Consider the following 115,343-nt stretch of genomic DNA (forward strand, 5'->3'; position numbering starts at 1 on the left):
GCTTCTAATGCTTCTTGCTGTTTAGCTTCAGCCGCTTTCTGTTTGGCCTCAGCATCAGCTTTGAGCGCTTGCTGTTTAGCCTCAGCTGCTTTTTCTTTAACTTGTTCAGCAGCGAGAAGTTGGTTCAAATTAGGCTGTGGCAACGGTGGCGTATTGGGTTTTGATTCAGGTAGTGGTGTAGGTTGAGCCTGTGGAGAGGGTTGGCTCTCTTTATTATTACTAGTGTCTGCAATCTGATCAGCGCTGACTAAATATGTTGTTAATTCTTTTTTAGGTTTAGGTGGTGGTGTTGTACCAAAATAGAGCAGAGCAATAAGAGCAACCGCATGTACACCAAGTGTAAATCCGATTGCTTTAGCTTTTTGCTGATCAAATGGCTGTTTATCAAATTTTTTCATATTACTTTAGATTACTTAGCAGGGTCGGTAAGTAGGCCAACTTGAGTCAAGCCTGCATCTTGTAAATTTGCCATAAGAACAACAACTTCACCATAAGGTCGAGACTGTGTACCATTAATGAGTACACTAAGTTCTTGCTGGTTATCTTGAGCATGCTGTTGTGCTTCAGACAATGTTTGCTTTAGTTCATCTAAAGACATCTTTTCATCTTTATGTTCATGATAACGGAGTAAGTAGTTACCGCTTGCATCTAAGGTAACAATTGCAGGCGTATCTTTAGACTGAAATGGTGAGCTTTTTGCTTTAGGAAGATCAACCTTTAAACTGCTAGAGATCATTGGCGCAGTTACCATAAAAATCACGAGTAAAACGAGCATTACATCAATATATGGCACTACATTCATATCGCTTTTTAACGGCTTTTTGATGCGTCCAAAACGCCCACTACGCTGTATTGCCATTTTATTCAGACTCCTGAGAAGAGCCCATAGATTGACGTTGTAGTAATGCAACCATTTCTTCAGCAAATAATGCACGGTCTGAGTAAACAGCTTCACTTTTTGCAGTAAAGTGGTTGAAAGCGAGTACAGCAGGAATCGCAGCAAATAAACCAATTGCTGTTGCAATCAGTGCCTCAGCAATACCCGGTGCAACGGTTGCTAATGTAACTTGCTCAACACCTGCAAGCCCAATAAAAGCATTCATGATGCCCCAAACTGTACCAAATAGACCAACATATGGCGCAACAGAACCAATACTTGCTAGACCATTTAAACCCGACTCAAGCGTACCTTGGTCACGACTTAAACCGACACGTAGAATTCTTTCTGTACCATCTATTTTTTGTTGGATTGATGCCTGACGTTTTTTAAGTTTTAAATACTCTGAGTAGCCTTCATAAAAAATATCTTCTAATCCACGGCGTTCTGAGTTGAGCTGTGCATTATTATAAAGCGTATTTGTTTCTGCGCCTGACCAAAACATTTTTTGGAAGTGGTCATCCTGACGCGTCGCTTTTTTAAAGCCCATAGATAGTTTAGCAATAACATACCAACTATATATTGAGGCAAGAAAAAGTAAAAGCATGACCAGTTGTACAACAGGACTTGCTTGTGAAATTAAATTGGTTATATGCAGTGTTGTTTCTACGTTTTGAGTGGTCATATCTAAAAAGCCATTGGTGCCTAATTTTGTTCCATTTCTTTTTTAAGCAATGAACTAATTTCTTCAGGGAGTCGACGTGGCAGCATATTTGCATTTAAGCATGCCAACTCAACTTCACCCGTTGCAAGCAAGATTTCACCACGATAAATATTCTGTTGCAATATAAAAGATGCGGCTTTACAAGAAATAACACGAGCAGTTACAGTAATGAGGTCGTCCATTAAAATTGGGCGTAAATATTTTAGACTAATTCCACGTACAACAAAATTATAGTCTTTCTGGTGCCAATAATGATCTATGCCAGATGCACGTAACCATTCTGTGCGTGTTCTTTCCATATATCGAATATGATTTGCATGATAAACAATACCGCCTGCATCTGTATCTTCAATATAAACACGAATTTTAAATTCAAAATGGCTAGCCATGAAAAGTTCCCTATACAGCAGATTTAGATTAAGTATTTGAAAAATAATTCAAATAAATATAGTTGGTTAGCGAAATGTCCCTGCTTGTATTGCCAGTATTTTAATCTTGTCGGCTGAAGCAGAAAGCATGTGGGGTTATATATGTAGTCTGGCGAATAAAAGATACATATGTATATACTTTATTGGTGGGGAATTTTAACAGAATCCATTGAGTGGAACATGGCACAAGATATCAATATCTATTGATGATGAGATGATGTCTAGTCACTTTCCTTGGTTGTAATAATGATGTTTGGGGTTTCTGTTCAAAAATATGAGATATATAAATTTTACAAAAATATTTATAAATATGATTAATAAATGGCAGTTACTTTCTTAGATTATGCAATAACAAAAAAGTTAGATGCTTTTAGGTTGTGTATACGTAGTCATTTAAAATTTCAATTGACTCAAAGTCATATTTATTTATCTGAGAAATGGGAATGAAAATCCGATCTTTAAATAAACCTCTCTAGGAAGTTTTTTGAAAGTTTAATACCGCCATGAACAATAGTCATAACGGTATGATTTTAAATTTAGGATGATTTTGGGTCTTCAGGAGGTGTAAGACCAAATTGCAAATAAGATTGTGTTGTAGCAATTCGCCCACGAGCGGTACGCATTACATAACCTTGCTGTATAAGATAGGGTTCAATAACATCTTCTAATGTACCGCTGTCTTCTGCCATAGCAGCTGCAAGTGCTTCTACACCTGCAGGGCCACCATCAAAACGTTCTAAAAGCATGGTTAGATAACGGCGGTCTAAAGTATCTAACCCCGATTTATCTACATTTAACATATCTAATGCACGTTGAGCCATTTCTTGAGTGATTTCGCCTGTTCCCTTAACTTGGGCATAATCGCGTACTCGGCGTAGTAAACGGTTTGCAATACGAGGTGTACCACGAGCACGGCGTGCAATTTCTTGCGCACCGCTGCTTGTAATACCAACATCCATTAGGCGAGAGGAGCGCTCAACAATATATGTGAGGTCTTCAACTGAATAAAACTCTAGGCGTTGAACAATACCAAAACGATCACGTAGTGGCGAGGTGAGTAACCCTGCACGTGTTGTTGCAGCAACGAGAGTAAATGGAGGTAAATCAAGTTTAATAGAGCGCGCAGCAGGCCCTTCACCAATCATAATATCTAATTGGTAGTCTTCCATTGCAGGGTAGAGTATCTCTTCAATCACAGGTGAGAGGCGGTGAATCTCATCAATAAATAAAACATCACCTTCCTCTAAATTTGTGAGTAAAGCAGCAAGATCGCCAGCACGCTCTAAGACAGGCCCAGAGGTAGATTTTAGACTTCCACTCATTTCACGGGCAATAATATTGGCAAGAGTTGTTTTTCCCAAACCGGGAGGGCCAAAAATGAGAGTATGGTCTAGTGCTTCACCACGACCGCGTGCAGCACCAATAAAAATTTCCATTTGCTCACGTACAATGGGCTGACCAATATAGTCGCTTAACGTGGCAGGTCGAATGGCACGGTCAATTTGATCTTCAGGTTTTTCATTCCCGTTAATGAGTCTGTCTTGCATAACTTATGATTTCATCATTGATTTAAGTGCAGCACGAATAATGTCTGCAACTTCTGTATGTTGATCTTTTACACTTGCCACGACTTTTTTAGCTTCTTGAGGTTTGTAACCTAAAGATAGTAGAGCAGCTTCGGCTTCAGCAACGGCTGAGTTGACCGACTGTTGTAAGGGCATCGTTGTATTATTTGAGTGATGGGGCGCATCTTGCTGTAAAGCTTTTATACGATCTCTTAACTCAATGAGTAAACGCTCAGCTGTTTTTTTGCCCACACCTGGTACTTTAACGAGCGTGTTAATATCATCATTTTCAATGGTTTGAATAAGTAAATCTGCACTAAGAGTAGAAAGTATACCAAGTGCCATTTTAGGGCCAACACCATTGACTTTAAGTAATGTTCTAAAGAAAGTTTTTTCCCGTAAATCTAAAAAACCATACAGAAGCTGAGCATCTTCTCTCACGGTAAGGTGTGTCCATAAGGTAACTTTTTGACCCTTTTGTAATTGGCAGAAGGTAGAAAGCGGTGTATCTATTTCATAACCGATTCCATTCACATTTAAGATCACGGTAGGTGCCTCTAATGCGAGGACCTCACCAATAAGGCAACCAATCATTTAGTTTTCCTATGAAGTAAATGCAGGGCGATGACCCTGTAGTATTTGTGCAAGATGATATGCCTGATGATCGGAGAATTTACCAACAATGTCGAGAACTTGCATAATATTTTGGTAATGATTGTCCCCAAAATGAACACCAGATTGTTCTAGCATAAGCATAAGCTTGCGGTCTTTATAGTTTGTCGATTTATTTGGCATAGTCAGTGGCATAAATGCATCTAAAATATGCTGTAAACTCATGTGAGCAATCACTTCTAAATCAATTTTTTGGCGATGACCGAAAATCTTTTGTCTTGCAAGGTTCTTTGCTTCTTCAATACCGGCTGAAATATCTGTTGGGCAGTATTGTAGTAATGTCCCTTGCAATTGCCCCATAAGAATTGTTGTTTGGTGACGTGAAAAAGCATTTGTTACTTCTTCTACAAGTCTTTTCATTGCGCGGCCACGTAACGCAGCAATCTTTTGTTGCCATGTTGTCCAAGGTAAAGACAATTCATTTGGAATGCCGTAGTCGGCAATCAGTTTTATAAAAATAGGTTCAACTTCTTCATACGTTAAAATATTTAAGCTAATTGCATCCTCAAGATCAATCAGTGCATAGCAAATATCGTCCGCTGCTTCTAAAAGATAAGTGAGTGGATGGCGACAATAATGATATTCACCAAGCTCAATGAGTCCTAATCGGTTTGCAATTTCAGCAAGAATATTTTTCTCACTTTGATAACAACCAAATTTGGCACGATTTTGTGCAGATTCATTTTCTTGAATCGGTTTGGAAAGCCAAGGATATTTTAGATAAGCACCAAGTGTCGCAGCAGTTAGACGCATGCCACCATCTTCGGGATGATGGTCTACCCGAGTGAGTAGGCGTAAACCTTGTGCATTGCCTTCAAACTGTCGTACATCAGCAGACTCTTCAGGAGAAAGTGCATCAAGAAAATTGTTTTGAGCTGCCGTATCAAACCACTCTCGAATCGCATATTCACCTGCATGTCCAAAGGGAGGGTTTCCAATGTCATGTGCTAAACAAGCTGCTTGAATAATTGCACCAAGATCAGCAGGTGAAATCCAAGAGGGTAGATTATCTTTAATTTTTTCGGCAGCTAGCATTCCTAAAGAGCGACCAACGCATGAAACTTCTAAAGAATGTGTTAGTCGAGTATGTACACCGTCATGTTGTGTGAGTGGGTGAACTTGCGTTTTACGGTTCAGTTGTCTAAAGCTTTGCGAAAATATGATTCGGTCATAGTCTTTATGGAATGGGCTTCGACCAAGTTCGTTTTGATTTTTTTTACTTCCTAAACGGGTCGCTGAAAGTAGTTCTAACCAGCGCATTTCTTTCATTCGTCATAGAATCAATTGTTGGATTTCATCCATCATGCCAAAAAAAGTATCGATTCTCTAGTCACATACGTCAAAGGTTGTCGTTTCATTTGTGATTGAATGGTAATTTTTACATGATATGTTTGCATTTCGATCATTCAAAAAGCACGCTACAATAAAGTAGATAATTTATTATTATAAGTAGGGCAAGAAAGATGTCTCGTCATTCTCATCATGAAGAAAACCACTATACAGAGCGTTCGGGATGGTTGCGTGCTGCGGTACTTGGCGCAAATGATGGCATTATTTCCGTAACGAGTTTAGTTGTGGGCATTTCTGCAAGTGGGGCAGCAGTAAATACACTTTTGATTACGTGTATTGCAGGTGTTATTTCAGGGGCGGTCTCTATGGCAGCAGGTGAATTTATTTCTGTGAAATCTCAACAAGATATTGAAGATGCGGATCTAAGAATGGAAGCCAAGAGTTTAGATTTATCGCCTGATTTAGAGTTGTTGGAATTAACTAAAATTTATATTCATCGTGGTTTGGATAAAGAATTGGCTTTTGAAGTTGCTAAACAGCTTACAGAGCACAATGCACTTGCTGCCCATGCAAGAGATGAAATAGGTATTAATGAAGAAACAGCAGCACAGCCATTTCTTGCAGCTTTTTCATCTGCAATTTCTTTTGCTTTAGGTGGTTTATGTCCATTATTGGCTATCTTATTGTTGCCAAGAGATCACCTTGAATATGGAATTATTCTTGTTGGTGTAGTTTCGCTGGGTGTACTTGGCATTGTTTCAAGTTATGCAGGGGGGAGTAACATGATTAAAGGGGCTATCCGCATCATGTTGTGGGGTATTGTTGCGATGGCATTTACATTTTGGATTGGTTCTTTATTTAATGTTTCTGTTTAGTCTAAGTTTTTGAAAAATATTTAATTATTTGGATGATACTGTAGTTTTATTTAAAATTGATCAAAAAATGTGTTAATATTTTGTATATACATTTTTAAGCCATTCGCTTGTGTTTTATTCACTTTAACGAATTTGAGTTGTATTTTTAGCAGAATACAGAATATTTTTTATGAAAACTGCAACAGAACATCCTACTGAAGTAGGACTTGATGATATTAATATTGTTGAGACGAAAAAGACCAAAAAAGCAATTACTGCTGCTGCCTTAGGTAATACCATTGAGTGGTTTGACTTTGGTGTGTATGGCTATGTCGCATATGTATTAGGAAAAGTCTTTTTTCCTAATACATCTCCAAGTCTTCAGCTCATAGCAACATTAGCAACATTTTCTGTACCATTTATTTTTAGGCCGCTTGGTGGCATTATTTTTGGTGTGTTGGGCGATAAATATGGTCGTAAGCATATTCTCGCAATTACGATTATTATGATGACTTTAAGTACGGCGGCCATTGGTTTGATACCGACGTATGCAACGATTGGTATTTGGGCACCAATTTTATTGTTAATTTTAAAAGTTCTACAAGGGGTTTCAACAGGTGGGGAGTACTCAGGTGCTGCAACATTTGTATCTGAATATTCGCCAGACCGCAAACGTGGCTTCTTGGTAAGTTGGCTAGATTTTGGTTCAATCGCAGGCTTCCTTTTGGGTGCAGGTTCAGTTTCTCTTATTAGTTATATTATTGGCGAGCAGAATTTTGCAGATTGGGGTTGGCGTATTCCATTTTTAATTGCATTGCCATTAGGCGCAATTGGTCTTTATTTACGTCATGCAGTAGAAGAAACGCCTGCGTATAAAAAAGCGGCTGAAAGTGAAGAAAAACGTATTTCGTTTAAAGAAATTATAACGCATCATCGTAGAAGTTTATTGGTTTGTGTTGGTATAACCATTACAACTGGTGTTGTATACTATATGCTCTTAACTTATCTACCGAGTTATCTTACACATAATTTGCATTATCCAAGTGGAAAAAGTGAACTGCTGTCGATTGGCTTAATGGTTTTAATGCTATTTTTTCAGTTATTGGTTGGTTGGCTAAGTGACAAAATTGGGCGTCGTCCATTTATTTTTGCAAGTAGCTTCATACAAATTGTACTCGCATATCCTGTTTTTATGCTGCTAACGTCTGGCGTTGAATCACTTATTATTTTGGGTATGGTGATTTTGGCATTGGCGGTGAATATGCTGCTTGGAATTATGGCTGCAACACTTCCTGCATTATTTCCAACTGAAATTCGTTATTCTGCCTTGGCAACATCGTATAATCTTTCAATTGTTTTTGTGGGGTTAACCCCGACTGTTTTAGCAATGTTGGTTGAATATACAGGGAACTTGATGATTCCTGCATATTATTTAATGGCTTTCGGTGTTATAGGTGTTGTTACTGCCATTTATTTTAAAGAAACAGCAAATAAACCACTTTATGGTACAGCACCAATTGCTGAAGATCGTGCCGAAGCAATAGAGCTACTTGATGTGTTGCATGAGAATATTGAAGAGAAGGTTCAAAGAATTGATATTCAGATGGATGAGCTTAGTCATAAACGTGCAAAACTTGTGAAACAGCACCCCCATTTAAATTAAGTAATTTACATGTCATTATTTGGGCATAAAACTTTAGTTTTATGCCCATTTTTCTATTAATTTAATACCTAAAAGCATGTATTTTAATATTTGGTAAAATATTATTTTTAATATAATTATTTGATTTTAAATGAAATAAGTTTGTTTCTTTAGAGTGGTTTAGGGTTTGTTGTATTTTTGTGTTAGAGTCTGCGCCCACATATTAGCTTAATGCTTATCACAAAGTGATTTGAGCGACGTAAGAGTTATCTTTCTAATTCAATACAGGGTGTTTAATGCAAACAGCAACTGATAAAAGTAATGAAGTGGGGCTCGATGATATCAATATTGTCGAAAGTGCCAAAACAAAAAAAGCAATTACAGCAGCCGCTTTAGGTAATACCATTGAATGGTTTGACTTTGGTGTGTATGGCTATGTCGCATATGTATTAGGAAAAGTCTTTTTTCCTAATACATCTCCAAGCCTTCAGCTTATTGCAACGCTTGCAGCGTTTTCTATTCCTTTCGTATTCCGTCCTATAGGCGGTATTATCTTTGGTTTCTTGGGTGATAAATATGGTCGTAAGCATATTCTTGCAATTACGATCATGATTATGACGTTAAGTACCTGCGGTATTGGTCTGATCCCAAGCTATGAAAGTATTGGTATTTGGGCACCTATTTTATTGCTGATTGTAAAAATTGCACAGGGTATATCTGTTGGTGGTGAATATGCAGGTGCAGCAATTTTTGTTGCAGAATATTCTCCAGACCGCAAACGTGGATTTATGGCGAGCTGGTTAGACTTTGGCTCAATTGCAGGCTTCTTAATTGGTGCGGGCACAGTATCATTTATTAGTTCAATGGTAGGTGAGCATAGCTTTGCTGAATGGGGATGGCGCATTCCATTTCTACTTTCTTTACCATTGGGTTTAGTGGGAATGTATTTGCGTAATGCATTAGAGGAAACACCTGCATATAAAAAAGCAACTGAAAATGCAGAAAAGAAAATTCCTTTTAGGGAAGTACTTACCACACACAAACGCAGTCTTTGGGTATGTGTGGGTATTGTTGTAAGTACAGATGTTGTTTATTACATGCTACTGACGTATTTGCCAAGTTACTTTACGCATAACTTGCATTACCCAAGTAATCGTGGAGAAATGGTGACCATTGGTGTCATGTTTGGCATGCTGTTTTTACAACTCTTTATTGGTTGGTTGAGCGATAAGGTTGGTCGCCGTCCATTTATTTTTGCAGGTAGTCTTTCACTTATATTCTTGTCGTATCCTGCATTTATGCTCATGACATCTGGCGTTGAGTCTTTAATGTTTGCAGGACTCTTCATTTTGGCGCTTTCTGTAAATATGTTATTGGGTATTATGGCTGCGACTATTCCTGCATTATTCCCAACCGATATCCGTTATTCTGCACTTGCTGCTGCATTTAATATCTCAATTGTATTTGCAGGTTTAACGCCGACTGTGACAGCTGCACTTGTAGAAAATACAGGCAATCTCATGATTCCTGCTTATTATCTTATTGTTTTTGGTTTTGTTGGTTTAATCACTGCATTTTATTTTAAAGAAACTGCAAATAAGCCATTATATGGTACTGCGCCAATTGCAGAAGACCATCAAGAAGCGAAAGAGCTTTTAGAAGTTTTTCATGAAAACATTGAAGAAAAAGTTCAAAAAATTGATGAAAAAATGGATGAGCTGAGCCAAAAGCGTGAGAAGTTAGTCAGTCAGCATCCTGAATTAAAATAGTTTATTTTTTAAATAAATATTTTGACCGATCTCATTTAAAAATAGGTGAGGTCGGTTTTTATTTGGTTGTAAATTAAGATTATCTTTATTAATTTTAACAATTTTTTCATATATCTTTTCGATTATGCTTGTTTGAACTAGCTCAATAGACGAATAAGCAGTATTATAGACGCTCTTCTCAAAGTCACATTGCGGTAAGGTGTTAAGACTTACCCGTGGAGCCAAAATCAACATGTTTATCGTGGCCGGTGCGGTAGCACATTCTACTTTCAAAAAAACTCAACTATTATCACGTTTATCGTCTCTTAGTTCTGTTCAATCAATCGAAAGCCAGTGGGTTTATCTGTTTGATCAAGCGCTCAACGAACAAGAATTACAAGCAGCTCAACAGTTATTGAATGATGGTTCAAGTTTTGAACTTCACCAAGCTGCAAGTGATGAAGTACAAATTTTAGTAACACCACGTGTGGGTACAATTTCACCTTGGTCGTCTAAAGCTGTCGATATTTTTAAAAACTGTAATACGCCTGTTCATCGTGTTGAACGCGGTATTTTGTATACGCTAAAAGGTGTAAATACTGTAAGCGATGCGGTAAAAGCAATTTTACATGATCGTATGACTGAAAATGTATTTAGTCAGGTAAATGATGCACATGTATTATTTAGCGAAACTTCGCCAAAACCACTAAATACGATTGATGTCCTTGGTCAAGGAAAGTCTGCACTTGTTCAAGCAAACCAAGAGTTTGGTTTTGCACTTTCTGAAGAAGAAATTGACTATTTAGTGGAAGCGTTCACTCAGTTACAACGCAATCCAAATGACATCGAGTTAATGATGTTTGCTCAAGCAAACTCAGAGCACTGCCGTCATAAAATATTTAATGCAGAATGGACAATCGATGGTGAAAAACAACCATTGTCATTGTTCAAAATGATTAAAAATACATATAAAGAATCTCCAAATGATGTGTTGTCTGCATATAAAGATAATGCATCGGTAATTGTAGGCTATGACACCATGCGTTTTTATCCGAAACCGGATGAAAATGGTCATCATGTCTATAAATATAAGAGTCAAGCCGCTCATATTTTAATGAAGGTGGAAACACATAATCACCCAACTGCAATTTCTCCATTTGCAGGTGCTGCAACAGGTTCAGGCGGTGAAATCCGTGATGAAGGTGCAACAGGTCGTGGTGGTAAACCAAAAGCAGGTTTAACAGGCTTTACTGTATCTAACTTAAATATTCCCGGTTTTGAACAGCCATGGGAAGAGCAGTATGGCAAACCATCTCGTATGGCATCACCACTGCAAATTATGATTGATGGCCCACTGGGTGGTGCTGCATTCAATAATGAATTTGGTCGTCCCAACCTAAATGGTTATTTCCGTACCTTTGAACAAAATGTAAATGGCGACGTGAAAGGTTTCCATAAGCCAATTATGATTGCAGGTGGTTACGGTAATATCCGTCCAGATCATGTGGAAAAAGATCCAATCCAACCGGGTGATTTACTCATTGTGTTGGGTGGCCCTGCGATGTTGATTGGTCTAGGTGGCGGTGCTGCATCATCTGTAGATAGCGGTACAATGGGTGAAAGCTTAGACTTTGCTTCTGTACAGCGTGAAAACCCAGAAATGGAACGCCGTTGCCAAGAAGTTATTGATACTTGCTGGCGTTTAGAAAATGAAAACCCAATTGTTTCTGTACATGATGTGGGTGCAGGTGGTGTTTCGAATGCAATGCCTGAGCTTGTGAATGATCATGAGTTAGGTGCTGTATTAAACTTACGTAAAATTCCATCTTTAGAGCCGGGTATGTCTCCAATGGAGATATGGTCAAATGAAGCACAAGAACGTTATGTTTTGGCGATTCGTCCAAGCTCTTTAGCTGAATTTGAAGCAATTTGTGAGCGTGAACGCTGTCCATTTGCTGTGTTGGGTGAAGCCACTGAAGCACGTCATTTAACTGTAGAAGATCCATTATTTGAAAATAATGCGGTAGATATGCCAATGCAAGTGATGCTTGGTGGTACACCGCGTATGCAACGTAGTTACGAAACGACTGAACGTGTTGGTAATGCTTTTGATACTGCAAAAATTGATCTTAAAGATGCAATTTTCCGTGTATTAAAAAATCCAACTGTTGCTTCAAAATCGTTCCTAATTACGATTGGTGACCGTTCTATTACAGGTATGGTTGCAAGAGATCAGCTTGTTGGTCGTTGGCAGGTGCCTGTAGCAGATGCTGCGGTAACAACAACCAGTTTAGAAGGTTATACAGGTGAAGCGATGGCAATGGGTGAGCGTCCACCTGTCGCATTGTTAAATCCTGCTGCATCGGCACGTTTGGCAGTTGCAGAAGCAATTACCAATATTGCATCGGCAGATATTGAGCAGTTAGCAGATATTAAACTTTCTGCAAACTGGATGGCTGCTGCAGGTCAAGAAGGTGAAGATCAAGCCTTATTTGAAGCAGTAAAAACCATTGGTATGGAAATTTGCCCTGCGTTAGGTATTGCGATTCCTGTAGGTAAAGACTCATTGTCTATGCGTACGACATGGCAGGATGAGGGTGAAGACAAGTCTGTAACATCGCCAATGTCATTGGTGATTACTGCATTTGCACCTGTAAATGATGTACGTAAAACGCTAACACCTGAGCTTAAAGCGATTGAGGATACTGTACTTGTACGTATTGATCTTTCTAAAGGTCAGCACCGTATGGGTGGTTCGATTCTTGCGCAAGTTTATAAAGCAATGGGTACAACTGCGCCAGATGTAGACAGTTTTGATGATCTAAAAGCATTCTTTGCTTTAATCCAAGACTGGAATACACGTGGATTGATTCAGGCTTACCATGACATTGGTGATGGTGGTTTACTTGCAACTGTAAGCGAAATGATGTTTACAGCACGTCTAGGTGTAAACTTAGAAGCACTATCTGTAGATAGCTTGTTCTCTGAAGAAATTGGTGCAGTAGTTCAATTAAAAGCGTCTGATTGGAAAGCTTTAGCGACTGAAATTGCCGAATCTCCATTAAAAGATGCGATTGAAGTTGTGGGTCAAGTCAACACATCTGATGCATTGACTGTAAATGGTCTTATATTGAGCCGTACAGAGTTACAGCAAGCATGGTCTGAAGTATCTCATCAGATCCAACGCTTACGTGATAATGCAGAAACAGCTGATCAGGAATATGCATTAATTGCAGATCAAGCACATAAAGGCTTAATTGCAGAACCAACGTTCGATTTAAATGAAGAAGTTGAAGCGCCATTCTTGAACTTACGTCGTCCAAATATGGCGATTTTACGTGAACAAGGCGTGAATGGTCATATTGAGATGGCAGCAGCTTTTGATAAAGTTGGCTTTAATACAGTTGACGTGCACATGAGTGATCTGCTTGCAGGCAGAATTAGCTTAGAAGACTTTGAAGGTCTAGTTGCATGTGGCGGTTTCTCATATGGTGACGTACTTGGTGCAGGCGGTGGCTGGGCGAAGTCTGTTTTATTTAATGAAAAACTGCGTGACCAATTTGAACGTTTCTTTAACCGTAATGAAACCTTTAGCTTAGGTATTTGTAATGGTTGTCAGATGTTATCGCAACTTGCACCGCTTATTCCGGGTGCAGAAGCATGGCCTCGTTTCCATCGCAATACCAGTGAAGTATTTGAAGCACGTAGCATTAACGTGAAAATAGAAAAATCTAAGTCTGTATTATTACAAGATATGGAAGGTTCTATTTTACCAATTGCTGTTGCACATGGTGAAGGTCGAGTAGTTGCGCCTGAGCAAACAATTGCGAATTTAAATGCGAATGATCAAGTGATCTTACGTTATGTAGATAGCCATGGTCAGCCAACGCAGCAGTATCCAATGAATCCAAATGGTTCGCCTGAAGCAATTGGTGGTGTAACATCTACAGATGGTCGTGCAACGATTATGATGCCTCACCCAGAGCGTAACTTCCGTGCACTACAGCATTCTTGGTCGCCTGAGTCTTGGGATAAAGATGGTGCTTGGTTACGTATGTTCCGTAATGCACGTAAATTTATTGGTTAATTTCTAAGAATACCTTGCTAAAAGCATACCTTCGGGTATGCTTTTTTTATATCGACAATAAAGTATAAACAGTATGATAAAACTATATACCACTGCGCTTTCAGGACACGGACATCGTGTAGAGCAGCTCTTGAAATTATTGGAGCTTGATTACGAAAAAATAGATGCACCACATGAAGTACGAATAACGACAGAATTTTTGAAGATTAACCCACTTGGGCAAATTCCTATACTCATTGATAATGAAGTCGTTTTAAGTGATAGCAATACAATCTTGTTATATCTCGTACAAAAGTATGATCGTGTCTGTACGTGGTACGCAAAGGATATAATAGGACAAGCAGAAATTCATATGTGGTTATTTATTGCATCGGGTGAAATTGCATTTGGCCCAGCATTAGCAAGAAGAACTAAGTTGTTGAATGGTGATGCAAGCTTAGAAGAAGCACAGGCACGTGCACATAAAATTTTAACCTTTATAAATAATCATTTGAAAAAGTATACTTGGCTTGCACTTGATAAAATCACAATTGCCGATTTGGCTTGTTATCCTTATATTGCTGTCGCAGATGAGGGTGGTATTTCCTTAGATGGGTATGAATATGTAAAGCGTTGGATTAAACAGGTTGAAGAAATACAAGGTATTTCACCTATGCCAAGAATAAAATAGTAGGCTACTTATTATTGGCTCAAAGTGTAGTAGTTGCGTACATTCAAAGAGAGAAATATTGATTTTCTTTATAAAGCCCTCATATTATGGAATATATTCATAAAATTATTCGGGGAATGTATGTTATTCCAACTGCCTAAATTACCAGCAGAAATTCATATAACGCATTTAAATGCACGTTTAAATGAGCAAAAGAAAAAACTTACTTCACAAGGAAGTAGTACAAAATTTTCGATAGGCAGTTTAGTTAAAGCAACCAAAGCACGTAAAAAGTCTAAAGATAAAGTCTATATTATTGACTTTAAAGGTGATGTTCAGGCTTCCGCTGTCGCAAATTTACGTGAAGAAGTGACACTGATTATTGCAGCAGCGGATGCTAGCAAAGATAAAGTGGTGATTCGTTTAGAAAGTCCAGGTGGTATGGTACATGGGTATGGTCTCGCAGCAGCACAAATTGTTCGTTTAAGAGATGCAGGCTTTTATGTAACGATCTGTGTTGATAAAGTTGCTGCAAGTGGTGGCTATATGATGGCGTGTATTGCCAATCAAGTGATTGCTGCACCATTTGCAATTTTAGGTTCTATTGGTGTTGTTGCACAAGTACCAAACTTTAACCGTCTTCTAAAAGAGCATAATGTTGACTTTGAACTGTATACAGCTGGTCAGTACAAGCGTACGGTCACGATGTTTGGTGAAAATACAGATGAAGGTAAAGCAAAGTTTGAAGAAGAATTGCAGCAGACACATCAGTTATTTAAACACTTTGTTGAAAAATACAGACCTCAACTGAATGTAGAGCAAGTTGCGACAGGTGAGCATTGGTATGGTGAGGATGCTGTAGAGCTAAACTTAGCAGATCAATTACATACTTCAGATCAAGTCATTTTAGACTTAATTCATGAAAATGATGTGTATTTGATTAGCACACGCCGTAAACCAACAGTGGGTGAGAAGTTAGGTCTACAAGCAGCCCAAATCGCAGATCATGTCGTACCAACAGTACTAGATAAGTTGACGCAATATGCAACAAAGGCAAGTCAGTCATTGGTGCAGTTTAAAGACCCGAAAGCATAATAAAAAAGCCAGCAGTTGCTGGCTTTTTATTTAAAACAATATTATTTTTTGAGTGGTTCATCCCACGCTTTTAAAGTATCTTTACTCCAAGCACCATAACTAGAGTTTGGTAAAACAATCCAGTCATGTCCAAAATGGTGTTGGTTCTTGAGAACACCTTGTTCGCGCTCAGCTTTACTTTGTTTGCTTGTAAAGTCACTTGAGAAGTCAGGTAAACTATCGCCAAGAAGCATAATAATATTATAATCTTTAGCAATTTTCTCGCGACGCTGTTGTTTTGGTGAGTCATAAAGTAAGACATTATCCATGCTTACTTGCGGTAGTTTTAATTCTTTTAATGTCGCAACTGTCGATGCTTTATGTTCTTGTGTACGATCAGAAACATAGAAAATTTTAATGCCGCGCTCATTTAAGAAGTTGAAGAAAGCAAGGCTACCTGGCATAAGTGTTGGATGACCATTTACTTCCCAGTCATTCCAAGTGTCCCAAGTTCTCCAGTCATGACATTGTTCTGTATCACGTACAAGTAAAGCACTATTGTCGAGTACAGTTTCATCTAAATCTGTAACAACAGCAATATTTTTTGCATTTGGATGTTGTTGTAAATATTGTTGAATGCGTAGCGTTGCAAGCTCATAGCTTTGAAGTTGTAGCGCATGAATCTCAGCAGATTGCTGTTGGTATTTTAGCCCCATGACGTATTGTTGCATTTCTGCACATTTATTATTGCTTGCAGCAGGTGTTTCTGCGGCATGTACTGCTGTGCCTAAAAATGCAGTAAGTAATAAAGGTAATATTTTTTTGGTTGCTTTAAGTCGAATAGACACTTAAATCTCCAGAGTTCAGGTTTTTATATAAAAAATAAGCCCAGAAACTTCTGAGCTTATTAAAGAATAATCTATAATTATTCCAAGAATTTGACAATTGTACCTGATTTTACTTTTCTGCCAAGATCGTTCGCATCCCAGTTAGTGAGACGAATACAACCATGTGAGGCTGTTTTAGATACTAAAGATGGATAAGGTGTACCATGTATACCAAATGATTTTTTACTTAATCCAATCCAAATATTACCTACAGGTGCATTTGGACCAGGCGGTAAAGAAAGAGGTTTTAGGTTGTTGCCTTGAACAAAGTTACTTGGCGAGTAGCTATACCAAGGGTTTGGAGTTACACCAACTACTTTATAACTACCTGTTGGAGATGGTGTGTCAGAGCTACCGATAGTGGCAGGGAATGAACCAACCATTTGGTTTTGTGCATTAAATAGATACAGTTGTTTAGCGCCTTTATGAGCAACAATTAAGTGAATGTTTTCAGGTAAATTGTTGCGAACACTTGTGACAATAATTTTTTGTCCAAGCTGGTTAAAATTCGCTTTTGGATTGAGTTGCTTTAAGAAACCTTCATCCATATGGAATTTTTCACCAAGCATTTCAGGTACGCTTGTATAGTATAAACCTTTCATTTTTGCTTGTAGTGCATAGTCATGCGGAATTTCTTTCGCATAAGGCCCTTTCAAGTCATCTTCTGAAATAGTGTATTCTATATATGCAGGCTTATCTCCTTGAGAGGAAAGCAATGCATTCCATGTATCTTCATCTAATACACCAGTTGGCTGAATGCCATGCATTTGCTGAAAAGAAGCAATCGCTTTTAGGGTGTTTTTACCACTAGAACCATCAATTGCACCTGGTGAAGCATGTGCATTATTGAGCATCACTTGTGCGCGTGCGTAGATTGGAAATTGACCTTTGCCAATATGACTATACCATTCAACATTATTGAGGTTTTCTAAAGTCCATGCCGTTTTGGAGAACTTAGTTGCCGATTTTGTTGTTGACTTGTCAGGTGTATTATCAATATTTTTAACAGTCTTCGCGACGTCATTTAAGTTGTTTTGTTCTTGTGTAGTAATTTGAGCTTCAGAAGCACTTACAACATCAGAAGCAGAAGTATCAGCAGCGCCAGCCATAATCTCAGATGCACTTTTATTATCTAAAGACAGTGGATCGATTGGATCTGTTGCTGCAGGCGTTGAAGCAACTTGTTCAGATGTGCCCGTTGCCGATTGCGCTACATCAGAAGCGGCAAAAGCAGTATTGATCATCAAGTAGCTTAAACTCACAGCGAGTAATGAGCGAACAAACATTGTGGTAAACCTTAGAATTATATTGTTGTAAAACGTGCTCAGTATTACAGAATTTAATATTTTGTGCATTAATTATTTCGTACATGTATAGTTTCAATAGTCATCATCGGCAGGCTCGGTTATCTTATGTAGATACTTTTTTGCTATAATACATTGAAATAATTAAATGATTGGGAAAGGCATGACGACTTTAAAAAATGATCGTTTTCTGCGTGCATTATTACGTGAATCTGTTGATACAACACCTATTTGGATGATGCGTCAGGCTGGTCGTTATTTACCTGAATATCGTGAGACACGAGCAAAAGCGGGTGACTTTTTATCTTTATGTCGAAATACTGAGTTTGCTTGTGAGGTGACTTTACAGCCATTACGTCGTTATGATTTAGATGCAGCAATTTTATTTTCAGATATTTTAACAGTTCCTGATGCATTGGGTTTAGGATTGTATTTTGAAACAGGTGAGGGACCAAAATTTAAAAAAACGATTCGTACAGAACAAGATATTCAAAACTTACCAAAAATTAATGTCAATACAGATTTAGACTATGTCATGAATGCAGTTACGGCAATCCGTTCCGCATTGGGTGGAAGTGTGCCTTTAATTGGTTTTTCGGGTAGCCCTTGGACACTTGCAACTTATATGATTGAAGGTGGTTCAAGTAAGGATTATCGTTTTACTAAAGAAATGCTTTATAAAACACCAGAGCTTTTGCATGCATTGCTAGATCATTTGGCAGATGCTGTCATTGATTATTTAAATGCACAAATCGAAGCAGGTGCACAAGCGGTTCAAATTTTTGATAGTTGGGGTGGTGCATTAGCACATCGTGAATATATCGACTTTTCACTCAATTACATGAAGAAAATCGTGAATGGTTTGACCCGTGAAAAAGATGGTCGCCGTATTCCTGTGATTCTATTTACGAAAGGCGGTGGTCAGTGGCTAGATGTCATGTTAGATAAGGGGGCAGATGCTTTTGGTTTAGATTGGACAACACGTTTAGATGAAGCTCGTAAACTTGTGAATGGTCGTGCAGCATTACAAGGTAATTTAGATCCTGCAACCCTATATGGGTCAAATCAGACTATTGAGAAAGCAGTTAAAGCAATGCTTGACGATGCTTATGCCAATGGTGAAAAAACGGGATATGTGGCAAATTTAGGGCATGGTATTACCCAATGGGTTAATCCCGATATGCCAAAAATATTTGTAGATACAGTACATGAATATAGTGCGAAGTATCTTTGATAAAATAGAAGTTATTAAAAAAGGATAAGTGAAAACTTATCCTTTTTTGTTTCTAAGGCATATTTTAATAGCTTTCAGGAACAGCACTTAAAAACTCACGACGAGTTTCTGTATTTGTTTTGAACTCACCGACAAATGAAACCGTTCTGGTTGTTGAGCTTTGTTTACCAACACCACGCATCATCATACACATATGTGCAGAGTCGATGACCACAGCAACACCACGTGCACCTGTAATGTTCTCAATCGCTTCAGCGATTTGTTGTGTGAGGTTTTCTTGAATTTGTAAGCGACGCGCAAACATTTCAGTAATACGTGCAAACTTTGAGAGACCTAATACATGACCTTCAGGTAAGTATGCAATATGCACACGACCATAAAAAGGCAGTAAATGGTGTTCACATAAAGAATAAAATTCAATATTTTTGACTAAAACCATTTCACGGTTATCTGATGGGAAAACCGCGTCATTGGTAACTTCTTCGAGTGTTTTATTGTAGCCTGACGTCAAATACGAAAATGCTTTTGCGGCACGAAGAGGGGTATCTTTGAGACCTGGACGTTCAAGGTCTTCACCAACGGCTTCAAGAATATTTTCGTAGGATTGCTGCATAGACATAACAGGTGTTCACTTACACAAATTGAGCAAGGGCAGTATTGTAGCAGAAAATTATCTTTCTAAAAGATTTAATCTTCATGTCAATTACTGCTGTTGGTATTTTGGGTTTTTCTCTGCACGTTTTAGCAGAACTAATACAGCACCTGTACCACCTTGGTTTTCAGGGGCACTTACAAAAGCGAGTACATCTCGATGCTGTCGAAGCCAACCATTGACATAGGTTTTTAAGATTGCTTCAGGCCCTTTACCATGCACAATTTTTACCACATTCTGATTTTCATCTTTTGCCATTTGAACGATTTGCAAGACCGCTTGGCGTGCTTCCTCTACAGTACAGCCATGTAAATCGACTGCTTCAAACCAGCGTATTTTGCCCATTTTTAGGTCTTCAAATATACGGTGTTGTAATGTTGCAATACGATAACTGAGAGTTTGTTGACTCCCTACAGGATTGAGGGCAGCTTGTGTATCTGAGAGCTCTGCATGATCTTGGGTTGCATCCCCTTCGGCAGCAACTCGTTTTGCTAAAATCTGTGCATTTATTTTCTTTGTTTTGGGCTTAGCAATAGAAGCAATATTGGCAGGATCTAATTTTTTTACACCCTGCACAGCCTGTTTAAATAAAGCAGTTGCATCTTCCTCTTGTGTTTTGTTTTCTTCTTGAGAAGAGGTAGTAATAGACGTCTCTTTTTTTATAGAAGTGTCTTGAGCTGAGTTGGTATGAGGGTGTTGAATTTGCTTGCGAAATTGTTTTAAAAGACTCTGCTGTTCTTTTGAAAGAAAACTATCTGAATTACTCATAGTTAATCATGCTCAATAACAAATGAAAAAAGAAGACTGAAATAAAAAGGCAGTCTATAGACTGCCTTATTTTATACAGTAATGATTATATAAGAGAAGGTATGCCAAACAAATCATAAAATGCTTGTTGAGGGTTTTCCTGCTTCATAAAGCTTTCACCAACGAGAAAGTGGTGAATATGATGCTTTTGCATTTTAGCCACATCTTTTGGTGTTGCGATGCCACTTTCTGTAATCAGCATGCGTTCAGCAGGCAACAGCTCTTTGAGGCGAATAGAGTTTTTTAGATCAACTTTAAACGTTTTAAGATCACGATTATTGACCCCAAGTAAACATTTTTCATTCAGTTTTAATGCACGTTCAAGCTCATATTCATTATGAACTTCAACGAGTACATCTAAACCATATTCGAAAGCTGTTTTTGACATTTCTTCAAGTTGTTGATCTGACAAACATGCAACAATGAGTAAAATACAATCGGCATGCAAAGCACGCGCCTCAACCACATTATATGGGTCGATCAGAAAGTCTTTTCTCAGAGCGGGTAGGTTACAGTTTTGTCTCGCAAGGTGAATATTTTCATCTGCACCCTGAAAAAAGTCTTGGTCAGTCAGTACAGATAAACATGCTGCACCTGCTTGCTCATATTGCTGGGCAATTTCAGCAGGGTCAAAATCTTCACGTATAATGCCTTTTGATGGTGAAGCTTTTTTAATTTCAGCAATAACCCCAGGTGTTTTACGATGTAATGCTTCTGAGAATGAACGAATTGGGCTAGCATTTTTGGTAAGTTGTTCTAAGTCGTATAAGGTGTGCTGCTTACGACGTATAGCAAGTTCTTCAACTTTACGGTCGATGATCTTACCTAAAATAGTATTGGCGATATCCATAAGCTTACTCAGTTGTTGGATCAACAAGTTTTAAAGTTTTTGTATATTCGGCAAATACACTCAGTTTCTCAAGAGCTTGTCCACCGTCGATAATGTCTTGCGCAAAAGCCACACCTTGAGCATAGTCTTTTGCAAGTCCTGCAACATAAATACCAGCGCCTGCATTGAGTGCAATGATATCTGCTGCTTTGTGACCTATCTCAGATTTTTTACGTCCAAGTGCATCTTTAATGAGTTTAAGACTATCCTGTGAGCTCTCTACACTTAAACCATTCAACGCCTGTGCTTGAATGCCTACATGCTCGGGGTGGATTTGCCAAGTTGTTACTTCACCATTTTTAAGTTCAGCAACAGTTGTTTTTGTTGCAAGGCTAATTTCATCTAAACCATCTTGTGAGTGTACAACCATGACATGTATTGCACCAAGATTTTTTAGCACTTCAGCAATAGGTACACATAACTCTTCAGAGAAAACACCTACAACCAAGCGTTGTACACCAGCAGGGTTGGTAAGTGGCCCTAAAAGATTAAATATAGTGCGAATGCCTAACTCTTTACGAGGGGCAATCGCATATTTCATTGCTTTGTGATGGTTAGGTGCAAATAAAAAGCCGATTCCCATTTCATTTAAACAGCGCTCGGTTTGAGAAATGGATAAGTCTAAGTGAATCCCTGCTTTTTCAAGTAAATCTGAAGAGCCTGAGTTGCTTGAAACACCTCTGTTTCCATGTTTAGCAACGGTTGCACTCGCCGATGATATGACAAAGCTCGCTGCTGTAGAGACATTAAAAAGATTTTGTCCATCACCACCTGTGCCGACAATATCGACAAGGTGCTCTGTGTGCTCAGGTTTAACATGAATTGCAAGTTCACGCATGACCTGAGCTGCTGCAGTAATTTCTTCGATGGTTTCACCTTTTAAGCGTAAACCCATCAGAAACGCCCCAATTTGTGCATTGGTCGTTTCACCTTGCATAATGCTATACATCACATCTTTCATTTGAGGTTCAGTCAAATGGATGTTTTTTGTCATGTTTTTTATAGCTTGTTGAATATTCATAATTTCATTTGTATGTATCTAAAAAGTTCTTGAAAATTTTATGTCCATGTTGGCTTAGAATAGATTCTGGATGAAATTGAACACCTTCTATAGGAAGTGTTTTGTGTTTTACACCCATTATTTCTTCTATTGAGCCATCAGGTTGGTTTGTCCAACAAGTAACTTCTAGACATTCAGGAAGAGTATCTTGATCTATGACAAGTGAATGGTAGCGTGTTGCGGTAAAAGGTGAAGGTAAATGAGAAAAGATACCAACATCTTTATGGTACATTTCTGACAATCTACCGTGCATCACTGTTTTCGCTCTAACAGTATTGCCACCAAATGCTTGCCCAATACTTTGATGTCCTAAACAAACACCAAGTATTGGAATTTTTCCAGCAAAGTGCTGAATGGCTGCAATTGAAATACCTGCCTCGGTTGGAGAGCATGGCCCAGGACCAATGACAAGGTATTGAGGTTGCCATCGTTCGATATCCTCTAATGATACTTGGTCATTGCGAACAACTTTAACCTCTTGGTTTAACTCGCCAAAGTATTGGACGATGTTATAGGTAAAGCTATCGTAGTTATCAATCATTAGAAGCATCTTGGATTCAACCTTTTGAAAATTAGCTGATTTTTTTATTTAAGTGATTTTGTTACTCACAATGTTACTCACAAAAATAAAAGTCTAGCTTTTTGTATGCAAATAAAAAGCCACTTTAAGTGGCTACTTTATCAGAATTTAGTTGACTTGTAACAACATCATTAACATATGAGCTTAGATAATAGTTGTGTCTACCATCTTTTTCGGGTTTCTTGATATATCCTTTTTTAATACGATCATATAGAGTAACCTCTGACCAATTCATACGTCTTGCAAACTCTTTCATCGAAATGCGACTCTCATTTCTTTGGCTTATCTGTCTTTTTAATTCCTGCATTTCAAGATAAATCATTTCGAGCATATCTTTATCTCTTGATGTTCTAATTGTGCCCATCATTCACCTCACGCATACCGATAACTAACGTCATTACATTTCTTCACCCAAGGCTTGAAGCGTTGCTTGTAACAGTCTTTGCAATTCGCCTCCAAGCTACAGGTACCATCTTTTTTAATACGACCAGTGCCATAGAAAAACTCTTTCGTAGCAGGGAAGTACTCACCACAGTGAATACATTGTTTTTCTGTACCGATTTCTGTTTGGATGTATTTAGCCATGATCTTTCTCCACTGCTTCGACAAATGACTCATATAGGCTGTAAGGAAGATAGGGTTCGCCTTCATGGTATTTGTGTGCATGCAAGACCATGTTTTCACTTAATTTACGCGGCATTAAAACAAACTCACCACTTTCAAGTTTTTCGAGCTTTTGTTTTAGCTTGGTGATTTCGGCTTGGGCTAGTGCTGCACGATTTCTCCAAGAAAACCATTCGGATGCCGTTCTATCGCTAACATATTCAAGACCTCTTTTAGCAATATTACCCCCCCATAGAGGATTCCCACGATTCAAACGCTTCACGTTCTTTATTTAAATCAATCATTTCCAAATCTCCTAGAACGGCAAATCGTCTAAACTATCAAGATGTGGCGATACGCCATATCCTTGTGGCTGTTGTCCAATTGCTTGATTAGAACTTTGATTACCTTGCTGTTGCTGTTGTCCATTTCGGCTGTAACCGTTATAGCTAGGTGCTTGAGCCTGTTGTCCATTTGCTTGATAGTTGTTCTGCTGACCATCTTGACGCTGACTATCAAGCATCTGCATTTGATCGCCCCGAACCTCAGTCGTGTATTGCGTCTGACCATTTTGATCAGTCCATTGACGAGTACGAAGAGAACCTTCAATGTAGACCTTTGAACCTTTACGCAAATACTGCTGTGCGATTTCACCAGGGCGATTGTTTAGAACAACTCTATGCCATTCAGTATTCTCTTTACGCTCACCAGTGTTTTTATCCGTCCAAGATTCACTGGTTGCGATAGAGAACTGAGTGATAGAGCCACCATTTGGAAATGTTTTGGTTTCAGGGTCTTTGCCTAACGTCCCGACAAGAATTACTTTATTTACGCCACGCATTTTTATTCTTCCTCGTCTTCATAGTTGCGTTGAAAACACTTAATTTTCACATCGTCAGGTGCTTCTATTACTAAACGTGGTTGAAAACCATTACGATATTCTTGAGGCTCAATTTTCATAACCCATTTAGGAAAATCCAAGTCAATATATTCAGGGTCATAATTAGCAACGCCAATCATCCAAGTTCCGCTATTATTTGGACAGTGATGACCAGTTACGACAATGGCCTCACTACCACTTTGCACAAGCCATTCGATAGGTCTTCCACTTGCACAGTTGTCATAATCATCATGAAAATGATTTGTTTCACCGAACGTGTCATCTGAGTGGCCTTCAAAAATTAATTTAATCAATTTATTATTCTCCCGCACTGCTTGGTAAATCAGCTTTATATGCTGTTTTTATAATTTCGCTGTCATCACAGTATTTGCAATCTCTAGCCCAGAGAGAGTATTTTTCATGCTCATAAGCATAATCATAGTCGTAACGCTTCCAGTCACCGTATTCATGTGAGTTCTCAGCACAATCCATGCGTCTAGCATCGTAAGTCACTGACACTTCTGCATTTACAATAATCTGTTTTTTACAAGCGCCACACTCAAGCTCATTGTCTTCACCTTCAATCTCCCAGAGATCTGAAACACAATCATCGTCTTTCGCACCGCAGTATGGGCATTCAATATCAGTCATTCTGTTCACCATTTATAACGTAATGCACACCGATTTGATTTTGAGTTGACTCTTCAACTAACTTTTTGAAGTAACCCATCGCTGTTCCAAGTGTTTCTTCAGTACAAGCACCTGGGCGTTTTACTAGAATGTCGATTGCATCGAGCAGTTGCCTTTTTTCATGTACTTCCATCATCTTCTTATTCCAAAAACAATATATGTATAGCAAGCGACACATCGACCTTTCGTATCTGCTTGCATGAGTTGCTTACAGTGGAAGCAGTATTCACGCTGCATGTTTTTTCTTGCTCAATTCCTGACTAAGCTCTGCATAGTATTTTTGGCAAAGCGGTATTTTCTGTTTGATCTTTTCAATCATGCTTTCATCACGTTTGATGGTGACAGTCGTTAATCGTTCATCTAATGGAATTGCTTCAACCATGTGAACGAGTTGATCAATGTCATCCCAATCATTTAAAAGCTCAGCAGGGCAAGGGAATAACCAAAAATCAACATGAGCTACTTCACAGTCGTAAAGCCACATATAGCCTTGCATTTGCCAGTCATAACCAGCTTTTTTAACTTTCTCTAAAGCTTCATCTTCAAAGAATGGGTGAGAGCCAATATCCCAAGTGCACTTTGTATCAATGATCAATTTTCGCTTTTGATCTAGCACATCACACTCACCAGTAATGAGTTCGTTTTGAACACGGCCAACATGCTTTTGATATTTACGAAAGCGCATATTTCCTGAAAGTTGAATTGCTTGATCTTCTAAGCTATTACCTTTGATGGTGTACTTATTTCCAGTAAATGAACGAAAGCCGAATTGATCTTCTTTCACTATGCTACGGATAGATGATTTAGCCTTATCACTAAGCACTGCATCTTTTTTCTTAGGCTCACCGATTAGATCGGCAAGCCCTGAGCATCTGAATAGTTTCATAGCGCTTCCACCTGAGCTTTTTGTTCATCGGTAAGCGTGTATTCACTAAGTAAGTCATCTTTGGTTATTTCCTTAGATCTAATCGCATCCAATGCATTGTTAAATCGTGCAGGTTTGATCTTAGGTCGGATTGTTTTAGCATTAGCTGTAAATCCATCATTGTCATCACCAGTTGCAATATTTAGGAGAGAGCAAATGGAGTAACGTTTTCCATAAGTAATGGTTGAGCCTACTTGTTGAACAGAGCTTTTTGCACCTGAGTTATCAAGCGGTAAAATTAGTTCGTTATGTGCTGAGTGACCATCACGATGACGTAAAATACAAAATATTTTAATCTGACTTGCATTTTCCTGTTTATGCTGGAAACTGACAGAAAATCCATATGTAGCTAATATTGGGCGAACAATTTCAATGATTGAGCCGAGCGAAGCATACTTAACAGAAAACTCACTGCCTGATTTTGTCTGAATTTTAGACTCAGAAGATTTTGCAATCACAGGGATTTCATTCGACATCATTGCAAAGTCACGGTTAAATGCCATTTCTGCTTGTTTCGCTAAAACACGCTCTTGCATATCAAGCATTTTTTCAATGACAGCCATATCAGGATTAGCACTTGATAAAACTTTCTCAACGAGCCCAAAAAGTTGATTCTCTTGAGAAGCTATAGGTTTTTGAATTTCTACTGGTGCATTCATCATATTCTCCCGAAGGCAGCAATTAAGCTGCCCACTCCATAAGTTCTTCTACTTTTCGTTCTTCAAAATAGCTTTCAAGAAAATCATTAATTACTTTCTCTTGCTTATCTGTCAGACCAATCGACATACCTTCTACTGCATAACAATCAACAACTTGTTCAACACGAGCAGGGGTGTGTGTATCAACAACAAGAGAGTCGAAATCCACATCAGTCTCATTTTGAGGATCGTTTGTTTTGTTCCAAGCCACAAAGCTAGAGCTGTCTTTAGCTTCGATAACTAAAGCGATGAAATCATCAGGAGTGTTTGGCTTAACAAGAGAGAAATAAACTTTGTTGCCGTCTACTTGGATTTCTTCAGCATCAACTTCCATTTCTTGAAATACAGGAAGGTAAAGATGTTCAAAGTTCGAGTTCATAACATTCATTAGAAATTCACTCCTAAAAACACAGCGATAGAAACCAAAATAGAGAAGGCGGTTAGAGTTTTAGCATCCTCAATCAGACGCTTTTTAAATAACTTCTTGTTTTGACTGCGGATTAGCTTTTTAACTAATCCTTGTTGATTTGCTAGATTGTTCTGTTGCATAATTACCTCGTTCCGATGGAAAGCCCGTGTTTGATTTCGACTTCTGCGCGGGCTTTTTGTTGTCTTGGTGATTATTAGTTTACCAAAGGAAACTTTTAAGTCAAGTAAAAGTTTATTTAGGGAAACAGTTATTTTCACTTAGGGAAACTTTTTAATGGTGTACTAATAAAAAAGCCCTGCATATTGCAGGGCTTGGCTGAGGATTTATAGTATTTAAGGGATTATTTTTTGCGTCTGTAAGTCGTATCTTATTATATTGTCGCCAGTAACATCAGCACCAAAATCATTTTTGGAGGTATATTTTAAATATACTTCAAGTATTGATCTGTCAAAAGTAACTAAAGATTCTCTCGGCACAAATGAATACTCATTTTTCAGATCAAGTTTTGTCATGATACTAGTGAGGTGGATGTACTGGCTAACTGTTTCTTTCGTGGCATGTATATTTATTGTTGATTCTAAAATTTTTACTAACGTATTAACCTTAACAGGATTGTCATTTCCATCTTTAGCCTCAATAACAAGTAGTTGATTATTTTCTAGCGGAGCCGTATTCGATTGATTGCTTTCTTTGATTTTTTTCCATGTACCATTTGAATTTAGTTGAATCATTTCTCCATGTGAATTTTTTACAATTTCTGCATGTAGTGAAAATGAAAGAATCAAGAATGGTAATAAAGTTATATATTTATTCATAGTATTACAAAATCTTATAATTTAAATTAAAATATTACCAAGTATCAACTGATGTAACTTGCCAAATCCAGCCAACAATTTCAAACTGCTGATCTAATATCTCTTGAGCTGTAAGCCTTATTTCAGGGAACTCTACGGCATTATCAGAAACAACTCGAATGCCGCCCATAGGCAAGTTATATAAGCGCTTAATCATAAGCAACCCGCCATGACAGATTGCAAAAACTTTACCATCTTTAATGACCTTTTTACCCATATCAACATGGACGGTATCTCCATCCTTGATAGTTGGAGACATAGACTCCCCAGATGCTCTTGCTGCGAATGTTTCACTATGTTGTATGCCCAAATTACGCAAAGTTAATTTTGCTAATCTCAGCTTGCTTGTCTGATTAGCCATAGCTTCGCCAACTGATCCATGTCCGCATGCAAAACTAAAATTATCGAAATAAGGAATTTCAACTTCATCATCATCTAAAGGGGTATTTTCATCCCATACCTCTATGGATTGGTTCTCAATAAATTTAATTGAGTCTCCACCTGAGATTATCCAATCTGAAGTTGTCTGAAGTGCCTTTGCTAAGGCAGGTAAAACATCAGCACTTGGGGTATTTACCCCTGAAACCCATTTGGAAACGGTACCTTTTGAAAGACCTGTTGCTTTAACTAGATCAGTTTGCTTAAGGCTGAGATCTTTCATCCGACGAATAATTCTGTCGCTAATTTCACTCATGACGAAATCCTTTTAATGTATGTTTCCAATGGTAAACATATTGATTGATATTTGAAGAAACTTATGGTTTACTATAGGAAACTATTAGTTTATCGAGGGAAACATGACCGTAGATGATTTGAAGCATCATTACGGTGTCAAAAATGATTATGAAGTTGCTCAAATCATAAAAAAGACACGTGGTGCGATTAGTAAGTGGCGAGCAAAGGGTATTCCAACAAGCACCCAAGCAATTCTACAAATCCAAACCAATGGCGCATTAAAAGCCGATTTAGACCAAAGCGCAGCCTAGGAACACCCATGAAAAGTCGCAGCAAAATCACAAAAGAGATCGTTCGGACGAAGAAGAAGACTGTTTGTATGCCAACACACCTGCCTGAAGATGTTGCGTTGCATATTGCGCAAGAAGCATATGAGCGTGGTTGGTCAAACAGTGGATATTTACGTTGGTTAGCCATGGAGGATATGGATCGTTGTGAAGATGGCAAGAATCTTATGGCAGAAGTATCGGGAATACCTAGAGAACGATTCGATTTGTTCGAACAAACAAAACAATCCGTACGAAACGAACGCAATAAAAAAGCCTGATCGTCGAGTATCAGGCTTTTAGGTTCAAAAACTAGTAGGAAGATGAACGATGAATATGTTAACAGAATTTCAAAAAAATGCAAAAACAATGAGTACGCGCTTAATTTCTGAATTAACGGAAAAGCGCCATCCTGATGTTAAGCGTGATGTTGAGAATATGCTCTCGCAACTGGATTTAGATGTGAGCAGTTTTGCTCATATCTATATTGATACTCAAAACCGCAAACAAACTGAATATTTGTTAGATGAAGATTTAACAATGACTCTAGTTACTGGTTATAACGTGGTTTTACGCAATCGAGTTATTAAACGCTGGAAAGAACTAGAAAATCAACAACAACTCCCACAGTCATTTGCTGAAGCACTTCAACTCGCAGCAGATCAAGCGAAGCAACTTGAATTGCAAGCACCCAAAGTTAATTTCTACGACAAATTAGCAGACCGAACTACCTTAATGAACGCAACTCAAGTCGCTCAAAAAATCAGTATGTCTGCTCAGAAGCTCAATAAGATTTTAGACACACTCAATGTCTACAGCCATGCCGTGAAGCGTGGTCGTGTGTTTAAGCAATGGTTCATAGATCAAGGCTATGGAGAGCTGAAAGAGACAGATTTGGGCTACTCACAAGCGATGTTCACGACAAAGGGTGAGCAATGGGTATTTGAGCAACTAACGAGTGAGGGCATTATTTAATGAGTTCAATGAACATTCAACTAATGACACTTGTTGATACACTCAATGAGCGTCCTATCGCATTCAATAAGCACTATGTAGACCTCGGCTGTGGCATCACAGGTGCACTAATGTTGTCTCAACTGGTGTATTGGACAAAGAAGACAAATAACGCCAATGGGTGGATTTACAAGACAGGTGTGGAGTGGACTGAAGAAACAGGTTTAACGCGTCGTGAGCAGGAAACAGCACGTAATAAACTTAAAGAATTAGGCTTTATCACAGAGCATAAACACGGTGTTCCATGTAAGGTTTTCTTCAAGGTTGAATACGAAGTTTTATACCAAGCATTGATCAATCTTGCACAAGAAAAACCATGTGCAAAACGTACAAACAAGAATGCACAAAACAGCCAATCTAGTTTGCACGAAACCGACAAGCAAGTTTGCACGAAAGCGCCAAACTGTGATGGCGGAATCCGCCAAACTAATACAGAGATTACTACAGAGAATACAACAGAGATTACTACAGATATTAAGAGCGTAAGACACACACGCAAAAAACAACCTGCAAAATTCTCATTTGAAAACGAGCTTATGAAACTTGGAGCAAATGAGCGTTACACATCTGAGTTCATGGAAGTACGAAAAGCGAAACGTGCAGTCGATTCAGAAACCGCATTTAAGCGTTTTATCTCTGAACAACAAAAATCAGGTAAGTCGCTTGATGAAGTCCTAGAACTCTGCATTGTGAACTCTTGGAAAAGTTTTAATGCGTCATGGAATCAACCACCAGCTGCTAAACAACAACCCGAAGCACCTAAAAGACGTTTTGGGAATCACTTCATTGATCAACAGCCAAAGCCAATGAGAGACGTTGGAGGCTACCATGAGTAACATTTCAAACCTGACTCAAGATGTTGGCCAAAACTTCCCAACTAAGCTTGCAGATCAAATCTTAGGTGAAATTGAAAGCCTACACGGTGATGACTTCAATAAAAAATATGCCCAGATGAAACAGAGCGAGCTTCTGAGCCTAACTTGTCGTGTTCTTGATGGTCTTACACCAAACGACATAAAACGTGGCTTAAAACGCCTCTATGAAGAAAAGTGGTGTCCTAAACTTCCTGAGTTTAAATCTTGGTGCTTACAAGCATCGGATTGGTGGACTGCTGAACATGCTTGGGCAAAGGCAATGCAGTTTGAAGCTGATAAGTCTGTGAAGATTACAACACTAACCAAAGTCGTTCTTGATGAGGTGCGTCACATCATGGACAACGAGGGGCAAAAATCAGCACATTTTGCATTTCGAGATATTTATCAGGATTACCTTGCAAAAGCTAAGCAGAAAGGGAAGTTGCAAGAGTTTTATGTCCCTCAAAAAATGGCTCAGTTAGGGCATTCAGAAAGCAACCGCAAAGGTGTTCCGTGCCCAGCGCATTTAATGAATCAGATCCGCAGTGTGGGTAAACGAGGTGTTGTATGAAAGCAGTAGATTTTATCCAGTCACATGGAATTGCAAGAGCAACTAGAATTGTTAAAGCAGCACCGCAGTGGGCAGTTTATTACGATGCAGAGAAGCGTTGTTATGACGATATACGTTGTGAAAGTAGCGTTTCACTAACTGAGCTTGAGGAAGTGTTAGTGGGGTGTGGGGAATGAAAATTCTAATAGCATGTGAAATGTCTGGAACTGTTAGGGATGCATTTATTGCTTTGGGTCACGATGCTATTTCTTGCGATATACAAGATACCCAATCTCCTGGTCCGCACTACAAGGGAGATATTCGAGATCTACTTGATTATCCATTCGACATGATGATTGCACATCCACCTTGTACACACATTGCCGTAAGTGGTGCTGCTTGGTTTAAAGAAAAAGCATTTGATGGTCGTCAACATGCTGCAGCAAGCTTTTTCATGATGCTTGCCAAGTCAAACATCCCAAGAGTTTGTATCGAAAATCCTGTTTGCATCATGTCGAGCTTATGGAGAAAGCCTGATCAAATCATTCAACCATGGCAATTTGGTGATGAAGCTCAAAAAACAACATGCCTATGGTTAAAAGGTTTGCCAAAACTAACGCCAACAAAGATTGTGGATAAGGGTGAAATGGTGACTTTTGCAAGTGGTAAAAGGATGGCGAAATGGTATGCGGATGCAAGAGGAAGTTCTGAGCGCTCAAATATAAGAAGTAAGACCTTTCAGGGGATAGCTGATGCAATGGCAATGCAGTGGGGTGGAGATAGTCAGCAGGATTTATTTGGAGCTAGTGCATGAAAGCGAATGAGTTTATAAAAAAAGCTGGGTTGAATGAAGTAAAGCGTCTTTTAAGCACAGCAACAGTTGCTAACGATAATCAGGTCGGGGTTATCCCTTATAACCCTTTTATTGGCATACCAATTGATATTGGCGAACTAAAACGCCTGATTGAGTCGTATGAGTTGGTTGGTTCTTTTGGTGGTTTAGAGCATGCCAAATGCTTCTTAGCTGAAAATATTCCTTGTGCAGATTCAGGTGTTTTGAATAAAGCCATAGCTGATGTGGAGAGCTGTCAATGAGTTTAGATAATTTGTTAACTACATTGGCTGATCTTGTGCCAAAAAATGTTCCTGAAATTGAAGTGCTGCCAATTACCAATTTCAAAGTGGGTGACGAAGTCTTAATTATATGGGTTGCAGAAAAAGAAGTTTGGACAGTTTTAGCTTTGTGCAGTGATGGTTATGTTGATATTCGATGCAAGACTTCAAAGGCTGCAATGAGCATTCCACTTGAACAGCTTAGATTAGCTAGTCTGCTTCTAAATAAGTTTAAAAAAGGTGACTTGATTGTAGTAATGGATGGTTTGTATCAGGAAATTTTTACAATTACAAAAGAATCTAACGATGGATTTGTAATTGAGCATGAATCAGATGCGTTTGGGGTACAGGCTTATTCTATTGAATACCCATACTCTGATATTCGCCATGCAACCCCCGAAGAAATCAAAGCAGGGAAGCGGTTGCCATGAATAAACATGACCAAATAGCAAACAAGGAGGCAATTTAATGCCTACTTTCTTTGCAGTAATGCTTTTCTTATTCATGACGAGCTGTAAACCACAAACGAATATAGAAATTATGTTTTATGTCTTGGTTGTAGCAATTTTAGTTGGAGGTATCGTTGCACTAAAAATATGGGGGCACGATGCGTAGAGCTGCCAAAGTCGATGCCAATCAAACAGAGATTGTTCAGGCATTACGTCAGATCGGGTGCACAGTAGAACACTTGCACTCGGTGGGTCGAGGTTGTCCCGATTTGTTGTGTGGATTTCGGAACAATAACTACCTACTCGAAGTGAAGGATGGAAGTAAGCCAAAATCAAGTAGAAAGCTAACACCTGATCAGGTGATATGGCATGAAACATGGCGAGGTCGGGTTTACGTGGTTGAGAGTGTAGATCAAGCAATAACAGTAATACAAAAAGGATAAGGGTTAGAGATGAACGCAGTTGCTGAACGACATATTATGCAGGTAATGGATTGGTCTAAGTACAGTCTAGAAGAGTGGTTATATCAGTTTGGAGCATGGCAATATTCAAGTTCAGGCACTTGTGGGAAAAGTATCAATCCAATTGCTGTAGCTATGGATCAGGCTGTAGTTAAACGTAAGAAGTTTAAACTGGGCGTTAAAAAGCAAAGACAAGTTATTGCAGACTATATGGTCAGTGATCTGGATACTCCTAAGCCTAGAAGAAGTAAGTTTGAATGTAATATTACTGATGATGAAGCAAGAGCAGTACAGCATTTAATTTTAGATATGCAGGGTAAGTCTGAAATATTAGATGAATGGTTAGATGCTGTGATTGATCGTTATTTTTATGGGAATTCATGGTCAGAAATTGCAGTCGATAAAACTGTAAATGATGCTAGACAAGATGTTAAGTGTGGTTTGGCCGCTTTACATGTTCGTCATCCATTTATCCCATTCAGTAGTTGACCTTGCGCAAGGCAACTGCTATATTTGTGCTATAGTGAACGAAGTTATAGTAATTCACTAAGGCTTTAGATAGTCATTCCCAAAATACTCGTCTTTTACTCATTTTAGGCGAGCGAGTTTATAGGCTAGATCGATCATGTGGCTAGCCTTTTTTTATGCGCGTGTTTTATCAGTTTAGCCGTAAAACCCCGTCCTTTAGGTCGGGGAGGATGTCAAGAATGAGTACGTTGAAGTTATTCCAATAATTTAAATATCGTATTATAATTTCCACTAAGATGGTCGTATTATTAATTATACTTAGTGGTTTAATTGGGTTGCGATCATCTACTCCGTTTTGGCTTGGATATCCAAGCGCCTGAAAAGGTTGCACCGTGATTTAGCAGTGGGCGGAGAACAAATAGGCTCACTTTATGTGGGCTTTTTTATTGCCTGTAGATTTACCACCTACAGAACATGCCATCGAGTAAAACCCCGAACTAGGGTTATTGGTATGCCCACCTTAATGAATCGAAAGCAAGTAAAGTTAGCCATGCATGTAGGGCGGATGTGATTGTGAGTAGCGGTGTATTAGCAGTGGCCGAGCTAATATGTCGAAATATAAGGCCACCAAGTTATTTGAATAAAGGTACAGTTTACTATTCCATCTTAGACAGTTATCCCAGCCTTGAATTATTGCTGTGTTTTACGTTATAAATTATTGATAAGAACAAATAGAAGAGTGTTTAAATGACAGCGAACGATATCATGTTTTTAGCGTTAGTCGATGGTGGGATAGCTTCAGTATTTTTAGCTCCATTCTTCTTATTACTTGCTGTTATAGCGTATTTCAAACGAAAGAAAAGTAATAAGTGGAATAAAGCATTTAGAATCTTTTTATTTTGTGTGGTTGTTTTTGGGATATATGCAGTCCTCTTTGCCTCATTTATTCATGAATTACAAAAATAACTAATAAGTTATCTAGTCGATAGCGTAGACATTCAACTAAGAAGTATTTCTTCTGTGTTTAACTATTCATAAATACCAAACAGTTCGTTTTACCATACCCTGCAAGCCTCTTAACAATGCTCAAATCGCGGGGTTTTTTATGATATGACCTACTATAGCAATCGCTATCATGCAAAGTATGATCAAAACGAGTAGAGAAATGGATCTACGCCATATATAGGTCCATATAAAATCGATTAGATCAATAATAAGGTCGATAAGAATACTGAGCATTTTGATTACAAATTATTTGTTTTCAAAACTATACCGCATACAGAAATGTTGTGCGGTTTTTTATTGCCGACAATTTCTCCTACATAGAGTTAAAACAATGCGTAAAAGTTTATTTATGAGTCGATTATCTTTGGCTTGCTCAATGATCGTGGAAAGTTTTGGCCGATTAGGAAGATCGATGGCTGCTGGGTATTCAATGCCATCACCAAGTCCAGTCTTTTTAAACTCTCGATTTTTCCATAAACCAAATAAGCCAAGCTTCAACCGTATTGGTCAAAAGAAACGTCGTCTATATGCACGTCGACTAGGAAAACATTAATAAATAAAGGAGTGCTTATGAACATCATAGAAGCACGTAAGCACTTAAAAAAATACCAAGCAGAACTCAACAAGTACCAAAGCTTATCTCGTGAATTAATGGGCTATGACGATTTAATTCATACAGACAAGAAGATTACCTATTTCAAGAAGTGCATAGCGAACATTAGAGAACAGATCAATGCTCACTAAGATACTCAGCATATTCGCATTCTTCATGCAGTTTTTTAAACCCCAACAAAAGGAAGTCATCATGACTAATTTAGAGCAACAACCACAAACAGCACAACCAACAACTGAGCAATCTACAGAAAGCACAATTACAACTATTGCAACAGAAGCAGAAGGTGTAATCAAAAAAGGTGTTGAAGATTTAGAAAAAGCTTACAGCTTCATCCAACATGGTGTTGATCTGCTAGGTCCCGATGCTAAGTCTGAACTCTTAACACTTGCGATTAAGTTTCTTTAATCCAACAGCTCAAGGACGAGCAACTATGCGAAGTAATCAACGTTTAAACGCGGTTAGATCATTGCCTTGTGTGAAGTGTGGTAGTCCTTACTCTCAAGCAGCACATAGTAATTTTACTGAGCATGGGAAAGGTCGAGGCATTAAGGCCAGTGATGAATACACGATACCGCTTTGCCATAAGTGCCATTATGAGTTCGACACGTACTCAAGTATGAAACGTGATGAGTCGAAGTTGTGGTTTGAGCAGATGCTGGCTAAGACGAATCGGATGTTATCGATGAACGAGACAGAAATATTCTAGTCCGAAATTTGTAGTTTTATGGGTAACTAAACGTGGGGAAATGACGATGGATCTAAAACAAACATTCGTCATTAAGTCTCATACTGATCAGTTACGAGTTCAAGACTGCTTAAGCAGAAATAGAGAAGAAGCTTTAGAAAATAAGACACCTCTCATTGTTAAGATATCAACTAAACAAGAAGATCGAAGTGCAGCGCAAAATAGACTGTACTGGAAATGGCTCAATGAGTGGTCTAAACATATTGGATCGGATAAAGACTCAGAGCATTTCTATTTTAAGAAGAAATTTCTCATAGGGATATATAACCGAGATGATGCTGAATTTGCTGAGATGTGCCAAGCGATAAAGCAGCTTAAAAATAATGAGCAGGAAGAGTACGAAGCAATAGCTCAGCATGTTATTCGTATGACCAGTACAACGAAAGCGACAGTGGCTCAAATGAGCGAGTACTTAAATAACATTCATGATTTTTGTGTATTGCAGGGGAAGTATTTAGAAGCACCTGATGATTTGCGTTGGGCGGTTGATTATTAAATCCAAATAAGTTATTTATGATTTATCAGTACTATTGAGACTACCAATGCCAACTACTCAACAAAAAGAAGCTTTAGAGAATACAGTTAGAAAATTATATAAAGTTGAACCTAAAGAATATTATGTAAATTATGGTATACAAAAGGGTACCGAAACAGCAGAAGTCATATGGTACGGAGGTGGAGTACCGTCAGAGTTTGAATGGGAGAAAAATAACTATGATCCGGACCCATCATATGTATGGGCTCTAGTGAGAGATTATAGAGACTAAAGACACAGCCACCTTCGGGTGGTTTTTTAATACCTACAGGATATAAACATGACGGAGTTAAAATTAACTCCGAAGCAAGAACAATTTTGCCAACTCTATATTGAATTGGGGAACGCTTCGGAGGCGTATCGACAAGCCTACGATGCGGATTCAATGAGTGAGGGCACAGTAAATACCAAAGCAAGTGAATTGCTCAAGAACGGTAAGATTACGGTAAGGTTGAAGCAAATAAGAACACATCACCAAGTAAGACATAACATCACAGTTGATATGCTACTTGATGAATTAGAACAAGCTCGACTTGCCGCTAAAGGTGATGAAACACGCAGACCCCAAGCTAATGTGATGATTGCAGCAACAATGGGAAAAGCTAAAATACTTGGCTTAGATCGAATTTCAAGATTAGTTGCTAAAAAGCATGAATTAGAGATTGCTAAAATCGAAGCAGAAAACAATGAAGATGGCGACAATACAGTTCAGATAAACATTGTTAGGGTGGGGAAAGATGCAAATTGACTTCACGCTTACCGCTCCACAAGATGACTTTGTATTTAGTACAGCACAATATCCCTTATTTGTTGGTGGTTTTGGTGCAGGGAAATCAGAAAGTCTATTCAAGCGCCTGATTATACAAAAGTTGACTTATCCCAAACTCAACCAAGGCTATTTTGCACCGACACATGACCTTATTCGATTGATTGCATTTCCACGTATCTCTGAATTGCTTAGAGAATGCGGACTTAGTTTTAAGTTGAACAAGGCTGAAAAGGTTTTTTATATTGCTGGGTATGGCGAAATTGTTTGTCGCAGTATGGAAAATGCCGACTCGATTGTAGGTTTTGAAATTGCAGATGCTGTCATTGATGAGCTAGATACTTTAAAAACTGAACATGCTCAGAATGCATGGAACAAGATTATTGCTCGATGCCGTCAACGTAAGCCGAATAAGATTGCAAATACCTGTGCAGTGGGAACAACACCTGAAGGTTTTAGATTCTGTTATGAACGCTGGGAAAAGAAAGCCAGTAGCAAATATGTACTTTATAGAGCACCAACGCGATCTAATCCATATTTACCCGAAAGTTATATTGAGGGTTTAAGAGAATCCTATCCACCACAGTTGCTAGATGCTTATTTAGAAGGGCGTTTTGTCAATTTAACGAGTGGTGCTGTTTATCCTGAGTTTAATCGTACATTGAATCACAGTGATGTCAGTATTGTTGATAAAGAGCCATTGCATATCGGCATGGACTTCAACGTTTTAAAAATGGCAGCAGTAGTTTTTGTGGTTCGTGATGGTTTGCCTTACGTGGTAGATGAATTGGTTAATGTCCGGGATACGCCTGCAATGGCTGAGTTAATCAAAACAAGATATCCCAATCATCATATTACGATTTATCCAGATGCGGCAGGGCAAGCGAAATCATCTAAGAACAGTAGTGAATCTGACCACAGCATTTTAAGACAAGCAGGCTTCTCATTGGTTGTTGATGGTACAAACCCTGCAATTAAGGACAGATTGAATGCATGTAATGCCATGATCCTTAATGCTCAAGGCGAACGACGATTATTTGTAAATACGGATAAGTGTCCAAATCTTACAGAGGCATTAGAACAACAGGCGTATGACAAGCATGGTATGCCTGATAAAGAAGGCGGTTTTGATCATGCCTTAGATGCGTTTGGTTATTACGTTGTTAAACGATTCCCGATTGTTAAGAAAACGGTTCAAGTGCCTGTCAGATTCTCATTTTAGGTTTTTATTATGGCTAATTATGAATTTCAAAGACCTGAGTATGTTGAGGCTCAGGCAGCATGGACTTTGGTTAGAGACTGTGTGAAAGGGTCTAAAGCGATTAAGGCACAAGGTATAATTTATCTGCCTATGCCCAATCCTGATGATAAAAGCGATCGAAACGAAGCTAGATACTATGCACTGCTTAAACGAGCAATGTTCTTAAACGTCACAGCACGTACGAAAGTTGGTTTGATTGGTGCGGTTTTTCGTAAGACAGCAGAAGTTAGTTTGCCCGATGAAATATCGTATCTGCAAGACAATGCAAGTGGTAATGGGCAACAGCTAGAACAACTTGCAAAGCGTAGCGTGGGTGAGGTTTTAGAGTCAGGTCGAGCAGGGATATTTACAGACTATGCAACGATTGATACATCGAACATTATTAATACTGTAAAAGCTGCAACAGATGGGCAAAAAGCATATATGCATCTGTATATCGCGGATAACATTATTAACTGGCGTGAAGATGTAATTAACGGTGTGAGCTGTCTTGTTCTTGTTGTGCTTCAGGAGAATTATACGGATGTCGCAGACGATGGGTTTACATTTACAACTCAGCTTCAGTATCGGGCTTTAACGCTAGAAAATGGTGTGTATCGACATAGATTGTTTCGTAATGGTGAAACCATTGTGGATTCTATACCTGCCGATTATAACGGTAAGCCATTTGATCACATTCCATTTCATTTTATTGGCTCTGAAGATAATGACTCTACGATTGATAAAGCACCTTTAGAGGACTTGGCAGAAGTAAATATTCTGCATTATGGGAACAGTGCCACAGTTGAAGAATCAGGTTTTATTTCATCACAGCCGACATTGTTTTTTACCACTGATATTGCACAAGATGAATTTGAGAAATGGAATCCAAATGGTATCCAGGTCGGATCTACATCAGGCTATTCACTAGGTAAACAAGGGCAAGCTAATCTTGTTCAAGCAGAAGAATCACAGCTTGCTTTAAAGCTCATGGAGCAAAAAGAAAGCCAAATGTTAATGATTGGTGCTCGTATTGTTCAAGGTGCAGGGCAAGCAGAAACAGCCGAAGCCGTTCGCATTCGTTATTCAAGTGATAATTCAATATTAGGTACAGTTGCAGGGAATGTATCTGATGCAATCAAAAATGCGATTATTGATGCGCTGCTTTACATGAAAGGCGATAGTAATGCAGATGATGTGACGTACTGGCTGAATCAAGAGTTCTTTCCTGAAACAATGGCTGCACAAGATATCTTGGCACAAATTCAGTTGTGGCAAAAAGGCATTATTGCAAAGTCAGACATTAGAACAAGTTTGCGACAAGCAGATTTACTTGATGCTGATCGAAGTGATGATGAAATTGATACTGAGCTTCAAGATGAACCACCGATTCAGGGTGATGCACTAGGAAGCTTAAACGCAAATCAAGGTGTATCAAATGGCACAGGTGAATGATGCAGTTACTCGCCATCAGGTCCATATTCTGAGATATGGGAATGGTTTGTTTAAAGACCTCGTTCCATATCTAGAAAAAGCCATTAAAGCGGCTAAATTAGCTCTTTTTGACTTTGGTGATGGTTATTCACAAGAGTTAAGATTAAAACAGCTACAAGACGATTTGAATGCAATCTACAAAGAGATGCATGATCGTGGGATTGATTTGTTTTCAGATTTTGCGAATTACGAAGCATCTTTTAATGAAAAGCTACTTAACCAGGAAACAAAACCTGATGTTGGTGTTCAATCAGCGAATGTAGATGATATTGCGACAAGACCACTCAAGCTTGAGGTTGGTCAAGGTACACAAAGCATCAATATCACAGGCGCATTGCAATCTTTAGGGATTAAGCAGTCAGCCGATATTATTTCTGAAATACATTTAGGCAGTGCAAATGATGAGAATATCAATGATATTGCCAAACGTATTAATGATGGTGTTACGAAATACAAGCAACAGCTACAGTCAGTCGCATTAACACTTACCAATCATGTAGCGACTGAAGCACGATTAGACACGTTCAAAGCCAATAGCGATATTTTAGATGGTTGGCGTTGGGTATCGACACTCGACAGTCGAACCTCAGCAATATGCCAAGCAAGAGATCAAGAAATATTGCCCTTAGATTCACCCATCAAACCACCAGCACATTATCGTTGTAGATCGACATTGGTTCCTGTGATTAAAAAACAGTATGCAGTTGATGTTGATTTTAAACGCCCTGCGGTTGGAGTAGATGGAACACAGCAAGTCAGTGCAAAGACTTCATATCAAGATTGGCTGGCAAAACAGCCGTCATCATTTCAGAAAGATGTATTAGGGCCTACACGTGCAAAGTTATTCAAAGATGGGAATCTGACACTGGATAAGTTTATTGATAGTGACGGTAATACGCTGACACTTGATGAGCTTAAACAAAAAGAGCCTCAAGCATTTAAACGTGCAGGGCTTGCCAACTAATTTAAACAAAGAAATACGCCACCTTTCGAGGTGGTTTTTTTATGCCTGATGGTCGGGTACAAAATTACTTGGAGTAAATCATGAAATACAAAATCAATGCTGAAGAATTTGCTGCACTTTCTGAGGAGCTTAAAAAACTCTACGAACAAAGCGGTGAAGAATATGTTCTGAAGGTAGATGGTCTACCGCAGCAAGAAGATGTTGCAGAGCTTAAAGCAAGTCATCAAAAGTTACTTGATGAAAAGAAAGCTGAAGCAGAAAAGCGTCGTCTTGCAGAAGAACAGGCTCGAAAAGAAGCGGAAGAACGCGCAAAAAAACAGGGTGATTTTGAGCAGCTTTCCAAATCTTATGAGCAAAAGCTTCAAGAGCAAGAATCTAAATACCAAGCATTGATTCAAAAAAATGAACAGCGAGAGATTCAAGCGACAGCCAATCGTATTGCAGGAAAAATTGCTGATGGCCCTAACGCTGAAATCATTTCTGAATTTATCTCAAAACGCCTCAAAGTTTCCGAGGGCGTGGTGCGTGTTACAGACGATGCAGGGACATTAACCATTAGTTCAGAAGATCAGCTTGCCGATGAGTTTAAAAGCAATCCTCGTTATGCCTCATTGGTGCGCGGAAGTCTTGCTACAGGCGGTGGTGCGACAGGTTCAAATGGCACGACAAATAAACCATTCAAAGAAATGAATGACGAAGAACGTACTCAACTTTACAAACAAAACCCTGAAAAATTCAATCAATTAGTAAAAGGTGCTTAATCCATGGCAATTAATACAATCGACTCGATCATCACAGGTAAACTTCCTGTTCTTGCATCGTATTTAACAGAAGATCCAGTTGAGAAAACAGCGTTTTTCCAATCAGGTATCCTAACAGCAACACCTTATGCACAAGAAATTGCATCAGGCCCATCATCAATTGCAGAAATCCCATACTGGAAACCAATTGATGCAAGCCAAGAGCCAAACTACTCAAATGATGTAGCAACTGACATTGCACAAACAAAAGCTGTGCAAACAGATGAAATGTTTTGCCGTGTTGCTTATCTTAACGATGGTTTTGGACAAGCAGATTTAACAGTCGAGCTTACTTCGAAAAACCCTCTACAGTCTATCGCTTCACGTTTAGATGATTATTGGCAGCGTCAGATTTCAAAGCGTCTCATTGCAACAACGCTCGGTATTAAAGCTGAAAATGTGTTAAATGGTGCTAGCGATATGATTATCACTGCGCCAAAAGGTTTTGAAGCTGGTGCATTTATTGATGCGACACAAACACTAGGTGATGCATTGGGTACAGGTACGCTTGCTGGTATCGGTGTACATTCTTATGTGTATGGTCAAATGCGTAAAGAAGGTCTAATCGACTTTATTCGTGATAATGACAACAACACGCTTTTTGCAACTTACCAAGGTTCACGAATCATTGTTGATGATGGAATGACTGTAACAGGTCAGGGTGCAGATCGTGTATTTACAAGTGTACTCTTTGGTAGTGGATCAATTGGTTATGGTGATGGTTCTCCAGAGAATCCATTGGAATACCAACGTGACGCATCCGCAGGTAATGGTGGTGGTATTGAGAAGCTTTGGACACGTAAAACGGTCTTAATCCATCCACTTGGTTATTCATTCACTTCAAATACGATCAGCGGTAATGGCTCATCTGATAATGGCAAAAAATCTGCATCATTATCTGACTTAGCACTTGCTGCGAACTGGCAACGTAAATATGAGCGCAAGCTTGTTCCATTGGCGTTCTTAGAAACGAAAGTTGCTTAAATTTTTATGCCTCACATGATGTGGGGCTTTTTTATGGGAGTAAATATCATGGCTAAGGGGCTACCTCATTCTACGGCTGATTTACAGGCACAGATCGATATACTCAAAGCGCAAGTTGCTGCACTTCAAGCAGCACAAACGAAGCCTTCAGCATGAGAAATAATGTAATTAAAGAACAGGTTCGCATTGAGCCTGTTTTATCCAATAAAGCACAGGCAGGGTTAGAGAATAATGACGACCTTCATCACAAGCGACCAAGTGGACGAAGTTCTCGGGAGCAGTTGGGCAAGCGACCAAGCAACAAAAAATAAGGCAGTCCTGAAAGCTAATGCATACATGACAAGTTTGCGTCTTGCGAACTTTGATCCAAAAAATATTCCTCAAGATATGATCAATGCAGGTGCTTACATTGCATCGGTAGCAAGTAGTGGACAGCTATTTGCACAAAAAGAAAATTCAGGTGTTGTGCTATCAAGCATGGTGAAAGCGGATGGTGTTGAAACAACGGAAACATACGCCGGCATTAATACAGAAAACGAAAGCCTATTGCCTGATGATTTGCAGTTCGCCCTTGCGTTACTTTCTAGTTATAGATCAAATCCACTCGCATTTAATGTATTTCGGTGATTGATATGGGCATTCGAGATAAGGTTCAAAGTCGGTTAGGTAAGGCATTTAATACCAAGCTGTCAGATGCAGTGGATACCTTTACCTGTTCAAAAGTGACTTACTCAGGCAAATACAATCCTGTCACTGAGCAATATGAAGGTGAGCAAACCGTGACGTATCAAGGCCGTGGGGTGTTATTTGGCTCGTATCAAAAAGACCTAGTAAAGCCGAGTGATTATCAGGCTGATGATGCAAAGGCTACAGTTCTGCAGAATGAAGTTACGGCAGAACCTCAAATAAACGATGTTTGGGTAACTAGTAAGGGTAATTTTAAGATTATTAATATTGGTGCCGACCCAACGGATAGTATTTGGAAAGTTCAGTTAAGGAGAGCGTAGATGTTATATATTGATGATATGGATTTAATCCAAGAGGCAACCAATAAAGATGGTGTAGAGCATGTACGTGTTATGTCTAAAGCTCAAATTAAACAAATATTTCTTGATGGCCATGAAGTCACACACGTTTATTATGCCGATAGTCTCAAAGGTGTATTAATTAAACATAAGCTAACAGTAGATGGAAGAATGTTGGCTGTAGATGGCAAGCCAATTAATGAAATTCTCTTTGGCAAAGTAAAAATTGTTTATGGGTAATTTTTTAGCTACTTTGGGAGATATTCATGGGCTGGACATTAAATCCTAGTGAATTTTCAAAGATGATCGAATCTGATCTCACTGAAAGACAACGAGCTATTGCCTTAACTGCTTTGACAGGAATTGTTTCCCAATCACCTGTAGATAAGGGTGTATTTCGTGGCTCTCATAATCTGAGTATTGGACAACCTGATTATAACTATAATCCGAATAATGCCGATAAGACTGGACAAGCGACTATCTCGAAAGGGATTTCTAAGCTTAATGGTCTTGTGCCATTTACCACGGTATATATTCAAACCAATGCACCACAGGCAATGAAAATTGAATACGGTACATTCACTGAAAAGCCTGAAACGGTTAAAACGATTAATGGTTACTCAAAGCAAGCACCCAAAGGCTTATATAGTCTTACATTCCAACTCGTACAAGAGAAATATAAATGATGACACTCACACAGGCTCATACCGCTTTACTTGAGCGTGTGAGTCAATTCACTGGTATAGATCAAAGTCGTATCTTATACCCACAAAGCAAACAGCCATTTACAGTTCCAGCAAGCGGTCTGTGGTGTTCGGTTGATATTCTTGCAAGTCAATCGCTGATTAGTGGTATTGCTGATAGCCCTCAGACACGCAGAACATCAATCATTCAAATTACATGCTATGCACGACCCAATACAGGGTTAAATGCGCTAAATAGTTTAGTGGATGCTTGGCTAAGTCATTTGGAATATTACCAAATAGAGCAACTCGAATGCCTAAATGGTGAAGTCGTACAAGATGAGAATACTGATTTCGTCATGCGATATATTCGGGTGCCTTATCGTATTAACTAAACTTTTAGTTGTATAAGTGAGTTTTACAACTAGAACTGCTCGAATAAAACTTGACAGAAATACATAATCTTTTTTGCGAAGCCAACCTAACAAGTTGGCTTTTTTAGTGCCTGTAAAAAGGCATTCACCACTGGCTAGGCTGATCCCCGAACAGAAGATGGTCCTTTGACTGCTCATTTTATCTTCTTGCCAGTGTTCTTTTTTAATGAGCAGTTGGAGCATAAAAAATGAATGCAAAATCAAATTACACACCAATGATAGTACCATTCCATAGTGCTGAATTATTGATTATTGAATACAATGGACAGCCATATACACCGATGAAACCAATCGTTGAAGGTATGGGTTTAGCGTGGCAATCTCAGCATGAAAAGCTGAAAAATAGGTTCAACTCAACTATCACGGAAATCATGATGGTTGCTCAAGATGGTAAGCAACGACTAATGACATGCTTACCATTGAAAAAATTATTCGGTTGGATGATGACTATAAGCCCAAATAAGGTTAAGCCAGAATTAAAAGATACCATTATCAAGTATCAGAACGAATGTGATGATGTTTTGTGGGACTATTGGACAGGTAAATTAAATGCACAAAGAAAGGCATTTGATGAATTTAATAAAATTGAATTTGATGACAAATTATCCAAAGCTAAAGCTACTGTCTCTAGCTTAGGTATGCACGCCCGAAAACGCGAAAAGAAAATTAATGAAAAAAGACGAGATAATTGGCTAAGAATAAATGTTGGTCTTTTAGATTTAGGGGATTGATACCATGTCAGATATTGATAAAGATGACGAATATATAGATATACGTCAAGAGCTTGAAATTATGACTCACGCTGAGCTTGTTGCAGAGGTAATTTCTCGGATCAAAGATCAACGAAAAATGCTTGTCGATAATTGGCACGAAAACAAAAAATTAAAACAAGAAGTGCAGGATAGTCGCAAATTCATAACTGATACAGCAGACCAAATTCAAAAATGGGAAGATGATGTCGCCCTAGTGATTGCGAAAGGTCTTTACTGGAAAAGATCATTCTACTTCCTCTTATTTCTAGTCAGTATCATGTTTATTCTTACACTCAATCAACGTTAAACCCTCACACCGTCGGTGTTTAATTTTATCTACCACCACTCAGGTGGTTTTTTTACATCTAAAAAAGGAGTAAGCCATGTCTAGTGGTGCTCGTATTAAACTTTATTACTGTGCTGAAGATACACCAGGCACAACCCCAAGCACACCAGTTTGGAAAACCGTACGTCGTGTTAATGATGGTCTGACTGAGAACGTCACCACTGCAAAATCTGATAGTGTTGTCGATACACGCTTTCGTCAAGGTGGTATGGCCACTGAATCAGAAATTACAGGTACGTTAGAAGTCGAATTGTCTGTACTTCTATTTGATGATTTCTTATCAGCCGTTGCAATGAACGATTGGAACAATGATGTGCTGAATTTTGGTGGTAATACACGTAAGACATTCACATTCGTCAAAGTCTTTGATGATATTGGTCAGGTCTTTATTTACCGTGGTGTGCGCTTCAATCAAGCAACACTCAGTATTCAAACCACAGGTAAGATTTCAACAAAGTTCAACTTGATGGGTACTGACTTTGAACGTGCCTCAGCAAATCCTGTAACCAACCCTCAACCTGTCGCTGATTCTGTCATCGTATCTGCTCTAAATGTAGGTGCATTGACTGTAAATGGTCAGAGTGTTGTTGGTACAGCTTGTCTGCAATCTGCCGAATTGACCGTTAATAACAACCTTGAAGCAATCCGTTGTATTGGTAATCAGAAACTATCTGCTCAAACGTATTTAGAAAAGATGGTCGATATTACATTGAATACATCGTATTCATTCTCTGCTCAGTCAGCGACTTATATCGACTACATCAAAACCCGTGCAACGATGCCAGTACACTTTGAAATTGCAGATCCAAAAGGGAACAAGTACGCCTTTGACTTCCCACAGCTTGAGGTTGCAGAAGCCAATCACCCTGATGGTGGTGCAGAAGATATGATTAACGTCAGCATCAACTATAACCATATCAAAGTGTCACCAACCATCACACGTACGTTAGCTAAAACAGGAGGTTAATACATGCTGATTAAGATTGAACAACCGCCTAAAGCTGAGTTCTCACAAGTTTGGTGTGATTATAAAGATGGGGTTCGACTGCTCATTGCTAGTTCAAATAAGCCATCATTTAACCGTGCACTTGAGCTGAATAACATGCAAGCCGAACAAGAGCTGCAAGGTGCAAAAGCAATTACAGATGATACAGCAGAAGGCTCTAAGTTAGCCTTTAATCGTGCAATCTCTCATTTGTTGCTTGGTTGGACTGGTATTGATGCAGAGCCGAACAAGCCGTTTGAATACAGTGCTAAAAATGCTGAGATTCTCTGCACACAAACGCAAGAGTCATTAGAGATAGCGACCTTTGTTATCAATAAAGCATTTGAACTTGAAAAGGATCGTACAACCAAGCTGGCTGAAGAAGTGGGAAAGTCCTCAGACTCTACGAGCAACGAAAGTACGGAATAACGACTGAGCATCAGAGAAAACAACGTGAGGCTTTGGGGCTTAAAGCTCCTGAGCCAATCAAGCCAAGTTTTACCGCATCTTATATTTTAGGTGCGTTTAACATTATTTCTCGTTCACGTCGTTATATCGAAGCAATACCTCTTGATCTATCACTACAAGATATTCAGGCGTACTTTCAGGTATATGGCTGTGATATTGAAACAGTGGTATTTGTAGAGAGTATCTTTGCCTTAGATGATAAGTTTTTGAAAGATGCGAGGACTGCTAAATAGTGGTCTTCAGTCTTAAAATGCCTTATATTTGCTTTAATAATTAGGAGTGAATATGAAAAAAATAATTTTAGGGTGTTTAATTTCTCTTACGGTTAGTAGTGCTTTCGCTGAAAGATTCCATGCAGAAGATTACTCAAAAGTCTTAGAAAATCTTAGTGGGGATAAAGCACAAATATTTGAAAAATCTAAACAGTGGGTAGCTCAAAACTTTAATTCATCAAAAGATGTATTGCAGTATGAGAACAAAGATCAAGGGAGATTGATTGTAAAAGGGACAACCTCTCCTAAATGTGATAGTCAGGTAGGAAAACTGGAGTGCTATGGTTATTCTCAAGCTCACATCGGATTCACTCTAACTATAGACATACAAGACCACAGAGCAAGATTACTTTTTCAGAATATGAATTATGCACTACACAATAATGTGCCTCTTGATGACCCTATTACAGATAGATTAGTCAAAAATCGTTTTAATGACGTTATAGATAGTTTTCAGGCACAGGAGTCTGGAGTATCTGATAAATGGTAATTTAAACTTAAATTTAACCCGCTTTTACAGCGGGTTTTTTTATTGCCTGAAATTTGGAGAAAACTATGGCAGAAGCTCAAAGTCGCTTAGTTATTGAGATTAGCTCAGACAATGCCAAAAAGAATGCAGAAGCATTAGACTCAGCATTAAAAGGTGTAGATAAAAGTGGCAACGATGCAAGTAACTCGATTAAGAGCTTCGGTGAGAATGCCAATAAATCAAGCCAAGGTATTACTGCTCTTACTGCATCTGCAAAAAAGCTCGCAGTGGTTATGGGTGGTTATCTCTCTATATCTGAAGCTATTCAAAAATCAGATGTGTATACAGGATTACAAAACAGACTAAAGCTTGTAACGAAAAGTCAGTCTGAGCTAAATCAGGCAATGACTGATACATTTAAAATTGCTCAGAATACACATCAATCTTGGGAAAGTGCAGCTCAGGTATATCAAGGCTTTGCAAATAATGCAAAAGTGCTTGGTCTAACGATGCAACATACAGCACAAATTACCGAGACCGTATCTAAAGCGATTGCGATTAGTGGATCTAGTGCAATGGCATCTGAAGCAGCATTGGTTCAGTTTAACCAAGCCTTATCAGCAGGTGCATTGCGTGGTGAAGATTTAAACTCTGTTCTTGAACAGGCTCCTGGACTTGCAAAAGCTATTGCTCAAGGTATGGGAATTACAGTTGGTCAGCTACGTACAGTTGCGGCAACTGGTGCAATTACTTCCGAAGCAATCGTTAAAGCACTTGATAAATCTAAAGCATCTGTAGATCAACTTTTTGCTAAGACATCACCAACGCTCGGTCAATCATTTACTGTACTAAGTAATGAAGTCACAAAGTTTGTAGGTGAAACAGGTAAGGCAAGCGGTAGTGCAAAAGCACTCGCAGATGGTATTCAATTTATTGCAACCAATTTCAATACGTTTGCTACGCTTGGCATATCTGCGCTTATGGGCATGATTACGGCACAAATCGTTAAGCAAACCATTGCTATAGGCACAAGCATTATTACGTGGAATGCTGAAACACGTGCTGTACTTGCAAATAACGCGGCAAAAATGACAGCCCTTACAGTTGGGCGCTCATTAATAGGTGTATTTGGTGGCCCTGTAGGTTTAGGTGTAACGGTTGCAGGTGCAGCAGCAGCTTATCTTTTGATGAGAGATAACACCAATCAGTCAACTCAAGCACTGATAGAAAACTCTAAATATGCACAACAGACCACAGCAGATTTACTTAAACTACAAGGTGCACAAAAGAGAGGTGCACAAGAGGATTTAGGTAAGACTTACGGTGATTTGGCTAAAAAGATGAAAGAGCTGTCTGGTCAGTACAATGCTCAAGTTATTGATATTCAGAACAGCAATAAAGAAAACTATCAGGTTGTTGAAATATCTAACAAGGTTCGACAAGGCATTATTAGCAAAGGTGAAGCTTTAAGAGAATTAAATAAGATTCCAACAGTTACACCTGATCAAATTGAGAAGTTGAGTGATTTATATGACCAGTACACTGATACAAGCAAAACGCTTCTAGATGTTAAAGGTAAACTAGATTCGTTAAAAACAGGTATTGATCAAAGCTCTGACGCAGCACGACAAGCAGCTGCAAACCAAGAAATGTATAACCAAAAAATACGTGACTTGAAGAAGCTAACAGATACTCAGAATCTAAAAACTCAATATCAGTTAAATACTGAAAAGTTAAATGGTGGCACTGAACGTGGCGCTCGTTATGTGGAATTTATTGTAAAGTGGCGTGAAGATAATAAGATTCCGTTTAACCAAAATTTAACGAAAGAGCAAAAGAAAATTTCTGATGATCAATTTAATCTTCAGGATAAATTAAAAGATACTCAGGAAGATAATGCCAGAGCTGCTAAAGAACTAACAAAAGAGAAAGAGCGTCAAGCCGTTCTTGATCTTAGTGCAAATGAGCAACTTGCTCGAGGCTATCAAATCTATCAAGCTTTTTTAAAAGCTGGCTTAGGAAAAAACCAAGCACTTGCAATGGCTGCACAAGTTGGTCGTGAGAATGACTTTAATGACAAATACTTGTTTGGTTCTCATATTGATGCGAATAACAAAAAAACAAATGTTGGCATGTTTTCGTATCAAGGAGATAGAGCAACTGATCTTATACGTGAATTACGCTCAAAAGACCTATTGAATGATGATGGCACGATTAAAAACAACCAGAGTGCTATTGATGCACAAGCAAAATTTGCAATCCGTGAAATCACAACAAATGGTTCATATAAGCAGACTAAGAATGCTCTAACTAATGAATCATTGAGCCAATCTGAATTGTCTAAGATTATTGGAACCAATTACGTTAGATGGGATTATAACGGCAATAGAATTGGTGCGAGTAAGGCAGAAGGTGCGAAAGCAAAGGAGCAAAACTATCGAGATCAGTTAGCCAATATAGTTAATAAAAATGGTGATTCAAGTGATCTTGACATTAGTAAGCTTGGTGCAGATGAAGATAAGCTTTATGAAATTAAACTCCAACTTGCTGAAAAGTTCTACACCAAAGATCAAAAGTTGCAGCAAGACCATGACAAAGAGCTTCGTGATATACGTCTAACTTATACAGGATCTGAACAAGCAGAAAAGTTAAAGCAATCTGAGTCACAGTTTCAGAATCAGAAAAAGCTAAATGATCTGCAATTTGAGCAATCTGTAAATGGTTGGTCTTGGGTTGGTGAGCAGAAAATCACTAAAGATGCTGAAGTCAAAAAAGCTGTTATTGACTCAACAATTGACTTAACTGATAAGCAAAAAGAGCTTGCCAAGAAAGGTATTGATGATCAGGCGAATTATGAAATTAATGCTTTTAGAAAGACTCAAGCTTTAAAAGTTCAGGATTTGCAGACTAAGATTAATCAGCAGCTTGGGAAAGCACAGTCGGAATCTATAGAAGCTCAAGCTAAAGTTAGAGGTGTTATGTCACCTAGTGCTTTGGCTACATGGCAACTTCAAAACCAATATAGTGGTGAGTTAAGTACAGCTTTTGATGATCATGATAAAAATGTTCGTGATATTAATAAAACCAATGAAAAAGGTGATTATGAACTTACAGATGCAAAAGAACGTCAAAAACTATTACTTCAAGCACACGATACATATGAAGCTCAGAAGCTTGCTATTACCCAAAAATATGCAAATCAAGCAGAAGAGCTGAAAGTCACTCAAACGCAAAACCAATTGCAGTTATACAGTCAACTTACTAGCCAAGCATCAGAAGTTTGGGGGTCAATGACTGACATGGTTAAGCAGGCACGAGGTGAAAACTCAAGAGAATACAAGGCTATGTTCCTGATGCAAAAAGCAATGGCAATTGGTCAACAGATTATTAATACCGAGTTGGCAGCAGGGGCAACTACTGCGCAAACAGGTATTTTTGGTATACCAGCAGCTACAGCAATTCGTGCGATGGGTTATGCATCGGTTGGACTTATTGCCGCCCAGACCATAGCGGGCTTCTCAAACGGTGGTTACACTGGTGATGGTGGTGTGTTTGAACCTGCAGGTGTGGTGCATAAAGGTGAGGTTGTGTTCTCACAAGCAGATATTGCTCGACTTGGTGGTGTATCTGCGGTTGAGGGTATCCGAAAGGGTATTCGTGGTTATTCTGATGGTGGTGTCGTTGGTGGCGCTTCTAGCTCAATTTCGAGTCAGTTGAGTAGCAATAGTCAATCACAAGGTGATGTGAATATCTCTGTGAGTGTAGCTGATTCAGGGGTGACAACATCAGGGGCAAGTACAGATAACCAAAAACAACTCGGGCAGATGATTGGAAATGCAGTGCGTACAGTAATTCGGCAAGAACAACGACAAGGAGGGCTACTGAGTAAATAACTATGAGCGACAGACAATTCACATTCAAGTCTGATTTAGACGGCAACTCAAATACCCAAACCTTTAATGTGGCTTCAAATATTTTCGGTGATGGATATGAGCAACATGCATCTATTGGATTGAACAATAAAAAAGGGCAGTGGAATTATCAAAGAACGGCTTTGAAAGATGAAATTATCGCGATTAAGGCATTCTTTGATGATCATCAAGGGGCAGATTCATTTCTATGGGAATCACCACTTGATGGCACTGTTCGAGTTAAAACAGATACGAGTTACACACCAACATGCTTAGGCGGTAGTGCGTGGCGAATCTCAACCACATTTAAACAGCAGTTTTAAAATCAAATCAATCAATGCACCGAAAGGTGCTTTTTTTATGTCAAAAATTTGGAGTCGATATGACGAAGCAAACCGTAAATATTGGGAATAATGCAAACGATGGTTCAGGTGATCCTGCACGAACTGCATTTACGAAGATTAATCAGACCATGAGTGAAATTTATAGCACTCTTGGCGATGGAAATAATTTGTATGGTATTGGCACTACTGCAAACCAAATTATGCAAGTGGGTGCATTTGGAATTGGTTCAGGTGATGAGCAATTTGGAGTTATACCAATTTCAGGTTTTAATTCAGATGCATCAAACAAATATGTCCTACTCATGAAAAATGAAAGTGGTGCAAAAGATGCGCGGTTAATTCGTGGAACGGTTTACTTAGAGCGTGGTGAAAGTTATGCAGTAAATCAGGTTGTCGCTGTTGATGTTTATATGTCTAGAGCATATTTGGACATACAGTATACTTTTGGGTCAGTATGTTCAAATGTGGGAGACTTAAATCTTGTTACGGTTACCTATAATGGACAAAGTTATTATGCATTAAAGTTTTATTCAAATGCTTTTGGTCGAAGATTCTTTGTGGGTACACGACACAATCCGAGCAATGATATTTTTATTGTCGCACCATCGGATATTTCTAATGAAGCAGTAATTACAAAAATTGGTCCAGTAAGAACAGGTACAAATACAACAGTCGATGGTAATGGTTATTTAAAGCCATCTTCACCTGTTGTTCGTTTGTATGCCAATAGCATTGAACTCATTAATGAAGCAAATGGTAAAGGAATTACCTTTGAAAAACTTGCTGTGGGTAACTATCTCGTTAAAAACACCACAGGTTTGCGTGATGATGGTTGGTACATTGAAACACCACGCGACAATAATGGGAATGTCTTAGTCTTTGTTGAATACACGCAGCTAGACAATAAGGATATTTCAGTTAAAACCTATAAAAAGAAATTTGATATTGATACCGCATCTATTGTTGCTGACCATGATAACCCAATGGATATTCCTCAAGATCGTTGGATTGATTTACGATTTAATGATTATCCAGTCACAGAACAGCAACCAACACCTGAAGCCACTTCTTAAACGAGTGGCTTTTTTTATGGGAGTCAATCATGTCTTTAGCTTCTGATGTACAAAAGCTCTATGTTGATGGGCTGATTACACTGTTTGAATTAGATGCTACCAATTTGGGTGCAGGAGTACTACGGTTTCATGGCCATATTTCTTATCAGGATTGGCAACGTATCTATGCAACAGTAGACCATACCAATATCACTGCCGATTCCACCACATTACATGCAGATAAGGTTTTTGATACTGGTACTGAGCAAGTGTGGTATCGCAATATCATTTTTAATGGCCAAACTTATGAGCCGATGGCCCTACAAGTTGATGGCTTAGAAATGAGTTCAACAGGTAAAGCCTCTACACCAACTTTAACTATGGCCAATAACATCAATGGTGTACAGGGTGCAGTTTCTGCCTATTGTTTAAAGTTTCAAGATTTTGTCGGTGCAAAGCTCAAAGTCATTCGTACATTTGCGAAATACTTAGACAGTGAAAACTTTAGTCAGAGCAACCCTAGTGCCGATGTGAATGAATCCAAAACACAAGTGTGGTACATCGAGCAAAAGACCTCTGAAAACATTCAAACTGTGGCATTTGAGCTGTCTAACCCGATTGATTTTGAAGGCTTAAAAATCCCTGTAAGGAACATTACAGGTTATTGCCAATGGGCGATTGACGGTTATCGCGGTGAGCAGTGCCAATACACAGGGATGCAGTATTTTACTGATAAGAATGAGCCAACGACTGACCCAAGCCAAGACAGTTGTATCGGCAATTTAAAGGCATGTAATTCGAGAAACAATCAAGCCAATTTTGGTGGTTTCCCTGCCTCAAGCCTGATAGGAAAGTAATATGAATATTTCTGAAAGTCTGAGACAGCAAATCATTGTGGCAAGTCGTGATGCTTATCCTGAAGAAATGTGCGGTGTGGTCATCAGTGGTGAGTTTATTCGTTTGGATAATGTCTCTAAACGTCCACAAGAACACTTTGAAATGGATCCAAAAGGTTTGGCAAGACTAGAAGATCAAGGTGAGATTGAAGCCTATGTACATAGTCATCCTGATGGTACTGCAATCGCTTCAGCACTGGATAAGCATCAGATCGAACAGCACGGTAAGACTTGGTTGATCTGTGCCTATCCAGAAGTCGACATTCAAGCACATGCGCCATGTGGATATCAAGCACCGCTTGTTGGTCGTTTATACCATCATGGTTGGCAAGACTGTTATGCACTGATTCGTGATTTTTACAGTCGTGAGATGGGGGTTGAACTCTTGGATTTTGAACGTGATGATCGTTGGTGGGAAGCTAAAGACCACGCCTCACTGTATATGGAAAATTACGCCAAGACAGGTTTTATTGAAGTGAGTGAGCCACAATATGGTGATGTGCTGCTATGTAATGTCGGACGTACAGAGCACCCAAATCACGCACTGATATGGCTTGGCGATCAGTGGCAATTAAAGAGTGAAGTGACTGAGCCATGTCATGGCAATACCTTGTTTCTACATCACCCATATAACCAAAGTTCAAAGCGTGAAATCTATGGGCCGAATTGGTTAGAGCGAACTGTAAAAGTGCTACGTCATAAAGAGGTGATGCATGTATAAGACTATTCGCTTTCATGGCGTGTTACGTGAGAAGTTCGGTAAAGAATGGCGTTTGCAAGTAGACTCGGTTCAAGAGGGTATGCGTTTACTTGCGGTGCAGATTCAAGGGCTTGAACAGTTCTTTTTAAATGCACATAAGAAGGGTTTACGTTTTGCAGTCTTTATTGATAAGCGTAAAACTTTGGCTGAAGAAGAACTCGGTATGCAGAACAATGCCGAACTGATTCGGATTGTGCCGATTGTCGAAGGTGCAGGGGGTGCATTACAAACTGTACTCGGTGCAATCATGATCGGTGTCGGTGTATTCACGTTTGGTACAGGTACAGCCGTGGGTATGGCGTTGATCGGTGCAGGGGCAGGCATGGCCATTGGTGGTGTAACTTCCATGCTAATGCCAAAAGTGAATGCTTCAGACGCCAATGATGCAAATAAATCTAACTATGGCTTTGGCTCTGCTGTCACCACAGTTGCTCAAGGGAATCCAGTACCGATTCTGTATGGCCAACGCGAAGTGGGTGGCTTTGTGATTAGTGCAGGGCAATATCCTGAAGATATGTTGTAAATAAATACATGAAATGATTGGGCGCATAGAGCGCCTTTTTTATTGGGAAAATTCAATGAAAGTACAAGGTGCTAAAGCAGGATCAGGCAGTACACGTCAAGCAGTGGTTGCTAGTGATTCCGCGCAATCAAAAACCTATATTAAATATTTGCTTGGTCTTTGTGAAGGTGAAGTAGAAGGTTTGGCTAATGGTTTACAGTCGATCTTTTTATCAGATACACCTTTGCAAGACAGCAAGGGAAATGATAACTATAAGAATGTGACAGCTGACTTTAGACCGGGCACCAATGATCAAACCTATATTGAGGGATTTCCTGAAACCTCAAACGATATTGAAGCAGGGGTAGAGTTAAAAACAAATCCTTGGATTCGTTCAATTACCAATCTAGATATTAATGCAGTGCGTGTGCGTTTACGTTGGGGTGCACTCAGAACGACCAATGCCAGTAATGGTGATGTGACTGGTGTCACCATCCAATATGCAATTGATATATCCACGGATGGTGGTCCTTATGTTGAAATGCTCAATACGCAAGTCAGCGATAAAACCTCATCTAACTATGAACGTGCACATCGTATTGATCTGCCCAAATCAACCAGTGGTTGGAATGTACGTGTTAGACGAATTACGCCCCCGGCAAATTCAGACTATGTGACTGATCAAATGTATGTCGCATCGTATGCAGAAGTGATTGATGCGAAGTTTCGTTACCCGAATACTGCATTGCTAGGTCTACAGTACGATGCACAGAACTTCTCAAGTGTGGCGCAAGTTTCAGCAGAAGTGAAGGGCTTAAAGATTCGGGTGCCAAGCAATTATGATCCTGTCAAACGGACGTACACAGGCATTTGGGATGGCTCATTTCAGCGCGTGTATTCAAACAATCCAGCATGGATTTACTTTGATTTATGTACTGCCAAACGTTATGGTCTTGGTGAGCGTATTACAGACCAAATGCTAGATAAGGCAAGCTTATATCGCTTGGGCCAATACTGTGATGAAATGGTCAGTGATGGCCAAGGTGGTCTTGAGCCACGCTTTACTTGTAATGTGTATATTCAATCTGCCGAAGATGCTTATTCTATTCTCAGCAAATTGGCAGGGGTATTTCGTGCTATTAGCTATTGGGATGGTGATGCGATTATCTGTGATGCGGATATCCCACAAGATGTATTCTTTAACTACACCAATGCCAATGTGATTGACGGTAAGTTTGAATATTCAGGCACACGTGCACGAGATCGTCATACCGTGGCGAAAGTAGCGTGGTCTAATCCGGACAATCGTTATAAAACAGAATATGAAGTGATTCGTGATGAAAATGCGATTGCTAAAAATGGTATTAACAGTGTTGATATTGAAGCATGGGGTTGTACGAGTCGAGCGCAAGCACAACGTGCAGGTCATTGGGCGTTAAAATCTGAACAGCTCGAAACGCAAACTGTCAATTTCAAAGTCGGTTTAGACGGTCACATTCCTGTACCAGGTAAAGTGATTGCCGTGGCAGACAATGATTATGCAGGTCGGTTTATCGGTGGGCGAATTAAAGCCATTGCAAATGATTGGCGTGTTCTAACGCTTGATCGTCAAGTAACTGCACTTGCAGGTGATACCATTCAAATTAACAGTGAGAAAGGTCAGTCGGTCAAAGCTGTAATTGCCAGTGTCAATGGTGCACAAGTCACGCTTAGACAAGCGGTTGATCAGGGAACAATCGCTGCACAAAACGTATGGAGTATTGACTCAAGTATTCTTGCAACACGTAAGTTTCGTGTGTTGACTGTTAAACAAGATGAAGAGCATCAGTTCTCAATATCAGCCCTTGAGTACAATGCAGATAAGTATGATGCGATTGACAATGGGGCGTATGTAGATACCACGGCACCGGTATCTATTGTGAATCCGAATACACAAGCTGCGGTACAAAATGTTCAAGTGTCATCGTATGACCAAGTACAACAAGGGATTAATGTTGCCACCATGGTGATTGCTTGGGACAAAGCTGACTATGCGGTGAAGTATCTTGTTGAATGGAAAAAAGATGATGGCTCTTGGATTAAGATGCCACTGACAGGAAATACTTCAGTTGAAGTACCTGGTGTGTATGCTGGTAATTACATGGCACGAATTACTGCATATTCAGCATTTGATGCTGCATCGTTGGCAACTACTTCAATTCTGACTGCAATTTCAGGCAAGCAAGGGAAACCACCAAAGCTGGCATATCTTCAAGCGACAGGCACGATGTTTGGTATGAAGCTGAATTGGGGCTTTCCAAATGTGGGAGCACTCGATACGGCTTATACAGAAATCCAATATTCGAGCACATCCAATGGGGCAAATGTTCAATCTTTGGGTTCGTATGCCTATCCAACCACAAGTACACAACAGCAAGGACTATCAGGAAATTTAACCCTTTGGTATCGTGCACGCTTAATTGATCGGATTGGTAATACAGGTGATTGGTCAGATTGGGTGAGTGGCACATCAACGGCTCAAACGGCTGATATTTTAAATGCGTTGTCAGGTCAAATTACCGATTCACAGCTTGATAAAGATTTGAAAGCCAAGATTGATAAAATTGACACCGTGGCAGGCTTGAATGGTGATGTGGGCAACATCATCAATAAAGTGAATGAGGTACAGCAAACAGCAGACAGTGCTTTATCTAAAGCACAGCAAGAGGCACAGGATCGTGCAACTGCAATTAGTAATGTGCAGAGCTCAATTGATCAAGAAGCTAAAGACCGGGTAAGTGCGGTACAAAATCTACAAACTGCTGTTAGCAAAGAAGTATCAGATCGTATTACTGCAATCAGTAGTTTGAATGACGGTATGACACAAGAAACGAATGCTCGAAAAGATGCAGATCAAAGTATTGTAAATACGGTCAATACCAACAAAGCCAGTACAGATCAAAGTATTGCTGCGGTGCAAAGTGCTGTAAATGTGGTGAGTACAGCACAATCAGCAACGGCAACAAAATTAGATGGTGTATATGCGCGAGTTGTGCCAATTACAGCCGATTCAACATCTTTAACTGCGGATAGTACCAGCAATACTGCTTCATCTTGGAGTATTCAATCTGCAGTTGTTGATGCAGATAACGCCCTTGGCCAACGTATTGATGTTGTGACCGCGAATGTAGCGAATAACAGTGCATTGATCCAATCTGAACAAATAGCACGTGTAAATGCAGACACCGCATTAGCCACACGTATTGATACGCTGACAACCACAGTGAATGGCAATACGGCATTAGTGACTGCTGAAGCAAAAGCAAGAAGTGATGCAGATAGTGCTTTAACGCAACAGGTGAATAGTGCTCAAAGTACAGCAGATAATGCAAAATCATTAATTACTACGGAAGCCAATACACGTGCTTCAGCTGATAGCGCCTTGTCTAGCCGTATTGACAGTATGTCTGTAAATGTTGATGCCAATAAATCACTGATTCAATCAGAGCAAAATGTACGTGCAAGTGCCGATTCAGCACTGGGTCAGCGTATTGATACAATTGCGACCAGTACCAGCGATAATGCATCTGCTATTCAACAGGAGGCTAAGGCGCGAAGTGATGCAAATACGACACTGACACAGCAAATCAATACAGCACAAAGCACAGCAGACAATGCCAATTCGTTGATTACGAGTGAATCAAACACACGTGCAAGTGCTGATAATGCTTTAAGCCAACGTATTGATACGATATCTGCCAAAGCAGATGGTAACGCCTCTGCAATTGTGCAAGAGCAAACCACACGTGCGGATGCAGATTCAGCCAATGCCAAGGCCCTAAGTGATTATAAATCACAAAATGACAGTGCTGTGGCAGGGGCAACACAGTCGATCAATACCTTAACCACACAGCAAAAAGCACAGTCTGAGAAGTTAGATGGTGTATATGCGAAAGTGACACCGCTTACTGCTGATTCAACAACACTCACAGCAGACAGTACGAGTAATCAAGCATCAAGCTGGAGTATTCAATCTGCTCAAGCGGATGCAGATAGTGCACTCGGTCAACGTATTGATGTGACACAAGCAAGTGTGGCCAACAATGCTGCATTGATTCAATCTGAACAAACTGCACGTGTGAATGCGGATAGTGCACTCAGTCAGCAAATCACCACACTGCAAGCCCAAGTTGGCTCAAATACATCTTCAATTCAACAGGAGGCAAAAGCTCGATCTGATGCAGATACAGCACAGTCAACTTTGATCAATACTGTACAGTCTGCAACGGCAAATGCACAAAGCACAGCAAATGATGCATTGAATAAAGCAAATGCTGCCAACAGCAATATTGCAACTGTGCAAACCAAAGTTGATACAGTGACTTCGGCACAGAATGCAACAGCAAATCAAGTTAATACGATTCAAACCACTGTTGGTAATAACACAGCATCAATTCAAGCACAGCAAACGTCTATTGATGGTTTGACTGCAAGGGCAAGTTTAAAGCTTGAATCTGGCAATGTGATTGGTGGTGTAAGTGTTGAAAACAACAGCAAAACTGTGGATGCAATTTGGCGTGCCAATACATTTGCAATTGCGCCACCTGCAACCGCTGATGATCAAACGCCAGCATATGCTTTTGTATATCAATCGACATCAACAACTTTGGCCAATGGTACGGTTGTACCCAAAGGTTTGTATCTAGACAGTGCTTATATTTCTCAAATTGATGCAAGCAAAATCAATGTTGATAGTCTAAGTGCAATTAGTGCGAATCTTGGCAGTATTAAAGTGGGTAGTGCAAACATTGCTGATTTAAGTGTGGATACACTCAAAATTAAAGATCGTGCGATTACATCTCCATTTAGTGCAGTCATGACAGATAACTATTCGTTTAATTCGCAAGGTGCAAACAACAGTAGTGCCAACTATGACCAAACATTTACCTATGATCTATACGGCTTATCCAATATTAATGTTGGAAGCTATGTCACCATTTTCTTTCGAGCAGAATGTAAGGCTGTTTTAGACTTTGGAAGTGGCTCATCATATATGTCTAGTGACAATATCCCTGAAAACTTCCTTGCGGATATTCTAATTAATGATCAGTTAGTTATGACTTATACATCAGAATCTGAAGGCTATTTAGCATCTGTTGTTAATAATGATGGAACAAGCCTTGTTTCACAGACGAAGTTTGTACTCAGTCTAAGGAACATGCAGATGTCGGGTACTCAACTGAATAATGTTAATGAAAAAGGAGCATTAAAAGTAAGGATTTATAGAAAAGATACAAATAGAGGTGGCTCACTAACATGCTTCATGAAGCGTGTAGAAGTGAATGTGACGGAGTTTAAGAAATAATGAATCAATATCTCGTGATTGATAAGCATTCTATGAAAGCACAGTCAGTGATTATGGTGAGTGTTGTACCAAAGGAAAATCCAGATGTACTTTTTATAGAAAAACCGCAGGATTTTAATATCCAATTTATTCACAACGACTACTCTTTCAAAGATGGTCAAATTATCGAAACGCCCAAGGAGGCAACATGAAGTATCTCAGCATTATTGCGATTGTATTGTGTATGACGGCATGTACCACAACACAGAATGTATCTGATCCAACACATGGCAAAGGAGGCTTAATTAAAGATGATCCGAATGGACCTTAATTAGAGAAATATAAATACCGCATTTAGCGGTTTTTTTATGCCCAAAATTTAAGAAAGCACTCAAATAGGGTGCTTTTTTTATACCTAAAAATGAATAACTACACTAGAGGGAAAAATGGCGGATAAGCAACAGATTGTGGATACGGCAAACACGGTATTTACAAATAAGACCACAGTCGCAGGGGGAATAACAACAACAGGTGCAAGTCTTGTTTCAGCAATTGCACAACTGGATATTGTGGCAAAGATCGGTATCTCAATCGCATTATTAAGTCTCTCTTTTACCGTTTTTAGCTTCTTGATGAACTGGTATTACAAATACAAAGAAGATCAATACAAGCGAAATCAAGACCGAAGAGCAGAGGAGTTACATCAACTTGAATTACTAAAAAAGAAGGCAGAACTCAATGAATACAAGAAATAAAGTCGCTATTGCATTGCTGACCGCATCAAGTGCACTGTTCTACGGTGTACGAACTGATGAGGGGTTTACCTCCAAACCTGTTCGTCCAACCCAAGGCGATGTCCCAACTATTGGTCACGGTACCACGGTCTATCCAAACGGCAAAACAGTCACGATGCACGACCAGTCCATCTCAAGACAAACTGCCGACTACTATTTAAAAGACCATATCTCAAAAGTAGAGAAGCAATTCAAGCACTCAATTCCACACGTAAAACTCGCTCAAAGTGAGTATGACGCTTACATCGATTTCGTGTACCAATTCGGTATTGGCACTTTCAATCAATCTTCAATGAGAACCAACTTACTTCAAGGAAATTACGTCCAAGCCTGTAAAGCACTTCTGAAATATAAATACACAGCAGGGCGTGACTGTTCAATCCGTTCAAATAACTGCTATGGCGTGTATGTACGTCAAAACAACCGTTATGAGAAATGCATGGAGGCAAACCAATGACCTATCTATTACTGGCCCTGAAATACTGGCGAGAGTGCTTCATTGCATTACTCGCTTTTTTAATCCTGTGCTTACTTATGATTTTGAATCACAAAGATGAAGTGATCGAAAAACAGAAGCAAGAGCATATCACTTATGTGCAAACGCAAACTGAGCTCAACTTAAAAGCTCAGGTCGCAGCACGTGAAAAAGAGAAAGAATATCAAAATCAAATCATTCTAGCCGAGAGGAATTACAGTGAAAAAATTAAACAAATCTCACATGATGCTCGCATTGCTGAGTCTCATGCTAACAGCTTGTCAAAGCAACTTGCCACAGCAAACAAGCGTTTGCCCACAGTTACCCGAGAAGCCGAAACACAATATGCCCAAAAGCTCTCAAACGTATTCGATCAATGCGTCACAGAATATCGAAAAATGGCAGAAAGAGCTGATGGACACGAAGCTGATGCTAGGCGATTAGTATATTAAAAATTTTTCTAACTAAATTGTAATATTCATTAGTAATCCATTCGATAAAAAAAATGGTTTGCTTAATATGAGACTTGATTGGCTTATCTTCAACTAGTTTTAGAATAACTTTTTCTGAAAACTTATAAGTATTTGTACGAATAGCATAGGTATTATTATGCACTAGAGCATTTCTAAAAAAAATTAGTCCATGCCATAAGTTACTAGACTCTTGGCTAATAATATTTTCTTTCTCAAGTTCTTTTACTATGTTTCGTAGGGTGCTATATCGATCTATCCTCTCTGCTATGACAGGTAGTTTTTTGGTTAAAATATCTTTTAGACAATACTCGAGTGCTGACATAATATTAATAAAACTATTAGTAAATAATCGTATTATTTCAATCTCAAAATCATTTTTTAACCTAGCTTGATTGCTGCTGGATTCTAAGTTGAGTTGATTTTGAAAATTATTGCTACGATACTCTTTTCTATAGAATGTTAATAACCTATGGTCTCTACAGATTATTTTTTGAGCAATATCAAGGAAAAATAAAAACAAGTCTTTATCTTCTATGCTAATTTCTTTAATTAAAGCCTTTTGTAAAAAATTAATTTTTTCTTGTAAAAGTAAGTTTGCATTCTCAGGTGATTCATCAAAAGGTATATTTTTATGCATCACTTCCACCCATCAACCATATCAGCCCAATCCTGTAGCATCTTTCGTCTATCATCTAAATACTGGGCGTGGTTATATGTTTCTCGAACAACATTTTTATCTACATGCGCTAACTGTAACTCAATCCAATCACTAGGGTACTTTGCATCATGGAGAAAGGTTGATGCTGTTGCTCTAAAGTCATGGCAAGTTAATTCAGCCAATCCCATCTTATCCAATGCGGAATTGATCGTTGTCTTATTCATAAGCTTTGATTTATCAAAAACACTAGAGAACACATAGTCACTATGTTTTGTCTGCTCATATTGATCTATTAATATTTTTTTTACTTGGGTAGAAATAGGAACCATGTGAATTCTATTCATTTTTATATTTCGTTGCCCTTTTTTTAATTGATCTATTGTTGCTGGTGGAATGGTAATGAGGTTCTTATCAAAATCCACCCATTCCCACCTAAGACGAACCACTTCAACTGAGCGCATCATTGTGTATAAGAGCATAAGCATTGCATTCTTTGTTGTACTTGCGCCTTTAAATTGCTCAAAAGCCTTCCAAAAAATGCTTCGCTCATATTCACTCATAGGTCTTGCGCCATTTTTGGGCGGTCGCTCAATTGTGTTTTTTAGTGAGGATATTGGATTATTCTCTTTTCTTAGCGTTGAAACAGCGTAATCAAGGATTTGCCCTGTAGTTTGTCGGTTTCTAATTGCTGTTACTTCGCCAGTACCATAGTTATTCTGTTTTTTTATACGCCTTAAAGTATGATCTTGCATTGCCAAAACATCAGCTACGCCTATAAGCTTAATGTCCTTTTCACCAAAACATGGAAATAGGTCAAGCTGAAACATTTTCTCAATACTTCTTCGATAACTTTCTGAACGTGTATCCTTTCTATTTTCGTACCACTCTAGGGCAATCTCTTTAAACGTTATTGCTGTTATCATTTTTATTTCAGCAAGTTTATTCTTACGATCTTGGCTTGGATCTATGTTTTGGCCAAGTAGGTTTTTTTGCTCTAATACTTTTTGTCTTGCTTGAGCTAAAGATACTAATGGGTACTCACCAAGACTAATCATTTTTGCAACACCAAGGAACCTATAGCGAAAACGCCACTGTTTTGTGCCACTGGTTCTAACTTCTAAAGATAATCCACCTTGATCAGCCACACGATATACTTTTTCTTTTGGCTTGAGTTGCTTTATTTTCGTGTCATTAAGCATAGTGTGAGTAACGCATCATTTTGTAAAGTTGTTACTCACAATGTTACTCACTTTTTGGTTTAATGTCATTTAATGGGTATTAATGATATTTAAGAGCTATTTTTATTATTTTTAACATATCATACTGATACTTAATGTTATTTAATGGCATTTAATAAAGGTGCTTGCTTTCAATCATCAGAAGCATGTTAATGGCAACCTTTTGAAAATTAAAATATTATTTAGATATTTGCTGTATGTTACTCGTTTAGATACCTGTTTAAATGGAATTTACAGGTGTGTGGCAGTAAAACCTCACTTATCTAAGTGTTTACTTTAGCAGAGTTTATTCATCTTGTGGCAAGTACATTTGAGAAAGAGATATGGGAAATCATAGATATAACAATCTAAAAAATAAATGGAAGATATTTGATTCAAAATGGTGCAATTTAAGATAAATATATATTATATGCATTAAATTAGTGCTGGTTTGATAGCGGTGTATGAATAAAAAGTATAGATTTTAAAAATTACGAATTTTATTTATCGCATTTTAATAAAACATGTTCATAAATTGTTTTATTGTAGTGCGATGACTAGCATCAAAAGCATAATTATTTTATTGTAATTCGAATAAGATAATGCTGTATTAGACAGATTAGTGTTGTAACTTACTCATATTAGACTAAAGTTGGCATGAGAGTTGCTTTCTAACTATTAACAGCAACACGCACTTCATAAGTGCAATAAAATACTTCATATTGGAGCAAAGAGCATGGCGAACAAGGTTCTAGAACTCATTCAAGCAACAGGCGCTAAGTGGGTTGATTTTCGCTTTACAGATACAAAAGGGAAAGAACAACACGTAACGTATCCTTCACATTCTGTAGATGAGGATAATTTTGAAGACGGTAAAATGTTTGATGGTTCTTCAATTGCTGGCTGGAAAGGCATCGAAGCATCAGACATGATTTTACGTCCAGATGCAGAGAGTGCTTTTCTTGACCCATTCTTTGCAGAACCAACAATTGTTGTGACTTGTGATGTTGTAGAACCAGCAACAGGACAAGGCTACGAACGTGATCCACGTTCAATTGCACGCCGTGCAGAAGAATATTTAAAATCTACAGGAATTGGTGACACAGCATTTTTTGGCCCAGAACCAGAATTCTTCGTATTTGATGAAGTGAAGTGGGACATTGATATGTCTGGCGCACGTCATACATTGTTTGCTGAAGAAGCTGCATGGTCTACAGGTAAAGATTTTGATGCAGGTAACTCAGGTCACCGTCCACGTGTAAAAGGCGGTTACTTCCCAGTTCCTCCTGTAGATTCACATCATGACATGCGTGCAGAAATGTGTGCAAAACTTGAAGACGTGATGGGTGAAGGCCGTGTAGAAGTACATCACCATGAAGTGGCATCTTGCCAGTTAGAAATTGGTGTGAGCTTTAATACATTGGTTCGCAAAGCTGATGAAGTACAACAGTTTAAATATGTAATTCATAACGTTGCACACCAATATGCAAAAACAGCAACCTTTATGCCAAAACCAATGGTAGGCGATAACGGTTCAGGTATGCATGTACATATCTCAATTGCAAAAGATGGCAAAAACTTGTTTGCTGGTGATGAATATGCAGGGTTATCAGAAACTGCACTTTACTTCATTGGTGGTGTAATTAAGCATGCGCGCGCATTGAATGCTTTAACAAACCCATCTACAAACTCTTATAAGCGTTTGGTTCCTCACTATGAAGCGCCAATCATGCTTGCTTACTCTGCACGTAACCGTTCAGCGTCTATTCGTATTCCTTACGTTTCTAGCCCGAAAGCAAAACGTATTGAAGCGCGTTTCCCTGATCCAGCAGCGAACCCATACTTGGCATTCTCTGCATTATTAATGGCAGGTCTTGATGGTATTCAAAACAAAATCCATCCGGGTGAAGCAGCAGATAAGAACTTATATGATCTTCCTCCTGAAGAAGAAGCAAAAATCCCAACAGTGGCACACAGCTTAGAAATGGCTCTAGATGCGTTAGAAGCGGATCAAGAGTTCTTATTAAGAGGTGGTGTATTCACGAAAGATATGCTTGATGCGTATATCGAGTTAAAAACTGAAGAAGTTCGTCGTTTAAACACAACAACGCACCCAGTTGAATTTGACATGTACTACAGCGTTTAAGCAATTGATAAAAGAGCCTGCGTAAGCAGGCTTTTTTATGTTTTATTACAGATGCTTTTTATTTTTTATGACTAAAAACAACTTTCTTTATCAATAAAAAGAATATATAAATATTATTTTATTCTAATGTTTTGCTGTTCACCTTCAGTTAAACTCAATAAAATGCAAAAAATTATAGTAAATATCTATTTCTTGTAGGATGTCTTTTGAACTGGCAATATATTTATAGTGTCGCACCTCAATTTGGACATGCGATATTAACAACTTTAAAAATTTCGGGCATTAGCATTATTTTAGCAGTGCTTGTCGGGTTGCTGTGTGCAATTGTCGTGACGTATAAAATACGTGTGTTAGATACAGTTGCAAAAATTTATATTCAACTTTCTCGTAATACACCATTATTGATTCAGCTATTTTTTCTTTATTATGGTTTGCCTAAAATAGGTATAAAACTAGAAGGGTTTACTTGCGGTGTTATTGGTCTGACTTTCTTAGGGGGAAGTTATATGGCTGAGGCATTTAGGGCAGGGTTGCAAGCTGTGCCTAAAGGTCAAATTGATGCCGCTAAAAGTATAGGTTTAAGCCCTACCCAAATATTTAGACATGTCACATTTCCTCAAGCATTCGCCGTTTCTGTACCATCAATTGGTGCAAATTGCTTATTTCTTATTAAAGAAAGCTCGATTGTAAGTGCAATTGCTGTTGTTGAATTGCTATTTGTGACTAAAGACTTAATTGGTATGGACTATAAAACCACAGAAGCTTTATTTTTATTGGTGAGCTCTTATTTAATTATATTATTACCTGTTTCTTTAATCACAAGTTTTCTTGAATATCGTAGTCGTAAGGTGAGTCATGGGGCTTGAGTATCTATTTCAACCAGCTCACCTTGAACGGTTGATGTTTGGTCTAATTGAAACAATTAAAATATCATTTATCTCAATATTCTTTGCGGCGATTTTGGGTGCAATATTTGGGATTATTATGACGTCTAAAAGTCTGATAGTTCGTAGTATTTGTCATCTATATCTAGAGTCTATTCGTATTATTCCAATATTGGTGTGGTTGTTTATTTTCTACTTTGGTTTTGCAACGTGGTTCAACTGGCAACTTTCTTCTTTTAGCGTATGTATTGTGGTCTTTGTTATGTGGGGAACTGCAGAAATGGGCGATCTTGTTCGTGCTGCGATTTCGTCGATTGATAAACATCAACGTGATACCAGTTATGCATTAGGTATGACGCATTGGCAGACACTATACTATATTGTTTTACCTCAAAGTTTGAAGCGTGTAACACCGGGAAGTATTAACTTGTTTACACGTATGGTGCAAACAAGTTCTTTGGCTGTGTTAATTGGTGTGGTTGATGTGATTAAGGTAGGGCAGCAATTGATTGAGAATTCTCTATTGGTTGTGCCAAATGCATCGCTATGGATATATGGCTTTATTTTTATTCTATATTTTGCAATATGCTACCCATTATCAAAGTTGGCTGCATATTTAGAAAAGATTTGGGAGTAGGCAAATCATGGCTTTATTATCCATTCAACAGTTACAGAAATCTTTCGGTGAAACGGCTGTACTCAAAGGCGTAGATCTAAATGTACAGCGTGGCGAAGTTGTTGTTATTTTGGGTCCATCGGGTTGTGGTAAAAGTACTTTATTACGCTGTGTAAATGGTTTGGAAACGATACAAGGTGGTCAAATTGTTTTAGATGGCAGTGGTGTACTTGGTAAAGATATTCGATGGGAAAAAGCACGTGCCAAAGTAGGTATGGTTTTTCAAAATTATGAATTATTTGGTCATATGACCATTTTAGATAATATTTTACTTGGCCCTGTTAAAGTCCAAAAAAGAAATGCGAAAGATGTTGAAAAAATTGCTGATGAGCTTTTAACGCGTGTGGGGCTCATGCACCGAAAGAATGCATACCCTCGAGAGTTGTCAGGTGGGCAGAAACAACGCATTGCGATTGTACGTGCTTTGGTCATGAATCCTGAAGTGATTCTTATGGACGAAATTACGGCAGCACTTGACCCTGAGATGGTGAGAGAAGTATTAGATGTTGTGCTTGAACTCGCAGAGCAGGGCATGACGATGTTAATTGTGACACATGAAATGTCGTTTGCACGAAAAGTTGCAGATCGTATTATATTTATGGATCAAGGTCATATTATTGAGGAAGCATCGCCAGAGGATTTTTTTGAACATCCAAAAACAGAGCGTGCACGTAACTTCTTAAATATTTTGGCATATTAGAGTGTCAAAAATATAACATTTAAAAGGTATAACTATGGGATTTATTCGTGGTGCAAAAGTACTTGTTGCAGCATCATTACTTGCAATGGGGCTTACAGCATGTAGTAAGCAAGAACAATCTGCAGATGCAAACTTGTCATCGATTGATCGTATTAAGAAAAATGATGTGGTACGTATAGGTGTATTTACAGACAAGCCACCATTCGGTTATTTAGATGAAAAAGGCAATAACCAAGGTTTTGATGTTGAAATTGCTAAACACGTTGCAAAAGATTTATTAGGTGACGAAAAGAAAGTTCAATTCGTTCCAACAGAAGCCGCAAACCGTGTTGAATATCTAAAATCGAACAAAGTAGATATTATTTTTGCAAACTTCACCATTACGCCTGAACGTAAAGAAGTTGTAGATTATGCAAAACCATATCTTAAAGTGGCTTTAGGAATCGTTTCTCCTAAGGATCATCAAATTACAGATTTAACGCAGCTTAAAGATAAAATCTTGCTTGTGAATAAAGGCACAACGGCAGATAATTTCTTTACCAAGAACCATCCTGAAATTAAGCTACAAAAGTATGAGCAAAATACTGAAACATTTGATGCATTAAAAGATGGGCGTGGTGCAGCACTTGCACATGACAACTTATTGGTACTTGCGTGGGCAAAAGAGAATCCAAACTTTAAAGTCGGCATTCCAACGTTAGGTCAGCATGACTTTATTGCCCCTGCGGTGAAAAAAGGCGATACAGCATTGCTTGATTGGCTAAATAAAGATATGGATAAGCTGACGAAAGAAGGCGTGATGCAACAAGCATATGAAAAAACACTGAAGCCTGTATATGGTACAGACATTTCAGAGAAAGAATTACTTGTTGAGTAGTTTCATGCTTCTAAACGAAAGCCCTTATTTGAGATAAGGGCTTTTTTGTATGTGAAAGATGGTATACAAATATATTTCTTATTTTGTAGTAAACTGATTTGTCTAATTTGATGAGTAAAGTGAGTTGTATGATGTTTGAACAAGATGAATTATTAAAATTAGATAACCAGTTTTGTTTCGCCGTCTACTCTATAAACTTGTCTTTAAATCAGACATATAGGAAGTTGCTTTCACCATGGGGGTTAACCTATCCACAATATTTGGTTTTGTTGGTTTTATGGGAAGAAGACCATTTAACAGTTTCAAGTATTGGTAAAAGGTTATTTTTAGAGTCATCTACACTTACACCACTGCTAAAACGACTAGAGTCTTTAAAGTGGTTGGTGCGTCATCGTTCAAAACAAGATGAAAGACAGGTTGTTGTTTCTTTAACAGAAGAAGGTATTCAGTTAAAAGAAAAAATGAAAGATATACCGCATCAAATACAATGTGCCTCTGATTGTGATTTACAAACAATGATAGAAATAAAACAACAGTTGAATGCAGTGCGTGATAAGTTAAATCAGAAATAAGGAAAAATAATGTCAAAGGATAGTTGACGGATATTTTATATCGTGTACGATATAATCGTAAACAATCATTATTAACGGTGGAGTAATAACAATGTCATTGGAACAAGTCGTTTATACAGCAAAAGCAAAAGCAACGGGTGGTCGTGATGGTCGTGCAACATCAAGTGATGGTGTACTAGATGTTAAACTCGGTGTACCAAAAGAAATGGGTGGTGCAGGTGGTGAAGTAACGAACCCTGAACAACTTTTTGCAGCAGGCTACTCTGCATGCTTTCTAGGGGCAATGAAGTTTGTATCGGGTCGTGACAAAATTGAGATGCCAAAAGATACTTTTATTGAAGGTGAAGTAGGTATAGGCCCAATTCCCAATGGTTTTGGTATTCAAGTGACATTAAATATTCATTTGCCAGAGATGGAGCAAGAGGCTGCTCAGAAATTGGTAGATGCTGCACATATTGTATGCCCATACTCAAATGCAACTCGTGGCAATATTGATGTAACACTAAATATTGTCGCTTAATGATTTAAATTTACGTTAAAGTACCCACCATTATGGTGGGTATTTTTTTAGGGGTATTATGGCTTTATCTCCAGTTTGGTATAGTTGTTATCAAGCAGCTGAAGCTCAAAAGAAATCTTTTAATTTTGATATGGCTTTTCCAGAAAAGTTTGATTTACTGCGTTTATACGACATTGAATATAAAATGCGTAATACAAGTGAAGACGAGGAGTTTCATCGTCTAATGAAAGCATTCATTACAATTCACGATGCTTATTTAAACTATGAACCGCTACCTATAGAACATGCACCAACCCGAATGTATACCTCAGATCCTCGTCTAGAAATTAAAGATATTCACCAAAAGTTTCATGGTTTTTTCAAAACACTAGATGGTTATAAAATCTTGACTGAAGAGGGCTATCAGCTGATTCAACAATTTAACTTAGGGCAAGGGACGCAGTTTTTTCCAATTCGTTTATATCATTATGAAACAAATCAACCTATAAATAATGAAACCTATTATTTGATGTGCTTGACCGATTGGCGTAATTATCTGCTACCTGAGTTTTGTGAGGGTGAGTTATATGATTTCTCCACTACTAAAGGAGGAGTCATCTCAAATTGGTTAACTCCAGGTGATGAATTTAACGATGCGATTGCACTCTCAAGTGAGGCATCAAACTGTGATTTAGATTTATGGCACGACCCTGCATTACATGGTTCTTTATTTATGTCTGATCGCTTAAAACAGGCTTTAGAGCAGGTGGGTTTTCTTCCTTGTTGGCATGTACTTTCAACGGTGCTTATATATAAACAATAAAATTGTGGATGGCGATCAAATCATTTTCAGTTACACTAACAGCGTTTAAAATAATATGTAGTGATATGCAACAGAAGCGTCGTATTGGTCAAGCTCAAAAACCGCTCAAAAATATTCCTCCTTATTTATATGATTGGTTATACGCTTCGGGCTCTTTAACTCAGCAGTTAACACGCCTTGCACATGGGCAGTTTCATGTTGAACCGATACACTCGTCTTTTGAGCGATTAAAGCTTAGAGATAGTACGTGGTTAAAGATGCCAAGCTATCATACCTCGTGGGTCAGAGAAGCATTTCTCTTTGGTTGTGAAGATATACCATGGGTAAAAGCAAAAAGTATTTTTCCTATTTTAAGTTTACAAAAGAAAGCACGTATTTTTAGACATTTAGGAACAAAGCCTATAGGCTTCTTTTTGTTTCAGCGCACACTGCCTTTATGTGAACGCCGTGTGGTCTATTTAAATGAAGGATGGACGAGGCAGAGCTGTTATACATGGCATGGTTGTAAATTTATCGTACAAGAAACGTTTCTACCTGCATTTGAAAATTTTATTCGAGAATATGAGTATAGTAAGGCCTAATTGTGGTGAATAAACAAATAACATGGGCTGAACGCCTAAAAGCATATTATTACTTATGTCGTTTTGACCGACCAATTGGTACAGAGTTGGTACTTTGGCCAACATTGTGGGCACTATGGGTCGCTGCGGGTGGCATTCCAAACTTTAAAGTACTTATATTGATGGCACTTGGTGCTATTTTTATGCGTGCAGCAGGTTGTGCTATTAATGACTTTGCTGACCGTAAAGTGGATGGCCATGTTGAAAGAACCAAAAACAGGCCTTTAGCCACTGGAGTGATTACGCCTAAAGAAGCAGTTGCTGTATTTATTCTTCTTGTTTTAGCCAGTGCATGCTTACTTTTCTTTTTGCCAATTGCAACATTTTATTGTTCTTTTGGTGCACTGTTTTTAGCATTTATTTATCCTTTTATGAAACGCTATACGCATTTGCCCCAAGTTGTTTTAGGTGCGGCATTTTCTTGGTCTATACCAATGGCATTTACAGCAGTGGGTAGACCTCTAGATTTAACTTGTTGGCTTTTATATTTTGGAAATTTAACATGGACTGTGGCATACGATACCCAATATGCCATTACAGATCGTGTTTATGATTTAAAAATTGGTGTGAAATCTACTGCTATTTTATTTGGTCGTTACGATGTGCAAATTATTGCATTATTGCAACTCATCAGTCTGTTTCTTATTGGTTGGGCTTTATTTCGTGATGATATCTTGCACCCATATGGTACGATAGCACTTTCATTGGTATTGATTGATTATCTTTATCAATGGTATCAGATTAAAGACCGTGATCCACAACGCTGTTTCAAAATGTTTTTACATAATCGGTGGGTAGGGATTTTAGTTTTTATTGGAATATTTATGAGTTTGCTGTAAGGGAGTAGCAAGTGTGAGCGAAGATATACGTACAAGGAATCGTAAGCGTTGGATTATTTTTTCTGTTGCCTTACTTGTACCTGTGTTATTGGTATTACTGTTATTTGTTGCTGCATCTCAGGATGCAAAAACAACAAAAAGATATGCATCTGAAAGAGCAGGATATGCCGAGAAGTTTGCGCAACAAGATGAAGATCGTGCACTTGCGTCAGACCCAGAGGCGACTACAAGTAGTAATCAGGGTCATTAGAATATCTGAATAAAATGCTTTTTTAAAAGCATTTTATTTTTATAGAAAAGAAAAAACCCCATATATAATTTATATATGGGGTTTTTAGAATCTTGGCTCTCCAACCTGGGCTCGAACCAGGGACCTGCGGATTAACAGTCCGTCGCTCTACCGACTGAGCTATTGGAGAATCTGATACGCATTCTATGTTTGATTTTGAGTATCGTCAAGGGTATATCATAAAAGATTCATTTGAATGGTTTAAAATTAAGCATTTTGCTTCAAAAATCACATATTTTGTCTTTTAAATTATATGTATGATTTAAGGTATTCCTCATTTTTTATCAAAATAATAAAAAGTAAGGATTTTCTAAAAATGCTTTTTACAGTAACAACATAATTAATTCATGAAATTATTGAATAATATCGTTAAATTATCTGTTTGAAACATTACCCTGCTTTAATTTGTGCAGAAAAATATTTTAACTCTTCTAAGGTTTCATTATGTCGCGAAAAATTAAAACGATCTTTATATTTTTGATCTTAATTATTGTGATTGCAGCGGCTTATTTTTTTATTAAATCAAAATCTTCTAGTCAGCCTCGGAATATGCCTCAGTCTATGGGTACGCCCGTACAAGTCGGTGTAGCAACCACACAAGATGTTCCTGTGCTTGTAAATGCACTTGGAACAGTTACAGCAAATAAAACAGTGACAGTAACCAGTAGAATTACGGGGAATTTGCAAAGTATTTACTTTAAAGAAGGACAGTATGTTCATGAAGGTGAGTTGCTTGCCCAAGTAGATGTAAAACCATCTCAAGCAACACTAGAACAATATGAAGGGACACTTGCTCAAAACCAAGCACAACTTAAAAATGCACGTTTAACATTAGCAAGATATGAAAGATTATATGAAAAAGAGTCGATTTCTAAGCAAGATTTAGATACACAGATTGCAACAGCAGGGCAGTATGAGGGTGCGGTTAAAGCAACTCTTGGACAAATTCAAGCAGCAAAACTAAACATTGGTTATGGTCGTATCGTTGCACCAATTTCGGGCTATATCGGATTAAGAAAAGTAGATATAGGAAATGCTGTGAGTGCAGATAGTACAGCAATTGCAGTAATTACACAGACGAAACCGATTGCTGTTGTATTTAGTATTCCACAAGTGCAAATTGCAGATGTAGTGAAGCCATTACGTGATGGAAAAACGCTGATTGTAAATGCTTATGATCAAAGCGGAAAAAATAAACTTGCCGAAGGTAAGGTTACTGTGATTAGTAATGAAATTGATAGTTCAACAGGAACTGTGTCATTAAAAGCAGTATTTGAAAATCAAACAGATCAACTATTCCCAAATCAATTTGTAAATGTTCAACTTACAACAAAAACTTTAGACCATGCCATTGTTATTCCGAGTGCTGCTGTTCAGCTTAGTGATGCAGGTAAATATGTATTTACTGTAAATAATCATTCTGAAGTGAAAAAAGTAATGGTTAAAACAGGCCCTGAAACAACAGATGGAAAAACAACAATATTTGAAGGTGTACAACTTGGAGATCAGGTTGTGACAACAGGTGTTGATTCTTTAGGTAACGGTGCAAAAGTTAAAGTGGTTACGCCTGAAAAAGTAGATACGCGTATTTTAGATAATGCATCTGCACCTCATCATCATGGACCGCGCTAAATTACTATGAATCCATCTCGTATTTTTATAGAACGACCTGTTGCCACTTTGTTGTTAATGATTGCGATTATTCTAAGTGGCGTTTTGGCATATAAAAACTTATCAATATCGGCATTACCCGAAGTAGATTATCCAATTATTCAGGTAACGACAGAGTTTCCAGGTGCAGGCCCTGAAGTGATGACAACAGGTGTCACCGCACCTTTAGAGCGTCAGTTAGGTCAAATGGCAGGCTTAAAACAGATGTATTCTACAAGCTCAGGCGGTGCTTCTGTTATTACATTAAAATTTAGTTTAAATATGTCGTTAGATGTTGCGGAGCAAGAGGTACAAGCCGCAATTAATACTGCCGATTCGTTATTGCCAAGTGGACTACCCAATAAACCGACATATAAGAAAGTGAACCCTGCAGATGCACCTATTATTACAATTGCTGCAACTTCAGATACATTGCCACTCATTAAAGTACAAGATATTTTAAATAATCGAGTTGCTTTAAAGTTGTCTCAAATTTCAGGTGTAGGTCTTGTAAGTCTTGCAGGTGGACAGCAAACAGCCGTACGTATTCAGGTTAATCCGACCGCGCTGACAAATCATGGTTTAACACTTGCAAATATTTCAACCGTAATTAGTAATTCGAATGTAAATGGTTCTAAAGGTGGGTTTGATGGCCCAAGTAAGTCTGTAACCATTGAAGCAAATGATCAGCTCAGAAGTATTGATGATTATAAAAATCTGATTTTAAAATATGAAAACGGAAGTGCAATTTATTTACGTGATGTCGCAACGGTAAGTGAAGCACCACAAGACCTTTACCAGTCAGCTTCTGCCAATGGTAAACCTGCCATTATTATGAATGTGCAGCGTCAACCGGGAACAAACGTTGTTTCTATTGCAGATAATATTAAACAGCAACTTCCTGAAATTCAAAAAAGCTTACCAGCATCTATTCATTTAGATATTTTATCAGACCGTACACAGACCATTCGTGCATCTATTCATGATGTGCAGTTTGAACTCATGCTGTCGATGTGTTTGGTGGTCATGGTTTCATTTTTATTTTTAAGAACATTTGCAGCAACATTTATTCCAAGTGTTGCTGTACCACTGTCAATTATAGGCACATTTGGTGTGATGTATTTGTCAGGGTTTTCAATTAATAATTTGACACTGATGGCACTTACCATTGCAACAGGGTTTGTGATTGATGATGCTATTGTTGTTGTAGAGAATATTCAACGCCATATCGAAAATGGCGAAACACCAATGCAAGCTGCTTTAAAAGGGTCGCGTGAGATTGGTTTTACCATCATTTCATTGACGATTTCTTTAGTGGCTGTGCTGATTCCACTGCTTTTTATGGGCGATGTGATTGGTCGTTTGTTCAGAGAGTTTTCTATTACACTTGCAGTCGCAATTTTTGTGTCGATGTTTGTTTCTTTAACATTAACGCCAATGCTTAGTGCTTATTTGCTGAAACATATTCCAGAAGAAAAGCATAATGTTGTTGCACGCGGTTTTGGGCGTGGATTTGATCGTGTATTACATGGTTATGAGCGCTGTTTAAAAGTTGTATTTCGCCATCAGCGTTTAACTTTGGTTGTTGCGGTATTGACCTTGGTTCTCACGGGTCTTTTATATGTTTGGATCCCAAAAGGTTTCTTTCCATCACAAGATACAGGCATGATTCAAGGGATTTCTATTGCACCGCAAAATGTATCTTTTGCTGAAATGTCAAAAAGACAACAAGCGCTTGTTCAGGCATTACAAAAAGATCCTGCAGTCGCATCTATTTCTTCAATTGTAGGTATAGATGCAACGAACAATACCACGCTAAATACAGGACGACTGCAAATTAGCTTAAAAGACTTTTCTGAGCGAGATAAGGCAGATGTTGTGATTGAGCGCTTAAAAGCAGAAGCCTCAAATGTTGCAGGTATTAAGTTGTATGCCATTAAAAATCAAGATTTAAGTGTTGATGACCAAGTCACACCGAGTCAATATCAACTGACATTGGATACTCCCGATCAGAAAGATTTAGAAATATGGGCACCTAAACTTGTTGAAGCAATGCAGAAAAATCCAATGTTTTCAGCAGTGAATCAAAACTTGCAGAATCAAGCCAATATTGCATATTTAGAAATCAATCGTACTGCGGCAGGTCGTTATGGTATTACGGCAAATGATATTGATACAGCACTTTATAATGCTTTTGGTCAGCGCTTAATTTCTACTATTTATACGCAGGCCAATCAGTACCGCGTGGTTTTAGAGGTTGAGAAGCCATACCGCCAAGACCTATCTGCTTTTTCAAATATCTATGTGTCAGGTACAGCCTCAACCACAACGAATGCAGATGGTACAGTCACAACATCTTCAACGTCGATGGTGCCTTTAAGTAATTTAGTCACTGTGTCTGAAAAAATGGGTTATCAGGGATACACCCGAATTAATCAGACTCCAGCCGCAACCTTGTCCTTTAATGTTAACCATGGCTATACCTTAGATGAGGCAAAACAAACCTTTGAGCAAATTAAACAAGACATTGGTCTACCTAAGACCATTAATGTGAAGTATCAAGGCGCATTGCTTGCGTATATTACCTCAGGCTCAAATACATTGTGGTTGATTTTGGCTGCATTGCTGACAATGTATATCGTACTTGGCATTTTATATGAAAGTTGGATTCACCCAATTACAGTACTTTCAACCTTACCATCTGCTGCAATTGGTGCTTTGCTTGCACTTCGTTTAACCGATACCGAGTTCTCGCTTATTGCATTGATTGGTATTATTTTGCTGATCGGTATTGTGAAGAAAAATGCCATTATGCTGATTGATTTTGCTCTAGAAGCCCAGCGTGAAGGCAAAACAGCAACAGAAGCAATGTATCAAGCATGTATTTTGCGGTTTCGTCCTATTTTAATGACGACTTGTGCTGCATTGCTCGGTGCGGTTCCATTGATGCTTGCTGCTGGATCGGGTGCAGAGTTACGTCAACCATTGGGACTGGTTATTGTGGGTGGGTTGTTACTGAGTCAGGTACTTACACTATTTACAACACCGATTATTTACTTGGCATTTGAACGACTTGTTCATGGTAGACAGGCTGTAGGAGAGGGGGAATAAATTGAATTTTTCAAAAATATTTATCCTTCGTCCTGTAGGCACATTACTTATTAGTTTGGCACTGACTTTATTAGGCGCACTTTCATTTTATTTAATGCCCGTTGCACCTATGCCAAAGATTGATACCCCCACTATTGTTGTACAGGGGAGTTTGGCAGGTGCAAGCCCTGAAACCATGGCTGCAACAGTTGCAACGCCGTTGGAGCGTGCATTAGGACAAATTGCAGGTATTACAGAAATGACCTCGACCAGTGGGCAAGGGTCGACCAGTGTCATTGTGCAGTTTGACTTAGATAAAGATATTGATAGTGCTGCACGCGATGTACAAGCAGCAATTAATGCGGCACGAAGCTTGTTGCCAAGTAGCATGAAAACATTGCCAACGTATCGAAAGGCAAATCCTTCCGATGCACCTGTTGTCATTTTATCTTTAACTTCATCACGGTTTAACCGTGGGCAGCTTTACGATTTAGCTTCAAGTAAATTGCAACAAAAACTGTCGCAGGTGCAAGGCGTTGGACAGGTATCTATTCGCGGGAGTGCACTGCCTGCGGTGCGTGTGTCATTAGAGCCTAAAGCACTTGAAAGCTATGGTATTTCTTTAGATACAGTGCGTGCTGCAATTAATAATGCAACAACCAGTATGCCTAAAGGGCAATTGAATGGTACAGACTATAATCTATGGATTGATGCCAATGGGCAGTTGACCAGTGCGAAGCAGTATCAAGAGGTTATTATTGCTTATCGAAATGGTACAGCTGTTCGTTTGAAAGATGTGGCATCTGTGAAAGATTCGGTGCAGGACCTATATGCAGCAGGTTATTTAAACAATGAACCTGCGGTAATGATTGCAATTACGCGCCAAGCCAATGCCAACATGTTAAAAACAATTGATGCGATTAAAGCAGAAGTGCCTGTTTTAAATGAGATGTTGCCAGCCGATACGCATTTAACATTTACTATTGATCGCTCTACTTTAACGCGGAGTGCCTTGCATGACACAGAAATGACACTTGTTATTGCGATTTTGTTGGTCATTGCGGTTGTATTTATCTTTCTTCGTAATGCACGGGCTTTACTCATTCCTGCGGTTGCTTTGCCTATTTCCATTATTAGCACTTTCACTGCAATGTATTTATTGGGCTATACGCTAGATTCTTTATCTATGCTTGCATTGATTATTGCAACAGGATTTGTGGTCGATGATGCAATTGTTGTGCTTGAGAATATTAGCCGTCATTTAGAAATGGGTAAAAAACCTGTTCAAGCTGCTTTAGATGGCAGTCGTGAAATTGGTTTTACAGTATTGTCTATGACAGCATCTTTGATTGCTGTATTTATTCCACTACTGTTAATGGGGGGGATGCTTGGTCGTCTTTTCCGTGAGTTTGCAGTCACGCTTTCTATTTCTCTTGTTTTTTCTATGTTCTTATCTTTGACATTAACACCAATGTTATGTGCGACTGTGTTAAAGCATGATATAGAAGCAACGCATACAAAAAATAAGTTTTATTTGTGGATTGAGCGACTTTTAAATCGAATGCATGATGGCTATGTAAAAAGTTTACAGGTTGTTATGAGGCATAAGCGTCTAACGATACTAACATTGTTACTGACTATTTTTTGCAATATGTATCTGTATACAGTCGTGCAAAAAGGATTTTTCCCAAACCAAGACACAGGCATGCTTATGGGAATGGTTCGAGGCGACCAAAATACGAGCTTTCAAGCATTTGAGCCTAAGCTCAAAGAGGTTGCGCAGTCTTTAATGCAAGACCCAAATGTAAAATATGTGATGTCTTCGACAGGCGGTGGAGGCTTTGGTGCACGTAATACAGGAACGTTTTTTATTCGGTTAAAAGATTTAAATGAGCGTCATCAGTCTGCAATGCAAATCGCAAATGCATTAACCATGAAAAATAAAAATATTCCGGGTGCATCGGTATTTTTGATGCCTGCCCAAGATTTACGTATTGGTGGGCGAAGTGCAAATGCAACGTATCAGTATAGTTTGCAGAGTGATGACTTAGGAATGTTACGCCAATGGGCACCAATAGTTTATGCTGCTTTAAAACAGCTTCCTCAACTGACAAGTGTAGATACCGACTCACAAACAGGTGGGCAAGAAGTAAGAGTAATTATTGATCGTGAAGCTGCGAAACGATATGGTTTGAATGTCAGTGATATTGATACATTTTTGAACAATGCATTTAGTCAAAGGCAAATTGCAACGCAGTATAGAATGCTCAATCAATATTATACGATATTGGGCCTATCTTCTGAATATACACAAGACCCGAATGTATTGAATGAATTGCATGTGCTGACAAGTAATAATCAGGCTGTACCTGTCTCAGCTTTTGCTCATTTAAGTTATGGTAATACATCTTTGTCAGTTGCACACCAAGATCAAATGGCAACAACAACAATTGCTTTTAATCTGGCAGATGGTGTGTCGTTAGAGCAGGCGCAACAAGCCATTAATGAAACTGTGGCTAAAATTGGTATGCCAGATACAATTCATGGTGGCTTACAGGGTACAGCGAAGGTTTATGAGTCGCTAGTTAAGAATATTCCATGGCTAGTCCTTGCTGCATTGGCAACGATCTATATCTTATTGGGTATGTTATATGAGAGTTGGATTCATCCAATTACGATCCTATCTACATTGCCATCGGCAGGTGTTGGAGCACTTATTTTACTTATTCTCACAAATACTCAATTTACAGTAATTGCATTTATTGGGATTTTATTGCTCATTGGAATCGTGAAGAAGAATGCCATTCTGATGGTGGACTTTGCGCAAGATGCTGAGAAAAAGAGAAATATTCCTCCTGAACAGGCGATTGTAGAGGCTTGTTCAAAGCGTTTCAGACCTATTTTAATGACAACATTGGCTGCTTTTTTTGGTGCTGTGCCGTTAATACTTGAAACAGGTGGTAATGCAGAATTACATCACCCGCTTGGGTATGCCATTTGTGGTGGGCTTGCTTTGAGTCAAATTTTAACTCTTTATACAACGCCTGTTGTATACGTTTATTTAGACCGTTTTGGAGCATGGGTAAAAAGAATGTGGCAATCCATTTATCACCCAACAACAAAAATTACAGATGAGTCATAATATGTTAAGAAGTAAATTATTTTGGTCATTGGTTGTGTTTTTACCTCTTGTAACAGGGTGTACAGTTGGCCCTGATTATCAAAAGCCTGTGATTACAAGTCCAATACAGTTTAAAGAAGCAAAAGGATGGAAAGTTGCAACGCCTTTAGATGCTGAAGCAAAGGGCAGTTGGTGGGAAGTTTATAATGATCCGGTACTTAATCAGCTAGAAGCACAAGTGATCATTTCTAACCAAAATATTGCGCAATATGTTGCGAAGTATCAGCAAGCAGCAGCATTAGTTGATCAATCACGGAGTAGCTTATTTCCAAGTGTGACACTTGGACCAAGTGCTACACGTTCAGGAAAGACAGCAGTTACGAATAGTTATACGGCAAGTCTTGGTGCATCATGGGAGCTAGATTTGTGGGGGCGTTTAAAAAGGCAAGTACAAGAAAATACGGCAAGTACACAAGCGAGTCTTGCAGATTTAGCCAATGCAACACTCAGTGCACAAACGACTTTAGCACAGAGCTATTTCGCCCTACGCGTGCTTGATCAAAGAATTCATTTGTATGATCAAACCATTGAGGTATATCGTAAATACTCACAAGTATTAAATGCGAAGTACACGGAAGGTATTATTGCCAAGTCTGATCTAACACAGGCAGATCAGTCTTTGCATAGTAGTATTGCATCTCGTGAAGATTTAATTTGGCAAAGGGCACAATATGAGCATGCAATTGCAGTACTTGTTGGGAAGATGCCTGCTGATTTTAATTTAGAGAAGCAAAACAAAGCGGTTTATATTCCAAATATTCCTATTGAGTTACCAAGTGAGTTATTGGAGCGCCGTGCAGATATTGCAGCAGCAGAGCGCCGTGTTGCTGCTGCTAATGAGGCGATTGGTATAGCAATTGCTGGTTACTTTCCAAGTTTAAGTTTATCAAGTAGTGCAGGTTATAGTAGTAATCATTTATCTGACCTCTTTTCTGCTGCAACATCTATTTGGTCTTTAGGCGCATCTGCGACTCAAAGCGTACTCGATTTTGGTTCAAATAAAGCTAAAGTTGCTTCTGCACGTGCGGCATATGATCAGACAGTTGCAAGTTATCGTCAGACTGTTTTAGATGCGATGCAAAATGTAGAGGACTATTTAGTGAAGTCGACGAGTTTAGAAAAAGAGTTTTCTGCACAGCAAAAGGCATTAGCTGCTGCAACTGAATCTGCAAGGATTATTCGTAATCAGTATGAGGAAGGTGTAATTGACTACACAAGTGTTGCAACAACGGAAGCAACACGTTTGAGTAGTCAGCAAAGTTTATTACAGTTACAGTCTACTCAGTTACAAAATAGTGTAGCTCTAATTAGTGCTTTAGGTGGTGGTTGGTCCAACCAAAACCCTTAAGTGTCTATCTTTTAAGTTTATATAAGCTCTATTTGTATACGTTACGTTTAAAACTATACAAATAGAGCAAATTTGATTAAGTAGTTAAGAACAAGTCACATTATTTATTTGAGATGTTCCTTTCTCTGCCGCAATAACAGTATCTGAAATACTTGTGGTCACGCGGTTAAGGGCTAACTTAGAAGATGTGACCATATCAGGAATACTATTTGTATTCGTGATTGTCTGATTAAAGGTCATTCTACAACTTAATGTCCGATGAGTAGATGGTTTTGTTGCTATGGCTGTTTGTATTGGTTCTATAGGTTTAATGATCCAACTAACCTCAACTTCTACATCTCCTTTATTTTGAGGGGATATGGGTTTGATAATGTCAAAACGCGAGAAATCGACAGCAATTCGATAAACTGTATTTGTACTTGGTACGCCACTACTATAGCGGTCGACAGCATTTAACTGTTGCTGAAGACCTGAAGAAAGGCTGTCATGCAGTTCAGTAGATAGACTTGAAGTCCATCTGTCATTGTCTAAAATAGTGGCCTGACCTTGTTCGGTGTTAATCATGATTGGTATGCGATCTAAACGATCGGGTAAGCTAACAGGTAGAACCTCAATCATTCTAAGCGTCGCTCCATGAGCAGGCTCGACACGTGGAGCAAGAGTATAGTAGTTAGGTGTAACGGAGCTTGCACAGCCCGTTAAACCTACTATGAGTATACTCAGTAAGGTGGAGGAGATCATTAAACTGAATGGCTTCATTTTACTTTGCATTTTTAGTCTCTCCTTTTTTTCCACGAATTAGTGATTCAGGATGCTGCTCAATATAATCTGACATCAGTTGTAATGATGCAGCTGTACGTGTCACTTGTTGTAATACTTTGCGTAAGTCTTGTTGCATTGGTGCATCACTTGACAAAATTGATTCAGTCGACAGCATGGTTCTACGAGCATCATTTAATGTTGCTTGGAAATCAGGTGCTACTTTTGTATCTAGCTGTTTAACGAGCTTGTCAGTCGAATTAATAGTCGTATTAATACTTTTTAATGTTTTACGTACATCATCACCAATTTCATTAATTGGGAACTTACTAATTTTATCTGCAATTTCAGAAACTTGAGATTGTAAACTGTTGAGCTCAGGCGGTGTTGTTGGAACTTCAACAATTCCATTGTCATGCTGTATTAGATGAACAGGTTTGGCTCTATTGAATTTATCAAATGCAATATAGTTTTGTCCTGTGAGTAGGTTTCCTGTACGCATCTGTGCACGCCAGCCTTGTTGGATAAAGCTTCTGAAAATACTACCAGTAGGATCTAACTCTTTACCATTTGCTAATCGTGAAGGATATAAAACTGCATCTACACGCATACGCAATTTTCTATAATTTGGATCAAATTCAACATTAATGGCTGTTACATCACCAATATTTATACCCATAAAGTCAATTGGCGCACCAGCAGCGAGCCCACGTAGTGAAGTATCAAAATACATAATAATTTTATGTGGTTTACCATCTGGAACTTTTAAAGCATCTGTTCGAGAGTTCCATAAAGTAAAGTGGCTTTGGACAGGTGCCATTGCAGCATTTGAATTATCTGGATAGCCAAAAGCAATACCTCCTGCAACAATACTTGCGAGAGACTGTGTATTGAGGCTAAACCCTGATGCATTGAGGCTAACATCTACACCACTAGCTTGCCAGAAGCGGGCATCTGTAGTGACAAATTTATCATAAGGGCTACGGATAAATGTTTGCAGCTCCACATGTTTTCCATCTGAAGATAAGTTATAGGCAGTAATTTGTCCGACATTAATTCGGCGATAATATATAGGTGAGCCAATATCTAAAGATCCAAGATTATCAGCAGTCAGAAAAAATATTTTCCCTGGAACGTCCGAAGGTACAACAGGTGGTGTTTCTAGTCCTACAAAATCGGTTTTTTCCTCAGAGGCTTTACCACCATCAACTTCAATATAAGAGCCAGATAAAAGAGTATCTATACCTGAAATACCTGTTGTGCCAATACGTGGACGTACAACCCAAAAACGAGAGTCCTTAGCTGCAAAACTGCTACTGTTTTTCGTTAGCTCAATTTCAGCAATAACATGTGTGTTGTCTGAAGAAAGTTTAATTTGACGTACAAGTCCAATATTCACTTGTTTGTAACGAACATTGGTTTTTCCTGCCTCTAGCCCATCTGCTGTTTTAAAGCTTACCTCAATAGTTGGGCCTCTTTCCCAAACAGCTTTAGCGGCTAGTGAGAGGGCTATGAGCAAAGCTACAATAGGAATAATCCAAATAAGAGAAATCTTATGATTTGGCTTTTTTTTCTTAGGCGCAGGTATATTTTTTAGCTCAGGCTCTTGCTGAGTTGTCGTATGATGATCTAAGTCATCATTTTTTATATTTTCAGACATATTATCGTTCATTCAATGATTTGGAATGGGAAGCGGAAGCATCAGGTTCAGTTTTTGAATGTGCTGAATAAGAATTTACTTGGGTATTTATTGCATAGTAGTTGTCCCAGATCATGCGTGGGTCAAAACTAAGTGAAGCGAACATGGTAAGAATGACGACAGCACCAAAGGCAACTGCGCCAGGGCCTGCCAGTATTGTGGCTAATGATTGAATTTGAATAAGTGCTGTTAGTAAGCTTACAACAAAAACATCAATCATAGACCAACGACCAATAATTTCTACAATTCGATATAAGATGCTGCAATTTTTAGGGCTAAAGTTCCATTTTTTTATGGATTGCATATAAATCGTAAATAATAGAAAGCTGAGAATAAAAAGCTTTAATAATGGAATAAATATACTTGCAGCAAAGATTACGGTAGCAACAAGGTAGTCCTGTGTTTCCCAAAAATAAATTACACCACTCATAATAGTATCTTTTTGACTTCCAAATACTGAATTGGTAATTGTCATAGGTAATATATTGGCGGGAATATATAAAATAGTTGCCGCAACTAAAAAGGCAAAAGTTTTTTGTAGGCTTTGTGGCTTACGAAAATGTAGTGCTGAGTGGCATCTTGGGCAATGTTGATGTGTAATTTCATCAGAGGTATGCGTATCTATCTGATTTAACAAACCACAGCAATGGCATCTTACTAAAGATAAATCACGTGCACGAGTGTAGTATGTTTGATCTTTCATGATAGATCTCGGTCTATTGCATTCCATATATCTTGTACTTTAATCGCATTAAGATACACCATGAAAAGACTGAGTACGGCAAAGGCCCAAAGAGCAATTTCAGGAATAACAATCACCATATTAATCAGCTTGACTAAAGTTACAAGAATACCAATTAAAAATACTTCAACCATTGCCCAAACCCTAAATAGATAAAGTGTTCTCAGTGCAAAAACCATAAAATATGGTCGTCTTTTAAGTAAGCCAACGTTAAAAAATATGTAGGTTAATAAAATTAAATTAATGAGTGGAATAATAAATGTGGTAAGAATTAAAAGAATGCCAACAAATTCTCGATGAATATCAAACATTGTTGTTGCTGCACCGAGTAGTGTTGTTTGTAGAGCATTGCCTTGTATTTCAACTTTTATAATAGGAAAGCTATTGGCTACAACGAAAATAATAAGTGCAGTTAAAACTAATGCTAAAATTGTATTAAAAGGCTTTATGTCATTATAAATTTCTGCACCACAACAGAGGCAGCAGGCTTTTTCTCCTTGTGCTAAAGGAACTTTAAGATATAGCGTATCGCATTCTTCACAGCTTGAAAGTTGTTTTAAGTCTTGAGTCGTTTTTTTATTTACTAGTGTTGTATTTTCATAAGTTTTAGTCATGTAATCGATATACTCTTATTTGTCTATTCTAGTTAGATCGATTGTTAAGTGTTCTATTAGAACATAAAATTAATCACAGTTGATAGCTATAAAATAGGATTTTTACGAAAAGAGAAGAGCTAAATCTTAGAGTCATTTTCTTAAAATTAGAAGTAATTTTCTTGAAATACCGATTGGAGCGGATAATAGATAGGAAAAAGCTTATAGAGAAGATTCTATTTTTCTAATATTAGATGGTCTTTCATTTTTTTCTAAACACAGATAGATAGAAACATATTCTGATGTTTTATATTTATATACGTGCAGTTTTGTGAGTAGTAGCAAAGTTTTAGGGATATACGATAGGCATTAAAAAACCCTCAAAGATTAGTACACTTTGAGGGTTAGTATTTGGCTCTCCCACCTGGGCTCGAACCAGGGACCTGCGGATTAACAGTCCGTCGCTCTACCAACTGAGCTATGGGAGAATAGCTGGCTCTCCAACCTGGGCTCGAACCAGGGACCTGCGGATTAACAGTCCGTCGCTCTACCGACTGAGCTATTGGAGAATCTGATGCGCATTCTAGGGGTGATATAAAACTTCGTCAAGGATATATTGAAATAATTTGATTCTTTTGTATTATTTGTGATCTAAAGCATGGTATTTGTTATAATTTTAATCAAAAAATAGGAATATCCCACAAAGTTGTGAGATATTCCTTATCAATTATTTTTCAACGCCTGCTGCTTCACCAGCAAGTTTTGCATTTGCATAGTCCCAGTTTACTAGGCTTTCTAGGAAAGTAGAGATGTATTTTGGACGTGCATTACGGAAGTCGATGTAATAAGCATGTTCCCAAACATCAATTGTAAGTACAGCAACTTTACCATGTGCAAGCGGTGTGTCTGCATTTGCTGTTTTTAAAATTGAAAGATCGCCATTGATTTTATCTGCAACTAACCAAGCCCAACCAGAACCAAACTGTGTTGCAGCCGCATTTGCAAACTCTTCTGCAAATTTTTCGTAAGAACCAAAAGCTGCATTAATTTTCTCAGCAATTGCACCAGTAGGTTGACCACCACCATTTTTCTTTAAGCAGTTCCAGTAAAATGTATGGTTCCATACTTGAGCAGCATTGTTAAACACACCTGCTTTAGCTGTATCTTTTGCTGTTGCAACAATAATTTCCTCAAGCGTTTTACCTGCAAGGTCAGTACCTTCAATGGCTTTATTTAAGTTCACAACGTACGTATTGTGGTGTTTGTCATGGTGAAACTCTAATGTTTCACGGCTAATGTGTGGTGCTAAGTCGTCATAACCGTAAGGTAATTCTGGTAAAGTAATGGTTGTCATGTTTTTCATTCCTTGCATTATGCTGGGTTAGAAAGTTTTATCGTATTTCACATCTTAGATGCATGTTATCCATGTCATCGTATACATAGTATGTAAAAAAAAGAAATATTCAAATGTTTAAACAGGGTTATCTTGTTCGAAATAGTGATATGTGATTCCAAATTGTTCAGCAAGTGCTTTACCAAGTCGTTGTACACCATAACGCTCCGTTGCATGATGCCCACATGCAAAGTAATGTACATTTAACTCTTTTGCTTCATAAAAAGTTCTTTCACTGACTTCACCCGAAATATAGGCATCACACATTTCTTCTGAGGCTTTACTAATAAAGTCTTGAGCTGCACCTGTGCAATAACCGATGCGTTGAATTTTTTCGCGACTTGCAGGCAAGTGTAAGATGTTGGGATTAATTCTTGTTTGTAATAGGGTTTGGAACTCTAGCGCCGAAAGGGGGTGTGGGAGTCTACCTATATTGCCAATTGGATGCTTTTCCGTTGCATCAAGTGGTGTAATATCTTCAAGTTGAAGTAGGTCTGCTATAGCAGCATTATTACCAAGTACTGGATGAGAGTCTAAAGGCAGATGGTATGCGATGAGTGAAATATCATGCTGAATCAGTTTTTTAATTCTTTGCCCACGCATACCTGTAATAGGGTAGGCTTCTCCTTTCCAAAAGTAACCATGGTGAACTAAAAGTACATCTGCATCATGTGCAATACATGCATCAATGGCATCTTGTGATGCTGTAACAGCACAGAGTATTTTTTTTACTTCTTTTTTGCCTTCAATTTGAAGTCCATTGGGTGCATAATCTTTAAATTCATTCGTTTTTAAAGTCTGATTACACCATTGAATAATATCATTGAGGTTTGCCATAAAAATCCTAAATTAGTGCGCTATATGTATGAAAATATGATGATATATTAACTAAAGCTAGACAAAATCATGTTAACTTTTAAAGTCTTTAAATAAAATAATGATTACAATAACCTATAATTTTTTCATTACATCAATGAATTAAAGTATTTTACAGAGGAATAATAACGTGCGTAAAGCATTGATATGGCTACCTTGGGGGCTACTTGTTCTTGTCATTGTTGGTTTTATTGGATGGCAAAGACTACATCAAACAAATAATATAATTATACCTAAAAAAGTTGCGCCTCAAGCACCCGTTGCCTCTGATGGGGTGAAAATGCCTGCTGAAAAAGTAGAACCATTAGTTAATGCAAAGGCAGGTGCATTTGATTCATATAGTAGTGCAGTTAAAGCTGCAGCACCTGCTGTTGTAAATATTTTTACCACGCAAAAAGTAAGAAAAAACAGTAAGGATATTTCTAATGCAGATGCATTACGAGAGTTTTTTGATAGGCAATCTCCAGAGTTAAAAAGTCGTAATGAAAATAATTTGGGCTCTGGTGTAATTGTTCGTTCAGATGGTTATATTCTGACGAATAATCATGTCATAACACAGGCAGATAAGATTATTGTTGGGTTAAGTGATGGTCGCCGTGCTGTTGCAACAGTTGTTGGTACAGACCCGGATACTGATTTGGCGGTGATTAAAATAGATTTAAACAATTTGCCTGTTGTACCATTTAAATTGAGTGGAAATGAAGTAGGTGATGTTGTTTTAGCTATTGGTAATCCGTTTGGAGTAGGTCAAACTGTGACTCAAGGGATTATCTCTGCACTTGGTCGTTCAGATTTAGGTATTAATACTTATGAAGACTTTATTCAAACAGATGCTGCAATTAACCCGGGGAATTCAGGTGGTGCATTAATTGATGTCGCAGGAAATTTGATTGGGGTGAATACTGCAATTTTCTCTCAGTCAGGTGGTTCATTGGGGATTGGCTTTGCCATTCCTGCAAAAATTTGTCAGCATGTTTTTAATTCTATTTTGAAAGATGGAAAAGTTATTAGAGGTTGGTTGGGTCTGAGTTTAGCGCCGCCAACATATAATGATGATGTGAATACAGTGCCAAATGGGGTTGTAATTGCAAGTATTTTACCAAATGGACCAGCAGCACAAGCTGGGCTTGAACATGGTGATCGGATTGTAAAAGTAAATAATACAGCGATTAATTCGGCATCTCATCTCATTAACTATGTTGCATTGCAAGCACCAAATACGATTGTAAAAGTTGATATTATTCGGGATAACCAGCCTTTAACATTAGATGTTGTTGTTGGTGAAAGAGCACCGCAAAGAAACACCTCACAGTATATTCCTTTGCCAAAATCTTCACGTTAAGCTAACTTTTAATATATGCTCGTCAGTTATGATGAGCATATATATTTATATGTAGCTAAAACTTAATATTGATTTTTGTGACGCAGTTTACAAAACAATAAATATAATTAAGGTTAAATTAATACTTTAGTCTATTCTTTTGTAAAGAAATATAAAAAATGCTTTTATTCATTTAAGAGTTAGATAATATTTATAAATATAAAAATGACGTAGATCGTCATTTAAGTAAAACAAATACGAATACAAAAATTAGTTACAATGTAAATCTAGGAAATAGTGAGCTCATGTCTAATCAGCAAATCTACCAACTTACAATAACAACTCTGAACCATCCTTATGCAATTACAAAAAGTGCAGAAACATTAAAAGCATTTTATGTAAATGAGCAGCAGGAAGTAGAGTGTGTCGATAAAGAGTACAAGATTCTACTCAAATTAAAATCAATTAATGATAGTGATATTGCGAACTGGCATAAGAACTGCGCGCGTATCAAAAAACTGTTATCAAAAGAAAATATCCCATATATATTTGATATTCAGCTATTCGATATTCATAATGTTATGAAATATAAGAAGACAATATTAAATACAAGTATGCATAAGCAGCAAGCACTTGAAGGTGAATATCACTTTACTCAACAAGATGAAGAGTTTTTTCTACAATTTTATAGTACACAAGCTTCTTAAAATATTTTAACCATAAAAAAAGCCAGTCATATGACTGGCTTTTTTTATGGGAAGATTAATTTTCGACCTGAATGCCTGCAACAAGCCAATCTTGTTGTGAGTTTACAGGTTTTACAAAGTGCCAGATTTCTGAGAATGGTTTAGGAGAGCTATTAAGGTCTTCTGAAACCATACCAGTGAAGCGTACACTTGCAATATATTGACCATTTTCAGTTGCGGTATCTGCAAGCGTTGCAGTTAAGTTCTCAAACTCTGCAACATCTTGTTCTTGGTTTGCCATAACATCTTGGTACATAGAGTTATACAAATCATTTGTAAGATAACGGCGAATCTCTTCAATGTTTTTTGCACTGTTGATTGACTGAATGTGGTTGAAACGCTGGCGAGCAACGCGTAAGAATGCAGCCTGTTCAGTACCATCTGGTAATTGATTACCATTACTTGTGAAAGGAGCTTCAGTAGTATTCATATTTGTTCCACCGCCAACATTTTGTCCAAAAATATTGGTGTTATTGTCATTTGATGTATTCGCTGCTGTCGAATTTGAACCAAATGATGAACCACCATTATTGTTTGGTGAGTAAGGATTATTATTACTCTCTAATTTTTTTTTTGCGCTCATTTTACGGAAAATGAAGAATCCTGCACCTGCAATTAAGATAATCCACAACCATGGTAAACCACCTGATTTTTTCTCTGCAGGTTGTTCAGCATGTTGTTGCTGATTATTCTGTGTTGCAGTTGCATCGTTTGCATTTGCAGTACCAGTATTTGAAGCATTGCCATTATTGGCAGGAGCTGCATGGTTATTATCTGCAAGAGCATGTGTTGCAAGCGCGCCGACTGCAGCACCTGCAGCACCTGCAGCTACCATCTTACCAATACCTGAACCTTGTTGTTGCTGTGGTTGAGGTGCTGTGTTGTTGTAACTTGGGCTAGGCTGTGGTCTAACACGTTGTTGCTGTTGACTAGACTGACTTGGTGCGATTGAACGTTGCATGCCTTGGCTTTTACCATTGCCTGCACGTTTTGCATCGACCAACGGTGAAACCACCAAAGTTGCCATTAAAATACTTGCAACTAAGCCACGTTGGCGTAATTTCATTAATTTTTCCTATAATTAAAAATTAAAGTGAGTAAGTTATATTTATGACGGCAAAGTAAAGAAAATTCAATAGCTGATCGTAATTTTTGTTAGTAAAAATGAAACAAGATTTTGAAAATATTATTATTAATTAGAACTATAGTCATAGTTTAGCAAATAAAAGTATATGTTTTAACTGAAGTGATTCTGTTATGCCATATAGATAGCGGTAGAAATTGTGCGTATCTATACAGCATTTCTATTGTATTTACATCAATAGATAACAACAAAATTTTGATATTATTTTTCGAGTTGAAGTGCTTCGGCAAGTGCTTCATGTAATCTTGCAACAGCAATCACTTTTACACCACGAATAGGTTTTTGAGGTGCATTTGCTCTTGGAACAATAATATATTCAAAACCATGTTTTATCGCTTCTTTCAGTCTTTCCTGTCCATTAGGAACTGGGCGTATTTCGCCAGAAAGTCCCACCTCACCAAAAACAGCAAGTTGTTGAGGTAATGCTTTGCCACGTAAACTTGATGCACATGCGAGTAGTACGGCAAGGTCAGAGCCTGTTTCAGTAATTTTTAACCCACCTACAATATTTACATATACATCCTGTCCTGTGGTTTGGATACCACCATGTCGATGCATTACAGCAAGTAGCATATTAAGTCGGTTTTGGTCTAATCCAAGAGAAACTCGTCTTGCTTGTCCATGAGCATCATCAACCAATGCTTGTACTTCAACCAAAAGTGGACGAGTTCCTTCACGACTAATCATTACAATAGAGCCGGGAATGGCTTCATCATAACGACTAAGAAAAATAGCAGATGGATTCGAAACCTCTTTAAGCCCTTTGTCTGTCATACCAAAAACGCCAAGTTCATTGACTGCGCCAAAACGGTTCTTTACCGCGCGAATCATACGATAGCGGGAGTCTGATTGACCCTCGAAATATAAAACGCAATCTACCATATGTTCAAGTACACGAGGTCCTGCAAGCGCACCTTCTTTAGTGACATGACCCACGATAAAAAGGGCTGTACCACTATTTTTAGCAAAGCGAGTAAGAAGTGCCGCAGACTCACGAATTTGGGATACACCGCCGGGTGCAGACTGTAAGGTCTCTGTATAAAGCGTTTGAATGGAGTCGAGTATGGCAACGGCAGGGCGTTCTTGTGCAAGTACTTCACAGATGCGCTCTACACACGTTTCTGCCATTACTTTAAGGTGAGTCGTTGGTAAATCTAGTCGTTGGGCACGTAGAGCAACTTGAGATAAAGATTCTTCACCTGTTACATATAAAGCAGAACGCTGGCTATCTGCCATGTAGGTTGCGGTCTGTAATAAAATGGTAGATTTACCAATACCTGGGTCGCCGCCAATGAGTACGACAGAACCTGTAACTAGTCCGCCACCCAGTACTCTATCGAATTCACTAATACCCGTAACAAGCCTTGACTCTTGTGAAATGGAAACTTGATTGAGGGTTGTAACATTTGATGCCTGACCTGTGTAGCCACCACTGACCTTTGGACGAGCACGATGAGGTGTTGCTGTTTCTAAACGAACCTCGAGTAAGCTATTCCATTCGCCACACTCACCACATTGTCCTGCCCATTTAGAATGATCTGAGCCACATTGTTCACAGCGATAAACGGTTTTAACTTTACTCATATAAATTTTTTACTCAATCTTTACCCAGCTTTTTCAAGTGTAGAGTATAACGAAAAATGCTCGATAATTTTTAAGTTTAAGTTTTATCTCTGGTGTATTCACTTAAGTTGATTTTTTAGAATTTCCTAATTTTATGAGTGAAATAAGGATTTTTTTGGAATATTTAAGTAAGAAGTGTGATTTTATTTTTATTTTTTAATGAAATTACGGTAAGTTTGCTCAATTGTTTTTAAAAGCTATTAAATAATGTCTAATCAGAATATTAATGGTTCTCATCATAGCGGAGAATTACAGAAAAGTTTATCAAATCGGCATCTACAACTGATTGCAATTGGTGGTGCGATTGGAACAGGACTTTTTATGGGTTCAGGAAAAACTATTTCTTTGGCTGGCCCATCTATTTTATTCATTTATATGATTATTGGTGTGATGGTATTTTTCGTCATGCGTGCTTTAGGTGAGTTACTACTCTCTAATTTAGAATATAAATCATTTATTGATATTACGACAGATCTGATAGGCCCTTGGGCAGGCTACTTTATTGGCTGGACATATTGGTTGTGTTGGATATCAATAGGTATTGCAGACTTATCAGCGATTATTAACTATTTGCAATTCTTTAATAATGGTGTGCCATTTAGTCCTCAAGAAAGTGCGCTTATCTGCGTTGCCTCAATCTTTTTTATTATGGGACTGAATTTAGTTACTGTGAAGCTCTTTGGGGAAATGGAGTTTTGGTTTGCTCTTGTAAAGATTATTGCAATTGTTGTGCTTATTGCCGTGGGCTTGTGGATGGTATTTACAGGCTTTACATCAACTTCTGGTGATATTGCTTCATTTACACATTTATGGAGTAATGGTGGTTTATTTCCTAAAGGTTTAGATGGGTTTTTAGCAGGCTTTCAAATTGCAATGTTTGCTTTTGTTGGTGTGGAACTGGTCGGAACAACAGCTGCCGAAACGCAAGACCCCGAACGTAATTTACCAAAAGCAGTCAATTCTATTCCTGTGCGTATCATTATTTTTTATGTTGTATCGCTCATGATTGTAATGTCGGTAACACCGTGGAATCATGTCAATCCAAATATGAGCCCATTTGTTGGCTTGTTTAGTCAAGCAGGTATTGCTGCTGCCGCAATTATTATGAATTTGGTGGTACTTTCATCCGTAATGTCATCAATGAATAGCGGTGTTTTTTCGACGAGCCGTATGTTGTTTGGTTTATCTAGAGAAGGACAAGGGCCAAAATTATTTGGAAAATTGACCTCACGTCATGTTCCTGCCAATGCGCTTTATTTCTCTGCATTGTGCTTACTTGGTGGTGCTGCATTACAGTATTTTGTTCCTGATACGGTGAAAGCATTTACACTTGCAACCACACTCTCAACGGTATTATTTATTTGTGTTTGGTTAATGATTATTTGGAGTTATATTGTTTACTATAAGACACGACCAGAACTCCATGCACAATCTAAATTTAAAATGCCGGGTGGTCTATTTACCTGTTGGATTGTCATTTTATTTTTTATCATTATGTTATATGTACTGTCACTTGAGCCAGATACATTCCAAGCATTAAAAGTCAGTCCAATGTGGCTCATTATTTTATGTATTGGTTATTTCTTTTTAAAACCGAAGAAAAAGAAATAATATTGTCATTTTAGGGTCTTGAAAAAGACCCTAAAGCTAAAATCTAAGATTCAAAAGCTTTTTGCATCAATGTATACTGCATTGAACGATGATAAAAAGGTAAGGTTATGCGCAGTTTAATAGGCGTAATGAGCTTAGTGGTATTTGCAAGTTTAACGGGCTGTGGTCAACCGGGTGCGTTACAGCTTACGAATGACCCACATTTAGATAAAAGACCTAAGTATTTACTTTGGCATAACAAGCAAGGTGATGTGAAATCAGATGAAGCTTCTACAGCCACTTCTGAGCCATTGGCAACACCAAAAAATTAATTTTAAAGGATTTTATGATGACATTTAACCGCATTCAAGGGGTTTTACATGCTGAGCACTGCTCTTTAGAGCAAGTTGCACAAGAGTTTGGTACACCGTTATATGTATATTCTAAAGCTGCTTTTGAACAACACTATAATGAGCTAGATAAGGCATTTTCTTATATAGACCATCAAATTTGCTATGCAGTAAAATCAAACTCTAATTTAGCGGTTTTAAATGTGTTGTCTAAGCTTGGTGCAGGGTTTGATATTGTTACAGGTGGTGAATTGGCACGTGTACTTGCAGCAGGTGGCGATCCAAAAAAAGTTGTTTTCTCAGGCCTAGGTAAATCTGAAGCAGACATTCAAAAGGCTTTAGAGGTTGGTATTGCATGTTTTAATGTAGAGTCACATGCTGAACTTGACCGCATAGAAAAAGTAGCAGCAAAACTAAATGTTAAAGCGCCAATTTCATTGCGTGTAAATCCTGATGTAGATGCAAATACGCATCCATATATTTCTACAGGGTTAAAAGAAAATAAATTTGGTATTCAAAGTGATGCTGTATATGAAACATATACATATGCAAGTCAGTTACCACATCTAGAAATTATTGGTATTGATTGTCATATTGGTTCACAGCTAACAGAAACTCAACCATTTGAAGATGCTTTAGCACGTTTAATGGTGATGATTGAGGAACTGAAAAAGTTAGGTATTGAACTTAAGCATATTGATATTGGTGGTGGTTTAGGTGTTGTATATAAAGATGAAACACCACCTACTGTAGAAGAGTTTGCTCATGCATTAAAGCCTGCTTTAGAAAAATTAGGCTTAAAAGTGTTTATGGAGCCGGGTCGTAGCATTAGTGCAAATGCAGGTGTACTTTTAACAAAAGTAGATTTGTTAAAGCCAACGAGCCATCGTAATTTTGCAATTGTAGATGCTGCAATGAATGACCTTATTCGTCCGTCATTGTACCAAGCGTGGATGGATGTTCAGTCTGTAACTGAGCCTAAAAAGTCGAAATCCAAAGTTTGGGATATTGTTGGCGCCATTTGCGAAACAGGTGACTTTTTAGCAAAAGACCGTAAACTTACATTAAAAGAGAACGATACGCTTGCCGTGTTTGGAGCAGGTGCATATGGTTTTGTCATGAGCTCAAATTATAATACGCGTGGTCGTGCTGCAGAGGTGATGGTAGAAGGCCATAAAGCGCATTTAATTCGTGAGCGTGAAACGATTGAATCGTTGTGGGAAAGAGAACGTTTATTGCCTGAGGAATAAAAAGTGTTACTTGAATTTACAAAAATGCATGGTCTTGGTAATGACTTCATGGTGGTTGATCTCATTAGTCAAAAGGCTGAATTAGATACTCTAACCATTCAACGATTAGCAGATCGGCATTTTGGCATCGGCTTTGACCAGCTTCTTATTGTTGAAGCACCTGATTTACCTAATGTTGACTTTAAATATCGCATTTATAATGCAGATGGTTCAGAAGTAGAACAGTGTGGTAATGGCGTACGTTGCTTTGCGAAGTTTGTCCATGATCGTCAGCTTACACGTAAAACCAAAATTCGTGTTCAAACCAAGTCGGGTATTGTAGAGCCTGAACTTGGCCCGAATGGTTGGGTGCGTGTAAATATGGGGATGCCTAAATTCTTGCCGCATGAGATCCCTTTTGAAGCTGAAGAGCAGGAAGAGCTTTATGATTTGTCATTGGCAGATGGCTTAATTGTAAAAATTGATGTGGTGAATATGGGGAATCCACATGCAGTGACGGTTGTTCCTGATGTACTTAATGTAGATGTACCGTTGCTTGGCCCACAAATTGAAAGACATGCGCGTTTTCCTCAACGTGTGAATGCAGGTTTCTTGCAAATCTTAGATGAAAAGCATGCGCGTTTGCGTGTATTTGAACGAGGTGTTGGTGAGACACTGGCATGCGGTACAGGTGCATGTGCAGCAGCAGTGAGTGCCATGCGCCGTGGTCTTCTTGCAAGTGAGGTTGAAATTGAGCTTGCAGGTGGGCGTTTGCACATCGCTTGGAAAGAAGGCGGTGTTGTTTGGATGACAGGTCCAACAGCAACCGTTTATGAAGGGCGTTTAGACTTACGCTATTTCCAAGGTTAAGTTAAATACATTTAAAAAAGCACTGTTCTACAGTGCTTTTTCTTTGAGTTAGGGAAGTACGTGTGGATACAGTATGGCATTGGTTAGAAAATTGGTTAATTTCGCGTAGAAATCAGAACCAATCTATACAGACAATTCAGGCATACTCAAGAGATGTCACAGATTTCTTAAAGTTTTGTGAGGCAAAAAAGCTAGATATTTATGCAATTGAAACATCGGATTTACGTGAGTTTTTAACTTTTAAAGTTGAACAGGGTCGTTTAGGTCGGAGTAGTTTACAACGTCAACTTAGTGCAATTCGACAGTTTATGAAGTGGGTGAGTGAAAACCATTTAATTTCTCAGAATATTACCAAAGACTTTCAACTGAAACGCCATGCAAGACCATTGCCGGGGTTGGTCGACCCTGAAACGATTATTCAAATTTTAGAGCAGCCTGCACCAAAGAGTGAAGTACAGCATCAACTTTGGCTCAGAGATAAAGCACTGTTAGAGCTGTTGTATTCAAGTGGTATTCGTTTGTCTGAGGTTCAAGGATTAACTTTTAAAGATATCGATTTTCAACGTAAATTGATTCGTATTACGGGTAAAGGCAATAAAACACGTATTGTACCATTTGGTGAAAGTGCAAAAAGTGCAATTCTGGCATGGTTACAGATTTATCAGCTTTGGAAAGGAAAATTTAAGCCTGATGATGCTGTATTTATTTCCCAACATAGTGGAGAAGCTTTGGGTGTAAGACAAATTGAAAAGCGTGTGAAATTTCAAGCACAGCGAGCTGGTGTAAATGTCGATTTACATCCGCACTTACTTCGACATTGTTTTGCAAGCCATTTATTGTCGGGTAGTGGAGATTTACGTGCTGTACAAGAAATGCTTGGTCATAGTAATTTATCTACAACGCAAATTTATACCCATTTAGACTTTGACCGATTGGCTTCGGTATATGATCAAGCACATCCACGTGCGCAAAAGGTCAAAGCAGACACTTAGTTATTGATGTTGTGATAACAGATCTAAAAGATGTGCGTGTACGTTTGTCCACTCACCAGCAGTGATGCTATACATGACGGTATCTCGAATCGTACCATCTTTTCGCAAGGCATCGCCACGAATGACCCCATCTTTTTTTGCCCCTAGTCGTTCAATTGCTTTTTGACTTTTTAGGTTGAAAATATCTGTACGTAGTGCAACAACATGACATTGCAATGTTTCAAAGGCATGTTTCATAAGAAGTAGTTTGCATGTGGTATTAACATGTGTACGTTGGACAGATTTTGCATACCATGTATAGCCAATTTCTACACGGTTGACAGCAGCTAAAATGTCATGATAACTGGTTGTACCCACAATTTTTTGTTGTGTTTCATCAATAATAACGAAGGGGAAGCGTGTGCCTGCTGCACGTTGTTGTAAGGCGAGTTCAATGTATTCTTTGACTTGAGTAAAATGGGGTGTTGATGTAATTCTAAGCTTCCATAATTCACCATCTTTACAAGCTTCTATAAGTCCTGCTTCATGTGAAAAGTCTAATGGCTCAATGCGAATATTGTTCATACGAAGTTGTATAGGTGATACGAAGCTCATGATGAATCCTTATACTTTATAATGGAAGTTGATAGCTCTGTTTAATAATTTGGCTGGGTAAGTCAGTTTTGACACTGGTAATGCCATTTTTTTTGGTGAGATGTCCCGACTGGAATTTGCGGTAACTTTCTAAATCAGGAACAACGACTTTTAGCATAGCATCGCACTCACCTAAAATAATATAGCACTCCATGACTTGTGGAAGCTCTTTCATTGCTTCAATAAAAAGGTCGATAGTTTCTGCATCTTGCCCAATGAGCCAAATACGCGAAAAAAGAATGAGCTGTAAGCCAACCTTTTGAGGGTCTACAAGGGTGGTATAGCTTTGAATAATATTGGCTTCTTCTAAGATTTTAACCCGCCGTAAACAAGAAGATGGTGAGAGCCCAACGTGCTTGGCGAGGTCGTTATTTTGAACTCTTCCATTTGCTTGTAACTGTCGAATAATATTTTTATCGATTCTATCTAAGCTTACTGAAATATTTGATGATTTAACTTTCATTTTTTCACAGATAATTCTAAAAATATGAATAATTATAGAATATTTGCAAGCCTATTTTATAAAGAAATTTAGATAATACGCACATTCAGAGGCAATAATCTGGGAAATGCAAATGTCTGATTTAATTTTATTTACGCTAACAATAATTCCATTGGTATTTACACCCGGCCCAGATATGATTTTTATCTTGTCACAAGTTGTAGGTAAGGATGCAAAAGCAGGGGTAATGGCAACACTTGGCGTATGCTGTGGTTATCTGATTCACTCTATTTTGGTTGCTTTAGGAGTATCTGCGATTATTATTTCTTATCCTTTACTGTTTGATGCTATTCGCTATATTGGTGTTGCCTACTTGTTGTTTTTAGCTTTTCAGTTGTTTAAAACAGCATTTTCAAAAAATAAAGAGCTTCAATTAAATAAAAAAGTAGTTAAGAGTCCTATTAAAAAAGGTTTTTTTACAGCACTTCTTAATCCTAAAGGAATGCTTATTTACTTTGCAATTTTACCGCAGTTTATGCATCAAAATGGAAATACAGTGGTGCAGGGGTTAAGTCTGTCTTTTATTTTTATTGGGCTGTGTTTTGTTGTGTACTCAAGTTTAAGTATGTTGATTGGAAAATTTGTACGTCATACGCAATTTGATGCAACGAAGCAAAAATGGGTTGATGTTGGCTCAGGAACAATGATTATGCTTGCTGCAACATGGCTTATTGCACATTAAATAAAACTGCTTTCTTTAATGATTTAGATAACTTATTTTATATTTATACATTGAATTGTTTTTATGTTTTATATCAGAAAAACTGATGTAATTATTGAGAGTCTAACCATTAAATTTTATTTAACATATTGTTTATTATGTTTAAAATTTATATTTAATGGTTTTGAAGTCTAAAAATTGGTTTTTTTATGTCTATAAACGTGTGTTTTTTTACCCAAAATGACATATGAACAAGAATTGTGACTTGACCAAAAGACAGTGCACAATGCAAGATAGGCAACGTAAAGACAAACTTAAAAAGCTTTTTGCTTTTTCCCTCCATATCATTTAAGCATAGCCGAGGATTACATGAAGGCTCTTGTTGCTGTCAAACGTGTTGTAGATGCCAATGTAAAAGTTCGCATTAAGTCGGACAACAGTGGTGTTGATTTAACTAACGTTAAAATGTCCATTAACCCATTTTGTGAGATTGCTGTTGAAGAAGCAGTACGTCTAAAAGAAAAAGGGGTTGTTTCTGAAATTGTGGTTGTTTCTGTTGGAGCAAAAGAAGCTCAAGAACAATTACGTTCATCTATGGCATTGGGTGCAGACCGTGCAATTTTAGTTGAAACAAATGATGAAATTGGTGCTTTAGAAGTTGCAAAAGTACTGAAAGGTATTGTTGCTGAAGAAAAGCCTGAACTTGTATTGCTTGGTAAACAAGCCATTGATGATGATTCAAATCAAGTGGGTCAGATGCTTTCTGCATTAATGGGATCGGGGCAAGCTACATTTGCATCTCAAATTAATATTGAAGGCGATAAAGCACAAGTTACGCGTGAAATTGATGGTGGTTTACAAACAATCGAATTATCACTTCCTGCGGTAATTACATCTGACTTGCGTTTAAATGAACCACGTTATGTAAAACTACCTGACATTATGAAAGCACGTAAGAAGCAGTTGGACGTGAAGTCACCTGCAGATTATGGTGTGGCAACAGGTACTAAGCTAAAAACCATTAAAGTTGAAAACCCACCTGAGCGTAAAGCTGGCGTACAAGTTTCGTCTGTAGATGAACTTGTTGAAAAGCTTAAAAACGAAGCGAAAGTGATCTAATACAAGGGATAGAACATGAGTATTTTGGTAATCGCTGATCACGACAACAAAGCACTTGGTGGTGCGACTTTAAATGTTGTTGCAGCAGCACAAAAAATTGGCAGTGATATTACAGTATTGGTTGCAGGTCATGGTGCAAGTGCAGTAGCTGAGCAAGCTGCAAAAGTTTCGGGCGTAACAAAAGTTATTCTTGCCGACCAAGCTGTATATGTACATCAACTTGCAGAGAATGTTGCAGCACTTGTTGCTAAAATTGCAAAAAACTATTCACATGTTTTAGCTGCTTCAACAACAACGGGTAAAAATATTTTACCGCGTGTTGCTGCACTATTAGATGTAAGCATGGTGACAGATATTATCGCTGTTGAATCTGCGAATACTTTTAAGCGTCCGATTTATGCAGGTAATGCAATTGCAACTGTGCAGTCTGAAGAAGCAATCATTTTAGGTACTGTACGTACAACTGCTTTTGAAGCAGTTGCAAACGATACAGGAAGTGCATCTGTTGAGTCTGTTGCAGATGCAGAAAATGCAGGTGTTTCTACATTTGTATCTGAAGAGATTCTTCAGTCAGAGCGTCCTGAGCTTGCCGCAGCGCGTGTGGTTGTGTCTGGTGGTCGTGGTGTTGGTTCTGCGGAAAACTATCATGCAGTACTTGATCCTTTAGCAGATAAGCTAGGTGCAGCTCAAGGCGCTTCTCGTGCTGCTGTAGATGCAGGTTTTGTACCGAATGATATGCAAGTCGGTCAAACAGGTAAAATTGTTGCTCCTGAGCTTTATATCGCTGTTGGTATTTCAGGCGCAATTCAGCATTTGGCTGGTATGAAAGACTCTAAAGTGATTGTTGCGATTAACAAAGATGAAGAAGCACCAATTAATGCAGTTGCCGACTACTGGTTAGTGGGTGATTTAAATGAAGTTGTTCCTGAATTAGCATCAAAAATCTAAACAGCGGATAATTTAAAATGCCTCATTATGAGGCATTTTTTATGTGTACTTACAATAAAATATAAGCCTTAGAAAATGATCAACTTTTTTTGTAAAAAATATTACATTTTCTAGCCAAAAAAATAGATGAACTTGATGTTTCAGCACACAAATAAAATGGCAAATATGTTAAAATTGCGCGTTATGTTTTTAATTTTAGTTTGAGATTTTGAACTAAATTCTCTCTGATTTTTTGAAGATCCATGATTAGTCAAACTAATCAAAAAACAAGGAGTATGCATGAGCGTATCGGAAATAAGACCGATTGCCATTGAGGATGAACTCAAGCACTCGTATCTAGATTATGCAATGAGCGTGATTGTATCGCGTGCATTACCAGATGTGAGAGATGGCCTTAAACCCGTTCATCGTCGTGTGCTTTATGCTATGCACGAGCTGGGCAATGACTATAACAAAGCCTATAAAAAATCTGCACGTGTGGTGGGTGATGTTATTGGTAAATACCATCCACATGGTGATTCGGCTGTTTATGAAACAATTGTACGTATGGCACAAGATTTCAGCCTACGTTATCAACTTGTAGATGGTCAAGGAAACTTTGGTTCTATTGATGGTGACAGCGCTGCTGCCATGCGTTATACCGAAGTTCGTATGACGCGTCTAGCACATGAACTATTGGCTGACTTAGAAAAAGATACGGTAGACTGGGAAGATAACTACGACGGTTCTGAGCGTATTCCACAAGTTTTACCAACACGTATTCCAAATTTACTTATAAATGGTGCAGCAGGTATTGCCGTAGGTATGGCAACCAATATGGCACCACATAACATGACAGAAGTTATTCATGCATGTCTTGCTTATGCAGATAATCCTAATATTTCTGTTGAAGGTTTGATGGAGCATGTAACGGGGCCAGATTTTCCAACAGGTGGCATTATCTATGGTAAATCAGGTATTGTAGATGCTTACCGTACGGGTAAAGGGCGTTTACATATTCGTGGTAAATACCATTTTGAAGAAGACAGCAAAGGTCGTACCACAATTGTCTTTACTGAAATTCCATATCAAGTAAACAAAGCACGAGTTATTGAACGTATTGCTGAGCTTGTAAAAGAGAAAAAAATAGAAGGAATTTCAGAACTTCGAGATGAGACCGATAAAGACGGTATGCGTATCGCCATTGATTTAAAACGTGGTGAAAATGCAGAAGTTGTTGTTAATAATTTATTCTTAAATACTCAACTTGAGAACTCTTTCAGTATCAATATGGTTTGTCTAGATAATGGACAGCCAAAGTTAATGAACTTAAAGGATATTGTTGCTGCATTTATTCGTCATCGCCAAGAAGTGGTAACACGTCGTACGATGTTTGAATTGCGTAAAGCACGTGAACGTGGGCATATCTTAGAAGGCTTAACTGTTGCTTTAGCAAATATTGATGCAGTCATTGAAACGATTCGATCATCTGGCAACCCTGCACAGGCACGTGAACGTTTGTTAGAGCGTGAGTGGGCAGCGGGAAGTGTTGTTGCATTGCTTGAAAAAGCAGGTTCGATTTCTGTACGCCCTGATGAGATTGAGGGTGAAGACCCAAGTCGACCATTTGGCTTGACTCAAGATGTTTATAGACTGTCTCCTGCGCAGGTCAGTGCAATTTTAGAATTACGCTTGCACCGCTTAACAGGTTTAGAACAAGATAAACTGCATGCAGAATATAGTGAAATCTTGTCACAAATTGCAGAACTGACAGCAATTTTGAACGACTTCAATTTATTAATGAACGTGATTCGTGAAGAGCTTGCACAAGTGTTGCAACAGTATGGTGATGCACGTCGTACCGATATTGTTGAGTCGCGAATAGATTTTTGTCGTGAAGATTTAATTCCTGAAGAGCAAATTGTTTTAACAGTTTCTCAAACAGGTTATGCAAAAACACAGCCACTTTCAGACTATCAAGCACAGCGCCGTGGTGGTCGTGGTAAGTCTGCGACGTCGATGAAAGATGATGACATTATTCAGCATCTCATTGTGACTTCAAATCATTCAACGGTATTGTGCTTTACCAATGTAGGTAAAGTTTATCGTTTGAAAGCATTTGAAGTGCCACAAGCATCTCGAGGAGCAAAAGGTCGCCCAATAGTGAACTTATTGCCACTTGAGCCAAACGAAACGATTACTGCAATTTTACCTGTAAAAGATTTCCCAGAAGATCATTATGTATTTATGGCGACAGCTTCAGGTACAGTAAAACGTGTCGATCTTTCTCAGTTTAGTAATGTGCGTTCAAATGGCTTACGTGCAATTGAGCTAAATGAAGAAGATACGCTGATCGGTGTTGCAATTACCGATGGTAAACAACAAATTATGTTGTTCTCAAATGAAGGGAAAGCAATCCGTTTTGCTGAAACAGATGTGCGTGCTATGGGACGTACTGCACGTGGTGTACGTGGTATGCGTGTAACACTTGCAAATGCAGCGGCAGATAGTGAAGAAGTTGAGTCTGATGTAGAAGATGCAAATGATGATACTTTAGATGATTCAAGCGAACTTAATCTAATCAGTCGTATCGTTTCTTTGGTTGTTGTACCAGAAAATGGTGAAGTACTTTGTGCTTGTGCAAAAGGTTATGGTAAGAGAACACCTGTAGATGACTTCCCAACGAAGAAACGTGGTGGTAAAGGCATTATTGCAATTAAAACCAGTGAACGAAATGGTGAGTTAGTTGGTGCAGTATCTATTGATGAGAGCAAAGAAATGCTTCTTATCTCTGATGGTGGCACACTTGTACGTACACGTGCTTCAGAGGTTGCAACTACTGGAAGAAATGCACAGGGTGTACGTCTAATTCGTTTACAAGAAGAAGTTCTTGTAGGTGTTGTATCTATCGAAGCCGTTATCAGTGATGATGAAGATGAAGAGATTATTTCTGATGAAAGTGAAGCTGTAGTTGAAGAAGTTGATTCTTCTGCTGTACGAAAGCCTCAAGAGTAATTAAATCATTATAAAAAAAGGAAGCAATTTGCTTCCTTTTTTTATTTAAAGCATTTCGTTAATCATGCTCTTTCGTAATCTTTTGCAAAATACGTGCAAGTACATCAAACTCATTATGTAGAGGTGTACTTTTACGTGTAACCAAAGAAATGGTTCTATTCGGTGCATTTTCAATACGTTTTACTTGTAAATCTGGATGGTACTGTAGAATATTTCGGTTTAATGAAATTTCAGGCAGTAATGTATAGCCAAGATTTGAAGAAACCATTTCAATGAGTGTTGGTAGCGAACTTGCTTTTAAGCGATGGTCAGATTTTCGATCGCCAATTGGGCAAACGCTGAGTACATGGTCACGTAAGCAATGACCTTCTTCAAGTAGCATTAAACGTGACATTTCCAAGTCGTCTAAAGCATTTGCTTGTGCACATGCCTTATCTTGTTTGTTGTACACCAGTATAAGATCTTCTTGAAAGATTTCTGCAACTTTAAGACCACGTGTATCAAAAGGTAAAGCAAGAATAATCATATCGAGATTACCGTGCTCTAGTTTCTCAACAATTTTCTCACTTTGTGCTTCATGTAAATGTAGCTGAATCTTTGGAAGTTGTTGATGTACTTCATCTAGTAACTTGGTAAGAATAAATGGAGCAATGGTTGGAATAATTCCAAGATGAAGGTCACCTGTGAGAGGCTCGCTCATTTCACGGCTCAAACGCATTAGGTCTTGTGCATCTGCAAGTAAAACACGAGCACGACCAACAACTTGTTCTCCAAGAGGGGTTAAACGTACATTTTGTCGATCTCGCTCAACCAAGACACCACCAAGAAGGCGCTCTAGCTCCATAATGCCACCTGACAGTGTAGACTGTGTGACAAAAGATCTGCGTGCAGCTTCGGTAAAATGTAATGTTTCAGACAGGGTGACTAAATAAGAAAGCTGTCTTAAAGAAGGTAATGCAGCCATAATGTCCTAATATTCTTTTTAAGATTTAAAGTGGTGTACGAATAAGTTACTTAACTGTGGGATAAGCTCAGTAGGAATATCATGCCCCATTCCTGAAATTAATTCAAACTTTGCACCGTTTATTGCTTTTGCAACGGTTCTTCCATGTTTGGCTGGAAGTAGTTTGTCACATTCACCATGTAAAACGAGTGTTGGTTGTGTAATTTTTTTATCCCACTTCTGTAAGGAGCCTGTACATAGTATTGCCAAGAGTTGCTGAAGTACACCTGCGGGTGCATAAGAGCGCTGGTAAGCAATTTTAGATATTCTACGGATATCTGCAACGTTTATATAGTTTGGAGAGCCAATATTTTTAGCAATCTTGATGTTATGTTGAATAACATCTTCCTCATGTGCCGATTTTGCTCGTCCAAAGAACATTTGCAACTGTTTTAGTCCCGGTGGAGGAAGAAAACGTTGATTATTACTTGTGAAAAGTAATCCTATTTTTTTGACATATTGAGGATATTTTGCAGCTAATATTTGGGCGATCATGCCTCCCATAGATGCACCAATCACACAACATGTAGAAATATTTAAATGTTTGAGTACTTCAACGGTATCATCTGCCATGTCTTCAAGAGAGTAGCTTACAGGTGGGTTTTTTAAACCGAGTTTGAAGCGAATCATTATCTTAAGAAGGTTTGGTTTGATAGGAGATAATTTGGTTTTTGAGGAAAGACCAATATCTCGGTTATCAAACCGTATAACATAGAAGCCTTGTTGAATGAGCGCCTGACAAAAAGCATCTGGCCAATGGATCATTTGTCCACCTAAACCCATAATGAGTAAAATACATGGATGGTTTGGATTACCTCCCGCTTCGACATGAATGGACATACCATTTTTCATTTCTACCACTGTCTCATTCATGAAATTTGTATAAGGCGATGGTTGAAAAAGGTCTAAGCGGGTCGTCTGCATGTATATATTACCTAAAGTTATTTTTCTATCTTCTTATGATAGTTGCTTCTCAATTTGAGGTGGAATCCAGTCAGGTACGAGTTTTGTTAAAGCCATGCGTTGTTTCGCAGCAGTTGCACCAAGTAGAATAAAACCGCTTAGATTGTTTTCTGAATCAAAGGCTTTTGCAATGATGCCATCTTCTAAAATTTCATTTGTCCAAGTCAGACCTATTAGATTTTGCGGTGGAAGAACTGTAAGTGGTACTGTAGGTGTTTTTATTGCAATAGGCATTGCAGGATAGTGTAAATGGGTTGGTATGCCTGATAGGGTTTTTGCGAGTGCTTTCGCTTGTTGCATAATTGGCATGACATAAGGAAGCACAAGTCCATTAATCTCTACACAATCGCCCATGGCATAAATATGTGGCTGATTGGTTTCGAGTAAAGAATTGGTTTTAATTCCTCGATTAGATTCGATGCCTGCTACTTTTGCAAGTGCTGTATTGGGTTGTAATCCAATCGCACATAAAACAGCATCATATTTAACCTGATCATTTTTATTGGTCGTTAGGTATTCTGCTTGTATATCTGTAACTGTGGTATCACACATAAACTGAATACCAAGAGAAGATAGTCGCTCTTGAAAAGCATGTGCAATATTTTTAGGTAGTAAGCCTTTTAAAAGGTAATTATTTTTTTCAATAACAGTAACGTGATGTCCTGACTGTTGTAAGTCATGTGCAAATTCACAGCCAATGAGTCCACCACCAACAATTGCAATACGCTTTTCAGCATTTGTATCAATAAAAGATCTGAAAGTAATATAGTCCTGTAAAGAATTTACACGATAAACAGCAGGTTGATTTTTGAAAATATCAGGTTGTATTGCTGTTGCACCTACAGCCAGAATGAGTTTACTGTAGGTTAATGTGACTGTTTGATTATCTTTTACATAGTAAATTTCGTGTTTCTCAGCATCAATTTTTTCGACAGTCGCATGCGTTTCAATATGCATGTTTAATTGCGCTGCCATTTTTTCTGCTTGAGCCAGTGCAATCTTTTCAGGCTGTTTTTTTGTGGCAAATGCATTTGAAAGTGTTGGCTTTGCATAGTTTTGTGCATCATCTGCGCTAATCATGATGAGTGACTGTTCTTGATCTTGTTTGCGTAGCTCACGTGCTAGGGTATAGCCTGCCATGCCTGAACCAATAATTATCATTGGATGTGTCATATAACGTCCTCATCATTGTATAAAAAAGAAAGACCATGTTGAAACATGGTCTAACGGAAGCTTAAAATCAAACTTCAATCATTTCAAAGTCAACTTTAGTTACGCCACAGTCAGGGCATGTCCAATCTTCGGGGATATCTTCCCATTTTGTTCCTGCTGCGATACCATCTTCTGGCCATCCTTCAGCTTCATCATAGATAAAACCACAAACGATGCATTGATATTTTTTCATAAGTTTCTCCAAGTGCTGATGGGGAGTGAAAACAAGTGCCTGTCAGCAAATTGTCGTATCTTTCGGTAATTATACTGTGTCTAAGTATAAATATTGCAGCAGATTTTCACCATGTTTATGAGAAAAGTAAAGTGGATCATTCTCTTATATTGATGTGACTCAAAGAGTAAATGAGTTTTTAGACTGTATTTGTGGTTAAAACAAACACTTAAGAAATAAAACAAGTTTTTTTGTTAAAAAGATAGTCAAGTTGATAGTTTTTTCTTGGATTGGCACCTAAAATTAGGGCAATTTGAATTATTTTTTGAAAACGATGAACCTTACAGAAACGCTTTGGTCGCATATTCGTACAGTACCTGATTTCCCACGTTCAGGGATTTGCTTTTATGATTTAACCCCTTTATTTCTAGATCAGATTGAGGCGCTCACAGATGCTTTGATACAGAGCATGCCTGAAGAAAAGCTTGCACAAGTAGATAGCTTTATGGCTGTGGAGGCACGAGGTTTTGTGTTGGCAAGCTTCTTGGCACAGCGTTTAAATAAGGGCTTAATTTTGGTTCGTAAGGCAGGAAAGCTACCACCTCCTGTTGTTGGTGTGGAATACAGTTTAGAATACGGTACTGACAAACTAGAGCTTTCAGCAAATATTCAACCACAAAAGGTTATTTTAGTGGATGATGTATTGGCAACAGGTGGAACATTGAGAGCCACACAACAGTTAGCAGAAAAAAGCAAACTTGATGTGCTAGGTACATCCGTATTATTGGATTTAGAGCTGTTAAGTGCGCCGTTAGATATGGATGTTTGGTCTGTATTGCAGGAAAGTACTAAACCATAATTATTTATAAAAAGCCGATCAGAAGATCGGCTTTTTTATAGGTCATAATTTTCTTGTAAAAAAAGAATAAGTTTATTGATGTTTTCAGGGTGTTCTAAACGATGGTAGCCACCTGTGTGTGTCTCTATAAACATAAAATGTTCTAGAAAGCGCTGAGTCTTATGCATATCTACGAGCTCGTCACCGAGTTCTAGATAAGCGACTTGTGGAATATCATGGTTTAAATCAGCTTCTTCGAGTTTAGGATAGTCGTCTCGAAATGTTGGAGTCAAACTTGGGTTGGCAACAATCGCAGGAAGTTGAAATAGGTAAGACATTTTTAGTGCCCAATAGCCACCAATGCCATGACCGATGAGTAAGTCTGGTTTTATTTTTTGAATTGTATCTTCGTAAAAGTGTTGTACAGTTTCAAAGTTTAAATTTCTATAATCAACATTAATACAAAACTTATTTTTAGATGTAAGGACGTGAAACTTTGTTGACTCTTTTGATGAGTCAAGCCCATGTAAAAATAATATTTTAATATCGTATGCCTTCATTTATAAGTACATCTAGTAAGAGTATTGATGACAAACTATATTTTTAATTATAGTTAACCGTGTTTTGAGTCATTTTAAGAAAAAAACTGACCTTTGAAAGCTAGCAAATAGTCTAAGGGAAATAAAAAATGAATATTTTTTGCGTTCTTAGTCAAGAATAGATTAGAAATGAAAGTGAATTCTGCTATTCTATAAAACTTCTTTTTTATTATTTTTAGAGGCAGAGATGACGCAAAACAACGCTCAGTCGAGTTCTGAACAAACTATTTCCGAAAACGATTTAATTGCACAGCGTCATGCCAAGTTAAAACAGATTCAAGAGCAAGCCAAGGAAAAAGGTGTAAGCCCTTGGCCAAATAGTTTTAAACGTGAACACTATGCAGCCGATCTACAAAAACAATTCGAAAATAAAGATAAAGCTGAAATTGAAGCATCTGAACACGTATATGTAAAAGTTGCCGGACGTATTATGTTGAACCGTGGTTCTTTCATGGTTTTACAAGATATGACAGGGCGTATACAGCTTTATGTTGACCGTAAAGGCTTACCAAAAGAACAACTCAATGCTATTAAAAGCTTAGATTTAGGCGATATCGTTGCTGCGACTGGCTATATTGGGCGTTCAGGTAAAGGTGATTTATACGTTCATTTAGAAGCATTTGAGCTACTCACAAAATCATTACGCCCATTGCCAGATAAGTTTCATGGTCTGAATGATACGGAAGCAAAATACCGTAAGCGTTATTTAGACCTGATTGTAAATGAAGAAACACGTAAGACCTTTGAAATTCGTGCACAAGTCGTTGCAGGGATTCGTCAGTACTTAGTTGCTGAGCGTTTTATGGAAGTTGAAACACCAATGATGCATATCATTCCAGGTGGTGCTTCGGCAAAACCATTTGTAACGCATCATAATGCATTAGATATGGACTTATTCTTGCGTATTGCGCCTGAGTTATATTTAAAGCGTCTTGTTGTGGGTGGTTTTGAGCGTGTATTTGAAATTAACCGTAACTTCAGAAATGAAGGGGTTTCTACACGTCATAATCCTGAATTCACCATGATTGAATTCTATCAAGCGTATGCTGATTATAAAGATTTAATGCAACTGACTGAGAATATGCTTGAGAAGTTGGCACTAGATATTTTAGGTTCAACAGATTTACCGTATGGCGAAGAAGTCTATAGCTTTAAAGGGCCATTCAAAAAAATCTCTATGTTTGATGCAATTTTAGAGCATAACCCAAGCTTTACGGCAGAAAATGTTGCAGATCGTGAGTTCCTTGCAAATTATGTACGTGAAACTCTAAAAGAAGAAGTGAAGCCAGGTTTTGGTTTAGGTAGACTTCAAACCATCGTATTTGAAGAAACTGTTGAAACTGAGTTAAGACAGCCTACTTTTATTACAGAATATCCTGCGGAAACTTCGCCACTTGCACGCCGTAATGATGACAACCCACATGTAACAGACCGTTTTGAATTCTTTATTGGTGGTCGTGAGTTGGCAAATGGTTTCAGCGAGTTGAATGACCCGATTGATCAAGCTGAACGTTTCCAAGCACAAGTTGAAGAAAAAGATGCGGGTGATGATGAGGCAATGCACTATGATGCAGACTTTATTGAAGCACTTGAGTATGGTTTACCACCAACAGCAGGGCAAGGTATTGGTATTGACCGTTTAGTAATGCTATTTGCAAATGCACCAAGTATTCGTGATGTATTATTATTCCCACATATGCGCCGTAAAGATGTTTAATTCATAGCATATGTGTGTGAAAGCCCTCTTTAAGAGGGCTTTTTATTTGCTTATCCGATTATAATGATAAAAACATTCAGTTTTATAGATGTGTAAGTGTCATATATGCTGTTTTTTATTTAACAGGTAATCACATGGCAAAGACAATACATTCATTAAACACGCTGCTGACAGAAATGCAGTTACCTCATGAGTTGATACAAGGTAATGAAAGACTTGATGAAATAGTTGAGATGAAAAGTTTTATTGAAGCATTAACTTTGTTACAGCAGCAGTGGCATTAGAGGGCGAATTTATTTATTTGTCATGATTAAAATTTATGATGGAATGTTCATATTCTAAGAATTAATTTTAATGTTCAAACAGACATTTGCTTTTTGTATTAGTGCAATGATATATACGGCAGTCGTGGCAAGTCCTTTAGTTATTGCACACCGTGGTGGTACAGCGGATGCCCCTGAAAATACAGTCAATACAATACAACAGGCATTAACCAATAAGGCAGATATTATATGGATCACGGTACAACTGACTAAAGATAAAATTCCTATATTGTATCGACCTTCAAATTTATCGAGTCTTACCGATGGTCAAGGTTTCGTTTCTCAGTATAACTATGATCAGCTAGAAAGACTCAATGTTGCATATGCTTTTGACCAACAACATCAGGTACATTTGAGTGAAAAAATACCAACACTAGAACAGGTTTTAGATCACTTTCCAAACACACGATTTTTTATAGATATTAAGTCTCCTGATGCCAATCCAACCGAAATGGCGCAGGCTTTAGAACAAGTGGTTACAAAGAAACATGCTGAGAACAAAGTCCTTTTTTATTCAACAAACAGTGCGTTTTTAGACCATCTGCCAGTAAGTTTACATAAATTTGAAACAAGGGATGAAACACGAAGTTTACTCACGCATATTTTACTCTCAGGTGGTCAATGTCCGATTCATAAGCAAAATAATCATTCAAAATGGTATGGGTTTGAGCTAAGACGTAAGGTAGATGTGGTTGAGAAATTTACTTTGGGCGAGGGGCATACAGCGGCTGAATTGGTTTGGAATAAAGCCGCGGTAAAGTGCTTACGTTCGGGGGGCGCATCTGTCGTATTATTTGGTGTAAATAACCCTGAAGATTATAAACTAGCGAAAAAACTACATGCTGATGCAGTAATGGTAGATTCTTTAGTAGATTTTAATCATAAAAAGTAGTGTTTCTCGCTTTAACAATCGTGTGTTAAAGCGAGAAAGGTTTTAATTTTCTTTTTCTTCTATCGTTTCTTTAGGAAGTAATGGTATATCTACCATGATACGTGTAACTAAGAGCTGATCTATTTTGTAATGGTCTACATCAACCACCTCAAATTTAAAGCCATTGAATTCGACAAAATCTGCTGGACGTGGCACTTTACGTAATTTATACATCATAAAGCCTGCAACAGTTTCATAGTTTTCTTCATCGGGCATTTCATCGATATCTAAAGAATGTTTCATGTCTTCAATAGGTGTGCTGCCTTCGATGAGCCAAGAGCTGTTATCACGTTTAATGATTTGTTGCTCTTCATCCATTGGTGTGACCCAGTCACCCATTACGGTGCTCATAACGTCACTTAAGCTAATAACACCAACGACCCAAGCATATTCATTGATGACAACTGCAAATTTTTCTTTACTCGCACGGAATCGGTCTAAGACCTCTGAGAGCGTCAGTGTATCTGGAATTGTTAATACCGTACGAATGGTAGATTCATTTAGTTGATTGATTTTTTGATTATTTAAAATTCTAACCAAAATATCTTTGGCATCAACATAGCCAATGACTTGGTCGATATTTTCATTACAAACTAAAAACTTAGAAAATGGATATTCTGCAAGTTTTTGACGAATACTTTCTTCAGATTCATTCAGTGTAAAGAAAATAACATTTTCACGTGTTGTCATACTTGAAGGTACAGTGCGCTCTTCAAGCTCGAAAACATTTTCAATAAAGTGATGTTCTTGTTTGAGTAATACACCTGCTTGAGCACCTGCTTCCATGACTGCTGCAATATCATCAAAGGTAATATTGTCTTCACGAATCGTATTTACTTTAAAAATACGAAATAAGAAGTTTGTAATTGAGTTGATGATCCAAGCCAGTGGCTTACATATTTTGATATAAATAAGCGTTGGCTTGATGACTGACATCGCAATTTTTTCAGGAGCAATCATTGCGAGGCGTTTTGGCATAAAGTCGGCAAATAGAATAAATGCCAATGTTACAAATAGGAAGGATAAGCCAAAAGCTGCATTTTCAATCCAAGCACCTTCAAAAAAGTGATTGAGAATTCTAAGAGATAACTCACGAAAAGCAGGCTCACCCACAATACCACCTAAAATGGCAGCTGCATTTAAGCCAATTTGTGATGCTGCAAAGAAATCAGCGGATTGTTCTTGAATATCAAGGACTTTTTTGGCGCGTTCATCGCCAGCTTCTGCTAAAATTTTTAATTTAACTTTTCTTGCACCCGCTAAAGCAATTTCAGCGAGGGCTAAATAACCACCTCCTACAATGAGGAAGATGACAATAATCATACTTTGAAAAAAGCTCACAATGCACCTGTGTTTATAAGTTTGGCATCATTTAGTTTATTTTTAACACAAAATCATGCAGGTTGGTAAGAGATACCAACCCTTAAAATAATTAATAATGTAAATGTTTTGAATGATTGGCATACAATTCACGATTTTCTTCTTCAACCATTTGACGCGCAACATATAAAATAAGTTGGCGTAACCAACGATGTGCAGGGTGGTGGTGAAGTAAAGGACACCATGCCATTTTTAGTTCGATATCTGGAATATAAAATGGCGGTTC

129 protein-coding genes, 3 tRNA genes and 2 pseudogenes (1 of these 134 running past the window's edge) are annotated in these 115,343 nt (G+C 38.3%); 85 read left to right on the plus strand and 49 right to left on the minus strand.

Going from position 1 to position 115,343, the window contains the following annotated elements:
• The 7 genes and pseudogenes from P256_RS00005 to P256_RS00035 all read right to left on the minus strand — a co-directional run.
• A pseudogene (locus tag P256_RS00005) lies at positions 1-398 on the minus strand (hypothetical protein); the annotation flags it as partial.
• Between the two features lie 11 nt (positions 399-409).
• Positions 410-859, minus strand: a complete 450-nt coding sequence (tolR, locus tag P256_RS00010) for a protein TolR (RefSeq protein ID WP_023271610.1) — start codon at positions 857-859, stop codon at positions 410-412.
• Position 860: 1 nt separating this feature from the next.
• Complete coding sequence (tolQ, locus tag P256_RS00015) at positions 861-1,562, minus strand: protein TolQ (RefSeq protein WP_023271611.1); 702 nt, start codon at positions 1,560-1,562, stop codon at positions 861-863.
• 20 nt (positions 1,563-1,582) lie between these two features.
• Positions 1,583-1,990 (minus strand): tol-pal system-associated acyl-CoA thioesterase, encoded by a 408-nt coding sequence (ybgC, locus tag P256_RS00020; RefSeq protein WP_023271612.1) that lies wholly within the window; start codon positions 1,988-1,990, stop codon positions 1,583-1,585.
• Between the two features lie 575 nt (positions 1,991-2,565).
• The gene (gene ruvB, locus P256_RS13170) at positions 2,566-3,576 is read right to left on the minus strand and encodes a Holliday junction branch migration DNA helicase RuvB (protein ID WP_023271613.1); all 1,011 of its coding nucleotides are present in this window, start codon (positions 3,574-3,576) and stop codon (positions 2,566-2,568) included.
• Positions 3,577-3,579: 3 nt separating this feature from the next.
• Complete coding sequence (gene ruvA / locus P256_RS13175; RefSeq protein ID WP_023271614.1) at positions 3,580-4,188, minus strand: Holliday junction branch migration protein RuvA; 609 nt, start codon at positions 4,186-4,188, stop codon at positions 3,580-3,582.
• 9 nt (positions 4,189-4,197) lie between these two features.
• Positions 4,198-5,535, minus strand: coding sequence for a deoxyguanosinetriphosphate triphosphohydrolase (locus P256_RS00035; protein WP_023271615.1), 1,338 nt, complete (start codon positions 5,533-5,535; stop codon positions 4,198-4,200).
• A gap of 194 nt (positions 5,536-5,729) precedes the next feature.
• Here P256_RS00035 and P256_RS00040 point away from each other — a divergent pair, with 194 nt between their 5' ends.
• The 6 genes from P256_RS00040 to sohB all read left to right on the plus strand — a co-directional run bounded on the left by P256_RS00040 (position 5,730) and on the right by sohB (position 15,631).
• Complete coding sequence (locus tag P256_RS00040) at positions 5,730-6,431, plus strand: VIT1/CCC1 transporter family protein (protein ID WP_023271616.1); 702 nt, start codon at positions 5,730-5,732, stop codon at positions 6,429-6,431.
• A 169-nt stretch (positions 6,432-6,600) separates the two neighbouring features.
• Positions 6,601-8,073: a glycine betaine/L-proline transporter ProP gene (gene proP, locus P256_RS00045; RefSeq protein WP_023271617.1), complete on the plus strand. Its 1,473-nt coding sequence runs from the start codon at positions 6,601-6,603 to the stop codon at positions 8,071-8,073.
• A gap of 275 nt (positions 8,074-8,348) precedes the next feature.
• The gene (gene proP / locus P256_RS00050; protein WP_023271618.1) at positions 8,349-9,821 is read left to right on the plus strand and encodes a glycine betaine/L-proline transporter ProP; all 1,473 of its coding nucleotides are present in this window, start codon (positions 8,349-8,351) and stop codon (positions 9,819-9,821) included.
• Between the two features lie 232 nt (positions 9,822-10,053).
• Positions 10,054-13,887 carry a phosphoribosylformylglycinamidine synthase gene (purL, locus tag P256_RS00060; RefSeq protein WP_023271619.1) on the plus strand — a complete coding sequence of 1,278 codons (3,834 nt, stop codon included), beginning with the start codon at positions 10,054-10,056 and terminating at the stop codon, positions 13,885-13,887.
• 73 nt (positions 13,888-13,960) lie between these two features.
• The gene (locus P256_RS00065; protein ID WP_023271620.1) at positions 13,961-14,557 is read left to right on the plus strand and encodes a glutathione S-transferase family protein; all 597 of its coding nucleotides are present in this window, start codon (positions 13,961-13,963) and stop codon (positions 14,555-14,557) included.
• 120 nt (positions 14,558-14,677) lie between these two features.
• The gene (gene sohB / locus P256_RS00070; protein ID WP_023271621.1) at positions 14,678-15,631 is read left to right on the plus strand and encodes a protease SohB; all 954 of its coding nucleotides are present in this window, start codon (positions 14,678-14,680) and stop codon (positions 15,629-15,631) included.
• 41 nt (positions 15,632-15,672) lie between these two features.
• On the opposite strand, the gene P256_RS00075 is transcribed toward sohB, so the two are convergent.
• Positions 15,673-16,458 (minus strand): 5'-nucleotidase, lipoprotein e(P4) family, encoded by a 786-nt coding sequence (locus P256_RS00075; protein WP_023271622.1) that lies wholly within the window; start codon positions 16,456-16,458, stop codon positions 15,673-15,675.
• 77 nt (positions 16,459-16,535) lie between these two features.
• Complete coding sequence (locus P256_RS00080; RefSeq protein ID WP_023271623.1) at positions 16,536-17,783, minus strand: L,D-transpeptidase family protein; 1,248 nt, start codon at positions 17,781-17,783, stop codon at positions 16,536-16,538.
• A 181-nt stretch (positions 17,784-17,964) separates the two neighbouring features.
• Here P256_RS00080 and hemE point away from each other — a divergent pair, with 181 nt between their 5' ends.
• The gene (gene hemE / locus P256_RS00085) at positions 17,965-19,035 is read left to right on the plus strand and encodes a uroporphyrinogen decarboxylase (RefSeq protein WP_023271624.1); all 1,071 of its coding nucleotides are present in this window, start codon (positions 17,965-17,967) and stop codon (positions 19,033-19,035) included.
• 64 nt (positions 19,036-19,099) lie between these two features.
• On the opposite strand, the gene folE is transcribed toward hemE, so the two are convergent.
• From folE to P256_RS00175, 18 genes are all read right to left on the minus strand, one after another.
• Positions 19,100-19,648, minus strand: coding sequence for a GTP cyclohydrolase I FolE (gene folE, locus P256_RS00090; RefSeq protein ID WP_171068506.1), 549 nt, complete (start codon positions 19,646-19,648; stop codon positions 19,100-19,102).
• Between the two features lie 90 nt (positions 19,649-19,738).
• Entirely contained in the window at positions 19,739-20,455 is a 717-nt protein-coding gene (locus P256_RS00095) for a Smr/MutS family protein (RefSeq protein ID WP_023271626.1), read from the minus strand.
• A gap of 85 nt (positions 20,456-20,540) precedes the next feature.
• Positions 20,541-21,344: an indole-3-glycerol phosphate synthase TrpC gene (gene trpC, locus P256_RS00100; RefSeq protein WP_023271627.1), complete on the minus strand. Its 804-nt coding sequence runs from the start codon at positions 21,342-21,344 to the stop codon at positions 20,541-20,543.
• Positions 21,345-21,348: 4 nt separating this feature from the next.
• Positions 21,349-22,404: an anthranilate phosphoribosyltransferase gene (gene trpD / locus P256_RS00105; RefSeq protein ID WP_023271628.1), complete on the minus strand. Its 1,056-nt coding sequence runs from the start codon at positions 22,402-22,404 to the stop codon at positions 21,349-21,351.
• 4 nt (positions 22,405-22,408) lie between these two features.
• Positions 22,409-22,993, minus strand: coding sequence for an aminodeoxychorismate/anthranilate synthase component II (locus P256_RS00110; RefSeq protein ID WP_023271629.1), 585 nt, complete (start codon positions 22,991-22,993; stop codon positions 22,409-22,411).
• 115 nt (positions 22,994-23,108) lie between these two features.
• The gene (locus tag P256_RS00115; protein WP_228130219.1) at positions 23,109-23,390 is read right to left on the minus strand and encodes a hypothetical protein; all 282 of its coding nucleotides are present in this window, start codon (positions 23,388-23,390) and stop codon (positions 23,109-23,111) included.
• A 5-nt stretch (positions 23,391-23,395) separates the two neighbouring features.
• Entirely contained in the window at positions 23,396-23,608 is a 213-nt protein-coding gene (locus tag P256_RS00120) for a hypothetical protein (protein ID WP_023271631.1), read from the minus strand.
• A complete protein-coding gene (locus P256_RS00125; protein WP_155756721.1) occupies positions 23,601-23,900 on the minus strand; it encodes a hypothetical protein in 300 nt (99 codons plus the stop codon). The genes P256_RS00120 and P256_RS00125 overlap by 8 nt, the downstream gene beginning before the upstream one ends.
• Before the next feature lie 42 nt (positions 23,901-23,942).
• Positions 23,943-24,467, minus strand: coding sequence for a single-stranded DNA-binding protein (gene ssb, locus P256_RS00130; RefSeq protein WP_023271633.1), 525 nt, complete (start codon positions 24,465-24,467; stop codon positions 23,943-23,945).
• 2 nt (positions 24,468-24,469) lie between these two features.
• Entirely contained in the window at positions 24,470-24,838 is a 369-nt protein-coding gene (locus P256_RS00135; protein ID WP_155756722.1) for a hypothetical protein, read from the minus strand.
• Entirely contained in the window at positions 24,825-25,157 is a 333-nt protein-coding gene (locus P256_RS00140; RefSeq protein WP_023271635.1) for a hypothetical protein, read from the minus strand. Before P256_RS00140 ends, P256_RS00135 begins: the two co-directional genes overlap by 14 nt.
• Positions 25,150-25,332, minus strand: coding sequence for a hypothetical protein (locus tag P256_RS00145; RefSeq protein ID WP_023271636.1), 183 nt, complete (start codon positions 25,330-25,332; stop codon positions 25,150-25,152). Before P256_RS00145 ends, P256_RS00140 begins: the two co-directional genes overlap by 8 nt.
• Positions 25,333-25,422: 90 nt before the next feature.
• On the minus strand, positions 25,423-26,082 hold the full coding sequence (locus P256_RS00150; protein WP_023271637.1) for a hypothetical protein: 660 nt from the start codon (positions 26,080-26,082) through the stop codon (positions 25,423-25,425).
• The gene (locus P256_RS00155; RefSeq protein ID WP_023271638.1) at positions 26,079-26,780 is read right to left on the minus strand and encodes an ERF family protein; all 702 of its coding nucleotides are present in this window, start codon (positions 26,778-26,780) and stop codon (positions 26,079-26,081) included. The genes P256_RS00150 and P256_RS00155 overlap by 4 nt, the downstream gene beginning before the upstream one ends.
• Before the next feature lie 22 nt (positions 26,781-26,802).
• The gene (locus P256_RS00160; RefSeq protein ID WP_023271639.1) at positions 26,803-27,207 is read right to left on the minus strand and encodes a hypothetical protein; all 405 of its coding nucleotides are present in this window, start codon (positions 27,205-27,207) and stop codon (positions 26,803-26,805) included.
• Positions 27,207-27,368 carry a hypothetical protein gene (locus P256_RS13180; RefSeq protein ID WP_023271640.1) on the minus strand — a complete coding sequence of 54 codons (162 nt, stop codon included), beginning with the start codon at positions 27,366-27,368 and terminating at the stop codon, positions 27,207-27,209. Before P256_RS13180 ends, P256_RS00160 begins: the two co-directional genes overlap by 1 nt.
• A gap of 213 nt (positions 27,369-27,581) precedes the next feature.
• A complete protein-coding gene (locus P256_RS00170) occupies positions 27,582-28,064 on the minus strand; it encodes a hypothetical protein (RefSeq protein WP_023271641.1) in 483 nt (160 codons plus the stop codon).
• A gap of 34 nt (positions 28,065-28,098) precedes the next feature.
• Entirely contained in the window at positions 28,099-28,797 is a 699-nt protein-coding gene (locus P256_RS00175; protein ID WP_023271642.1) for an XRE family transcriptional regulator, read from the minus strand.
• A 103-nt stretch (positions 28,798-28,900) separates the two neighbouring features.
• Here P256_RS00175 and P256_RS00180 point away from each other — a divergent pair, with 103 nt between their 5' ends.
• The 48 genes and pseudogenes from P256_RS00180 (at position 28,901) to P256_RS00395 (ending at position 63,105) form a co-directional block, all read left to right on the plus strand.
• Positions 28,901-29,089 (plus strand): Cro/CI family transcriptional regulator, encoded by a 189-nt coding sequence (locus P256_RS00180; RefSeq protein ID WP_023271643.1) that lies wholly within the window; start codon positions 28,901-28,903, stop codon positions 29,087-29,089.
• Positions 29,090-29,097: 8 nt separating this feature from the next.
• On the plus strand, positions 29,098-29,385 hold the full coding sequence (locus tag P256_RS00185; protein WP_023271644.1) for a hypothetical protein: 288 nt from the start codon (positions 29,098-29,100) through the stop codon (positions 29,383-29,385).
• Positions 29,386-29,434: 49 nt separating this feature from the next.
• On the plus strand, positions 29,435-30,079 hold the full coding sequence (locus P256_RS00190; protein ID WP_023271645.1) for a Rha family transcriptional regulator: 645 nt from the start codon (positions 29,435-29,437) through the stop codon (positions 30,077-30,079).
• A complete protein-coding gene (locus P256_RS00195; RefSeq protein ID WP_023271646.1) occupies positions 30,079-30,954 on the plus strand; it encodes a hypothetical protein in 876 nt (291 codons plus the stop codon). Before P256_RS00190 ends, P256_RS00195 begins: the two co-directional genes overlap by 1 nt.
• Positions 30,947-31,543 (plus strand): hypothetical protein, encoded by a 597-nt coding sequence (locus tag P256_RS00200; protein WP_023271647.1) that lies wholly within the window; start codon positions 30,947-30,949, stop codon positions 31,541-31,543. Before P256_RS00195 ends, P256_RS00200 begins: the two co-directional genes overlap by 8 nt.
• Positions 31,540-31,719, plus strand: coding sequence for a hypothetical protein (locus P256_RS00205; protein ID WP_023271648.1), 180 nt, complete (start codon positions 31,540-31,542; stop codon positions 31,717-31,719). Before P256_RS00200 ends, P256_RS00205 begins: the two co-directional genes overlap by 4 nt.
• Positions 31,716-32,336 carry a hypothetical protein gene (locus tag P256_RS00210; RefSeq protein ID WP_023271649.1) on the plus strand — a complete coding sequence of 207 codons (621 nt, stop codon included), beginning with the start codon at positions 31,716-31,718 and terminating at the stop codon, positions 32,334-32,336. Before P256_RS00205 ends, P256_RS00210 begins: the two co-directional genes overlap by 4 nt.
• Positions 32,333-32,617 (plus strand): hypothetical protein, encoded by a 285-nt coding sequence (locus tag P256_RS00215; protein WP_023271650.1) that lies wholly within the window; start codon positions 32,333-32,335, stop codon positions 32,615-32,617. Before P256_RS00210 ends, P256_RS00215 begins: the two co-directional genes overlap by 4 nt.
• Positions 32,614-33,066 carry a hypothetical protein gene (locus P256_RS00220; RefSeq protein WP_023271651.1) on the plus strand — a complete coding sequence of 151 codons (453 nt, stop codon included), beginning with the start codon at positions 32,614-32,616 and terminating at the stop codon, positions 33,064-33,066. The genes P256_RS00215 and P256_RS00220 overlap by 4 nt, the downstream gene beginning before the upstream one ends.
• 37 nt (positions 33,067-33,103) lie before the next feature.
• Complete coding sequence (locus P256_RS13185; protein ID WP_023271652.1) at positions 33,104-33,250, plus strand: hypothetical protein; 147 nt, start codon at positions 33,104-33,106, stop codon at positions 33,248-33,250.
• A complete protein-coding gene (locus P256_RS00225) occupies positions 33,243-33,527 on the plus strand; it encodes a PDDEXK family nuclease (RefSeq protein WP_023271653.1) in 285 nt (94 codons plus the stop codon). The genes P256_RS13185 and P256_RS00225 overlap by 8 nt, the downstream gene beginning before the upstream one ends.
• A gap of 9 nt (positions 33,528-33,536) precedes the next feature.
• The gene (locus P256_RS00230; protein WP_023271654.1) at positions 33,537-34,034 is read left to right on the plus strand and encodes a hypothetical protein; all 498 of its coding nucleotides are present in this window, start codon (positions 33,537-33,539) and stop codon (positions 34,032-34,034) included.
• A 726-nt stretch (positions 34,035-34,760) separates the two neighbouring features.
• Positions 34,761-34,979 carry a hypothetical protein gene (locus tag P256_RS00235; protein WP_023271655.1) on the plus strand — a complete coding sequence of 73 codons (219 nt, stop codon included), beginning with the start codon at positions 34,761-34,763 and terminating at the stop codon, positions 34,977-34,979.
• Positions 34,980-35,349: 370 nt separating this feature from the next.
• A complete protein-coding gene (locus tag P256_RS13190) occupies positions 35,350-35,571 on the plus strand; it encodes a hypothetical protein (protein ID WP_023271656.1) in 222 nt (73 codons plus the stop codon).
• A 17-nt stretch (positions 35,572-35,588) separates the two neighbouring features.
• Positions 35,589-35,762, plus strand: coding sequence for a hypothetical protein (locus P256_RS13255; RefSeq protein WP_023271657.1), 174 nt, complete (start codon positions 35,589-35,591; stop codon positions 35,760-35,762).
• A gap of 61 nt (positions 35,763-35,823) precedes the next feature.
• A complete protein-coding gene (locus tag P256_RS00240; protein WP_023271658.1) occupies positions 35,824-36,039 on the plus strand; it encodes a hypothetical protein in 216 nt (71 codons plus the stop codon).
• A gap of 25 nt (positions 36,040-36,064) precedes the next feature.
• On the plus strand, positions 36,065-36,340 hold the full coding sequence (locus P256_RS00245) for a DUF968 domain-containing protein (protein ID WP_023271659.1): 276 nt from the start codon (positions 36,065-36,067) through the stop codon (positions 36,338-36,340).
• A 46-nt stretch (positions 36,341-36,386) separates the two neighbouring features.
• On the plus strand, positions 36,387-36,875 hold the full coding sequence (locus tag P256_RS00250) for a NinB/YbcN family protein (RefSeq protein ID WP_023271660.1): 489 nt from the start codon (positions 36,387-36,389) through the stop codon (positions 36,873-36,875).
• Between the two features lie 46 nt (positions 36,876-36,921).
• Positions 36,922-37,146: a hypothetical protein gene (locus tag P256_RS00255; RefSeq protein WP_023271661.1), complete on the plus strand. Its 225-nt coding sequence runs from the start codon at positions 36,922-36,924 to the stop codon at positions 37,144-37,146.
• Positions 37,147-37,194: 48 nt separating this feature from the next.
• Positions 37,195-37,662: a terminase small subunit gene (locus tag P256_RS00260; protein WP_023271662.1), complete on the plus strand. Its 468-nt coding sequence runs from the start codon at positions 37,195-37,197 to the stop codon at positions 37,660-37,662.
• On the plus strand, positions 37,652-38,902 hold the full coding sequence (locus tag P256_RS00265; RefSeq protein ID WP_023271663.1) for a phage terminase large subunit family protein: 1,251 nt from the start codon (positions 37,652-37,654) through the stop codon (positions 38,900-38,902). The genes P256_RS00260 and P256_RS00265 overlap by 11 nt, the downstream gene beginning before the upstream one ends.
• A gap of 9 nt (positions 38,903-38,911) precedes the next feature.
• On the plus strand, positions 38,912-40,375 hold the full coding sequence (locus P256_RS00270; protein WP_023271664.1) for a DUF4055 domain-containing protein: 1,464 nt from the start codon (positions 38,912-38,914) through the stop codon (positions 40,373-40,375).
• Complete coding sequence (locus P256_RS00275) at positions 40,359-41,378, plus strand: minor capsid protein (RefSeq protein ID WP_023271665.1); 1,020 nt, start codon at positions 40,359-40,361, stop codon at positions 41,376-41,378. The genes P256_RS00270 and P256_RS00275 overlap by 17 nt, the downstream gene beginning before the upstream one ends.
• A gap of 80 nt (positions 41,379-41,458) precedes the next feature.
• The gene (locus P256_RS00280; RefSeq protein ID WP_023271666.1) at positions 41,459-42,139 is read left to right on the plus strand and encodes a hypothetical protein; all 681 of its coding nucleotides are present in this window, start codon (positions 41,459-41,461) and stop codon (positions 42,137-42,139) included.
• Positions 42,140-42,142: 3 nt separating this feature from the next.
• Positions 42,143-43,162 (plus strand): hypothetical protein, encoded by a 1,020-nt coding sequence (locus tag P256_RS00285; protein WP_023271667.1) that lies wholly within the window; start codon positions 42,143-42,145, stop codon positions 43,160-43,162.
• Positions 43,163-43,393: 231 nt separating this feature from the next.
• The gene (locus tag P256_RS00290; protein ID WP_023271669.1) at positions 43,394-43,789 is read left to right on the plus strand and encodes a hypothetical protein; all 396 of its coding nucleotides are present in this window, start codon (positions 43,394-43,396) and stop codon (positions 43,787-43,789) included.
• A gap of 5 nt (positions 43,790-43,794) precedes the next feature.
• A complete protein-coding gene (locus P256_RS00295) occupies positions 43,795-44,169 on the plus strand; it encodes a hypothetical protein (protein ID WP_023271670.1) in 375 nt (124 codons plus the stop codon).
• Positions 44,170-44,427, plus strand: coding sequence for a hypothetical protein (locus P256_RS00300; RefSeq protein ID WP_023271671.1), 258 nt, complete (start codon positions 44,170-44,172; stop codon positions 44,425-44,427).
• 26 nt (positions 44,428-44,453) lie between these two features.
• Positions 44,454-44,873 (plus strand): hypothetical protein, encoded by a 420-nt coding sequence (locus tag P256_RS00305; protein ID WP_023271672.1) that lies wholly within the window; start codon positions 44,454-44,456, stop codon positions 44,871-44,873.
• Positions 44,870-45,265: a hypothetical protein gene (locus P256_RS00310; RefSeq protein WP_023271673.1), complete on the plus strand. Its 396-nt coding sequence runs from the start codon at positions 44,870-44,872 to the stop codon at positions 45,263-45,265. Before P256_RS00305 ends, P256_RS00310 begins: the two co-directional genes overlap by 4 nt.
• A gap of 227 nt (positions 45,266-45,492) precedes the next feature.
• A pseudogene (locus P256_RS13360) lies at positions 45,493-45,843 on the plus strand (phage antirepressor N-terminal domain-containing protein); the annotation flags it as partial.
• Between the two features lie 196 nt (positions 45,844-46,039).
• Positions 46,040-46,363 (plus strand): hypothetical protein, encoded by a 324-nt coding sequence (locus P256_RS00320; RefSeq protein WP_023271675.1) that lies wholly within the window; start codon positions 46,040-46,042, stop codon positions 46,361-46,363.
• 76 nt (positions 46,364-46,439) lie between these two features.
• Positions 46,440-47,369 (plus strand): phage tail tube protein, encoded by a 930-nt coding sequence (locus P256_RS00325; RefSeq protein ID WP_023271676.1) that lies wholly within the window; start codon positions 46,440-46,442, stop codon positions 47,367-47,369.
• 3 nt (positions 47,370-47,372) lie between these two features.
• Positions 47,373-47,816 (plus strand): hypothetical protein, encoded by a 444-nt coding sequence (locus P256_RS00330; protein ID WP_023271677.1) that lies wholly within the window; start codon positions 47,373-47,375, stop codon positions 47,814-47,816.
• Positions 47,817-47,848: 32 nt separating this feature from the next.
• Complete coding sequence (locus P256_RS00335; RefSeq protein ID WP_040331570.1) at positions 47,849-48,088, plus strand: hypothetical protein; 240 nt, start codon at positions 47,849-47,851, stop codon at positions 48,086-48,088.
• Positions 48,089-48,140: 52 nt separating this feature from the next.
• Complete coding sequence (locus P256_RS00340) at positions 48,141-48,617, plus strand: DUF4468 domain-containing protein (RefSeq protein ID WP_023271678.1); 477 nt, start codon at positions 48,141-48,143, stop codon at positions 48,615-48,617.
• Between the two features lie 65 nt (positions 48,618-48,682).
• On the plus strand, positions 48,683-52,489 hold the full coding sequence (locus tag P256_RS00345; protein WP_023271679.1) for a tape measure protein: 3,807 nt from the start codon (positions 48,683-48,685) through the stop codon (positions 52,487-52,489).
• Between the two features lie 2 nt (positions 52,490-52,491).
• Positions 52,492-52,830 carry a phage tail protein gene (locus P256_RS00350; RefSeq protein WP_023271680.1) on the plus strand — a complete coding sequence of 113 codons (339 nt, stop codon included), beginning with the start codon at positions 52,492-52,494 and terminating at the stop codon, positions 52,828-52,830.
• A gap of 59 nt (positions 52,831-52,889) precedes the next feature.
• Positions 52,890-53,924, plus strand: a complete 1,035-nt coding sequence (locus P256_RS12900) for a phage tail fiber protein (RefSeq protein ID WP_023271681.1) — start codon at positions 52,890-52,892, stop codon at positions 53,922-53,924.
• A gap of 29 nt (positions 53,925-53,953) precedes the next feature.
• Positions 53,954-54,760 (plus strand): phage minor tail protein L, encoded by an 807-nt coding sequence (locus P256_RS00360; protein WP_023271682.1) that lies wholly within the window; start codon positions 53,954-53,956, stop codon positions 54,758-54,760.
• A 1-nt stretch (position 54,761) separates the two neighbouring features.
• On the plus strand, positions 54,762-55,520 hold the full coding sequence (locus tag P256_RS00365; protein ID WP_023271683.1) for a C40 family peptidase: 759 nt from the start codon (positions 54,762-54,764) through the stop codon (positions 55,518-55,520).
• Positions 55,513-56,082: a tail assembly protein gene (locus P256_RS00370; protein WP_023271684.1), complete on the plus strand. Its 570-nt coding sequence runs from the start codon at positions 55,513-55,515 to the stop codon at positions 56,080-56,082. The genes P256_RS00365 and P256_RS00370 overlap by 8 nt, the downstream gene beginning before the upstream one ends.
• Positions 56,083-56,137: 55 nt before the next feature.
• Positions 56,138-61,405 (plus strand): TipJ family phage tail tip protein, encoded by a 5,268-nt coding sequence (gene gpJ / locus P256_RS00375; protein WP_023271685.1) that lies wholly within the window; start codon positions 56,138-56,140, stop codon positions 61,403-61,405.
• Positions 61,405-61,596 (plus strand): hypothetical protein, encoded by a 192-nt coding sequence (locus P256_RS00380; RefSeq protein ID WP_023271686.1) that lies wholly within the window; start codon positions 61,405-61,407, stop codon positions 61,594-61,596. The genes gpJ and P256_RS00380 overlap by 1 nt, the downstream gene beginning before the upstream one ends.
• A complete protein-coding gene (locus P256_RS13435) occupies positions 61,593-61,715 on the plus strand; it encodes a hypothetical protein (protein WP_023271687.1) in 123 nt (40 codons plus the stop codon). Before P256_RS00380 ends, P256_RS13435 begins: the two co-directional genes overlap by 4 nt.
• A 136-nt stretch (positions 61,716-61,851) precedes the next feature.
• Positions 61,852-62,139, plus strand: a complete 288-nt coding sequence (locus tag P256_RS00385) for a phage holin family protein (protein ID WP_155756723.1) — start codon at positions 61,852-61,854, stop codon at positions 62,137-62,139.
• Positions 62,123-62,635 carry a glycoside hydrolase family protein gene (locus P256_RS00390; protein WP_023271689.1) on the plus strand — a complete coding sequence of 171 codons (513 nt, stop codon included), beginning with the start codon at positions 62,123-62,125 and terminating at the stop codon, positions 62,633-62,635. Before P256_RS00385 ends, P256_RS00390 begins: the two co-directional genes overlap by 17 nt.
• Positions 62,632-63,105 carry a hypothetical protein gene (locus P256_RS00395; RefSeq protein ID WP_023271690.1) on the plus strand — a complete coding sequence of 158 codons (474 nt, stop codon included), beginning with the start codon at positions 62,632-62,634 and terminating at the stop codon, positions 63,103-63,105. The genes P256_RS00390 and P256_RS00395 overlap by 4 nt, the downstream gene beginning before the upstream one ends.
• Here the strand turns inward: P256_RS00395 and P256_RS00400 are convergent.
• Both P256_RS00400 and P256_RS00405 read right to left on the minus strand, forming a co-directional pair.
• Entirely contained in the window at positions 63,086-63,763 is a 678-nt protein-coding gene (locus P256_RS00400) for a hypothetical protein (RefSeq protein ID WP_023271691.1), read from the minus strand. The genes P256_RS00395 and P256_RS00400 overlap by 20 nt on opposite strands.
• A complete protein-coding gene (locus tag P256_RS00405) occupies positions 63,763-64,983 on the minus strand; it encodes a tyrosine-type recombinase/integrase (protein ID WP_023271692.1) in 1,221 nt (406 codons plus the stop codon). Before P256_RS00405 ends, P256_RS00400 begins: the two co-directional genes overlap by 1 nt.
• A gap of 754 nt (positions 64,984-65,737) precedes the next feature.
• Between P256_RS00405 and glnA the strand changes: the two genes are divergently transcribed.
• The 11 genes from glnA (at position 65,738) to P256_RS00460 (ending at position 73,887) form a co-directional block, all read left to right on the plus strand.
• Positions 65,738-67,147, plus strand: a complete 1,410-nt coding sequence (gene glnA, locus P256_RS00410) for a type I glutamate--ammonia ligase (RefSeq protein ID WP_023271693.1) — start codon at positions 65,738-65,740, stop codon at positions 67,145-67,147.
• A 206-nt stretch (positions 67,148-67,353) separates the two neighbouring features.
• Positions 67,354-68,013 (plus strand): amino acid ABC transporter permease, encoded by a 660-nt coding sequence (locus P256_RS00415; RefSeq protein WP_023271694.1) that lies wholly within the window; start codon positions 67,354-67,356, stop codon positions 68,011-68,013.
• Complete coding sequence (locus P256_RS00420) at positions 68,003-68,668, plus strand: amino acid ABC transporter permease (protein WP_023271695.1); 666 nt, start codon at positions 68,003-68,005, stop codon at positions 68,666-68,668. The genes P256_RS00415 and P256_RS00420 overlap by 11 nt, the downstream gene beginning before the upstream one ends.
• 7 nt (positions 68,669-68,675) lie before the next feature.
• Positions 68,676-69,407 (plus strand): amino acid ABC transporter ATP-binding protein, encoded by a 732-nt coding sequence (locus P256_RS00425; RefSeq protein WP_023271696.1) that lies wholly within the window; start codon positions 68,676-68,678, stop codon positions 69,405-69,407.
• A 34-nt stretch (positions 69,408-69,441) separates the two neighbouring features.
• The gene (locus P256_RS00430; RefSeq protein WP_023271697.1) at positions 69,442-70,284 is read left to right on the plus strand and encodes a cysteine ABC transporter substrate-binding protein; all 843 of its coding nucleotides are present in this window, start codon (positions 69,442-69,444) and stop codon (positions 70,282-70,284) included.
• Positions 70,285-70,415: 131 nt separating this feature from the next.
• Positions 70,416-70,856, plus strand: coding sequence for a MarR family winged helix-turn-helix transcriptional regulator (locus P256_RS00435; RefSeq protein WP_023271698.1), 441 nt, complete (start codon positions 70,416-70,418; stop codon positions 70,854-70,856).
• Positions 70,857-70,947: 91 nt separating this feature from the next.
• The gene (locus P256_RS00440) at positions 70,948-71,376 is read left to right on the plus strand and encodes an organic hydroperoxide resistance protein (protein WP_023271699.1); all 429 of its coding nucleotides are present in this window, start codon (positions 70,948-70,950) and stop codon (positions 71,374-71,376) included.
• A gap of 58 nt (positions 71,377-71,434) precedes the next feature.
• On the plus strand, positions 71,435-72,178 hold the full coding sequence (locus tag P256_RS12905) for a hypothetical protein (RefSeq protein ID WP_023271700.1): 744 nt from the start codon (positions 71,435-71,437) through the stop codon (positions 72,176-72,178).
• 65 nt (positions 72,179-72,243) lie between these two features.
• Complete coding sequence (locus tag P256_RS00450) at positions 72,244-72,759, plus strand: chorismate--pyruvate lyase family protein (RefSeq protein WP_051353534.1); 516 nt, start codon at positions 72,244-72,246, stop codon at positions 72,757-72,759.
• Between the two features lie 5 nt (positions 72,760-72,764).
• Entirely contained in the window at positions 72,765-73,637 is an 873-nt protein-coding gene (gene ubiA, locus P256_RS00455) for a 4-hydroxybenzoate octaprenyltransferase (protein WP_407637971.1), read from the plus strand.
• 13 nt (positions 73,638-73,650) lie between these two features.
• Positions 73,651-73,887 (plus strand): hypothetical protein, encoded by a 237-nt coding sequence (locus tag P256_RS00460; protein WP_023271703.1) that lies wholly within the window; start codon positions 73,651-73,653, stop codon positions 73,885-73,887.
• Positions 73,888-73,980: 93 nt separating this feature from the next.
• Here the strand turns inward: P256_RS00460 and P256_RS00465 are convergent.
• Positions 73,981-74,056 (minus strand) — tRNA-Asn (locus P256_RS00465).
• Between the two features lie 314 nt (positions 74,057-74,370).
• Here P256_RS00465 and P256_RS00470 point away from each other — a divergent pair.
• Genes P256_RS00470 through P256_RS00485 form a run of 4 tightly spaced genes read left to right on the plus strand, consistent with a single transcriptional unit; the run spans position 74,371 to position 83,195 of the window.
• On the plus strand, positions 74,371-75,558 hold the full coding sequence (locus P256_RS00470) for an efflux RND transporter periplasmic adaptor subunit (RefSeq protein WP_023271704.1): 1,188 nt from the start codon (positions 74,371-74,373) through the stop codon (positions 75,556-75,558).
• Between the two features lie 6 nt (positions 75,559-75,564).
• Positions 75,565-78,687 carry an efflux RND transporter permease subunit gene (locus P256_RS00475; protein ID WP_023271705.1) on the plus strand — a complete coding sequence of 1,041 codons (3,123 nt, stop codon included), beginning with the start codon at positions 75,565-75,567 and terminating at the stop codon, positions 78,685-78,687.
• Between the two features lies 1 nt (position 78,688).
• Entirely contained in the window at positions 78,689-81,808 is a 3,120-nt protein-coding gene (locus P256_RS00480) for an efflux RND transporter permease subunit (RefSeq protein WP_023271706.1), read from the plus strand.
• 1 nt (position 81,809) lies between these two features.
• Positions 81,810-83,195: an efflux transporter outer membrane subunit gene (locus tag P256_RS00485; RefSeq protein ID WP_023271707.1), complete on the plus strand. Its 1,386-nt coding sequence runs from the start codon at positions 81,810-81,812 to the stop codon at positions 83,193-83,195.
• Between the two features lie 84 nt (positions 83,196-83,279).
• On the opposite strand, the gene P256_RS00490 is transcribed toward P256_RS00485, so the two are convergent.
• The 8 genes from P256_RS00490 to P256_RS00525 form a co-directional block, all read right to left on the minus strand.
• Entirely contained in the window at positions 83,280-83,966 is a 687-nt protein-coding gene (locus P256_RS00490; protein WP_023271708.1) for a PqiC family protein, read from the minus strand.
• On the minus strand, positions 83,956-85,614 hold the full coding sequence (locus tag P256_RS00495) for a PqiB family protein (protein ID WP_023271709.1): 1,659 nt from the start codon (positions 85,612-85,614) through the stop codon (positions 83,956-83,958). Before P256_RS00495 ends, P256_RS00490 begins: the two co-directional genes overlap by 11 nt.
• 1 nt (position 85,615) lies before the next feature.
• Entirely contained in the window at positions 85,616-86,356 is a 741-nt protein-coding gene (locus tag P256_RS00500) for a paraquat-inducible protein A (RefSeq protein WP_023271710.1), read from the minus strand.
• Entirely contained in the window at positions 86,353-87,009 is a 657-nt protein-coding gene (locus tag P256_RS00505; protein ID WP_023271711.1) for a paraquat-inducible protein A, read from the minus strand. The genes P256_RS00500 and P256_RS00505 overlap by 4 nt, the downstream gene beginning before the upstream one ends.
• Before the next feature lie 391 nt (positions 87,010-87,400).
• A tRNA-Asn gene (locus tag P256_RS00510) sits at positions 87,401-87,476 on the minus strand.
• A gap of 5 nt (positions 87,477-87,481) precedes the next feature.
• Positions 87,482-87,557, minus strand: a tRNA-Asn gene (locus P256_RS00515).
• A gap of 158 nt (positions 87,558-87,715) precedes the next feature.
• Positions 87,716-88,342 carry a superoxide dismutase gene (locus P256_RS00520; RefSeq protein WP_023271712.1) on the minus strand — a complete coding sequence of 209 codons (627 nt, stop codon included), beginning with the start codon at positions 88,340-88,342 and terminating at the stop codon, positions 87,716-87,718.
• Positions 88,343-88,459: 117 nt separating this feature from the next.
• Positions 88,460-89,218, minus strand: coding sequence for a Nif3-like dinuclear metal center hexameric protein (locus P256_RS00525; protein ID WP_023271713.1), 759 nt, complete (start codon positions 89,216-89,218; stop codon positions 88,460-88,462).
• 169 nt (positions 89,219-89,387) lie between these two features.
• Here P256_RS00525 and P256_RS00530 point away from each other — a divergent pair, with 169 nt between their 5' ends.
• Complete coding sequence (locus P256_RS00530) at positions 89,388-90,599, plus strand: S1C family serine protease (RefSeq protein WP_023271714.1); 1,212 nt, start codon at positions 89,388-89,390, stop codon at positions 90,597-90,599.
• 284 nt (positions 90,600-90,883) lie between these two features.
• Positions 90,884-91,285, plus strand: coding sequence for a hypothetical protein (locus P256_RS00535; RefSeq protein ID WP_023271715.1), 402 nt, complete (start codon positions 90,884-90,886; stop codon positions 91,283-91,285).
• Positions 91,286-91,340: 55 nt separating this feature from the next.
• On the opposite strand, the gene P256_RS00540 is transcribed toward P256_RS00535, so the two are convergent.
• Positions 91,341-92,390 (minus strand): Tim44 domain-containing protein, encoded by a 1,050-nt coding sequence (locus P256_RS00540; protein WP_023271716.1) that lies wholly within the window; start codon positions 92,388-92,390, stop codon positions 91,341-91,343.
• 279 nt (positions 92,391-92,669) lie between these two features.
• Positions 92,670-94,052, minus strand: coding sequence for a DNA repair protein RadA (radA, locus tag P256_RS00545; RefSeq protein ID WP_023271717.1), 1,383 nt, complete (start codon positions 94,050-94,052; stop codon positions 92,670-92,672).
• A 246-nt stretch (positions 94,053-94,298) separates the two neighbouring features.
• Between radA and P256_RS00550 the strand changes: the two genes are divergently transcribed.
• The 5 genes from P256_RS00550 (at position 94,299) to P256_RS00570 (ending at position 99,122) form a co-directional block, all read left to right on the plus strand.
• Entirely contained in the window at positions 94,299-95,702 is a 1,404-nt protein-coding gene (locus P256_RS00550) for an amino acid permease (RefSeq protein ID WP_023271718.1), read from the plus strand.
• 107 nt (positions 95,703-95,809) lie between these two features.
• Positions 95,810-96,013, plus strand: a complete 204-nt coding sequence (locus P256_RS00555; protein ID WP_023271719.1) for a hypothetical protein — start codon at positions 95,810-95,812, stop codon at positions 96,011-96,013.
• A gap of 17 nt (positions 96,014-96,030) precedes the next feature.
• Entirely contained in the window at positions 96,031-97,281 is a 1,251-nt protein-coding gene (lysA, locus tag P256_RS00560; protein ID WP_023271720.1) for a diaminopimelate decarboxylase, read from the plus strand.
• 3 nt (positions 97,282-97,284) lie between these two features.
• The gene (dapF, locus tag P256_RS00565; RefSeq protein WP_023271721.1) at positions 97,285-98,130 is read left to right on the plus strand and encodes a diaminopimelate epimerase; all 846 of its coding nucleotides are present in this window, start codon (positions 97,285-97,287) and stop codon (positions 98,128-98,130) included.
• A gap of 62 nt (positions 98,131-98,192) precedes the next feature.
• On the plus strand, positions 98,193-99,122 hold the full coding sequence (locus tag P256_RS00570; protein WP_023271722.1) for a tyrosine recombinase XerC: 930 nt from the start codon (positions 98,193-98,195) through the stop codon (positions 99,120-99,122).
• Here P256_RS00570 and P256_RS00575 read toward each other — a convergent pair whose 3' ends face one another.
• Both P256_RS00575 and P256_RS00580 read right to left on the minus strand, forming a co-directional pair.
• Positions 99,123-99,716: a GNAT family N-acetyltransferase gene (locus P256_RS00575; protein ID WP_023271723.1), complete on the minus strand. Its 594-nt coding sequence runs from the start codon at positions 99,714-99,716 to the stop codon at positions 99,123-99,125.
• A gap of 16 nt (positions 99,717-99,732) precedes the next feature.
• Positions 99,733-100,218 (minus strand): Lrp/AsnC family transcriptional regulator, encoded by a 486-nt coding sequence (locus P256_RS00580; RefSeq protein WP_023271724.1) that lies wholly within the window; start codon positions 100,216-100,218, stop codon positions 99,733-99,735.
• 112 nt (positions 100,219-100,330) lie between these two features.
• On the opposite strand from P256_RS00580, the gene P256_RS00585 reads away from it, so the two are divergent.
• The 4 genes from P256_RS00585 to gyrA all read left to right on the plus strand — a co-directional run bounded on the left by P256_RS00585 (position 100,331) and on the right by gyrA (position 105,979).
• Complete coding sequence (locus P256_RS00585; protein WP_023271725.1) at positions 100,331-100,939, plus strand: LysE family translocator; 609 nt, start codon at positions 100,331-100,333, stop codon at positions 100,937-100,939.
• A gap of 348 nt (positions 100,940-101,287) precedes the next feature.
• Positions 101,288-102,037, plus strand: coding sequence for an electron transfer flavoprotein subunit beta/FixA family protein (locus P256_RS00590; protein WP_023271726.1), 750 nt, complete (start codon positions 101,288-101,290; stop codon positions 102,035-102,037).
• Between the two features lie 15 nt (positions 102,038-102,052).
• On the plus strand, positions 102,053-102,985 hold the full coding sequence (locus P256_RS00595) for an electron transfer flavoprotein subunit alpha/FixB family protein (RefSeq protein ID WP_023271727.1): 933 nt from the start codon (positions 102,053-102,055) through the stop codon (positions 102,983-102,985).
• A 279-nt stretch (positions 102,986-103,264) separates the two neighbouring features.
• Positions 103,265-105,979, plus strand: coding sequence for a DNA gyrase subunit A (gene gyrA, locus P256_RS00600; RefSeq protein WP_023271728.1), 2,715 nt, complete (start codon positions 103,265-103,267; stop codon positions 105,977-105,979).
• 58 nt (positions 105,980-106,037) lie between these two features.
• On the opposite strand, the gene oxyR is transcribed toward gyrA, so the two are convergent.
• The 4 genes from oxyR to rubA all read right to left on the minus strand — a co-directional run bounded on the left by oxyR (position 106,038) and on the right by rubA (position 109,350).
• A complete protein-coding gene (gene oxyR / locus P256_RS00605) occupies positions 106,038-106,943 on the minus strand; it encodes a LysR family transcriptional regulator OxyR (protein ID WP_023271729.1) in 906 nt (301 codons plus the stop codon).
• An 18-nt stretch (positions 106,944-106,961) separates the two neighbouring features.
• Positions 106,962-107,906 carry an alpha/beta fold hydrolase gene (locus tag P256_RS00610; protein WP_023271730.1) on the minus strand — a complete coding sequence of 315 codons (945 nt, stop codon included), beginning with the start codon at positions 107,904-107,906 and terminating at the stop codon, positions 106,962-106,964.
• A 33-nt stretch (positions 107,907-107,939) separates the two neighbouring features.
• Positions 107,940-109,118, minus strand: coding sequence for an FAD-dependent oxidoreductase (locus tag P256_RS00615; protein ID WP_023271731.1), 1,179 nt, complete (start codon positions 109,116-109,118; stop codon positions 107,940-107,942).
• A gap of 67 nt (positions 109,119-109,185) precedes the next feature.
• Positions 109,186-109,350, minus strand: a complete 165-nt coding sequence (rubA, locus tag P256_RS00620; RefSeq protein ID WP_023271732.1) for a rubredoxin RubA — start codon at positions 109,348-109,350, stop codon at positions 109,186-109,188.
• Positions 109,351-109,663: 313 nt separating this feature from the next.
• On the opposite strand from rubA, the gene P256_RS00625 reads away from it, so the two are divergent.
• Positions 109,664-110,188 (plus strand): adenine phosphoribosyltransferase, encoded by a 525-nt coding sequence (locus tag P256_RS00625; protein ID WP_023271733.1) that lies wholly within the window; start codon positions 109,664-109,666, stop codon positions 110,186-110,188.
• A gap of 35 nt (positions 110,189-110,223) precedes the next feature.
• Here the strand turns inward: P256_RS00625 and P256_RS00630 are convergent, their stop codons facing one another.
• Positions 110,224-110,727: a YqiA/YcfP family alpha/beta fold hydrolase gene (locus P256_RS00630; RefSeq protein ID WP_023271734.1), complete on the minus strand. Its 504-nt coding sequence runs from the start codon at positions 110,725-110,727 to the stop codon at positions 110,224-110,226.
• Positions 110,728-110,953: 226 nt separating this feature from the next.
• On the opposite strand from P256_RS00630, the gene lysS reads away from it, so the two are divergent.
• The 3 genes from lysS (at position 110,954) to P256_RS00640 (ending at position 113,698) form a co-directional block, all read left to right on the plus strand.
• A complete protein-coding gene (gene lysS / locus P256_RS00635; protein WP_023271735.1) occupies positions 110,954-112,483 on the plus strand; it encodes a lysine--tRNA ligase in 1,530 nt (509 codons plus the stop codon).
• A gap of 134 nt (positions 112,484-112,617) precedes the next feature.
• Positions 112,618-112,767: a hypothetical protein gene (locus P256_RS13195; protein ID WP_023271736.1), complete on the plus strand. Its 150-nt coding sequence runs from the start codon at positions 112,618-112,620 to the stop codon at positions 112,765-112,767.
• A gap of 70 nt (positions 112,768-112,837) precedes the next feature.
• Positions 112,838-113,698, plus strand: a complete 861-nt coding sequence (locus tag P256_RS00640) for a glycerophosphodiester phosphodiesterase family protein (RefSeq protein ID WP_023271737.1) — start codon at positions 112,838-112,840, stop codon at positions 113,696-113,698.
• 42 nt (positions 113,699-113,740) lie between these two features.
• On the opposite strand, the gene P256_RS00645 is transcribed toward P256_RS00640, so the two are convergent.
• Positions 113,741-115,078, minus strand: coding sequence for a polyamine export protein PaeA (locus P256_RS00645; RefSeq protein WP_023271738.1), 1,338 nt, complete (start codon positions 115,076-115,078; stop codon positions 113,741-113,743).
• 91 nt (positions 115,079-115,169) lie between these two features.
• Positions 115,170-115,343 carry the end of a LysR family transcriptional regulator gene (locus P256_RS00650; protein WP_023271739.1) on the minus strand. Its footprint extends 816 nt past the window's final position, so 174 of the gene's 990 nt are visible here — the last part of the coding sequence; the start codon falls outside the window, past its right edge — the gene reads right to left on this strand; it ends in the stop codon at positions 115,170-115,172.

It is taken from the genome of Acinetobacter nectaris CIP 110549, assembly GCF_000488215.1.
GTDB classification, from domain to species: Bacteria; Pseudomonadota; Gammaproteobacteria; order Pseudomonadales; family Moraxellaceae; genus Acinetobacter; species Acinetobacter nectaris.

Coding starts and splice junctions, on each gene's coding strand:
- lysS (WP_023271735.1), top strand. CDS start 110,954: ATGACGCAAAACAACGCTCAGTCGAGTTCTGAACAAACTATTTCCGAA.
- P256_RS00525 (WP_023271713.1), bottom strand. CDS start 89,218: ATGGCAAACCTCAATGATATTATTCAATGGTGTAATCAGACTTTAAAA.
- P256_RS00195 (WP_023271646.1), top strand. CDS start 30,079: ATGAGTTCAATGAACATTCAACTAATGACACTTGTTGATACACTCAAT.
- P256_RS00180 (WP_023271643.1), top strand. CDS start 28,901: ATGACCGTAGATGATTTGAAGCATCATTACGGTGTCAAAAATGATTAT.
- P256_RS00080 (WP_023271623.1), bottom strand. CDS start 17,783: ATGTTTGTTCGCTCATTACTCGCTGTGAGTTTAAGCTACTTGATGATC.
- P256_RS00490 (WP_023271708.1), bottom strand. CDS start 83,966: ATGCAAAGTAAAATGAAGCCATTCAGTTTAATGATCTCCTCCACCTTA.
- proP (WP_023271617.1), top strand. CDS start 6,601: ATGAAAACTGCAACAGAACATCCTACTGAAGTAGGACTTGATGATATT.
- P256_RS00330 (WP_023271677.1), top strand. CDS start 47,373: ATGCTGATTAAGATTGAACAACCGCCTAAAGCTGAGTTCTCACAAGTT.
- P256_RS00360 (WP_023271682.1), top strand. CDS start 53,954: ATGTCTTTAGCTTCTGATGTACAAAAGCTCTATGTTGATGGGCTGATT.
- P256_RS00160 (WP_023271639.1), bottom strand. CDS start 27,207: ATGAATGTTATGAACTCGAACTTTGAACATCTTTACCTTCCTGTATTT.
- sohB (WP_023271621.1), top strand. CDS start 14,678: ATGTTATTCCAACTGCCTAAATTACCAGCAGAAATTCATATAACGCAT.
- tolQ (WP_023271611.1), bottom strand. CDS start 1,562: ATGACCACTCAAAACGTAGAAACAACACTGCATATAACCAATTTAATT.
- P256_RS00245 (WP_023271659.1), top strand. CDS start 36,065: ATGCGAAGTAATCAACGTTTAAACGCGGTTAGATCATTGCCTTGTGTG.
- P256_RS00500 (WP_023271710.1), bottom strand. CDS start 86,356: ATGAAAGATCAAACATACTACACTCGTGCACGTGATTTATCTTTAGTA.
- P256_RS00110 (WP_023271629.1), bottom strand. CDS start 22,993: ATGCTTCTAATGATTGATAACTACGATAGCTTTACCTATAACATCGTC.
- P256_RS00440 (WP_023271699.1), top strand. CDS start 70,948: ATGTCATTGGAACAAGTCGTTTATACAGCAAAAGCAAAAGCAACGGGT.
- P256_RS00065 (WP_023271620.1), top strand. CDS start 13,961: ATGATAAAACTATATACCACTGCGCTTTCAGGACACGGACATCGTGTA.
- P256_RS00450 (WP_051353534.1), top strand. CDS start 72,244: ATGCAACAGAAGCGTCGTATTGGTCAAGCTCAAAAACCGCTCAAAAAT.
- P256_RS00470 (WP_023271704.1), top strand. CDS start 74,371: ATGTCGCGAAAAATTAAAACGATCTTTATATTTTTGATCTTAATTATT.
- P256_RS00260 (WP_023271662.1), top strand. CDS start 37,195: ATGACGGAGTTAAAATTAACTCCGAAGCAAGAACAATTTTGCCAACTC.
- P256_RS00505 (WP_023271711.1), bottom strand. CDS start 87,009: ATGACTAAAACTTATGAAAATACAACACTAGTAAATAAAAAAACGACT.
- P256_RS00280 (WP_023271666.1), top strand. CDS start 41,459: ATGAAATACAAAATCAATGCTGAAGAATTTGCTGCACTTTCTGAGGAG.
- P256_RS00400 (WP_023271691.1), bottom strand. CDS start 63,763: ATGCATAAAAATATACCTTTTGATGAATCACCTGAGAATGCAAACTTA.
- P256_RS00520 (WP_023271712.1), bottom strand. CDS start 88,342: ATGACAACCATTACTTTACCAGAATTACCTTACGGTTATGACGACTTA.
- P256_RS00345 (WP_023271679.1), top strand. CDS start 48,683: ATGGCAGAAGCTCAAAGTCGCTTAGTTATTGAGATTAGCTCAGACAAT.
- P256_RS00540 (WP_023271716.1), bottom strand. CDS start 92,390: ATGAAATTACGCCAACGTGGCTTAGTTGCAAGTATTTTAATGGCAACT.
- P256_RS00590 (WP_023271726.1), top strand. CDS start 101,288: ATGAAGGCTCTTGTTGCTGTCAAACGTGTTGTAGATGCCAATGTAAAA.
- gyrA (WP_023271728.1), top strand. CDS start 103,265: ATGAGCGTATCGGAAATAAGACCGATTGCCATTGAGGATGAACTCAAG.
- P256_RS00325 (WP_023271676.1), top strand. CDS start 46,440: ATGTCTAGTGGTGCTCGTATTAAACTTTATTACTGTGCTGAAGATACA.
- P256_RS12900 (WP_023271681.1), top strand. CDS start 52,890: ATGACGAAGCAAACCGTAAATATTGGGAATAATGCAAACGATGGTTCA.
- P256_RS00595 (WP_023271727.1), top strand. CDS start 102,053: ATGAGTATTTTGGTAATCGCTGATCACGACAACAAAGCACTTGGTGGT.
- P256_RS00380 (WP_023271686.1), top strand. CDS start 61,405: ATGAATCAATATCTCGTGATTGATAAGCATTCTATGAAAGCACAGTCA.
- P256_RS00630 (WP_023271734.1), bottom strand. CDS start 110,727: ATGAAGGCATACGATATTAAAATATTATTTTTACATGGGCTTGACTCA.
- rubA (WP_023271732.1), bottom strand. CDS start 109,350: ATGAAAAAATATCAATGCATCGTTTGTGGTTTTATCTATGATGAAGCT.
- P256_RS00585 (WP_023271725.1), top strand. CDS start 100,331: ATGTCTGATTTAATTTTATTTACGCTAACAATAATTCCATTGGTATTT.
- oxyR (WP_023271729.1), bottom strand. CDS start 106,943: ATGGCTGCATTACCTTCTTTAAGACAGCTTTCTTATTTAGTCACCCTG.
- folE (WP_171068506.1), bottom strand. CDS start 19,648: ATGCAGCAATCCTACGAAAATATTCTTGAAGCCGTTGGTGAAGACCTT.
- P256_RS00255 (WP_023271661.1), top strand. CDS start 36,922: ATGCCAACTACTCAACAAAAAGAAGCTTTAGAGAATACAGTTAGAAAA.
- P256_RS13435 (WP_023271687.1), top strand. CDS start 61,593: ATGAAGTATCTCAGCATTATTGCGATTGTATTGTGTATGACGGCATGT.
- P256_RS00435 (WP_023271698.1), top strand. CDS start 70,416: ATGTTTGAACAAGATGAATTATTAAAATTAGATAACCAGTTTTGTTTC.
- glnA (WP_023271693.1), top strand. CDS start 65,738: ATGGCGAACAAGGTTCTAGAACTCATTCAAGCAACAGGCGCTAAGTGG.
- P256_RS00220 (WP_023271651.1), top strand. CDS start 32,614: ATGAGTTTAGATAATTTGTTAACTACATTGGCTGATCTTGTGCCAAAA.
- P256_RS00265 (WP_023271663.1), top strand. CDS start 37,652: ATGCAAATTGACTTCACGCTTACCGCTCCACAAGATGACTTTGTATTT.
- gpJ (WP_023271685.1), top strand. CDS start 56,138: ATGAAAGTACAAGGTGCTAAAGCAGGATCAGGCAGTACACGTCAAGCA.
- P256_RS00115 (WP_228130219.1), bottom strand. CDS start 23,390: ATGATGGGCACAATTAGAACATCAAGAGATAAAGATATGCTCGAAATG.
- P256_RS00350 (WP_023271680.1), top strand. CDS start 52,492: ATGAGCGACAGACAATTCACATTCAAGTCTGATTTAGACGGCAACTCA.
- P256_RS00420 (WP_023271695.1), top strand. CDS start 68,003: ATGGGGCTTGAGTATCTATTTCAACCAGCTCACCTTGAACGGTTGATG.
- P256_RS00625 (WP_023271733.1), top strand. CDS start 109,664: ATGAACCTTACAGAAACGCTTTGGTCGCATATTCGTACAGTACCTGAT.
- P256_RS13185 (WP_023271652.1), top strand. CDS start 33,104: ATGCCTACTTTCTTTGCAGTAATGCTTTTCTTATTCATGACGAGCTGT.
- P256_RS00225 (WP_023271653.1), top strand. CDS start 33,243: ATGCGTAGAGCTGCCAAAGTCGATGCCAATCAAACAGAGATTGTTCAG.
- P256_RS00575 (WP_023271723.1), bottom strand. CDS start 99,716: ATGAGCTTCGTATCACCTATACAACTTCGTATGAACAATATTCGCATT.
- P256_RS00170 (WP_023271641.1), bottom strand. CDS start 28,064: ATGAATAAATATATAACTTTATTACCATTCTTGATTCTTTCATTTTCA.
- P256_RS00095 (WP_023271626.1), bottom strand. CDS start 20,455: ATGAGTAATTCAGATAGTTTTCTTTCAAAAGAACAGCAGAGTCTTTTA.
- P256_RS12905 (WP_023271700.1), top strand. CDS start 71,435: ATGGCTTTATCTCCAGTTTGGTATAGTTGTTATCAAGCAGCTGAAGCT.
- P256_RS00155 (WP_023271638.1), bottom strand. CDS start 26,780: ATGAATGCACCAGTAGAAATTCAAAAACCTATAGCTTCTCAAGAGAAT.
- P256_RS00200 (WP_023271647.1), top strand. CDS start 30,947: ATGAGTAACATTTCAAACCTGACTCAAGATGTTGGCCAAAACTTCCCA.
- P256_RS00580 (WP_023271724.1), bottom strand. CDS start 100,218: ATGAAAGTTAAATCATCAAATATTTCAGTAAGCTTAGATAGAATCGAT.
- ruvB (WP_023271613.1), bottom strand. CDS start 3,576: ATGCAAGACAGACTCATTAACGGGAATGAAAAACCTGAAGATCAAATT.
- P256_RS00205 (WP_023271648.1), top strand. CDS start 31,540: ATGAAAGCAGTAGATTTTATCCAGTCACATGGAATTGCAAGAGCAACT.
- P256_RS00365 (WP_023271683.1), top strand. CDS start 54,762: ATGAATATTTCTGAAAGTCTGAGACAGCAAATCATTGTGGCAAGTCGT.
- P256_RS00295 (WP_023271670.1), top strand. CDS start 43,795: ATGGGCATTCGAGATAAGGTTCAAAGTCGGTTAGGTAAGGCATTTAAT.
- P256_RS00285 (WP_023271667.1), top strand. CDS start 42,143: ATGGCAATTAATACAATCGACTCGATCATCACAGGTAAACTTCCTGTT.
- P256_RS00615 (WP_023271731.1), bottom strand. CDS start 109,118: ATGACACATCCAATGATAATTATTGGTTCAGGCATGGCAGGCTATACC.
- P256_RS00175 (WP_023271642.1), bottom strand. CDS start 28,797: ATGAGTGAAATTAGCGACAGAATTATTCGTCGGATGAAAGATCTCAGC.
- purL (WP_023271619.1), top strand. CDS start 10,054: ATGTTTATCGTGGCCGGTGCGGTAGCACATTCTACTTTCAAAAAAACT.
- P256_RS00270 (WP_023271664.1), top strand. CDS start 38,912: ATGGCTAATTATGAATTTCAAAGACCTGAGTATGTTGAGGCTCAGGCA.
- proP (WP_023271618.1), top strand. CDS start 8,349: ATGCAAACAGCAACTGATAAAAGTAATGAAGTGGGGCTCGATGATATC.
- ruvA (WP_023271614.1), bottom strand. CDS start 4,188: ATGATTGGTTGCCTTATTGGTGAGGTCCTCGCATTAGAGGCACCTACC.
- P256_RS13180 (WP_023271640.1), bottom strand. CDS start 27,368: ATGCAACAGAACAATCTAGCAAATCAACAAGGATTAGTTAAAAAGCTA.
- P256_RS00485 (WP_023271707.1), top strand. CDS start 81,810: ATGTTAAGAAGTAAATTATTTTGGTCATTGGTTGTGTTTTTACCTCTT.
- trpC (WP_023271627.1), bottom strand. CDS start 21,344: ATGGATATCGCCAATACTATTTTAGGTAAGATCATCGACCGTAAAGTT.
- P256_RS00370 (WP_023271684.1), top strand. CDS start 55,513: ATGTATAAGACTATTCGCTTTCATGGCGTGTTACGTGAGAAGTTCGGT.
- P256_RS00475 (WP_023271705.1), top strand. CDS start 75,565: ATGAATCCATCTCGTATTTTTATAGAACGACCTGTTGCCACTTTGTTG.
- P256_RS00395 (WP_023271690.1), top strand. CDS start 62,632: ATGACCTATCTATTACTGGCCCTGAAATACTGGCGAGAGTGCTTCATT.
- P256_RS00535 (WP_023271715.1), top strand. CDS start 90,884: ATGTCTAATCAGCAAATCTACCAACTTACAATAACAACTCTGAACCAT.
- P256_RS00035 (WP_023271615.1), bottom strand. CDS start 5,535: ATGAAAGAAATGCGCTGGTTAGAACTACTTTCAGCGACCCGTTTAGGA.
- P256_RS00300 (WP_023271671.1), top strand. CDS start 44,170: ATGTTATATATTGATGATATGGATTTAATCCAAGAGGCAACCAATAAA.
- tolR (WP_023271610.1), bottom strand. CDS start 859: ATGGCAATACAGCGTAGTGGGCGTTTTGGACGCATCAAAAAGCCGTTA.
- P256_RS00235 (WP_023271655.1), top strand. CDS start 34,761: ATGACAGCGAACGATATCATGTTTTTAGCGTTAGTCGATGGTGGGATA.
- P256_RS00190 (WP_023271645.1), top strand. CDS start 29,435: ATGAATATGTTAACAGAATTTCAAAAAAATGCAAAAACAATGAGTACG.
- P256_RS00185 (WP_023271644.1), top strand. CDS start 29,098: ATGAAAAGTCGCAGCAAAATCACAAAAGAGATCGTTCGGACGAAGAAG.
- P256_RS00340 (WP_023271678.1), top strand. CDS start 48,141: ATGAAAAAAATAATTTTAGGGTGTTTAATTTCTCTTACGGTTAGTAGT.
- radA (WP_023271717.1), bottom strand. CDS start 94,052: ATGAGTAAAGTTAAAACCGTTTATCGCTGTGAACAATGTGGCTCAGAT.
- P256_RS00390 (WP_023271689.1), top strand. CDS start 62,123: ATGAATACAAGAAATAAAGTCGCTATTGCATTGCTGACCGCATCAAGT.
- P256_RS13195 (WP_023271736.1), top strand. CDS start 112,618: ATGGCAAAGACAATACATTCATTAAACACGCTGCTGACAGAAATGCAG.
- P256_RS00430 (WP_023271697.1), top strand. CDS start 69,442: ATGGGATTTATTCGTGGTGCAAAAGTACTTGTTGCAGCATCATTACTT.
- P256_RS00230 (WP_023271654.1), top strand. CDS start 33,537: ATGAACGCAGTTGCTGAACGACATATTATGCAGGTAATGGATTGGTCT.
- hemE (WP_023271624.1), top strand. CDS start 17,965: ATGACGACTTTAAAAAATGATCGTTTTCTGCGTGCATTATTACGTGAA.
- P256_RS00550 (WP_023271718.1), top strand. CDS start 94,299: ATGTCTAATCAGAATATTAATGGTTCTCATCATAGCGGAGAATTACAG.
- P256_RS00290 (WP_023271669.1), top strand. CDS start 43,394: ATGACGACCTTCATCACAAGCGACCAAGTGGACGAAGTTCTCGGGAGC.
- P256_RS00320 (WP_023271675.1), top strand. CDS start 46,040: ATGTCAGATATTGATAAAGATGACGAATATATAGATATACGTCAAGAG.
- P256_RS00275 (WP_023271665.1), top strand. CDS start 40,359: ATGGCACAGGTGAATGATGCAGTTACTCGCCATCAGGTCCATATTCTG.
- P256_RS00640 (WP_023271737.1), top strand. CDS start 112,838: ATGTTCAAACAGACATTTGCTTTTTGTATTAGTGCAATGATATATACG.
- P256_RS00250 (WP_023271660.1), top strand. CDS start 36,387: ATGGATCTAAAACAAACATTCGTCATTAAGTCTCATACTGATCAGTTA.
- P256_RS00555 (WP_023271719.1), top strand. CDS start 95,810: ATGCGCAGTTTAATAGGCGTAATGAGCTTAGTGGTATTTGCAAGTTTA.
- P256_RS00495 (WP_023271709.1), bottom strand. CDS start 85,614: ATGTCTGAAAATATAAAAAATGATGACTTAGATCATCATACGACAACT.
- P256_RS13255 (WP_023271657.1), top strand. CDS start 35,589: ATGAACATCATAGAAGCACGTAAGCACTTAAAAAAATACCAAGCAGAA.
- P256_RS00310 (WP_023271673.1), top strand. CDS start 44,870: ATGATGACACTCACACAGGCTCATACCGCTTTACTTGAGCGTGTGAGT.
- P256_RS00150 (WP_023271637.1), bottom strand. CDS start 26,082: ATGAAACTATTCAGATGCTCAGGGCTTGCCGATCTAATCGGTGAGCCT.
- lysA (WP_023271720.1), top strand. CDS start 96,031: ATGACATTTAACCGCATTCAAGGGGTTTTACATGCTGAGCACTGCTCT.
- ybgC (WP_023271612.1), bottom strand. CDS start 1,990: ATGGCTAGCCATTTTGAATTTAAAATTCGTGTTTATATTGAAGATACA.
- P256_RS00610 (WP_023271730.1), bottom strand. CDS start 107,906: ATGCAGACGACCCGCTTAGACCTTTTTCAACCATCGCCTTATACAAAT.
- P256_RS00120 (WP_023271631.1), bottom strand. CDS start 23,608: ATGGCTAAATACATCCAAACAGAAATCGGTACAGAAAAACAATGTATT.
- P256_RS00305 (WP_023271672.1), top strand. CDS start 44,454: ATGGGCTGGACATTAAATCCTAGTGAATTTTCAAAGATGATCGAATCT.
- trpD (WP_023271628.1), bottom strand. CDS start 22,404: ATGAATATTCAACAAGCTATAAAAAACATGACAAAAAACATCCATTTG.
- P256_RS00405 (WP_023271692.1), bottom strand. CDS start 64,983: ATGCTTAATGACACGAAAATAAAGCAACTCAAGCCAAAAGAAAAAGTA.
- P256_RS00140 (WP_023271635.1), bottom strand. CDS start 25,157: ATGACTGATATTGAATGCCCATACTGCGGTGCGAAAGACGATGATTGT.
- ssb (WP_023271633.1), bottom strand. CDS start 24,467: ATGCGTGGCGTAAATAAAGTAATTCTTGTCGGGACGTTAGGCAAAGAC.
- P256_RS00240 (WP_023271658.1), top strand. CDS start 35,824: ATGACTAATTTAGAGCAACAACCACAAACAGCACAACCAACAACTGAG.
- P256_RS00215 (WP_023271650.1), top strand. CDS start 32,333: ATGAAAGCGAATGAGTTTATAAAAAAAGCTGGGTTGAATGAAGTAAAG.
- P256_RS00210 (WP_023271649.1), top strand. CDS start 31,716: ATGAAAATTCTAATAGCATGTGAAATGTCTGGAACTGTTAGGGATGCA.
- P256_RS00145 (WP_023271636.1), bottom strand. CDS start 25,332: ATGATGGAAGTACATGAAAAAAGGCAACTGCTCGATGCAATCGACATT.
- P256_RS00425 (WP_023271696.1), top strand. CDS start 68,676: ATGGCTTTATTATCCATTCAACAGTTACAGAAATCTTTCGGTGAAACG.
- P256_RS00040 (WP_023271616.1), top strand. CDS start 5,730: ATGTCTCGTCATTCTCATCATGAAGAAAACCACTATACAGAGCGTTCG.
- P256_RS13190 (WP_023271656.1), top strand. CDS start 35,350: ATGCGTAAAAGTTTATTTATGAGTCGATTATCTTTGGCTTGCTCAATG.